Origin of the sequence: Micromonospora sp. B9E7, from assembly GCF_039871815.1 — a bacterium.
GTDB lineage: Bacteria > Actinomycetota > Actinomycetes > Mycobacteriales > Micromonosporaceae > Micromonospora.
The window spans coordinates 455,765-539,024 of record NZ_JBDPLX010000002.1; the positions used below are offsets into that span (position 1 = coordinate 455,765).

Below are 83,260 nucleotides of genomic sequence, written 5' to 3' on the forward strand. Positions count from 1 at the left end.
TGGCCACCCTGGACCCGGTGGCCCCGGCGATCGCCATCGCGCTCGAACTCGCCGTGCTGCCGCTGTTCGGCATCCGCTACCGGGTGCTGGCGCGACGGGCCTGGCCACTGCTCCTCAGCGCCGCCGGCATCCTGGTCACCCTGGTGCTCTTCGCCGCCGACCGGTCCGGCCGGGTCCTGCTGGACGCGGGACCGGTGTTCGTGAGTACCGGCGTGCTGCTCACCGCGCTCGGCCTGGTACTGCGGGTCTTCGCGGTGGCCCTGCCCGGAGTGATCGTCTTCGCGACCACCGACCCCACCGACCTGGCCGACGCGCTGATCCAGAACGCGAAGGCGCCGGCCCGGTTCGCCATCGGGGCGCTGGCCGCGTTCCGGCTGGTGCCACTGCTCGGTCAGGAGTGGCAGATGATCAGCATGGCGCGGCGGGCGCGGGGCGTCGACGCGGGACGCAACCCGTTGGCCAAGCTGCGACTGTTCGCCTCCACCGCGTTCGCGCTGCTGGTCGGGGCGATCCGCCGGGGCACCCGACTGGCCGTGGCGATGGACGCCCGGGGCTTCGACGCCGGCACACCTCGTACCGTCGCCCGCCGCCAGCGTTTCGGCCTTGCCGACACACTGCTCATCGTCGGGGCGGTCGCGCTGGCCGGCGCGGCCCTCACGACAAGTGTGCTGCTCGGCGCCTTCCGGCCCCTGATCGGCTGACTCGCACGGCACTGCCCAACGCCGTCTGGCCGAAGCATGGTCGGAGTCGCATGTTCGCATGTCGGTCGTACGCGGGACACACACCGTTCCCCCGACCGGACGAGATTGTTTCGCGGACAAAACTCCTGACCCGACTGGAGCAGCACATGGGCCACGGCCACGCGCATCACCACGATCACGATTTCGGCGGGGGCGGCGATCTGCCTCCGGCGCTCGACCAGTCCGTCCCGGACGTGGAACTGGCACCCGCGGACCTCAGCCGGCGCGGCTTCCTGCGCAATGCCGGTCTACTCGGAGCCGGCGCCGCCACCAGCGTGCTGGCCGCCGGTACGCCCGCGTTCGCCTCCGGCAAGGACCACGACCACGGCCCCGGCGGTGACCACGGCAGCACCGGCGAGTTCCAGTGGCTGGCCGGCGACCACCACATCCACACCCAGTACAGCTCCGACGCCATGTACCGGGTGGTCGACCAGGCCCAGCACGCCAAGGCGTACGGCCTGGACTGGATGGTCGTCACCGACCACGGCAGCGTCGCCCACGCCAAGATCGGCGTGGATAAGGTGAACCCGGACATCGTCGCGGCGCGTGCCCAGCTCAAGGACCTGCTGATCTACCAGGGCCTGGAGTGGAACATCCCGGCCGCCGAGCACGCCACCGTGTTCGTCCACCCGGGACGCAACGAGGTCGCCGTCCTCAAGGAGTTCGAAAACGCCTTCGACGGCACCGTCAAGAACGCTGGTGACAACACCCCTGCCAACGAGGCGCTCGCCATCGCCGGCATCAAGTTCCTCGGCGAGGCGGTTCGCAAGCGCCGCGTCGAGGGGGCGCTGTTCCTGGCGAACCACCCGGCCCGGCGGGGCATCGACTCTCCTCACGAGATCCGCGCCTGGCGGGACGCCGACCCGAGCGTGGCGATCGGCATGGAGGGCGCTCCCGGCCACCAGGCCGCCGGGCTGCCCGGTGGCGGCCGCGCCCGTGGCTACTACGACAACAACCCGTCCCCCGCGTCGTTCCCCGGCTACCCGCTGGAGAGCTACCGCACCTGGGGCGGGTTCGACTGGATGACCTCCACCGTCGGCGGGCTCTGGGACAGCCTGCTCGCCGAGGGCCGGGCCTGGTGGATCAGCGCGAACTCCGACTCGCACGTCAACTACCTGACCACCTCCCAGCGGGGGCCGGACGGCAACTTCGACCTCAACGGCAAGCACAACGACCCGGTGTACGGCCCGCTGAACACCACCGCCGGCGACTACTGGCCCGGCCAGTACAGCCGTACCCATGTCGGGGCCAGTTCGTTCAGCTACCGCGCCGTCATGGACGCCCTGCGGGCCGGCCGGGTCTGGGTGGACCACGCCGGCCTGATCAAGGCCCTCGACGTCCGGGCCCGGGTCGCCGGTGACCGACGCCGGGAGTCGGGTACGCCGCTCGGTGGTGTGCTGCGGGTCAAGCGCGGTACGCGCGTCGAGGTGACGATCGACATCGACCTGGCGGACACCCCGAACTGGTCGCAGTTCGTGCCGGTGCTCAGCCGGGTCGACGTGATCGCCGGCAAGGTGACCGGCGCGGTCGCCGACAAGGACGCGTTCACCGCCCCCAACACGAAGGTGGTGAAGTCCTTCGAGGTCGCCAAGGGCACCGGCAAGGTCTCCTTCACCTACTCCTTCGGCCGGGTGGACGAGCCGTTCTACCTGCGGGTCCGGGGCACCGACGGCAAGCGCAGCCAGCCGGGCCTGATGGGCGCGGGAGTCGACCCGTTCGGCCCGGCGCTGGACGTCACCGGCGCAGCGGACCCGTGGGAGGACCTGTGGTTCTACGCCAACCCGATCTGGGTGCTGCCGCTGTGATCCTGGGCCTCAGCCTGGGGCACCGGACGGTGCGGGAGGCCGAGCACTGGCTGACCGATCAGCTCGGGTCGCTCGACCTGCCGGACCTGGTGGCCTGCACGCACCTGGTTACCGCGCCGTATCCGCATGTGGCGCTCAGCGTCGCCGTGGCAGTGGCGCCGGACCGGTTGACCGGTTTGCCCGCCACCCCGCCGGAGCTGCGGGCAGCCGCTGACCAGGCGGCAGCCGAACACGCGGCCCGCCGGTCCGGTCGGGCGGTGCTCTATCCCGGCGTCGCTCGGATGGTCGGCACGCTGACCGTCGGGGAGGTGGTCGGCCTGAGTGCCATCGAGCGGGTCGCGCTGCTCGGCGGGACGACGGCGGGGTCCGAGGTGCCGCTGGACACCCGGGACTTCGTCCGACCGCAGTGGCGCGACGGTCAACTCGTGCTGGTGGCGATGCCGCACCACTCGGGGGGTGTCGCTCCGTTCGAGGTGCCCGACCCCACACCCTGCTGCGCCGATCACTGAGGACGGTGTGCGGTCCGTCGCTGTCGGCGACGGACCGCACACCGGGAGCGGCGGCCGGTCAGCCGGCCGCCGGCTTCACCGATCAGCTCCGCCGGAAGGCGTACCGGCGGGTCTGACCGGCCCGCTGGCTGCCGCGACCCGCCGCGGACCTGCCGTGGGCAACCGGTGGGCCGGCCTTGGGCGGAGCCGACCGGGCCGCCGGCTCGGCGCCCTCGATCGGCAGCGGTGGCACCGCGGGCAGGACCACCACCTGGTCCAGGTTGGCCGGCGTCAGGTCCTCGACGCTCGGCGCGGTTTCCGGGGTACGGGATTTCTTCGGTTGTCGCCTGGTGGGCACCCTGGCCTCCTTTTCGGGCGAGCCTGGCCGGCAGGCGCACAGCGACCGGGGACGGTCGCGACGCACGGTGGACCGGCGCGGTTCGCGGCTGAACGACGGCCGGGCTGGAGATAGCCCGGCTCTGGCGGACGGATCGGCCCCGGATCGACCACGACGGCCACCGGCATGGCGGCGGTGGCGGAAAATGCGGACGCCCGGGAGCGCACGGACCGCGGCGCGGGGCGGCGGGCCGGCTCGGAAGATGGGGCGTCAGTTACGCATGCCCGAACTCTAACCACCGCCCGGCCGGACGCGCACCCGAATTACTGGCACGATCGGCACATGCTGATCGCGTTCTCGATCACCCCGCTCGGCGGTGACGACTCCGTGGGTGACCTGGTCGCCGAGGCGGTGCGGGTGGTCCGTGCGTCCGGCCTGCCCAACCGGACCGATGCCATGTTCACCACCGTCGAGGGTGAGTGGGACGAGGTGATGGCGGTGGTGAAGCAGGCGGTCGACGTGGTCGCCGCGCGGGCGCCCCGGGTGAGCGTGGTGCTCAAGGCCGATGTGCGGCCCGGGGTCACCGACGCGCTCAGCGGGAAGGTCGCCCGGATCGAGGCCCGTCTCGCCGAGGGTTGACCGGTCGCGCCGGCCTCCACCACCGTCGGCAGCTCTGCCGCCACCCGGAGTATCAGAGGGTGGATCACTGGTCCCGGATCGGCCCACATCACGATAGGTTCGAAACGCCAATAGTGGTGACGAGAGGTGGCGGCACGGATGGCTGAGCAGGCGAGGGCACAGATCGGTGTGACCGGGTTGGCGGTGATGGGTCGCAACGTGGCCCGCAACCTGGCCCGCAACGGCTTCACGGTGGCGGTGCACAACCGCTCGCCGGAGCGCACCCGCAGCCTGGTCGCGGAGCACGGCGACGAGGGCACCTTCGTGCCGGGCGAGACGATGGCCGATTTCGTGGCGTCACTGGAACGACCGCGCGCGGTCATCGTCATGGTCAAGGCCGGTGCGCCCACCGACGCGGTGATCGACGAGTTGGTGCCGCTGCTGGAGGAGGGCGACATCGTCGTCGACTGCGGCAACGCCCACTTCGCCGACACCCGCCGCCGGGAGGAGGCGCTGCGCGCGCAGGGGCTGCACTTCAGCGGCACCGGCGTCTCCGGTGGTGAGGAGGGCGCGCTGCTCGGTCCGAGCATCATGCCGGGCGGCTCCGCCGAGTCGTACGCCAAGCTCGGGCCGATGTTCGAGAAGATCGCCGCGCAGGTGGACGGTGTGCCGTGCTGCATGCACGTCGGGCCGGACGGCGCCGGGCACTTCGTCAAGATGGTGCACAACGGCATCGAGTACGCCGACATGCAGCTCATCGCCGAGGCGTACGACCTGCTCCGCTCCGGTCTGGACGCCAAGCCGGCGGAGATCGCCGAGATCTTCCGCGACTGGAACAACGGCGAGCTGGAGTCGTTCCTCATCGAGATCACCGCCGATGTGCTCGCGCACACCGACGCGGAGACCGGCCGACCGTTCGTGGACGTCGTGCAGGACCGGGCCGAGCAGAAGGGCACCGGTCGGTGGACCGTGCAGAGTGCCCTTGACCTGGGCATCCCGATCACCGGGATCGCTGAGGCGACCTTCGCCCGTTCGCTCTCCGGCCACGTCGACCAGCGAGAGGCGGCCCGCCGGGCTTTCCCGGACGCGGGTGAGAAGTGGCAGGTCGCCGACCGGGACGCGTTCGTCGAGGACGTCCGCCGGGCGCTGCTCGCTTCCAAGATCGTCGCGTACGCGCAGGGCTTCGACCACATCCGGGCCGGCAGCCAGGAGTACGACTGGGACATCGACCTCGGCGGCACGGCGACGATCTGGCGGGGCGGCTGCATCATCCGGGCCCGCTTCCTCGACCGCATCCGCGAGGCGTACGACCAGCAGCCCGACCTGCCGACGCTGCTGGTGGCACCGTACTTCGCCGAGGCTGTCGCGGCCGGAGTGCCGAGCTGGCGACGGGTGGTGGGCGACGCGACCCGGGCCGGTGTGCCGACGCCCGCGTTCTCGTCGTCGCTGGCGTACTTCGACGCGCTACGCGCCGAGCGGTTGCCCGCCGCGCTGATCCAGGGCCTGCGGGACAACTTCGGCGCGCACACCTACCAGCGGGTGGACCGGGACGGCTCGTTCCACACCACCTGGGCCGCCGACCGCACCGAGTCCCCGGCGTAACAAGCCCACGGCCCACGGCCCACGGCCCACGGCCCACGGCCCACGGCCCACGGCCCACGGCCCACGGCCCACGGCCCACGGCCCACGGCCCACGGCCCACGGCAAGATCGTGCTCGATCCATGATGTAGTGGCCTCCCTCTTTCGCGGAGGCCACTACATCCATGTTCGAGCACGATCACCGAAGACGACGGGTGCGCGCCGGCACCCGTCAGTTGATCGTCGCGTGCATTTCCCAGACGAGGATCTCGGCCGGCTCGTCGGCGGTGACCCGTCGGCTGCCGGTCATGGTCAGCCGGGCCGCGTCGCCGGTGCCGAGTGGCCCGCTGCCCTCCAGGGTGACCGTGCCGTTGGGCACGTACAGGTGCACGAAGGGCGCGTCGGGGATGGTGACCTCGTCGCCGGGGGCGAGTCGGGCAGCGTGCAGCGTCGCGTACCGGTTGCGGATCCGGATCGCGGACGCTCCGTCGTAGCGGTCCATCCCGGAGGCGATCGGCACCAGGCCGCCGCGGAGCAGCTCGTCCTCGATCTCCAACTGCTCGTAGCCGGGGTCGACGCCCTGCTCGTCGGGGAGCACCCACATCTGCACGAAGTGGACCGGGTCGCTGTGCGGTTCCTGGTTGTGGAGCCGCCAGGCGTCGTTCTTCTCCGAGTGCAGGATGCCGGTGCCGGCGCTCATCCGCTGCGCCAGCCCCGGGTAGATCACCCCGGAGTGCCCGGTGGAGTCCTGGTGCACCAGGGAGCCACGGAGCACCCAGGTGACGATCTCCATGTCCTGGTGCGGGTGGGTCTCGAAGCCGGCACCCGGTCGAACCACGTCGTCGTTGTTGACCAGCAGCAGGCCGTGGTGGGTGTTGGCCGGGTCGTAGTGCCGGGAGAACGAGAACGAGTGGTTGGAGTCCAGCCAGGAGATCCGGGTGGCGAAGCGGTCCGCGCCACGACGGACGTCGACCGCTGGGGCCGGAGCGGTCACCAGGCACGCTGCCCGGCGTCGGGGGTCGACGGCGCCCAGGTCAGGGCCGGCTCTCCGCTGGCCAGCTCGGCGATCTCGCCGGAACGGAGCTGCGGTGTGTGGCCGAACTCGGCGCAGTGCTGCTCGGCGATCTCGGCACAGATGTCGGCCACCTGCTCGCAGATCGGGTCACCCAGATCGGCCGCGTTCAACGCCATGATCATCTTGTACCGGAGATCCCGCATGCGCACTCCAACCGCCGTCGGCCCGCCCTCTCCGGACCCTACCCGCCGCCAATCCCCAGCATCCGGCGAAACCCACGCACCCACCCACCGCACGACGACCCTCAACGCCTGGGCGTGCCGATCATGGAGTTGTGGTGGTGAATAAAAGTCGCGAAAGCACCTGAAAAGGCCACCACAACTCCATGATCGACTGGGTCATGGGCCGCACAGCACGGCGCCGCCCGCACGGGTGCGGGCGGCGCCTGTCGATCGGGGTCAGAAGAAGCGGCGGCGCTTGGCCTTCTGCGGGCGGATCAGGTCAGCGCCCCTGGTCAGCAGCCGAGTCGCTCCGGAGGGACCACGGCGGGCCTCCAGGGTGTGGCTGAGCCGGCGGGCACCGGCAGCCGCGAGTGGCACCGCGACCGCCATCACCGCCCACTGGGCAATGCGCTTCTGGATCATGTGGGTTCACCTCCGTCAGTGGCTTCTGACGTCACTGATACCCAGAGTGACGTGCGGGTAAGCGCGTCAGCTCAGAACCGGGGCGACCGGGTTGGGCAGCGCGCCGCCGAAGCGCCGGTCCCGCTGCGCGTACAGCTCGCACGCGTACCAGAGGTGGCGGCGGTCGAAGTCGGGCCAGAGCGTGTCCAGGAAGACCAACTCGGCGTACGCGGTCTGCCAGAGCAGGAAGTTGGAGATCCGCTCCTCCCCGGAAGGGCGCAGGAACAGGTCCACCTCCGGAATCTCCGGGTGGTAGAGGTACTTCGCGACGGTCTTCTCGGTGACCTTCGCCGGGTCCAGCCGGCCGGCCGCCACGTCCCGCGCGATCGCGGCGGCGGCGTCGCCGATCTCGGCCTGCCCGCCGTAGTTGACGCAGAACTGCAGGGTGAGCGTCGAATTGCCCTGGGACATCTCCTCGGCGGTCTGCAGCTCGGAGATGACACTCTTCCACAACCGCCCGGGTCGACCCGACCAGACCACCCGGACACCGAGGTCGACCAACTGGTCACGGCGGCGACGGATCACGTCCCGGTTGAACCCCATCAGGAACCGGACCTCGTCCGGCGAGCGCCGCCAGTTCTCGGTCGAGAACGCGTACGCCGACAGGTACGGGATGCCCATCTCGATGGCGCCCTCGATGGTGTCGAAGAGGCTGTGCTCCCCCGCCTCGTGCCCCTTGGTACGGGGCAGGCCGCGGTCCTTGGCCCACCGACCGTTGCCGTCCATCACCACCGCCACGTGCCTCGGTACCGCCTCGGTGGGCAGCGCTGGCGGCCGGGCGCCGGACGGGTGTGGTGTCGGCGGCGTCGGCTCGCGCCGGTTGGCCTTCTTCGATCGGATCACTCGGGTCACTCCCTGTTCGCGCCGTCCGCCCCGGCCTCGACGTCGCCACGTGGCCGGAGCACCACGGCTCCGGTGCCTTCCGGCGGCGAGGCCGCGCCGGCCGCCGAGGGACCCCGGTCGACCAGCGGCAGCGAGCGTAGCGCGCGTTCCAGATGCCACTGCAGGTGAGCCGCGACCAGCCCACTGCACTCCCGGCGTACCCCGGAGTCGGTGGCGTCGGCGAGCACCCAGTCGCCGGTGGTCAGCGCGGACATCAGATCGATGGTGGCCGGCGCGGGGTGGGCCGCGCCGGGTGGCCGACAGTCCGGACAGACCGCGCCGCCGGCCGGCACGGAGAACGCCCGGTGCCGACCCGGGGTGCCGCAGACCGCGCAGGCGATCAGCGCCGGTGCCCAACCCGCGAGAGCCATCCCCCGCAGCAGGTACGCGTCGAGCACCAGGGTGGTGGCGTGCTCGCCCCGGGACAGCGCCTTCAGCGCGCCCAGGGTGAGCTGGAACAGCCGCAGCGACGGCTCCCGCTCCACCGGGGTCAACCGCTCGGCGGTCTCGGCGATCGCACTGGCCGCCGTGTAGCGGGGGTAGTCCCCCAGGAACCGTTTGCCGTACAGGTCGATGCCCTCGACCTGGCTGACGGTGTGCAGAGAACTGCCGTGGTTGCCCTTCGGATCACCGGCGAGCTGAAGGTCGACGTGGCCGAACGGTTCCAGCCGTGCGCCGAACTTGCTGGTGGTGCGGCGGACCCCTCGGGCAACCGCGCGCAGCCGGCCGTGTCGACGGGTGAGCAGGGTGATGATCCGGTCGGACTCGCCGAGTTTCTGCACACGCAGCACCACCGCGTCGTCGCGGTAGAGCTGTCGGCGATACCCGGCCATCGGGCCATTCTCCCTCGGGGTGTGAAATCAGGGTTGGTTCGGGGTGGATGCGCGGTTGAACCCCGATGCGCGCGGCTCTTCACCGGCCGTAGCGTGCTGAGCATGGCAATGCAACCGACCACCGGCGGTCTCCGTCGTCGCGCCGCCGCCCCCGTCGCCCTGGGGCTGGCAACCACCCTCATCGTGCTTGCCGGGTGTGACAACCTGGCCATGCGCCGGCTCGACTACGACGACACCGAGCCGGTGAAGATCACCTCCATCCGGGTGCTGCCCGGGGCCGGCGACGTGGTCGTCCGAGGCACCGGCACGGCGGCGGAGGCGCGGATCAAGCGGGTGGTGCGCTACCAGGGCGGCGAGCCCCAGGCCCGGTACGAGATCAAGGGCAGCGAACTGGTGCTGGACACCGACTGTGGCGACCGGTGCAGCGTCTCCTACGAGGTGACCGTGCCGGAGGGCGTGACCCTCCAGGGCGAGTCCGGCTCCGGCGACGTCGAGCTGAGCCGGGTCGGCACGGTGGATCTGCGGCTGGGCTCCGGCGACGTACGGGTCGTCGGCGCGTCCGGCGCGGTCGGAGTCGAGACGGGCTCCGGCAACATCGACGTGAGCGAGGTGAGCGGGGCCGTCCGCCTGCGCGCCGGATCCGGCGACATCACCGCACGGCGGCTCGGTGGCACGACGGATGCCGAAGCCGGCTCCGGCAATGTCACCGTCGAGCTGGACAAACCGGCCGCGGCGCGGGCGCACGCGTCCAGCGGCGATGTGATGTTGCTGGTGCCGCCGGGCAGCTACCGGGTGCGCTCCGGCGCGGGCTCCGGTGACGCGCGGGTCACCGTCGCCGACGACCCGGCCGCGTCCCTGGTGCTCGACGGTTCAGCCGGCAGCGGCAACGTGACGATCAGCCAGCGTTGACGTCGACGGTGGCCGGCTTCCCGGCCGACCGCTGGGCCGGCACCACGGCCCGGTCGAGGACACGCCCGGCCGGCCGAGCACCGGGCCGGGCGCTCGGCTGCGCACCGTCGGGGGCAGCCACCTCGGCCGATCGCCTGGGGCCACCGGGGACCAACTCCGGGCGGCGGCGGGCGGCGACGTCCTCGACCCAGCCGACGGCGAGGGTGACCAACCCGACCAGCGCGAAGACCAGCAACACCCGGATGGCCAGCCCCACCGGATCCTGGTGGGACCAACCCACCACGTCGACCAGCGGGGTGAGCGCCACCACGAACGGCATGTGCCAGAGATAGATGGTGAGCGCCCGCCGGTTGACCACGGTCACCGCCCGGTCGGCCAGCCGGCTTCGACTCAGCCAGGCCACCCCGGAGGGAGCCCGACCCAGGACGACCAGGATGAACGCGGCCGACCAGAGGGCGTTGCCCAGGTGGTTGTCGTTCAGGTCGTACCCACGTGGCCCGGGATGCCCGACGATCCAGGCGCCGCCGCCCACCGCGAGGGCGAGCGCCAACGGGTACAGCACCCGGCCGGAGAGCCGACGCAGCATCCCGGCGTGATGGGCGAAGCCCAGCATCCACGCTCCGAAGTAGAGCCCGAACTCGCGCAGCACCGGTGGCGCGGGGTAGATCCCCGCCTCGATCGCCACCAGGATGAGGTACGGGGCGAGCAGGGTGGGCAGCGGGGCACGCCGGAACAGCCAGTACGCGACAGGTGAGGCGAGCACGAACCACAGGTAGTCGCGCAGGTACCAGATGACGCTCAGTGCCAGGGCGCCCCAGTTGTTGGCCGGCGGGTCGGCGATCGGGAACACCCACAGCAGCACCCGAGGGCTCACCGGCATCCCGGTGAGCAGCATGGCGGGCACGAAGACCGCCGCGAGCACCCACAACGACGGGAGCAGCCGGCGCAGTCGACGCCCGACCGCCGCCGGCCCGGAACGGGTCAGCGACGCGGCCATCAACGAACCGGCCAGCGCGAACATCACCGACATGGCAGGGAAGACGAGGGTGAGGGTCGCCCACCCCGTCACGTGGTAGACGACCACTCGGACGATGGCCAGGAAACGGAGCAGATCAAGGTACCTGTTGCGCATCAGCCTGCATCTCGGTCGGGGACGCGGGGCGTAATTCCCCTACCCTGCGCGGTGCCCGCGTGAAACGGCCAGCAACCCCGACCAAACGTGAATCTTTCCACCGGCATGACCGAAGACGACCATGAGGTACGGCGACAGCCGTGCCCGCGCCGGCCGGCCCGATCGGCCGGCCGGTCGGTGCGGTGGAATCAGAAGCCCAGCTTGCGCAGCTGCTTCGGGTCGCGCTGCCAGTCCTTCGCCACCCGCACGTGCAGGTCGAGATAGACCCGGCTGCCCAGCAACTCCTCGATCTGCCTGCGGGCGTTGGTGCCGACCTCCTTGAGCCGACTCGCCCGATGACCGATGACGATCGCCTTCTGGCTGGGTCGCTCGACGTACACGTCAGCGTAGATCTTCATCAGTTGACCTTCGGGGATCATCTCCTCCACCACCACGGCGATGGAGTGCGGCAGCTCGTCGCGGACCCCCTCCAGGGCGGCCTCCCGGATCAGCTCCGCGACCATCACCTGCTCGGGGTCGTCGGTCAGCATGTCGTCCGGGTAGAGCTGCGGCGACGGCGGCAGGTAGCCGGTCATCACATCGACCAGAGTGTCCACCTGGTGCCCGGAGACCGCGCTCACCGGCACCACCGCGGCGAACTCCCCCAACTCGCTCACCGCGAGCAACTGCTCCGCCAGGCGGCGCTTGTCCACCAGGTCGGTCTTGGTGACCACCGCCAGCACGGTCGCCTTCAACTCGGCCAACTCGCCGGTGATGAACCGGTCGCCGCGCCCGACCGGCTCGTCCGCCGGGATGCACAGGCCGATCACGTCGACCTCCGTCCAGGTGGACCGGACCAGGTCGTTGAGGCGCTCGCCGAGCAGCGTACGGGGGCGGTGCAGACCCGGGGTGTCCACGAGGACCAGCTGCGACTCCGGGCGGTGCAGCACGGCCCGGATGACGTGCCGGGTGGTCTGCGGCTTGTTCGAGGTGATCGCGATCTTGGTGCCGACGATGGCGTTGGTCAGCGTCGACTTGCCCGCGTTCGGCCGACCGACGAAGCAGCCGAAACCGGCCCGGTACGGCCGTGCCTCCGGGTCCTGCACGGGGCTCACTGGGTCACCGTGCCGAGAACCGTGCCGTCGGGAGCGGCCACGTGGATCGGGGCGTCCACCGCGAGGTCGCGCACCGCCGCGTGCCCGGCGCCGTCCAGCGTCGACGCCTCGGTCACCACCGCCGCGGCCTCCAGCCGGCTCGCCCCGGCCGCCACCGCCGACGCGACCGCCAACTGCAACGCGGTGAGGGTCAGCGAGGGCAGCGCGACGCTGGCCGCCGCGTACGTCCGGCCGTCCTGATCCCGCACCGCGGCGCCCTCCACGGCACCGACCCGTGCGCGGGCGCCCCGGGCCAGGACGACGAGCTTGCCGTCCTCGGCGCTCAGCGCGGCTGACGCGATGGGGGTGGGTTGGGCGGCAGGCGCGGCGGGTGTGTCAGGCATCGGCGGATTGCCTCTCGTCGTCTCGGTAGTTGTCCGTGTCGTCCCCGGGGTCGGCGTGCTCGCCACGCCCCGCGGTGTCCTGTTCGTGGCCCGGCTCAACCCGGCTGACCAGGACGGTGTCGATCCGGTTACGCCGGCCGGTGGTGCCCTCGGCGACCAACCGGAGGCCGGCGACCTCGGCCTCCGCGCCGGGGATCGGCACCCGCCCCAGCGACTGGGCAAGCAGGCCACCGACCGTCTCCACCTCGTCGGTGGGCAGGTCGGTCTCGAACATCTCGCCCAGGTTCTCCACCGGCAGGCGGGCGGTCACCCGCACCGAGGAGTCCGCCAGGCGTTCGACGGGCGGGCGTTCGACATCGTACTCGTCGGTGATCTCACCGACGATCTCCTCCAGGATGTCCTCGATGGTGACCAGACCGCCGGTGCCGCCGTACTCGTCGACGACGATGACCAGGTGGTTGCGGGCCGCCTGCATCTCCGACAGCAGGTCGTCGACCGGCTTGGACTCCGGCACGAAGGTCGCCGGGCGCATCAACTCGGCCACCGGCAACTGCTCGGCCTGCGGGTCGCCGCCCCGGGAGCGGCGGATCAGGTCCTTGAGGTAGAGCACACCCAGCACGTCGTCGACACTCTCGCCGATCACCGGAATGCGGGAGAAACCGGAGCGCAGGAAGAGCGCCAGCGCCTGCGCCAGCGTCTTGCCCTCCTCGATCCACACCATCTCGGTACGCGGCACCATCACCTCGCGGGCGATGGTGTCGCCGAGCGCGAAGACCGAATGGATCATCTGACGCTCGCCGTGCTCGACCACGCCGCGCTGCTCGGCCAGGTCGACCAGCTCCCGCAACTCCACCTGGGTGGCGAACGGCCCCTCCCGGAAGCCACGCCCCGGGGTGACCGCGTTGCCGATCAGGATCAGCAACGACGCGAGCGGGTTGAGCGCCCGGCCCAGCCAGCGGACCATCGGCGCGACCGCACGACCCACGGCGTACGCGTGCTGCCGGCCGATGGTGCGCGGCGCGACGCCGACCACCACGAAGCTGACCACTGTCATCGCGCCGGCGGTCACCAGCGCGGCCCGCCAGCCGGCACCGAAGCTGTCCACCGCGACCAACGCCACAAGCGTGGTGGCGGTCAGCTCGGCGAGCAGCCGCAACAGCAGGAGCAGGTTGAGGTGCCGGACGACGTCACCGGCAACGACCTGGAGGGTCCGGGCACCACGCACACCGTCGCGGGCCAACTCGGCGGCTCGGGCCGGCGAGACCGCGGCGAGGGCCGCCTCGGTCATCGCGATCAGACCCGCCAACACCACCAGGCCGGCCGCGAAGACGATCAGCTGCAGGTCAGGAAGGCCGGCGGTGGCACCGGCCGCGAGTAACGGAGGAGTGGACATCACTGGGTACGGGTCGACCGCCAGCTGGCCAGCAGTCGGGCCTGGAGCCCGAACATCTCCCGCTCCTCCTCCGGCTCGGCGTGGTCGTAGCCGAGCAGGTGCAGCACCCCGTGCACAGTGAGCAGGTGCAGCTCGTCGGCGGGCGCGTGCCCGGCGGTCGCCGCCTGCTTGGCCGCGACCTCGGGGCACAGCACGATGTCGCCGAGCAGGGCAGGCTCGCCGCCGGCCGGCGCGGACTCACCCGGGCCGTGGTCGACGCTGCCCTCGTCCATGGGGAAGGCGAGCACGTCGGTCGGGCCGTCGCCACCCATCCAGTGGTGGTTCAGCTCGGTCATGTATTCGACGTCGACCAACAGCACGGACAGCTCGGCGAGGGGGTTGACCCCCATCTCGTCGAGGGCGTGCCGGGCGACGGCGAGCACGGCGTCGGTGTCGACGTCGACACCGGACTCGTTGGCGATCTCGATGGACAACTGCTTTCCTCTGCTTTAGCGGCGGCGGGCGGCCCGGCCGCCCTGGGCGGGTCGCCCGGGCACGGCATGGACGCCCTGCGCCTGCTGGTTCTCCCGCTCGGCGTCCCAGCGGGCGTACGCGTCGACGATCTCCCCGACCAGCCGGTGGCGGACCACGTCGGAGCTGGACAACTGGGCGAAGTGCACATCCTCGACGTTCTCCAGGATCTCGCGGACCACCCGCAGACCGCTGGTCGTCCCGCCGGGAAGGTCCACCTGGGTGACGTCACCGGTGACGACGATCTTGGAGTTGAAACCGAGCCGGGTGAGGAACATCTTCATCTGCTCGGGCGTGGTGTTCTGCGCCTCGTCCAGGATGATGAACGCGTCGGAGAGCGTACGGCCCCGCATGTACGCCAGTGGCGCGACCTCGATCGTCCCCTGGGCCATCAGCTTCGGGATCGTCTCCGGGTCGAGCATCTCGTGCAACGCGTCGTAGAGCGGGCGCAGGTACGGGTCGATCTTCTCGTTGAGCGTGCCGGGCAGGAAGCCCAGCCGCTCGCCCGCCTCGACCGCCGGCCGGGTCAGGATGATCCGGTTGACCTGCTTGGCCTGCAACGCCTGGACGGCCTTCGCCATCGCCAGGTAGGTCTTGCCGGTGCCGGCCGGGCCGATGCCGAAGACGATGGTGTTCGAGTCGATCGCGTCGACGTAGCGCTTCTGACCGAGGGTCTTGGGTCGGATGGTGCGCCCGCGACGGGAGAGGATGTTGAGCGTCAGGACCTCGGCGGGCCGCTCGGCGCTGCCCTGCTCGAGCATGCCGACGGTACGCCGGACGGCGTCAGTGGTCAGGGTCTCGCCTTTCTCGATGAGTTCGAGCAGCTCGCTGAAGACCCGCTCGGCGAGGGCGTTGTCCGCAGGGTCACCGGTGATGGTGATCTCGTTGCCGCGGACGTGCACGTCACTGTTGACCGAGCGTTCGACGAGTCGGAGGATCTCGTCGCCTGCGCCGAGCAGATTGACCATGATCTTCGAGTCGGGCACGGTGATCCTGGTCTGCACCCGGGGCGGGCCGGGAGGTGGGGTGCCGGTCATAGGTCGGGCCGAAGGGCCCTGCGCCACCTGCTCTCGATCTCGGCGCCGGCCTGCTGGCTGGCGTGCGGACGTTACACCCATCGTATCCGTTCGACGCGGGCCGCATCGCGCCCATTTCCGCTGGCCGCGATCAACGACCGGCCCGGAAGTCGTACCGGTCGAAGGTCTCCTGGTGGCGGGTGAACCGGTACGTCGCCCAGTGCATCCGGACCACCGTGCCGGCCTCGTCCCGGGTCAGCCGCAGCAGCTCACCGGCCTCCCGACCGGATGCCGTGCGGAACACGTCCGGCTGGTCCGGTAGGGGCACGAAGATCGCTGGCGGGCGTCCGGCCGGGTCACCGGTCCCGCGCGCCCGCAGGGAGCCGTCATGCCAGGAGAAGACGTACTCGGAACCCTCGCCCCACCAGCGGCCGAGCACGCCCCGCAGGGCCGCTGGCGCGGGCGCCCCGGGCCGCCATGGCTCGATGTCGGCCGGGTCCTGCTCGACCGCTGCGGCGAGCAGCCGGTGCGTCAGGTCGAACAGCTCGGCCGCCGTACCGGACGAGCCGAGCACCGCGGCGCCCATCGCGCCGGCCGTGCCGTCGCCTCCCCGCCGGCCGTACACGCCGGCGAGGAAACCGGGCATCGCCCCGTCGTGTCCCACGTGCATCACCCGTTCCCCCTGCGGGATCAGGATCAGCCCGAGACCGAAGCCCGCGCCCCAGAGCGTCTCGTCGGTGGTGGTCAGCGGCCAGCGCATCTCGTCCAGCGTCGCGGGGGCGAGCACCGCGCCGGCCGGGTCCAGCGCCGCCGGGTCGGCCAGGAACGCCGCCCAGCGCGCCATGTCGGTCGCGGTGCTCCAGAGCTGCGCGGCCGGGCCGACCGCGCCGAAGTCGGTCGGCGGCTCGGGGTGCGCCTCGTCGGAGTACGCGTCGACCAGGAACCCGGTCGCTGCCGTCGGCCGGGGGGCCACGGTGGTGTCGGTCAGCCCGAGCGGCGTCAGGACCCGCTCGGTGAGCGCCTGCTCCCAGCTCTCGCCGCGCAGCCGGGCGACCAGTTGACCGAGCACGGCCATGCCCAGGTTGGAGTAGTGGAACCGGCGGGCCGCCGGCAGCACCCGCTCGGCCCGGTCCAGCTCGGCCACCAACTGGTCGGCGTCCGGGGCGCGCAGGCTGTCCCACACGTCGCCGAACGGCTCGCGTTGCAGGCCGGCGGTGTGCGACAGCAACCGGCGCACGGTCAGTTCGCCGTGTGCGGGCAGGTCCAGGTGCCGACCCACCGGGTCGTCCAGGTCCAGCAGCCCGTCGTCGCGGCACTGCAGGATGAGCGCCGCGGTGAAGGTCTTGGTGACCGAGCCGATCCGGAACTGGGTGTCCGGCGTCAACGGGCTGTCGGTCCCGGTCTCGCCGACGGTGCAGCTCCAGAGCGGTCGGTCGGCCCGGTGCAGCGCCACCGACACCGCCGGCACCCGGGCGTCGGCCTGCACCCGCCGGACGAGTCGGCCCAGGTGCTCGTGCACGCGGCTGTCCGCCTCGCTCACGCGAGGTCCCGGGCCAGCATCGGGCCGAGCGGCGCACCACCGAGCAGGTGCGCGTGCACGTGGAACACTTCCTGCCCCCCGTACGCGCCGGTGTTGAACATCAACCGGAAGCCGTCGCCGAGCAGGCCCTCGTCCTCGGCCACGGCGGCGGACGTCGCCAGCACGTCGGCGGCCAGAGCGGGGTCACCCTGGGCGAGCGTCGCGACGTCGGCGTAGTGCTCCTTCGGAATGACCAGGACGTGCACCGGCGCCTTCGGGTCGATGTCGCGGAAGGCGAGCGTGGTGTCGGTCTCCCGGACCACGGTGGCCGGGATCTCCCCGGCGACGATGCGGCAGAACAGGCAGTCGGATCCCATCGGGGCAGTGTAAGGAGGGGCCCCTTGTTAACGCCTGCGGTATAGGAAGGGGCCCTTCCTAACATCGGTTGTGACTGAGGCGGGCAGGATGGCCGGCATGACGGATCGGGCGGTACTGGTGACCGGAGCCTCGCGTGGGATCGGCGCTGCGGTGGCACAGGCGTTCGCGGAGAGCGGTGACCGGGTGGCGATCCACCACTGCGACTCCGCCGACGCGGCCGAGGAGGTGCGCGCGCACCTGCCCGGCGCCGGGCACGTGGTGGTTCGCGCGGACCTCACCGACCCGGACGCGGTCCGGGCCATGGTCGACCGGGCCGCCGAGCTGCTCGGCGGGTTGGACGTCCTGGTCAACAACGCCGGGACGTACGGCGACCGGGACGACCCGCACCCGATCTTCGGCGCCTCCTACGAGCACTGGCAGAAGCGCTGGCGGCAGGTGCTGGAGACCAACCTGACCGGTGCCGGCAACGTCACCTGGTGCGCTGCCCAGCACATGCGCGAGCGCGGCGGGCGGATCGTCAACGTCTCGTCCCGGGGCGCGTTCCGGGGCGAGCCGGACCAGCCGGCGTACGGCGCGAGCAAGGCGGGGCTGAACGCGTTGGGTCAGTCCCTGGCCGTGGCGCTGGCGCCGTACGGCATCACGGTCGCCACCGTCGCGCCGGGTTTCGTGGCGACCGACATGGTGACCGAGTACCTGGGCGGCGAGGAGGGCGCGGCGATCCGGGCGCAGAGCCCGTTCGACCGGGTGGCCCGGCCGGAGGAGATCGCCGCCGCGGTGCACTGGCTGGCCTCACCACTGGCCGAGTGGGCCTCCGGCACGATCGTCGACCTCAACGGCGCCTCCTACCTGCGCAGCTGACGTCGGCGCCGACAAGATCCTGGAAGGAAAGCGCCCCCGGAGGGGCCTTTCCTTCCAAGATTTCGCTGGGGGTCGCTAACCAGCGAGCGGTGGACGCGGGAGGGGGTCACCAGCGGTCGAGGCGGGTGGCGAGCACGCTGAGCGCCGCCACTCCGGCGGTCGAGGTACGCAGGACCGACGGCCCGAGCCGCACCGGCCGGCCGCCGGCCTCGCGGAACGCGGTCAACTCGGCGGGGGCGATGCCGCCCTCCGGGCCGACCACCAGGACGATCTCGCCGGTGGAGGGCAGTTCGGCTGTGGTGAGCCGATCCTCGGCCTCCTCGTGCAGCACGAACCCGGCGGCGGCGCCGGCGATCCGACGGGCCACCGTGGCGGTGGACTCGTCCGGCGCGCCGGCCACCACCGGCAGCCACGGCCGGCGGGCCTGCTTGGCCGCCTCCCGGGCGGTGGCCACCCACTTCTCCCGGGCCCGTACGCCCCGGTCGCCGCGCCACTGGGTCACCGAACGCGACGCCGCCCACGGCACGATCTCGTCGACGCCGACCTCGGTCATCGCCTGCACGGCCAACTCGCCCCGATCGCCCTTCGCGATGCCCTGCACGGTGACGATCCGGGGGACCGGCGCGTCCGCGTACCCCCGGGAGGTGACGGTGACCTCCAGGCTGCCCCGGCCGACGGCGGTGACCACTGCGGCGGCCGTGCCGCCCCGACCGTCGGCGAGCAGCAACTCCTCGCCGACGCGCAGCCGCTGCACGGTGGCCGCGTGGTGCCCCTCCGGGCCGTCCAGGGTCAGCGCGTCGCCGGTGGGCAGCGCCTCGACCAGGAACAGCGGTGCGGACACCTCAGGCGTGCCCGTTGAACGCGTCGCGCATCCGGGAGAAGAAGCCGCCCTGCTTGGACAACTCGGCGACCTCCTCACCACGGGTCTTGGCGAAGTCGCGCAGCATCTTCTCCTGGTCCGGGTCGAGCTTGGTCGGCGTCCGCACGTCCAGGTGCACGTAGAGGTCGCCTCGGCCGGTGCCGCGCAGGTGCGGCACGCCCCGGGCCCGCAGTCGCAGCGTGCTGGCCGGCTGGGTGCCGGCCTTGACGTCGACCGTCTCCTCGCTGTCCAGGGTCTTGATGGTCAGCCGGGTGCCCAGCGCCGCCGCGGTCATCGGCACGGTGACCCGGCAGTGCAGGTCGTCGCCCTTGCGGGAGTAGACGTCGTGCGGCCGCTCGTGGATCTCCACGTAGAGGTCACCGGCGGTGCCGCCACCCGGGCCGACCTCGCCCTGCTGGGCCAGCCGGATCCGCATGCCGTCCTCGACGCCGGCCGGGATCTTGACGGTCAGCGAGCGGCGGGTACGGACCCGGCCGTCGCCGGCGCAGGTGGGGCACGGGTGCGGGATGGTGGTGCCGTAGCCCTGGCACACGGTGCACGGCCGGGCGGAGACCACCTGGCCGAGGAAGGTGCGCTGCACCGACTGCACCTCGCCCCGACCGGCACACGCCTCGCAGGTCGCCAGGTGGGTGCCGGCGGCCGTGCCGGCGCCGGAGCAGGTGGTGCAGAGCACGGCGGTGTCGACCGTGATCGGCGCCTCGACGCCGAACGCCGTCTCGTGCAGGTCGAGTTCGAGCCGCAGGATCGCGTCGGCGCCCGGTCGGGTACGCGGACGCGGGCCACGGGCGTTGCCACCGGCACCGCCGAAGAAGGCGTCCATGATGTCCTGGAAACCGACGAACGGGCCGGCGCCGCCCGGGCCCCCGGGGCCTCCGGCACCGCCGCCGCCCGGGGCGAGCGGGTCGCCACCCAGGTCGACGATCTGCCGCTTCCGGTCGTCCGAGAGGACCTCGTACGCGGCGTTGATGTCCTTGAACTTCTCCTGAGCCTCCGGGTCCGGATTGACGTCCGGGTGGAACTGGCGCGCCAGCTTGCGGTAGGCGCGCTTGATCTCGTCATCGGAGGCTTCCCGGCTCACACCGAGAATGCCGTAGTAGTCCCTGGCCACTGCGTTCCGTGTCCTCATGTTCGTCTCGCGTTGCGCCGATCCGGCTGCCGCCGGCCGTCGGCCCTGACTGGTCAGTTCTGGGCCAGCAACTCGCCCACGTAGCGTGCCACGGCGCGCACCGTGGCGATGTTGCCGGGGTAGTCCATCCGGGTGGGCCCCAGCACCCCCAGACCACCGACGATCGTCGCGCCCGGACCGTAGCCGGTGCTGACCACCGAGGCGGCCCGCAGGTTGTCGAACTCGTTCTCGTCGCCGATCAGCACCCGGGTCGTGCTCGGCTCGGTCTCGCCGATGAGCTTGAGGAGCACGACCTCCTCCTCCAGTGCCTCGAGGATCGGCCGCAGGGAACCCTGGAAGTCGAGCAGGCCACCCCGGGTGAGGTTCGCGGTGCCGGCGAGCGCGATCCGCTCCTCGTGCCGCTCGACGAGCGTCTCCAGCAGGACGGTGGCGAGCGTGGTCATGGTCGGGCGCAGCAGGGTCGGCGCTTCCTCGACCAGCGCCTGCACCAGCGGCGGCGTCTCGGACAGCCGGGCGTTGGCGAGCTTCTCGTTGATCAGTCGGCGTAGGTCGGTGACGTCGTCGGCGGACACCGGCCCGGGCAACTCCACCAACCGCTGCTCCACCCGCCCGGTGTCGGCGATCATGACGAGCATCAGCCGGGTGGTGGAGATCGGCACCAGTTCCAGGTGCCGCACCGAGGAGCGGGCCAGGCTCGGGTACTGCACGACCGCCACCTGGCGGGTCAGCTGGGCGAGCAACCGCACTGTGCGGTGCACCACGTCGTCGAGGTCGACCGCGCCGACCAGGAAGCGCTCGATGGCCCGACGCTCGGCCGGGCTGAGCGGCTTGACCCGGGACAACCGGTCGACGAACAGTCGGTAGCCACGGTCGGTGGGCACCCGGCCGGCACTGGTGTGCGGCTGCCGGATGTAGCCCTCCTCCTCCAGCACGGCCATGTCGTTGCGGACGGTGGCCGGGGAGACCCCGAGCTGGTGCCGCTCGACCAGCGCCTTGCTGCCGACCGGCTCCTGGGTGGAGACGTAGTCCTCAACGATCGCGCGGAGCACGGCGAGTTTCCGGTCGTCGAGACCCATCCCCGCACCTCCTGATCGCTCGTCGGCCGCCGGCTCCCTGGGCCGGCCGGGCCGTCCTGGCACTCGACTGTAGCGAGTGCCAGTCTACGTCGGCGTGCCCGCCGGCGCGATGATCAACGACGGCCCGTCGGTGCGGCCCGCGCCACCCCGCCGGACCAATCGGCCCACATCGCCGGGCGGTGTTGCTCTGGTGCGGCGTTGCCAGGTGCCCCTACCGTGACATCCATGACTGAACCTCCTCGCCCTCCCGGCGCGGGTGACCCCGGCAACTACCCGCCGGAGCCGACCTCCCCGGGTTCGTACCCGTCGGCCGAGCCACCCACCGCACCACTGTCCGGGGCACCCGGCCCGGGCGGCTATCCCCCGGCCGGTGGCTATCCGCCGCCCACCGGTGACCAACCGCCGTCAGGCGGCTACCCTCCGGCGGGAGGCTACCCCCCGCCCGGGGGCTATCCCCCGCCCGGCGGCTACCCGACCGGTGGGGCCTACGGCGGCCCCGGCGGCGGCTACGCCAACAGCGAGGACAAGACCTGGGCGCTGGTCGCGCACTTCGGCGGTGCCGCCGGCATGATCATCAGCGGCGGTGTGCTCGGCTGGATCGCCCCGCTGGTGGCGATGCTGGTCCGCGGCAACCAGTCCCCGACCGTGCGGGCGCACGCCGTGGCGGCGCTCAACTTCCAGCTCATCTGGTCGATCGTCGGCCTGGTCGGCTGGGTGTTGTCCTGCATCCTGATCGGCTTCATCGGGGTCATCGCGGCCGTCGTCCTCGGCGCCGTGTTCGGCATCCTGGCCGGGATCAAGGCCAACGAGGGGCAGTTCTACCGCTACCCGCTCTCGGCGAGCTTCATCAAGTGACCTCGGGCCGGCCGCTCCCCCGGCCGGCCCGCCCGCTCAGGGCAGCAGGTCGCGCACGACCGCGTCGGCGAGCAGCCGCCCGCGCAGGGTGAGCACCGCTCGGCCGGCCGCGTACTCCTCGGCTGCCAGCAGGCCGTTGGCCAGCGCCCGCTCGGCGCCGGCCCGGCCGCTGGCGTCGAGCACCGCCAACGGGAGGCCGCTGGCGAGCCGCAGCCGGAGCATCACGTCCTCCATGTGCGCCTCGTCGGCGGTGAGCACCTCCCGGGCCAGGCCGGGGGACGCTCCGGCGGCCAACCGCTGGGCGTACGTCGAGGGGTGTTTGACGTTCCACCAGCGCACCCCACCGACGTGGCTGTGCGCCCCCGGCCCCAGCCCCCACCAGTCCGCGCCGGTCCAGTAGAGCAGGTTGTGCCGGCACCGGGCCTCGTCGGTGCTGGCCCAGTTGGAGACCTCGTACCAGGAGAGCCCGGCCGCGTCGAGGGCGGCCTCCGCGGCCAGGTAGCGGTCCGCGGCGACGTCGTCACTGGGGTACGCCAGTTCGCCGCGTCGCATCCGGGCGGCGAGCCGGGTGCCGTCCTCGACGATCAGGGCGTACGCGCTGACGTGGTCCACTCCGGCGGCGACCACCTGCTCCAACGAGGCGGCGAAGTCCTCGGCCCGCTCCCCCGGCGTCCCGTAGATCAGGTCCAGGTTGACGTGCTCGAACCCGGCGTCGCGGGCTTCCAGCGCGGCGGCGGTGGCCCGGCCGGCGCTGTGTTTGCGGTCCAGGATCGCCAGCACCCCCGGCGACGCGGACTGCATGCCCAGCGAGATCCGGGTGTAGCCGGCGGCCCGCAGCAGCTTCAACGATTCCGGGGTGACCGATTCCGGGTTGGCCTCGGTGGTCACCTCGGCGTCGGCGGCCAACCCCCAGGTGCGGTCGATGCCGTCGAGGATGCGGGCCAGGTCGTCGGCGGGGAGCAGGGTGGGCGTACCGCCGCCGACGAAGACGGTGTCGACCCGGGGCGGTGGGCTGTCGCCCAGCACCCGGGCGGCGAGCGCCAGCTCGGCCAGGACGGTGTCGGCGTACCCCTCACGGCTGGCGCCGCCGCCCAGCTCGGCCGCCGTGTAGGTGTTGAAGTCGCAGTAGCCGCAGCGACTGGCGCAGAACGGCACGTGGACGTACACGCCGAAGCCGCGCGCGCCGACCGCCGTGGTGGCGGTGGCGGGCAGCGATCCGTCGACAGGGACGGTCTCACCATCTGGAAGGACGCCGGGCATGGCCACTAGTGTGCCCGGCATGACCTCTCCCGACGTCCTCGTGCGGGTCGCCACGGCCCGTGGGGTGACCACCCTCACCCTGGACAGCCCGCACAACCGCAACGCGCTCTCCACGGGCCTGATGACCCAACTGCTGTCGGGGCTGGCCGGCGCGGTCGCCGACGAGTCGGTCCGGGCGATCGTGCTGGACCACACCGGCCCGGTCTTCTGCTCGGGTGCGGACCTGAAGGAGACGGCCGCCGCGTACGCGAGCGGGACGGTGCCCGCCGGGATGCTGGGTGACGTGCTCGCGGCGCTCTGGGAGTGCCCGAAGCCGGTGCTGGCCCGGGTGGGCGGGCCGGCGCGGGCGGGTGGGCTGGGCCTGATCGCCGCCGCCGATCTGGCGGTCTGCGCCGACGAGGCGACGTTCGCGTTCACCGAGGTGCGGATCGGGGTGATCCCGGCGGTGATCTCGGCGACCGTGCTGCCCCGGCTGCATCCGCGCGCCGCCGCCGAGCTCTACCTGACCGGGGACACCTTCGACGGGCGGCGAGCCGCCCAGATCGGCCTGGTCACGGCCTCCGTGCCCGCCGCCAAGCTGGACCCCGCGGTGCGGAGCTACTGCGACTCGCTGGTGCGGGGCGCTCCCGGCGCGTTGGCCGGTGCGAAGGAGCTGCTGCGCCGGCCGGGCACCGCCGAGCTGCGTGGTGACCTGGCGCGGCTGTCCGCCCTGTCGACCAGCTACTTCCTCTCCAACGAGGGGCGCGAGGGAGTCACCGCGTTCCGGGAGAAGCGATTGGCTCGATGGGTGGCCGCTCTGGACGGTGGTTCCGCGGAGCGCGCCGGGTAGGACCGGGAGCCCCGGCTCGTCGTTGGTGGCCGTCGGGGCGCCGCCTCCGTGCACGGCGGCGCCCCGGTGTCGGCCGGGTCACCACGCGGTAGCGCCGCCGTCGACCGGGTAGTTCGCCCCGGTGATGTACGACGCCCGGTCGGAGGCCAGGAACACCACCAGTTCGGCGACCTCCTCGGGTTGGGCGAACCGCTTGAGGAGCGTCTTGCCGGTGATGGCGTCCCGGGCCGCCTGGTTGTCGCCCAGGTCGCGCTCGCTGGCCGGGCTGACGATCGGGCCGGGGCTGACCGCTACCGCACGGATCCCGTGCGGCGCTCCTTCGAGCGCGAGCTGTCGGGTCAGGCCGATGACGCCGGCGTTGGCGGCGGTGTGGCCGACCATCGGGGGGACGTGACCGGCGATCATGCCGGCCATGGAGGCGGCGTTGATGATGACGCCGCCACCGCGCCGCACGAGGTGCGGCCAGGCGAACTTCGACACGAAGTACGGGATGTCGAGTTCGCCGGTGATGGTGTAGCGCCAGTCCTCGACCGAGAAGTCGGGCATCGGGCCGAAGCGGAGCGCCGCGGCGTTGTTGTAGACCACGTCGAGCCCACCGTAGGCCGCGGCGGCGTCCTCGACGAGGGTGCGCACCTGCTCCGGGTCGGTGAGGTCGACCGGGGCGATGCCGGTCATCTCACCGCCGGCGCTGCGAACGAGTTCGACCGTCTCGTTGTTGCCGTCGACCTGGATGTCGACCCCGACGACCTTCGCGCCCTCCCGCGCGAAGATCTGCGCGGCGACGCGTCCCAGACCGCCGCCGGTGCCGGTGACGAGTACGACCTTGCCGTCGAGCGTTCCCATGGAACTCCTCCTTGCTCCAGGACCGGTCCGACCGGGTTCCCCGATCGGGCGGGCCAGCAATTGACATGTCAACCCGTAGTAAGCCCTTGACCGGTCAACCACTTCCCGAGGAGACGGGCCCGTGACGCGCACGACAGGCCAGGCAGGCGCCACCCAAGGCGCGCGCGAGCGGCCAGCGAGACGGGCACCGGATGCCCCCCGATTGTCACCGGGCCGGACTGCGACAGAGAGCCACACCGGTAGGTGAGACCGGGCCCAAAGCGGGAATGTCCCGATCGGCACGCCTCGGCAGAGCCGGTCCCGAACCGCTCAGACGACCCGGAGAGGTCCGCGGGGGACGTACGCTTGGCGGACTGTCGATCTGGGGGTGTGGGTGCGAACTCGGGCAGCCGTGGCGGGTGGAGTGGTGCTCATCCTCGTCGCCGTGATCGCGATCTGGCTCGTCGTACGGCAGGTCGGTGACCGCCTCCAGTTGCCGCTGGCAGCCCGGAAGTGCACCGTGCAGGCCGACGGCCGGGTCGCGCTCGACGCCGACCAGATGGCCAACGCGGCGACCATCGCGGCGATCGGCGCCCAGCGCGGAATGCCCGAGCGGGCCGTGGTGGTCGCGCTGGCCACCGCCTACCAGGAGTCCGGGCTCCGCAACCTCGCCGACGGCGACCGGGACTCGGTCGGCCTGTTCCAGCAGCGGCCGAGCCAGGGCTGGGGCACCCCGGCACAGATCCGCGACCCGCGCTACGCGGCCAACCGGTTCTACGCGGCGCTCAAGAAGGTGCGCGGCTGGGAGAAGATGCGCGTCACCGACGCCGCCCAACGGGTGCAGCGCTCGGCGTTCCCGGAGGCCTACCAGAAGTGGGCCGACGACTCCGAGGTGCTCAGCCGAGCCCTGCTGGGAGACGCCACCGGAGCGGTCGCCTGCACGGTGGGGCGTACCCCGGTGATGCACGGTGCGGCGGCGGCCGCGCAACTGACCCGCAACCTGGTGCTGGACTGGGGGCTGAAGGGCACCGACCCGACCGACCCGACCGGGCTGGCGATCACGCCGGGCGACCAGCGCGACGGCTGGCGGTACGCGCACTGGCTGGTGTCCCACGCCCAGGACCACGGGGTGAAGCGCGTCCGCTTCGGCGACCTGGAGTGGACCGCCCGGGCCGGCACCTGGGACCGGGCGGACGGCGAGCAGAGCCCCGCCGGTCAGGTGGTGGCCGAGGTGTTCAACGAGGGTTGACCGACCCGGATCTCTTAACCGGCGGTCACCGCACAATCGGACAAATGCCTAGCAATACCCCGATTGATCACGGAGAACTCACTCTGCGCAGTTCCCCCGCTGCGGGGGGTCCCACTGCGGACCACGCATCGAAGACGCCCTCCCCGAGGCCATGGCCGTCGCGTTACGATCGGCGGCCTGTGCCAGAAAAGGATTCACCTCATGGGGAGGGGTACGACGCGGTGTTCGATTACGGCGACCGGACCGGTTACGAACCGATCAGCGACACTGACCGCAAGGAGTTTCACGAGCAGGGCTTCCTCCTGCTGCGCAACGTCCTGACGGAGGACCACCGGGCGGCGCTGGAGGCGGCGGTCGACCGCGTCTACGCGGAGGAGCAGGCCAAGGGCACCACCAAGAAGGACGGCACCCTGCACCTGCTGGGCTTCCTGGAGCGCGACGAGCTCTTCGGCGAGCTGCTCACCCACCCGATCGCCTTCCCGTACATGTGGGGGCTGGCGGGCTGGAACATCTACACCCACCACAACCACCTGGACGTCACCCCGCCGGCCGCCGAGCCGGAGAAGCCGTACTGGGGTTGGCACCAGGACGGGTACCGGCAGAACTCCGACCCGGAGACGATGGACCCGAACCTGCCCCGACCGATGTTCTCGCTGAAGGTCGCGTACGTGCTGTCGGACCTCTCCGAGACCGGCCGCGGCGCCACCAAGGTCATCCCGGGCAGCCACCTGTGGAACTCGCTGGACCGGCCCAAGGACCTCAGCGTGCACAACCCGGACCCGGAGGGCACGGTGGAGATCACCGCCAACCCGGGTGACGCGTTCATCTTCGACCGCCGGCAGTGGCACTCACGGTCGACGAACCTGTCGACCATCACCCGCAAGATGCTCTTCGTCGGTTACACCTACCGGTGGATCCGTCCGCTGGACGAGCTGCACCCCGACCTGAACGGCGAGTGGTACCGCAACCGCACCCCGGTTCAGCGCCAGCTGATCGGTGAGGGCACCCACACCGCCAACTACTGGGGCATCAACTGGGACGGGTACGTCGACGACGAGATCCCGCTGCGCAAGGAGCTCAAGGAGCGCGGTCTGCTCGACCGCAGCGTCCCCTGGCTCCGCTGATCTTCCGCTCCTGAGGACGGCCCCCGGTCATCGCCTTCTGGCATGGCCGGGGGCCGTTCCTGTCGGTCCCGGCCCCGGCTACCGTTTCTGTCGGTGGCCCCGGGTCAGCCCCGGGAGGCGAGACGGCGTCGGGCCTTCTCGCGGATCGCCTCCGGCAGGTCCTCCGCATCCAACAGCCGGGGCAGCAACTCCGGCTCCAGGCTGGTCGCCCGGAACACCTCGCCGATGGTCACCCCGTGCGCCGGGCGGTCCACCACCTCGACCGGGTCGCCCGCGCCGACCTCCCCCTCGCGCAGCACCCGCAGGTACGCCCCGGGCGATGCCCGGACGGTGAACCGCTTGATCAGATCCGGTACGCCCCAGAACCCGGCGAAGGTGGTGCAGGGGGTACGCGGCTTGGTGACCTGGAGCAGGGCGGAACCGACCTGCCACTGCTCGCCGATCACCGCACCCGTCACGTCGATCGCGTAGGTGGTCAGGTTCTCGCCGAAACCGCCCGAGCGGATGGTCCGGCCGATCTCGGCCGACCACCAGGCGGCGTCCTCCTCGGCGTACGCGTAGACGGCCTTGTCGGACCCGCCGTGCACGGCTCGCTCGCCGATGAAATCGCCGGCCACGCCACCGGTGAGCACCGCCACCGGCCCGTCGACCGGTCGCTTGTCGATGCCGCTGCGACCGCTCGCGTCGCCGGCCCACTCCGCCTCGGTCACCACGCCGAGGTTCACCGCCGCCACCCTGCCCGTCATGGCGGTCAGCCTAGTGGCGGCACGGTCAGCCCTTGACCGCGCCGGCCACCAGGCCGGAGACCATCCGGCGTTGCACCAGCAGGAAGAAGATGATCACCGGCAGCGTGAACAGGGTGGACGCGGCCATCACCGGCCCCCAGTTGGTGTCGTCGCGGCCGAAGAAGAAGGTCATCGCCACCGGCAGCGTGTAGCTCCCCTGGTCGTTGATGAACGTCAACGCGAAGATCAGCTCGTTCCAGGCCGTGATGAAGGAGAAGATGCTGGTGGCCACCAGGCCGGGCGCGACCAGCGGGAAGAGGACCCGCCGGAAGGTCTGGGCGCGGCTGGCCCCGTCGATGGCTGCCGCCTCCTCCAGCTCCTTCGGCACCGCGGCGACGAAGCCGCGCAGCATCCAGACCGCGAACGGCAGCGAGAAGCCAAGGTACGTGAGGATCAGGCTGGGCAGGGTGTTGTAGAGCCCGAGCCGCTGGATCATCAGGAACAGCGGGATGACCAGCGCCTCCAGCGGGATCATCTGCACCACCAGCAGCATGATCAGGAAGCTGGTCCGCAGCTTGAAGCGGAACCGGGCCACCGCGGTCGCGGCCAGCAGGGCAACCAGGCCGCTGAGCACCACAGTGGAGACGGCGACCAGCGCGCTGTTGAGGAAGAAGTCGAGGAAGCTCACGCCGGGGATCAGGTTGCCGGTCAGGATCTCCCGGTAGTGCGCCAGCGTCGGGTGGGCCGGCACCGGCTGCGGAGTGGCCGAGAAGATCTCGTTGCTGGGCTTCAGCGAGGTCGAGATCATCCAGTAGACCGGAAACGCCGCGAAGAGCGCGACCAGCAGACCGGCGGCGTTGAGGGCGACCTTCTTCACGACTCGTCCTCCTGCCTGAGCACCATCCGAACGTAGAAGCCGGTGACCACGAGCAGGATCAGCGTGAGGATCACCGCGATGGCCGCGCCGAGTCCGTACTTCGGCGGCGGCGAGAAGGCTTCGGCGTACGAATAGATGGCGAGCATGAACGTCGGCCGGTCCTGGGTGCCGCCGGCCAGCACGAACTGCTGGGTGAAGACCTTGAAGTCCCAGATGGTGGAGAGAATGATCAGGATCCCGAAGACCGGGCGCAGCAACGGGAAGGTGATCTTCCAGAAGACCCGCCACGGGCTGGCACCGTCCACCCGGGCCGCCTCGTGCAGTTCGCTCGGCACGCTCTTGAGACCAGCGAGCACGCTCACCGCGATGAACGGGAACGAGTGCCAGACCACCACCAGGGTGAGGATGGCGAAGAAGAGCAGCGGGGAGTTGAACCAGCCGTAGCCGGTCCAGTCGCTGCGGCCGAACAGAGCGTTCGAGAGCCCGTCCGGCAGGGCGTTGAACAGCCACGTGGCGAGGCCGCTCGTGTCGTCAAAGATCCACTTCCAGACGATGGTGCCGGTCAGCGCCGGGGTCGCCCAGGCGAGCATCACGCAACTGGCCACGAAGGTCGCCATCTTGCGGCCGAGCCGGTTGAGCAGGAGCCCGACCAGGGTGCCCAGGACCATGGTGAGCAGCACGTTGGCCGCGGCGAACAGGACCGTGTTGCGCAGTACGGTCAGGAAGAACGGGTCGGAGAGGATGTCGACGTAGTTGCCCAGCCCCACCCACGGCCACTCGCGGTCGCCGCGCAACTGCCGGACGTTGTTCAGGCGGTAGAAGGACATCACCACCACCTGGCCGAGCGGCCAGAGCAGCAGCACCCCGATGATCACCAGCGCGGGCAGGAGCAGCAGGTAGGGCAGGCGGTCAACCCGGCGACGCCGCCGCGCGGGGGTTTCCCGCGCGGCGGCCGTCTCCGGCACCTCGGTCAGCGTGGTCACTTGGCGTTGAGGATGCTTTCCATCTCGGCGGCCGCATCGGCGGTAGCCTTCTCGACCGTCTTCTGACCCTTCATGACCGAGCTGTTCATCGCCTGGGTCACCGTCTTGGTCCGGCTGACCTCCACCCACTTCGGGGTGAGCGGCGTGAGCTTGGTGTTCTGCATGGTGGTGGCGAACGCCGCCATCACCTTGTCGTTGGCGTAGGTGTCACCCGCGACCAGGTCCTGGTAGACCGGGAAGAAGCCGAGGCTGCTCGCGAAGCTCTGCGCGTTCTTCTTGTTCAGCAGCACGGTCAGGTAGTCCCAGGCCAGGTCCTGCCGCTCGCTGTCCTTCCAGATCGCCACGTCCGAGCCACCGGCGAAACCGGGTGCCGCCTTGCCGTCCGGGCCGGGGATCGGGAACGTACCCCAGACCTTCTCGATCTCGGGGTTGTCCTTCTTGATGGCGCCCTGCTGCCAGCTTCCGGCGAAGGCCATCGCCGCCTTGCCGGTGGCGAACTGGGTCCGCGCGTCGATCTCGTTCCAGCCGGCCGCCGCGGGCGGGGCCACCTTGTGCACGGTGACCAGGTCGGTCCAGAACTTGACCGCCCGCTGCGCCTCCGGCGTGGTGTAACCCGACTTCCAGGCGCCGCCCTGGTTGCCGGCGATCTCGCCGCCGGCACCCCAGAGGAAGGAGTAGAAGGGCAGCTCCGAATTGCCCGGCAGGGCGATGCCGTAGGTGCCCTTCTTCTTCGCCTGCACGGCCTTGGCCACGGTGACCAGGTCGTCCCAGGTCTTCGGGGGCTGCACGCCGGCCTCGGCGAACCAGTCGGTGCGGTAGTAGATCGCGCGCACCCCGGCGTACCAGGGCACGCCGTACTGCTTGCCGTCGAGCTGCGCGTTGCGGACCAGGTCGGGCAGCAGGTCCTTGCCGTCGGCCCAGCCGCCCATCCGACCGCTCACGTCGGCGAGCGCCTCCTGGGCCGCCCAGCCCTGGGTCTCGGTGTTGCCCAGCTCGGTGATGTCCGGTCCCTCACCGCCGGCGAGCGCCGCCTGGAACTTCTTGGGCGCCTCCAGCCAGGGGATGTACTGCACCACCACGTCGGTGTCGGGGTGCTTCTGGCGGAACTCCGTCTCGACGGAGTCGAGGAAGGTGTTCTGCGCCTCGCCGCCCTCGCCCATCATCCAGACCGTGAGCTTGCTGTCGTCAGCCGCATCCTCACCGGAGCCCCCGCAGCCGGTCAGCACCATCGCGGCCGAGGCCACCATGGCGGTGACCGGGGCCAGCCGCTTCCACCTGTTCACGCCACTTCTCCCCTCGCGCCGCCTGGAACTAACCTTCTCCGCCGCACCCTAGTACGGAGAATTCCTTTACGACAGTGGGCGGGACTGGCCGAAGCGTGGCGACCGTACCGCAGCGGTCCGACCAACGGCGCTGCGGCACCGGGTCGAAGTCGGGCACACCCGCACGAAAGAGCGCCCGGCCTCGGCCGGGCGCTCTTTCGATTGGTGCTGTCCTGTCAGTGCTGTCCTGCCAGGTGATGCAGGGTCGTTATCGGGTCACGTGATGCAGGGTCGTTATCGGGTCACGCGGCGGCGGCCACCGACACCAGCCACCAGAGCAACCGCGATCGCCGCCACGACAACCTGCACCAGCAGCTCGCCCCAGTCCACACCGCTCGTCTCCGTCGCGATCCCGATCGCCCGCGCCAACACCGTACCCAGCAGCGCCGCACCCACACCGATCAACAGGTGCAGCCAGATCGGCATGTTCTGCCGACCCGGAACCACCAGGCGGCCGAGCGCGCCGACAATGAGACCAACAACGATCGCAGTGATGATGCCCCACACGGTGAGCTCCACGGCCACCCTCCCTCAAAGAATGTCTGACACACGATGTGTGCGCTTCCTGTCGTGACCGTTAGATGCCCGAGCCACCGAAAATCCAAACCGACTCAGTCACAGACAAGTTGTCAGCCGTCGATGCCGGCAGGCTGCGTCGGTTGGATCAGGCTCGCGTCCACACAGGTCAGGCATCATGTTGCCCAGGGCGACGACTCCGACAGAGCTCAGAAAATCCTTCCACCGATCCTGCGGACAACCGCCAGACCGAGGAGGCGCGATGCGCACGCACGCCCCGCCCGCGCGCCCAAACCGGTGATCTCGCGCGCCCACGCCGGTGATCAAGAGGTTTGCGTCAGAATCCGGGGCTCCGATGACGCAAACCTCTTGATCACCGCAGGAAGCGGCAGGCAGCGGCGCAGGCGGCGACGGGGGGGTGGGTGTAGGGGTGGGGTTACTTCTTGGGGGCCTTGTTGTCGCCGGAGTCGGAGGAGAGGGCGGCGATGAAGGCCTCCTGCGGCACCTCGACCCGGCCGACCATCTTCATCCGCTTCTTGCCCTCCTTCTGCTTCTCCAGCAGCTTGCGCTTACGACTGATGTCACCGCCGTAGCACTTGGCGAGCACGTCCTTGCGGATGGCGCGGATGGTTTCCCGGGCGATGACCCGGCTGCCGATGGCCGCCTGGATCGGCACCTCGAACTGCTGGCGCGGGATCAGGGTACGCAGCTTGGCGGCGATGGTGACGCCGTAGTTGTACGCCTTGTCCTTGTGCACGATGGCGCTGAACGCGTCCACCGGCTCGCCGTGCAGCAGGATGTCCACCTTCACCAGGTCGGACGCCTGCTCGCCGGAGGGCTCGTAGTCGAGCGACGCGTAGCCCTTGGTGCGGCTCTTCAACTGGTCGAAGAAATCGTAGATGATCTCTGCGAGGGGCAGCGTGTAGCGCAGCTCCACCCGGTCGGCGGAGAGGTAGTCCATGCCCAGCAGGGTGCCGCGCCGGCCCTGGCAGAGCTCCATCACCGCGCCCACGTAGTCGTTCGGCGTCAGCACGGTGGCCCGGACGACGGGCTCGTACACCTCGGCGATCTTGCCGGTCGGGTACTCGCTCGGGTTGGTCACGACGATCTCCGCGCCGTCGTCCGTGATCGCCCGGTAGACGACGTTCGGGGCGGTGGAGATCAGGTCGAGGTTGTACTCACGCTCCAACCGCTCTCGGATGATCTCCAGGTGGAGCAGGCCGAGGAAGCCGCAACGGAAGCCGAAGCCGAGCGCGCCGGACGTCTCCGGCTCGTAGTCCAGGGCGGCGTCGTTGAGCTTGAGCTTGTCCAGAGCCTCACGCAGGTTCGGGTAGTCGGACCCGTCGATCGGGTAGAGGCCGGAGTAGACCATCGGCTTCGGGTCCTTGTAGCCACCGAGCGGCTCCGCCGCCGGCCGGCTGTTGATGGTGACGGTGTCACCGACCCGGGACTGCCGGACGTCCTTCACGCCGGTGATGAGGTAACCGACCTCGCCGACGCCGAGCGCCTCGGCCTTGACCATCTCGGGCGAGATGACGCCGATCTCCAGCAGCTCGTGCACGGCGCCGGTGGACATCATCTTGATCCGGTCGCGGGCGCTGATCCGGCCGTCGATGACCCGGACGTACGTGACGACGCCGCGGTACACGTCGTACACCGAATCGAAGATCATCGCCCGGGCGGGCGCCGCGGCGTCGCCGACCGGTGGGATGAACTGCCGGACGATCTCGTCGAGCAGGTGCGGGACGCCCTCGCCGGTCTTGCCGGAGACCCGGATGCAGTCGGCGGGGTCACCGCCGATCAGGTGGGCCAACTCCTCGGCGTACTTCTCCGGCTGGGCAGCCGGCAGGTCGATCTTGTTGAGCACCGGGATGATGCGCAGGTCGTTCTCAAGGGCCAGGTAGAGGTTGGCCAGGGTCTGCGCCTCGATGCCCTGCGCGGCGTCGACAAGCAGCACGGCGCCTTCGCAGGCGGCCAGCGACCGGGACACCTCGTAGGTGAAGTCGACGTGCCCAGGGGTGTCGATCATGTTGAGCACCGCGTGCTCACCGGCCCGCTCACCCTCGCGGATGGTCCACGGCATGCGGACGGCCTGGCTCTTGATGGTGATGCCGCGCTCGCGCTCGATGTCCATCCGGTCCAGGTACTGCGCGCGCATCTGCCGGGGGTCGACCACACCGGTGAGCTGCAGCATCCGGTCGGCCAGGGTCGACTTCCCGTGGTCGATGTGGGCGATGATGCCGAAGTTCCGGATGCGACCGGGGTCGGTGGAACCAGGGGCGTTCGCGCCGGGATCGAGCTTCGGTGGCACAGCGGTCCGTTCTGGTCGGCTGACGTGAACAGGCCGGCGCGCCGCCGACCCCCTCTATGTTCCCACGCCGCCGGGGTACGCCCACTGCGCGGGCGATGGATCGGCCCGAGGACCCTCACTCCAACGGCGGCTCGACGAAGAGCGCGGCCAACCGGGGTAGTCGTCGACGCGCCTCCTCCTCGTCGTCGAAGTCCCAGAAGTCGTTGAGGTCCGGTGTCCGCACCGGGTCGCGGTCCGCCGGCAGTTCGGTCGCGGTGGCCTTGCGGTACGCGTCCCAGGGCACCGACAGCATCCGCTCGGCGGAGAACTCCTCGCCGCTGAGCGAGGCCGCCCGCACCTGGGGCAGTTCGGCCAGCGAGTCCGGTTCGGCGACCGCGCGGGCGAAGACCGCCCGCCCCTGGGTCATCAACCAGCCCCGGAAGTGCTCGAAGCCGTCGGCCGAGGCACCGCCGTTGATCAGGTACGCCGCGCCCCACAGGTCCGCCTTGTGCGACGCGGCCAGCACCCGCGTCTGGTGTCGGGCGTACCCGACGATGTCCTCCGGATCGCGCTCGGCGAGCAGGGCGACGGCCCGCGCGGCGACCGGCCCGGGCTCTCCCCCGCCGCCGGCCCGAGCCTCGTCGATCAGCTGCCAGAAGTCCTCGGTCCTCATGGCTTGGCAGTCTGGCAGTGTCGCCGCGCGTCGCGCACGCACCCCGGGGCAGCATGGTGTGGTGTCCTCTCCCCCGTTGCCGCCGGTGCCCTACCACGCGAGTGCCAGGCGTCCGTCGTGGTCGGCGCTGCCGGCGACGCTGCGGGCCGCGGTCGCCGACCGGCTGGGCGCGCCCGTGGTCACCGCCCGGGTCGCGGGCGCGGGCTTCACCCGCGGCTTCGCCGCAGTGCTCCACACCGCCGACGGTCTCCGGGCCTTCGTGAAGGCGGCACCCGCCGCCGAGCAACCGCACCTGGTCGAGTGGTACGCCCGGGAAGCAGCGATCCTGGATCGGCTGCCGGCCGACCTGCCGGCACCCCGCCCCCGGTGGACCCTGTACGAGGCTGGCTGGTTCGTGCTCTGCACCGACGCCGTCGACGGCCACACCCCACGTCTGCCCTGGGCACCCGCCGAGTTGGACGCCACCCTCGCCGGGTACGCGGAGGTCGCCGCCGCCCTGGCCGAGCCGCCGGCCGAGCTGACCGCCCTCGGTCTGCCGCACCTGGCCGACCTGGCCCGCTCGGACATCCTCTGGTGGGAGGAGGTCGCCGCCGGCCGGGAGCCGACCCCACCACTGCCCGAGTCGGCACTGGGCCGGCTGCCCGAACTCGTCGCGCTGGAGTCCCGCCTCCCCCGGTACGCCGCCGAGGCGACCGGCCTGATCCACGGCGACCTGCGGGTCGACAACGTACTGATCGGCGCGGACGGCCGAGCCTGGTTCTGCGACTGGACCTGGGTGTGTGCCGGGCCGGCCTGGTTCGACCTGGCGGGCCTGCTCCTCACCGCGTACGCCAGCGGACTCGACGCGGACCGGCTCTTCGCCACCCACCCGGCGACCGCCGACGCACCCCCCGACGCGTTGGACGCGACCCTTGCCGCGTTGGCCGGCTACTACCTCACCGGCGCCGCGGCGGCACCGGCGACGGCTTCGCCACACCTGCCCGCTCACCAGCGGTGGAGCGGCGAACAGTCGCTCGACTGGCTGTCCCGACGCCAGGGCTGGCGGTGACAGCGCCCGGCGGCCCCACGCCCCGGCGCCCCGACGGCCCGGCGCCCCGACGGCCCGGCGCCCCGACGGCCCGGCGCCCCGACGGCCCGGCAGCCCGGCAGCCCGGCAGCCCGTGATCGACTCGGGTTCCTTGAAGTAGGGCTATCAGCCATGGTCGGATACCGCGGTTTCCACGAAGTCGAGTGGATCAAGCGTCGAGCGTCAGGTTGAGGCCGCGACCCGGGACCGACCCCGTTCGGGCCGAGCCGTTTTGGCTCGTCCCGGCCGACCTGGTAACCTGGCTCTTCGCGCAGCGGTGACGCATGTTCGTCATCACGCGCAATAAGCTGACCAACCCGAGCTATCAAGACGAGGCTGTCGCGTGGCGAACATCAAGTCCCAGATCAAGCGCAACCGGCAGAACGAAAAGGCCCGGCTGCGCAACAAGTCGGTCAAGTCGTCGCTGAAGACCGCCGTCCGGAAGTTCCACGAGGCTGCCGAGGCCGGTGACGTCGAGAAGGCGACCGCGCTCATGCTGGACGCCTCGCGCAAGCTGGACAAGGCCGTCAGCAAGGGCGTGATCCACTCCAACCAGGCCGCGAACCGCAAGTCCGCGATCGCGAAGCGCGTGGTGGCGCTCTCCGCCTGACGACTTCACCGTCAGACTGATTCGGAAAACCCCGGGCCCCAGGCCCGGGGTTTCCGTGTGTCCGCAGTCCGGCCGGCCAGGCTGCCCGGTTCAATGGGCCCGCCCCAGCCGGAGGGTCGCGCGCGGAGCCCGACGGATCAGGTGCCCGGACCCGACGGGTCGCGCGTGAACCCGATGGGCCGCGCGCTGGACCCCACGGGCGGCACGCTGGACCCCTGACAGGTCTCCACCAGGCCGGCGGGCTCAGTCTGGCGGGTGGGCGCGGCGAGCAGGTGGCACCGAGTCTGCGGTGATCACCACGCCGGTGACGCTGTGCGAGATCCACTCCACCTGGGCTCGCCCGACCGCCGGTTCCATCTGGCGGCGGAATCGGTCCCGCTCCTGCTCGGGCACGAGCGCTGCCGAACGGACCACGATCGCGGCCACCATGTCGTTGAGCTTGACCATCGCCGCCACCACGACGGGCAGCACCAACACCGCCCACCAGGTGACCAGTTCGGCGAGGGCGAGCAGCACCGCCAGTGCGATGGTGCCCTCGAAGAAGACGAAGCACAGCACGCCGCCGGGGTTGACGAACCGCAGGCCGAGGATTCGGGCGTAGAGCGGCCGGTACCGCTCCTCGTCCACGGGAATGGTGGCCCACGCCGGGCGGTTCGCCCCCGTCACCTGGCGCTGCCCTGCCGGGCCGCCGCGACGGAGAAGACCGCGCGTTCCAGGGCGTACGCCCGGTCGTCTGAGCCACCCTTGACGGCCGCGTTGCACTCGGCGGCGACCTGCATGGCCCGGACCAGGCCCTCCGGGGTCCAACCCCGCCCCTGCCGCTGCGCCCGCTCGATCTTCCACGCGGGCATGCCGAGGCTGCTGGCGAGCTGGTACGGGTTACCCCGCCCGGCCGACGCCACCCGGGCAACCGTGCGCACTCCGTCGGCCAGGGCGTCGGCGATGGGCACCGGGTCGACCCCGACGTGCAGGGCCCAGCGCAACGCCTCCAGCGCCGCCGGCACGTCACCGACCATGGTGGCGTCCGCCACCGTGAAGCCGGTCACCTCGACCCGGCCCCGGTAGTAACGGGCGACCGTTTCGGCGCTGATCCGCCCATCCGTGTCGGCGACCAGCTGGGAGCAGGCGGCGGCCAGCTCGCGGAGGTCGTTGCCGACCGCCGCGATGAGCGCCTCCGCGGCGTCGTCGGTGCACTTCGCGCCGGCTCGGCGAATCTCGTCCCGGACGAAGGCCACCCGGTCGCGGTGTCCCTTGAGCTTGGCCGCCGGTACGACAGTCGCGCCGGCCGCCCGCAGCCCGTCGGCGAACGCCTTGCCCTTGGCGGCACCCAGGTGCAGCACCAGCAGTTGGACGTCCGGGTCGGGATTTTTCGCGTACGCCAGCAGCGCGGCGACCAGGTCCTTGCGGGCGTCCTGACCGGAGCGCAGGATCAGCAGCCGCCGCCCGCCGAACAGCGATGGGCTGAGCATCTCGGCGATCTCGCCGACGGTGAGCGCAGCGGCCTGGTATTCGCGGACATCCACCTCGGGGTCGACGCTGCGGACCTTCGCGACAGCTTCGGTGACCGCGCGCGTGGCGAGCAGCTCCTCGTCACCGAGGACGAGCAGAATGGGGGCGAGGCTGGCGGGGGTCACGCCGCCCATATTCGCACGCCCCAGGGCGGGATCGTGCCTGCTCATTCGCTGCCTGGTCGGCGCAGCCTGCACACAACGCAAATCCCGACATCTATCTCAATTGCCGCTTAACTCGTAAGTCCGGTGGAGTTGGCCCGCCCCGAACCGGGCGTCTCAGGGCTGCCGGCCCGGTGGCACCCCTCGGTGGGCCACCGCCAGGCCGCTGCTCGTCCGAACCGCTGCCAGGTCGCCATCGGTGTCGGTACGCAACACCCGGGCACCGTCCCTGCTCAACCGACTGAGCAGCCCAGGGCTCGGGTGCCCGTAGGTGTTCCCCGTGCCGACCGGCACCATCGCGACGGCGGGCCGCACCGCGTCGAGGAACCCTGAATCTTGGTACGCCGAACCATGGTGGGCGACTTTCAACACGTCCGCCCGCAACTGGCCGGGGGCCGCCCGCGCCACCATCGCATGCTGCTCCTCGGCCTCCGCGTCTCCGGGGAGCAGGATCCGCACCCCGGCCACTGTGGCGAGCAGCACCAGCGAGTTGTTGTTCGGGTCGGACCTGGTGCCGGCCAGCGGGTACGGCGGGCCGAGCACCAGCAGGTCGACCCCGCCGACGGGATGTCGAGCGCCGGCCGCGGTGGTCAGCACCGCCGCCCGTCCACCGGTCGCCGCCGCCCGGACCAGCTGACGGCCTCCTTCCGGGTCCGTCGACGACGGCGTCAGCACGGCACCCACCCGCCGCCCCCGGAACACCCCGGCCACCCCTCCCACGTGGTCGGCGTGAAAGTGGCTGATCACCAGCAGTGGCACCTCCCGTACGCCGAGCCGTCGCAGGCAGCCGTCCACCGCACCCGGCTCGGGCCCGGCGTCCACCACCACGGCCCGGCCGGGGGCGACCGGCAGCACCACGGCGTCGCCCTGACCCACATCGCAGACCACCACCACCCAACCCGGCGGCGGCCATCCGGCGAGGAGTAACCGCACCGGAAGCGCACCGAACACCGCAGCGACGCCGACGACCGCCACCAGTCGTCGTACCAGTGGCCGACGCACCGCGACCAGCAGCGCGACGGTCAACGCGGTCAACAGCAGCGCGCCCGGCAGCCCGCCCAGCCACGGCAGGGTGCCGCCTGGCAGCCGAGCGCCCTGCCGGGCGATGACCACCAGCCACCAGGCCGGCCAGCTCGCCAGCCAGGCGAGGAACTCGGCACCGCCCGGCCAGATCGGCGACACCATGGCCGCCAGAACGCCCAGCACTGTCGCCGGCGCGATGGCCGGCACCGCCAGTAGGTTGGCCGGCACCGCCACCAGGCTGACCGTGCCGGAGATCCCGGCGACGACCGGGCCACACGCCAGTTGCGCCGCCGCCGGCACGGCCAACGCCTCCGCCAGCCCGGCCGGTACGCCCCGGCGACGCAACCCGTCCCGCCAGCGCGGCGCGAGCAGCAACAGGCCGCCGGTGGCCAGCACGGAGAGCGCGAACCCGGGATCACCGGCCAACTCCGGGTCGACCAGCACCAGCACGGTGACGGCAGCGGCGAGCGCGGGCAGCGCGGCTCGGGACCGACCGGCGGCCAGCGCCGCGAGGCCGATCGCTCCCATCGTCGCGGCCCTTACGACGCTCGGCGACGGGCGGACCAGGATGACGAAGCCCACCAGCGCGACCCCACACAACCCGACAGCGAGCCACGGGCCAGCGCGTGCCCAGCGGGCCAGCAACAACACCGCTCCTACGACAATCGCGACGTTGCTCCCCGAAACGGCATTGAGGTGGGTCATTCCGGTGGCTTGGAAATCCGCCTCGACGGCGGGCGGCAACCGGCTGGTGTCCCCCACCACCAGCCCGGGGAGCAGGCCACCCGGATCGTCGGGCAGCGGGGCGCAGGCTCGTTGCAGGCCGGACCGCAGCGACCCGGCGGCGCGCTGCGCCCAGGACGACACACCGTGCCGCTCCGGCGGACCGTTGGTGCTGAGCACGGCCGCGGTGAGGTCGCCACCGCGCGGAACGCCGAGCCGGCCGTCGGCACTGAGTCGCTGCCCGGGCAGCAGGCCCCGCCAGGCCGGGTCGGTCGTCAGGACGAGCAACCGCACCGACGCGTGGACACTCCGGCCGTCCGGCCCGGTGAGCCGAACCAACTCCGTCGACACCAGCAGCATGCCCGGCCGGCCGGCGCTCCGGATCGGACGCGGATCGTCGCGGACCACGAGGTCGGCGGTGACCGGAGCGCGCTGTTCGGCAAGGGCACGGATCGGTGCTGCGTCCCGAACGGCGACCCGGGCCGCGGTGGCCGCCGCGCCGCAGACCACACCCAGGCCGACCGCGACGACGATCCAGCCGAAACGGCGGAAGGCGGCCCGGGGTTGGCCGAGGCGGCCGAGCAGGTGCAGGGTGCTCACCGCCGTCGCGCCGGCTGCCGCCCCGGCGACCACCACGAGGGGGCGGGCGCCGAGGTGGAGACCGGCGAGCGCGGTGAGCCAGGTGGCCACCGCCAAGCCGGCCAGCCGCAGATCCGGCGGGGAGGTGGGGGCTTGCCCGACGCCCACGCCGCTCGACGCCCCCGGGCCGACGCCACTCACACCGTCACCAGATCCTTGAGCTGCTCGTACCGCGCGTCGCCGATCCCGTCGACCTGGCGCAGGTCGCCGACGGCCTTGAATCCGCCGTGCTGGTCCCGGTGGCTGAGGATCCGCTGGGCGAGCACCGGCCCGACCCCGGGCAGCGCGTCGAGCTGGGCCAACGTGGCGGTGTTGAGGTTCAGCGGACCCCCGGCCGTTGCCGCCCCGCCGGCCACCGGGCCGACCGGTGCCGGCGGAGGCGTCACCCCGATCACGATCAGCTCACCGTCGGTGACCTTGCGGGCGGGGTTGAGCAGCGCCACGTCGACGCCGGGCAGTGGACCGCCCGCCGCCTGCACCGCGTCGGCGAGCCGCGCCCCGGCCGGCAGCCGTACCAACCCGGGCTTGCGGACCTTGCCCGCGACCGCCACCACCAGCTCGCCGGAGCCGGACGCGCTGGGGTCACCCGCCGGGGCGGCCGACGCGGTCTCGCCGACCAGCGGTACGACCGGTTCGGACTGCGGCCGGGACCGCCAGGCCCAACCGGCCGCCCCCAACACCACCACCACGGCGACGACCGCCAACGCCCGCACCCCGCGCCGCCCGGGGTCGAACGCCCCCGGGCCGACCAGTCGCGACTCCGGCTCGACCGTGAGGCCGCCGGCGGCCGGCTCCGCGAGCGGCGACGCGGCCCGGGTTGGCAGCACGCCATCCGGGGGTACGAGGGCAAGCGGCGCGCCACCCACGAGTGCGCCAGCGAGCGGCGCTTCGGGCCGGGGCGGCGGTGCGACAACCGTCTCCGTCAGCCGGCGTAGACGCTGGCGTACCTCTGTCTCCTCGTCGTGCGACACAGCGCGACGCTATGGCGGCGGACGCCGCAGCGGGACGCGCCGCCATCGCCCTGTGGACAAGCAACGCCACTGTGGACAACGCCCTGATCATGCCCCGGTCTGCTATGGCTGCACGGGCCGGGCCGCCGTCGAATCGACCGCTACAGGTACGGCCGAGTGATGATCTCGATCGCGTGTCCCGCCGGGTCGAAGAAGTAGAAGCCCCGCCCACCGTGCTCGGTGTTGGTCTCCCCCTCCCGTTCCAGCTGCGGGTCGGCCCAGTACGTGATGCCACGCCCCTCGACAAACCTCAGGCACCGCGCGAACAACTCGTCGTCGACGAGGAACGCGTAGTGCTGCATCTGGATGTCCACGGGCGGCTCGGCGAACTGGAGCAGCACGCCCTCGTCCAGTTGGACGTTGACGAACGGCCCCCACGACGGTGCCTCCGGCAACTCGAACAGCTCCCGGTAGAAGGCGGCCGAGGCGTTCTTGTCCTTGCTGGCGACGATGGTGTGGTTGAACGTGACTGTCATACGTACCGTCTTCTTCCCGGTCGATCCGCAGACCCGACCGGAAGCTGACACCCCTCACCCAGCCACACCGATGACAAAACCCCGAGGGCACCGACGCCCCGGATCCTGCACGAGAGACGCGTGCATCGCGTCGATCTCGGCGTGGTGGCTGAAGAAGCCAGAACCTCCGGGGGGTAGGCCCATCTGGGGCGCGCACGGAGGCTAACACAGCGGGACGAGGTGGATCGTGCACAGCTTCTGCACCGCCACGGCCGCCACACCGGACCCCGCCGGGTCAGCCGGCCGGACGGCGGTGGACGACGACGCAGGCCAGACCCGGACCGGCGTGGGCGGCGACGACCGCGCCGGCCTCGGAGACGTACGTGTCGTGCAGCCGGTCACCGAACCGCCCGGTCAGCGCGACGAGCAACGCCTCGGCGCGCTGCGGCGCGGCCAGGTGATGCACCCCGAGATCGACGTCGTCGTCCCCGGCCGCCTCGACGGCCAGGTCCACGAGCCGGGCCACCCCCCGGCTGGCGGTGCGGACCTTCTCCCGCAGCACGATCGCCCCGTTTGGCATGTGCATGATCGGCTTGACGGAGAGGGCGGTCCCGAGCAGCGCCTCGGCGGCGTTGATCCGGCCGCCTCGGCGGAGGAACTCCAGCGTGTCGACGTAGAACCAGACGGTGGTGCGGGCGACGGCGGCGAGCGCCGCGTCGCGTACACCGGCGAGGTCGACGCCAGCCTCGGCGGCGGTGGCGGCCGCGATGGCCGGGAAGCCGAGACCCATCCCGGTCGAGCGACTGTCCACGACCTCGACGCGGCCGTCGAAGTCGGCGGCGGCCAGGCGGGCCGCCTCGACCGTGCCGGACAGGGCGGCGGAGATGTGCACCGAGACGATCCCGTCGGCGCCGTCGTCGAACAGTCGGCGGTAGGTGCGGGCGAACTGCTCGGGTGCCGGCCGGGAGGTGGTCGCGGTGACCCGGCGGGCGCTCAACGCCAGGGTGGCGTCGGCCGGCTGGGTCTCCACCCCCTCCAACCCCTCCGCACCGTTCAGGACGACTGTCAACGGCACGACGGTCAGCCGGCGCGCCTGCACCAGCTCGGGCGAGAGGTAGGCGGTGGAGTCGATGACAACCGCGACGGGCATGCCCGGCACGCTAGCCGATCGAGGCGTCGAACGACGAAGCGCGATGACGCTCAGCCGCGACTCAGACGGCGTCGACGGCGACCGGGGCGGTGATCAGGCCGACGTTGTGCGCCCGCAACTGCCAACCCCGGACGTCGTCGTGGCGCAGCTCGGTCCAGTGGCAGTTGGCCAGCGAACCGACGCCACGCAGCACGGCGGCATCCCAGCCGAGCAGGTGACCGACGCCCTGCCGGGAGGCGCCGCCGTGGGTGGCGACCACCACGGTGCCGCCCGGTGCCGCCTGGGCGGCCTCCAGCAGCGCGGCGGAAACCCGCTCACCGAGGTCGTGCAGCGGTTCCAGGTCGACGCCGGGAGCGGGGTCGCCGGCCCGCCAGCGGGCGTGCTCCTCGGGGAAGCGCTCGGCGACCTCGGTGAGGTGCAGGCCCTGCCACTGGCCGAAGTGCCGCTCGCGCAGCCGGGCGTCGGAGCGCACCGGAAGCCCGGTGAGCGCGGCGAGCGCGGCGGCGGTCTCCGCGGCGCGGCTCAGGTCGCTGGCCACGATGGCGTCGGGCCGCAGCGCCGCGAGCAGCGGCGCGGCGGCGCGGGCCTGGTCGCGGCCCAGCTCGTTGAGGGGTACGTCGGTCTGCCCCTGGACGCGGTTGGCGGCGTTCCAGTCGGTGTTGCCGTGCCGCCAGACGATCAGCTTGGTCATTCGGCGGCGGCGGACCCGCTGGCGTCAGCCTCGACCAGGTCGCGGTCGACGAACGGGATGGTGGGGCAGTCCTTCCAGAGCCGGTCGAGGGCGTAGAACTCGCGCTCCTCGGTGTGCTGGACGTGCACCACGATGTCGACGTAGTCGAGCAGCACCCAGCGGCCACCACGCTCGCCCTCGCGCCGCACCGGCTTCGCCTTCTCCGGCAGCTCCAGCAGGCTCTCCTCGATGGCGTCGACGATGGCCAGCACCTGACGCTCGTTGGGGGCGGCGGCGAGCACGAACGCGTCGGTGATGGCGAGCTGGTCGCCGACGTCGATGATCGTGATGTCCTGCGCCTTCTTGTCGGCTGCGGCCTGGGCGGCCGCGATAGCCAGCTCGTGAGCGCGTTCGGAAACTGTCACCGTTCTCCTTCGATCAAGCGTGCGATCCTCCAAGCGTCTCACACCCGGCGATGCCCCGACCGGGCAGTTCTGGTCGGTTTGACGCATAAACAGGGGCATACCGGGCGGGTTCAGCGCTGATAGAGGCTCCGCTTGGCGATGTACTGCACCACACCGTCGGGCACCAGGTACCAGACCGGTTCACCCCGGGCGACCCGGGCACGGCAGTCGGTCGACGAGATGGACATCGCCGGCACCTGGATCAGGCTGACGGTGTCCGCCGGGAGGTGCTTGTCGGTCAGCGGGAAACCGGGCCGGGTCACGCCCACGAAGTGGGCCAACTCGAAGATCTCGTCCAGGTCCTTCCAGGACAGGATGCGTTGCAGAGCGTCCGCTCCGGTGATGAAGAACAGCTGCACCTTGGGGCCGTACTCGGCCTGCAGGTCGCGCAGGGTGTCGACCGTGTAGGTCGGCCCACTGCGGTCGATGTCGACCCGGCTGACCTGGAAGCGGGGGTTGGAGGCGGTGGCGATGACAGTCATCAGGTACCGGTCCTCGGCGGGGCTGACCGGCTCGTCGGCCTTCTGCCACGGCTGCCCGGTGGGGACGAAGACCACCTCGTCCAGGCCGAAGCGGTCGGCCACCTCGCTGGCCGCGACGAGGTGCCCGTGGTGGATCGGGTCGAAGGTGCCACCCATGATCCCGATCCGCCGGATATCTTCCTCCACCCCGTGATCGTAGGCCGACCGGGTCGGCGGCCCATTCCGGCCCGTCGGGTCATGCCCGCGAGGGGCGGCGCCCCGGCGGTGATCGACTCGGTTTTCTGGAACTCGGGGCATCGAACCGGCCCGGACACCGCGTCTTCCTGAAGACCGAGTCGATCATGGGATGCCGAGTCGGTCACGGCGAGCAGACACCGGGTGGCGCCCCGGCCATCCCGCGCCCGACCAGCCTCACGCTGCCGACCTGCCTCACGCCGCCGCGGCGGCCACCGCCGTTCGCGCGACCAGCGCACGGCGCAGGTCGTCGTCGGCGTCGGTCACCACCCGGCGCAGCCCGGGAGCCAGGTCGTCGCGGGCCAGCAGCGCCGTGGCCGCCTCCCGGGTCGGCTGCGCCACCGCGTAGCGGGGGAACGCCAGGGCCGCCACCCGGTCGGCCGTCCAGGGGGTACGCCGACTCGCGGCGGCCGGCATCTCCGCGAAGTATCGATCGACGTACGCAGCGGTCAGCTCGGCCTGCTCGGGTTGCCAGAAGCCCTCGGCGGTCGCCTCCAACAGCCGACCGGACAGATCGGTGTCGCCCACGATGATCTCCCAAGCGGCCTGCTTCGCTGCCGGGTCGGGCAGGGCGGCCCGGCAACGGGCGGCCCGTTCCGCGCCCGTGGAGCTGACGTCGGCGGCTGCCTCGATGGCGATCTCCGCCTCGCCGGCGGCACCCAGCACCACCAGTCGGCGCAGCACCGCCCAGCGCAGCTCCGCGTCGACCTTGAGGCCGGCCGGCACGTCCCGGCCGGCGAGCCAGCCGACGAGCAGGTCGGCGTCGGTGGTCGCGGCGATCCAACCCCGTGCGGCGGCGAGTTGCAACGACTCTCCGGCCGGAGCGCCGTCGAGCAGGCGCTGACACGCCCCGGCGAGCCGGGCCAGCGCGGTCGACCGGGTCAACGGGTCGAGGTAGCGGTCGACGAGCGACCGGCTGAGCGTCAGCACGTCCTCCGCGATGATCACCTCGGTCTCGGTGGGCAGCGCGGCGACCATCAGGTCGACCAGGCCGGTCACCGGCCGCTCCCCGTCGGTCGCCGCGTCCAGCGCCTCGCCCCACAGCACCGCCCTGGCCAGCGGGTCGGTCAGACCGGGCAGCACCAGCGGGACGGCCTCGGCCGACGCCGGGTCGAGACGCACCTTGGCGAAGGTGAGGTCACCGTCGTTGAGGAGCAGCAGCCGGGCCGCCGGCAGGCCCCTCAGCTGACCCAGCACGGTCCGACCACCGTCGACGGCCGGGTCGATGTCCACCTCGTCGCGCTGGACGGTGCCGTCCGCCGCGTAGCGGCCCACGCCGATCCGGTGGGGGCGCAGCACCGGGTGCGACTCGGGTGCGGTCTGCACCACGGCCACCTCGGTGTAGCGGCCGTCGGCGTCGACGGCGACCTCGGCGCGCAACGTGTTGACCTGCGGCTGGCGCAACCACAGCTCGGCCCAACCGGAGAGATCCCGCCCACTGCTGGCGGAGAGGCTGGTGAGCAGGTCGTCGAGGGTGGCGTTGCCGAAGCGGTGCGCCGCGAAGTGGGCGTTCAGGCCGGCGAGGAACGCCTCGTCGCCGAGCCACGCGACCAGCTGCCGCAGCACGCTGGCCCCCTTGGCGTACGAGATGCCGTCGAAGTTGAGCAGGCCCTCGTCGGTGTCGGTGACCTCCTGCGGGGCGATCGGGTGGGTGGAGGGTCGCTGGTCGGCGGCGTAACCCCAGGCCTTGCGGCGCATGGCGAAGGTCGTCCACGACTGGTCGAAGCGCGTCGCCTCGGCGGTGACCCGGGTGCCCAGGTACTCGGCGAAGGACTCGTTCAGCCACAGGTCGTCCCACCAGCGCATGGTGACCAGGTCACCGAACCACATGTGGGCCATCTCGTGGGCGATGGTGCTGGCCCGCTGCTCGCGCTGCGTGTCGGTGACCGCCGAGCGGAAGATGTAGTCGTCGCGGAAGGTGACGATGCCCGGGTTCTCCATCGCGCCGGCGTTGAACTCGGGCACGAACGCCTGGTCGTACTTGCCGAACGGGTAGCGCTCGGTGAAGAGCTGGTGGAACCGGTCCAGGGACTGCCGGGTGACGGTGAAGATCTCCTCGGCGTCGGCGTCCAGGTGCTCGGCCAGCGACCGGCGGCAGTAGATGCCCAGCGGCACACCGTCGTGCTCGGCCCGCCGGACGTGGTACGGCCCGGCGATCAGCGAGAAGAAGTACGTCGCCAGCGGCGCACTCGGGGCGAACTCCCACCGACCGGGTGCCGGGTTGGCGGCCACCTCGGCGTTGCCGGCGACGACCCACTCCGGCGGAGCGGTCACCGAGAGGGTGAACGGGGCCTTGAGGTCGGGTTGGTCGAACGCGGCGAAGATGCGCTGCACGTTGTCGAGGAAGGACTCGGCGTAGAGGTAGGTCTCGCCGTCGGCCGGGTCGACGAAGCGGTGCATCCCCTCCCCCGTCTTGGAATACGCCATCTCCGCCTCGACGACAAGCGTGTTCTCCGCACCGAGGCCGTCGAGCGGCAGCCGGTTGTCGGTGAGCAGGCCGGGGTCGAGGTCACGGTCGTTGAGGCGTACACCCAGCAGTGTGGCGGGCTTGACCTCGGCGAAGGTCGCGGTGCCGGCGGTCGCCCGGAACCGGATCTCGACCCGGGAACGGAACAGCTCCGCGCCACCGGTCAGGTCGAGGTCCACCTGATAGGACTCGACAGTAATCGCCGCGCCACGCGCGGTCGCCTCTACACGGGTCAGGCTCGGCATCCGCTTATCCTGCCCGATGGGGATCGGCACCCGGTCACCACACGACCCTCGGCACTGGAGGAAAGAACCATGGCGCAGCACCCCAAGGGCGACTTCGACCTCTCTCGGGCGGTCTGGCAGCGGGCCGAGGGGGACACCTCCGACAGCGCCGTGGAGGTCGCCTTCGTCGACGATCTGATCGGGATGCGCAACTCGGCCGAGCCGGAAGGGCCGGTGCTGGTCTTCACCCAGGCCGAGTGGGACGCGTTCGTGGCCGGTGCGCAGGACGGCGAGTTCGACCTGGACTGATCGCGCCGGTCGGTGTGCGGCTGCCGTGCCGGTGCCCGCAGTCGGGGTGCCGGCACGAAGCCCTCCGCGGCCGGAGCGACCGCCCCGGGCTGGTGGTCAACCATCGGCCCGGCCTGGACCGTCGCCGTCGCCCCAGCCGAGGCCGCCCGGGCCCGCGGCGTGGTGGAAACCAGGGTGATCGGCGACGTCGACGCAACGCTCGCCGTCCGGGCCGACCGCACCGCAGAACAGCCGCTCGGCCCGCTGCCAGGCGTCCGCCGGCGACAGGGCCGCCGCACCGAGCGCCACCTCCGGGCGGAGCAGGCTCAGCGCCTCCGCGTACGCCACGGCCAGCTCACGGGCCTCGACCGCGTCGGGCGCGGTGAAACCCAGGTGCACGGTGAAGAACCGGCGCGGCCGGGTGGGCCGCCGGGGCGGCCCGATCAGTGACCGCCCGTCACGGCTCCCGCCCAGCGCCCCGAGCGCCCGTCGCTGCCGCCAGTGCGGTGATGTGTTGTCGCGCATCCGCCCCTCCCCCATGGTTGCCCCACCAGCAGCAAACCAGGTTCCGCTGCCCCTGGGAGGGGCCAGCCGGCATGCCGTCGGCGCGGGGATTCAGCGGCGGCGACCGGGGTACACGCAGCCGGCGGCGACCGGCCGCATCCGTGCGTGAGGAGACCCGATGGCGAGCATGCCGGCCGACCGGAGCCCGGACAGCACCCTCGCGCTGCTCCGCGCCGGCTACCGGTTCATCGGCGAACGCTGCGAGCGGTACGACAGCGACGTCTTCCGGACCCGGATCCTGCTCGCCCCGACCATCTGCCTCCGCGGCCGCCCGGCGACGGAGTTGTTCTACGACACCGAACGCTTCCAACGCGCCACCGCCATGCCGCTGCGGGTGCAGCGCACCCTCACCGGTCGGGGTGGTGTGCAGGGCCTCGACGGGCCGGAGCACACCGACCGCAAGGCCATGTTCATGTCGATCATGACGCCGGCCGCCATTCGGCAGCTCGGCCAGCTCTTCGACGACGAGTGGCGCGCTCGGATCCCGGCCTGGGAGGCCGCCGGGCCGGTGTCGCTCTACGACGAGCTGGGCCGGCTGCTGACCCGGGTGGTGCACGCCTGGGCCGGGGTGCCGCTGCCCGCGTCGCAGGTCGAGGACCGCGCCGTCGAGCTGCACGCCATGATCGAGGCTCCGGCGGTGGTCGGCCCCCGGCACTGGCGGGGACGCCTCGCCCGTCGTCGCGCCGAACGCCGGTTCGCCGACCTGGTCGAACGGACCCGGGTCGGTCTCGCGCCGGCGCCGGCCGGCAGCGCCCTGGCCGTGATCGCCGAACACCGGGACGGGCGGGGCAACCTGCTCCCCCGTCGGATCGCGGCGGTGGAACTGCTGAACGTGCTGCGCCCGGTCGTCGCCGTCGACCAGTACATCACCTTCGCCGCGCTCGCCCTGCACGACCACCCGGGCTGGCGGGACCGGGTCCGCGACAACGACGAGGCCACCGAGCACTTCGTCCAGGAGGTACGCCGCTACTACCCGTTCTTCCCGATCGCGGCGGCCCGGGTCCGGCGCTCCTTCGACTGGCAGGGCCACCACTTCCCCCGTGGCCGACGGGTGCTGCTCGACCTGTACGGCACGAACCACCACCCGACGCTCTGGCCGGAACCGGAGCTGTTCCGTCCGGAACGGTTCGCCGGTCGACGCGTGGACCCGTTCGAGCTGATCCCGCAGGGCGGCGGTGACCACTGGGCCGGGCACCGGTGCGCGGGTGAGTGGATCACCATCGACCTGATGAAACGGGCGGTCGCCAACCTGACCACCGCCATGCGCTACGACGTGCCGGTCCAGGACCTGACCCTGGACCTACATCGGATGCCGGCGCTGCCGCCCCTCGGCCTGACCCTCACCAACATCCGCCGCACCGACTGATCGGACGATGCTCGTGCGCGGTCGACCACGGCGTGCAGGGGTACGACGGGCACCGGATCGGCCGGTCCGCCTGCCGATGACGTACGTGCTGCCGCTGCGCTGGCACTCCGACAGCGGTCTGGTCGAGTTGACCGACTACCTGCGCTGGCTGGCCGACCGCGTCGACGTGCTCGTGGTCGACGGCTCGGCACCGGACCTCTTCGCTCGGCACGCCGGCGCCTGGGCGGGGCTGGTGCGGCACCTCCCACCCAACGCCATCGGTCCCGGCCTCAACGGGAAGGTGGTGGGCGTACGCACCGGCGTACGCGCGGCAGAGCACGAACACGTGGTGATCGCCGACGACGACGTCCGGTACGACCAGGCCGGGCTGACCGCCGTGCACCTACTGCTCGACCAGGTAGACCTGGTCCGCCCGCAGAACTACTTCGACCCACTGCCCTGGCACGCCTGGTGGGACACCGGCCGGACGCTGCTCAACCGGGCGCTCGGCGCGGACTACCCGGGGACCCTCGCCGTGCGTCGCAGCGCCTTCCTCGCCGTCGGCGGGTACGACCCGGACGTGCTCTTCGAGAACCTGGAACTGATCCGCACCATGCGCGCGTACGACCGCTCCGAGGCCGCGCCGGCCTGGCTGTACGTACGCCGGCTGCCTCCGGACGCCGCGCACTTCCGAAGCCAACGGGTCCGTCAGGCGTACGACGATCTGGCCCAGCCGGCGCGCCTGCTGACCGCGCTCGCGGTCCTGCCGGCACTGGCGGCGGCGGTCGCGGCCCGACGACCCACGCTGGTACTCGGCGCGGCCGCCGGCACCGTCGCCCTCGCCGAGGTGGGTCGCCGCCGAGCGGGCGGCGCCGTGGTCTTTCCTCCGACGACGGCGCTGGCGGCGCCGGTCTGGCTGCTGGAGCGCGGGGTGTGCGGTTGGCTCGCGGTCGCCCAGCGCTTCCTGCTCGGCGGCGTCCGGTACGGCGACAGCCGGATCCGCCGGGCCGCCCACCCGACCCGTGCCCTGCGACGCCGCCACCACTGACCGCACCCCACGACGCGACAGCTCGCGGTCACCGGGGTGGCCGCGAGCTGTCGGGATGGCGGTGGAATCAGGAGTTGACCTGGTGCCGGGACTGCTGAGCCTGGTCCCTGACGTCGTGTGCGGCGGACCTCGTGTCGTCCTTGACCGCGTGCACGGCGTCCTGAGCGGTGGACTTCACCGACTCGGCGGCCTGCTGGGCCGGCCCGCGCAGCTCCTCCTTGAGCTCGCTCGCCACCGCGCCCAGCTTCTCCGTCACCGCGCCGCCGTGCTCGCCGACCCGCTCCTTGAGCTGGGTCGCGGCCTGCTGCTCACGGCGGGAGGCCGGGATCAGCGACGAGGCCAGCCAGCCGACGCCGAACGCGATCAGACCGGCGGCGAGAGGGTTGCCCTGGGACTTCTGCCGGATCACCCGCGGAGCGCTGTGGGCGGCGTCGTTGACCGTGGCTGCGGCCGACTGCGCGGCGTCGCTGACGCCGGAGGCCGCCGACGAGGCGCGGTCGCCCACCGAGTGGGCGGCATGGCCGGTGCCGTGGCCGAGGTCAGACGCGGTTCCCATGACCTTGTCCCTCACATTCTGCAGAGCGGAACGGGCCCGCTGCTTACGGTCGTCGACGACGCGGCTGGGGCTGACCTTGTACGCCAACGCATCCACATCGGAGCTGAGGCTGTTGCGGGTGGCTTCGATCTCCCGGCGGATCTGATCGGGATCGGTGCTCATCGGGTGACTCCCTCCGGGTGCGGCTTGAGCGCGTCGGGGATCCGCTGCACGCTGTCGTTGGTCTGCTTGAGCCCGCGTACGTGCTGGGCGTTCTTCTTCGCCATGGAGTAGAGGGCGGCGGCGACCGCGGCCCAGATCACGGCCACGATCAGCGCGGCCAGGCCGGAGTCCATGACGTTGTCGAGAAACTGCCACACGGCGATGGACACGAAGAGCGCCACCATGTAGCCGCCGAAGCCGGCCCCGCCGAAGAGCCCGGCCGCCTTGCCGGCCTTCTTGCCCTCCTGGCGGATCTCGGCCTTGGCCAACTCGACCTCCTGACGCATCAGCGTCGACAGGTCGGTGGTCACCTGACGCATCAGGTCGCCCAAAGAACTGCTCTTCACCTCGTCGGCGGTGTGCGGGGCACCCGCGTCGGGGTGGTAGCCGGCGCCCGGTCCGGGCCCCTGCGTCGGCATGGTCATGCCGTCGCCTCCCTTCGGATGACTCGGCGGCTCACGGGCGGGGGCTGCCGCTGGACGGCACGCCCGGCAGCGGATCGGTCTGGGTCACCGGCGGTAGCGGCTGACCCGTGCCGGAGTGCTGCGGGTAGTCGCCCCGGGTGGGCTCGGCGTAGCTGCCCGGCGTCGGGTCGGCGTAGCCACCGGACGTCGGGGCCACGTAGCCGCTCGGCGTCGGGGCGGCGTAGCCGCTCGGCGGGACAGCGTCCGGCGTGCGGGGCGTCGGCGTCGGCGTCGGGATCACGGCGGTCTGCTCCGGGTCGTACGCCCCGGCACCCCGGTAGGTCGAGGATCCGTTACCGGAGTCGTCGCCAACGGCGGAGATGCTGCGGGTCAGCCGGCCGGCGAGCACGCCGAGAACCGCCGCGCCGACCAGGAAGGTGCCCGGGTTGCGCCGCGCGTAGTCGCGGACCTCGGTGATCAGGTCACCGGGCTCGCGCTCCTCCAGCCAGCCGGCCACACCGTGCACCCGGTCGGCGGCCTGGCGGGCCAGCTCGGTCACCGGGCCGGCCTGGCCACCCTGCTCGGCCATCGAGCGCATCTCGTCCGCCAGCGAACGCAGTCCACCGGCGGCCTTGCGCTGCTGCTCACCGGTCTGGCTGGCGAGCTGGGTGCGGGCCTCGCCGTACAGGTTGCGGGCCTGTCGGGCCGCCTCACGGCCGACCTCGGTGCCCTGCTCCCTGGCGGTCTGGGCGACCGCGCCGCCAGCGTGCGCGGCCTCCGAACCAACCTGGCGCGCCTGGTCGCGGACGCCACCGCCGTTGGCCGACTCCTGCCCGTACGTGGAAGACGTAGGTGAAAGATCGTAAGACATGATGTCCCTTCCGCTCGGAAAGTCGTCGCGGTTGTGCTGGGGGGATGCCGTCGCGTCGCCACGACCGCTGACCATTCACCTACCCTGCGTTCTGGCTTCCATACCTCTTCGTGCATTCCTCTGCGCGGCTGGTCGGATCGACTTCAAAATGGAGGATCGTCGGGCTGCGTCACCACGCCGCTGCGGACAGTGAGGTTCGCGAGGGCTGGCAGATCCACGGAGGGGGCAGCGATGGCACGAGGCGCGCGAGGTGGCCGACCGGCCGCTCCCCGACCCCGGGTCCAGTTGGCCGCGCTGGCCGTCGCCGGCGTCTTCCTGCTGATCGGCGTCCTCGGCTTCATCCCCGGCATCACCACCGACTACGGCGAGCTGAGATTCGGCGGACACCACTCGGACGCGCGGCTGCTCGGGCTGTTCCAGGTGTCGATCCTGCACAACGCGGTGCACCTGATCTTCGGGCTGGCAGGCCTGGCGATGGCCCGCAGCGTCGCCGGCGCCCGCGTGTTCCTGGCCGCCGGCGGTGCGATCTACCTGGCACTCTGGCTCTACGGGCTGGTGATCGAGGCGATCAACCCGGAGGGCGGGGCGAACATCCTGCCGGTCAACGACGCCGACAACTGGCTGCACCTCGCGCTCGGCTTCGGGATGCTCGCGCTCGGGCTGCTGCTGTCGAACCAGGCCGGCACCGGCGGACGCCTGGACAGTCCCGCCGACCGCCGCTGACCTGGCGCTACGGGTTTCGCGGTCGCGCTGGCGGGGGTAATGGACCAGCGAAGGAGGTGCGACATGCCTCGTTGGCTCCGCGACAACGCGCTGGCCGTCGCCATGCTGGGTGCGTTCCTGGTCTTCCTCGTGCTGCAGAGCGTCTTCGGCTGGCAGACCCACAACGAGGAGCTGACCGAGTTCGGAGCCGCACCGCTGACCTGGTCGGCGTACCTGACCAGCGGGCACTTCGTCGAAGCCGTCTTCGAGAACTGGGAGTCGGAGTTCCTCCAGATGGGCGGGTACGTGCTGCTCACCGCGTACCTGGTGCAGCGGGGTTCGGCCGAGTCGAAGCCGGTGGACCAGACCGACCGGCCGGAGGACGACGAGTGCCGAGCCACCCCGCAGTCACCGTGGCCGGTACGCGTCGGTGGCCTGCCGCTGGTGGTCTACCGCAACAGCCTCTCCCTCGCCCTGCTGCTGATCTTCGCCGGCTCGTTCGTCGGGCACCTGCTCGGCGGCACCGCCGCGTACAACCAGGAGCAGGCACTACAGAGCGGCGCGCCGCCGATCGGGGTGTGGGAGTTCCTGGGCACCAGCGACTTCTGGTTCCAGTCCATGCAGAACTGGCAGAGCGAGTTCCTCGCCGTCGGCGCGCTCATCCTGTTGAGCGTCGTACTGCGCCAGCACGGCTCACCGGAGTCGAAGCCGGTGACCGTGGCGCACGCCAGCACCGGCGCGTGAGCGGCGAAGGAGGCGCTCGTCAGGCCGCGACCGGCAGCCGCTTGGCGAAACAGACGCTGTACGGGTTGCCCACGTACTCTCCGTACACCGGGATCGGGTCGTAGCCACAGGAGGTGTACAACCCGATCGCGGCCGGCAGGTAGGTGCCGGTCTCCAGACAGACCAGTGAATGCCCCTGCCGGAACGCGCACTCCTCGAGCGCGGCCAGCAGTTGGCGGGCGATGCCCCGCCCCCGGTACGCGGGACGGACGTACATCCGCTTGACCTCGCCGGTCTCGGCGTCGAGCGCCTGGAGCCCTCCGCAGGCGACCGCCCGACCGTTGACCACCACCGCCAGGTAGCGGACGTCGTCGTGCGGTACGAAGACCTGCCCGTCCAACCCGCCGTCGGCCTCGCGCAGCTCACGCTGCTGCGCGACGACGAGGGCGGCGATCTCCGGATCGGTGGCAGGCCGGGACTCGATCAGCATCACCCCACGCTAGGACGGGTGGATTTCGCGGAGGTTGCCGGAAATCAACCCGATCACGGAGCGCAACGAACTACTCGGCGTCGTCCTCGTCGATGTCGTCGGACGCGTCCGCGCCCACCTCGTCCTCGGACCGCACCCGACGGGCCTTCCGAGCGGCGAGCCGGTCCGCCGCGGAGGCCCGGTTCGACGTCTCCTCCAGGCGGACGTCGGTGCCCCGGTTACCGGGTACGAACTCCACGCCGGCGAAGAGCGTCGGCTGCCAGTCGAACTCGCGCTCGCCGATCCGGACCAGGTCACCGGGCTGCGCGCCGGCCTTGGCCAGCTTGTCCTCCACCCCGAGCCGGGCCAGCCGGTCGGCGAGGTAGCCGACCGCCTCGTCGTTGTCGAAGTTGGTCTGCTTGACCCAGCGCTCGGGCCGGACACCGTGAACGGTGAACGAGCCGTCCGCCTCGGCGGTGATGGTGAACCCGGCGTCGTCCACGGCGATCGGGCGGATCACGATCCGCGTCGGCTCGGCGGGCGGCGCGGCCTTGCGCTCCGCCTCGACCAGCTCGGCCATCGCGTAGGTCAGCTCCTTGAGCCCTTCCCGGGTGGCGGCGGAGACCTCGAACACCCGGTAACCGCGCTCCTCCAGGTCCGGGCGCACGATCTCGGCGAGGTCCCGGCCGTCCGGCACGTCGACCTTGTTCACGGCCACCAGCCGCGGGCGCTCGGTCAGCCCGCCGTACTGGCTCAGCTCGGCCTCGATGGCGTCGATGTCGGCGACCGGGTCGCGTCCGGGCTCCAGGGTCGCCGAGTCGATGACGTGCACCAGCACCGCGCAACGCTCGATGTGCCGGAGGAACTCCAGACCCAGCCCCTTGCCGGTCGCCGCGCCGGGGATCAGACCCGGCACGTCGGCGACGGTGAAGGTGTGGTTGTCCAGCCGAACCACGCCGAGGTTGGGCACGAGGGTGGTGAACGGGTAGTCGGCGATCTTCGGCTTGGCCGCGGAGATCACCGAAATCAGCGACGACTTGCCGGCCGACGGGAAGCCCACCAGCCCGACGTCGGCGACGCTCTTGAGCTCCAGCACGATGTCCAACTGGTCGCCGGGCTCGCCGAGCTCGGCGAAGCCCGGAGCCTTGCGCTTGGCGTTGGCCAGCGAGGCGTTGCCCCGCCCGCCGCGCCCACCACGCGCCACCTCGAACGTGGTGCCGGCACCGACCATGTCGGCGAGCACGGTGCCGTCGGTGGTCTGCACGACGGTGCCGTTCGGCACCTTCAGCACCAGGTTCTGGCCGTTGCCGCCGTCCCGGTTCGAGCCGGCGCCACCCTTGCCGTTGTCGGCCTTGACGTGCGGGTGGAAGTGGAAGTCGAGCAGCGTGGTCACCTGCGGGTCGACCACCAGCGAGACGCTGCCGCCATGCCCGCCGTTGCCACCGTCCGGCCCACCGAAGGGCTTGAACTTCTCGCGGTGGATCGAGACACAACCGTGCCCACCATCGCCGGCCTGCAGATGCAGAACGACCCGGTCAACGAACGTTGCCACGGTGTCAATCCTTCCAGCGAGGTCCATCCCCGCACTTCGAAAAAAGCTAAGCGGGCCGGGACCCGTAGGTCCGCGGCCCGCTTAGCCCGAGAACTACTGCTGCGGAACGATGCTGACGGTCTTGCGACCGCGCTTGGTGCCGAACAGGACCGCACCGGCGGACAGCGCGAACAGCGTGTCGTCGCCGCCACGGCCGACCAGGTCACCGGGGTGGAACTTGGTGCCACGCTGCCGGATGATGATCTCACCGGCGCTGACGACCTGACCACCGAAGCGCTTCACGCCGAGTCGCTGGGCCGCGGAGTCACGACCGTTACGCGAGCTGGACGCACCCTTTTTGTGAGCCATTGGAGGACGACCTACTTCCCGCTGGAGATGCCGGTCACCTTGACCTGGGTCAACGGCTGACGGTGACCCTGGCGCTTGTGGTAGCCAGTCTTGTTCTTGAACTTGTGGATCCGGATCTTCGGGCCCTTGGTGTGCGCGGCGATTTCGCCGGACACCGCGACCTCGGCAAGCTTTGCCGCGTCGGTCACCAGGTCGTCACCGTCGACGAGGAGCACCGCGGTGAGCTTCACCGCGTCACCGGGAGCACCGGTGAGCTTCTCGACCTCGATCACGTCGCCCTCGGCGACCTTGTACTGCTTGCCGCCGGTCTTGACGATCGCGTACATCGGAGGCGGACTCCCTGTCGTTGAGGCTGCTGGCGGTCGTCCCCGCGGCGGCTCGCCGGGTAGCAGTGCACGGCGGCGCGGGCACACGGGAACTCGGCACACCAAAAGTGCGCCGCAGGCAAGAGTACGCCATTGCCGGCCCGGACCCCAAACCGGCCCGCCCTGGTCAGCGTGCGCAGAGCTGATCGAGGCGCTGCTGGAGCCGGTCCAGCTCGGTCTCGTCGATCGACTCGACGTCGGCACCGAGCGCGGCCACCTCGGTGCCGAGGTCAGTGAGCATCGTCTTGAGCTGCGGGTCGGTGGCCCGCTCCGACTGCTCCCGCAGCTCGGTCCGCCAGCCGTCCAGAGCCGCCTCGGCCCGCCCGCGGGCCACCTCGCCCGCGCTGCTGTCGCCAGCGCCCACCGCCGCGACCATCCGACCCAACTCCGCCACGTACGTCCGGACGGCGGTGGTGCTGGCCCGCTGGGCGGCGGCGCAGACCTGCGTGGCGTCGCCCGCCGCACCACCACCGGCCGGCCCGGAAGCCGGGCCCTCGGTAGCCACCCTGGTCACATCCGGCCCAACGGTGCCAGGCCGGTCGGCCGAGCACCCGAGCGCGCCGGAGAGCACGGTGACCAACGCGGTGACGGCGAACAGACGACGCATCTTCTTCTCCTGACCCGGGGGTGACCGGTCCTGGGCCGGGGCGGCCGGAACGGCGAGGTCCCTCCCCCGTCACTTTGCCGGGGAAGGGACCTCGTCAAACACTTGGCAGGTCAGGCGGTCACGGGCGCGTCCGGCGACGGGTGCCACCTCGGCGCGAACGACGCCGACCGCCACCGCCCTCGGTGGTGTCCTCGTCGCCGTCACCGTCAGCGAGCGCGTCCGGGTCGTCCGCCGCGGCCAACCGGGCCGACTCACCCTGCTGGGCGTCGGAGACCGCCGGAGCGGCGGCGGTGTCCGACTCGTACCGGGACAGGTCGTAGCCCATGGTGTCCTGGTAGTCGGCGTCCGCTTCGGCGCTGGTGTCGGTGTCGGTGTCGACGACCTCGACGACCGTCCGCTCGGTTGGGGCGTTCTTGCGCGCCCGGCGGCGGGACGAGGTCGCCCCCTGCTCGGCGGCCGGAGCGACGGGCGCCGACGAGGCGACCGCCTTGACCTTCTCCCCCGCACCGGCGGCGCGCGGCTTCTCCGGCACCGGCTCGGTGTGGATGATGACGCCTCGGCCCTTGCAGCACTCGCAGGTCTCGCTGAACGCCTCCAGCAGGCCCGCGCCGATCCGCTTACGGGTCATCTGCACCAGACCGAGCGAGGTGATCTCGGTGACCTGGTGCTTGGTGCGGTCCCGGCCGAGGCACTCGGTGAGTCGGCGCAGCACCAGCTCCCGGTTCGACTCCAACACCATGTCGATGAAGTCGATCACCACGATGCCGCCGATGTCGCGGAGCCGGAGCTGGCGGACGATCTCCTCCGCCGCCTCCAGGTTGTTACGGGTGACGGTCTCCTCCAGGTTGCCCCCGGAGCCGGTGTACTTACCGGTGTTGACGTCGACGACAGTCATCGCCTCGGTGCGGTCGATCACCAGCGAGCCACCGGAGGGCAGGAAGACCTTGCGGTCCAGGCCCTTGATGATCTGCTCGTCGATCCGGTACTCGGCGAAGACGTCGCTCGTGCCGACGTGCCGACGTACCCGGTCCACCAGGTCCGGGGAGACGTGCGACAGGTACGACTCGACCATCTCGTACGACTGCTCGCCCTCGATCACCAGCTCGCGGAAGTCCTCGTTGAACAGGTCGCGGACCACCCGGATGACCAGGTCGGGCTCCCCGTAGAGCAGCACCGGAGCGCCACCCTCGGCGGCCTTGGCCTGGATGTCCTCCCACTGCGACTGCAGACGCTTGACGTCACGGGCCAGCTCGTCCTCGGTGGCGCCCTCGGCGGCCGTACGGACGATCACGCCCGCGCCGTCCGGAACCAGCTTCTTGAGCACGTCCCGCAGCCGCTTGCGCTCGTTGTCCGGCAGCTTGCGGCTGATCCCCGACGCGTTGCCGTTAGGCACGTAGACCAGGTGCCGGCCGGAGAGCGCGATGTGGCTGGTCAACCGGGCACCCTTGTGCCCGATCGGGTCCTTGGTGACCTGGACCAGCACCGAGTCGCCGGAGCGCAGCGCCTGCTCGATCGAGCGGGCCCGTCCTTCCAGACCGGACGTGTCCCAGTTGACCTCGCCGGCGTACAGCACCGCGTTGCGGCCCCGGCCGACGTCGACGAACGCCGCCTCCATGCTCGGCAGCACGTTCTGCACCTTGCCCAGGTACACGTTGCCGGCCATCGTGCCGGAGGAGTTGCGGGTGACGTAGTGCTCGACCAGGACGCCGTCCTCCAGGACCGCGATCTGGGTGCGGTCACCACGCTGACGGACCGCCATCACCCGGTCGACAGCCTCCCGGCGTGCCAGGAACTCCGACTCGCTCAGGATCGGCGGCCGGGTACGCCGCTGCTCCCGGCCGTCCCGGCGGCGCTGACGCTTGGCCTCCAGGCGGGTCGAGCCGGAGACCCCCTGCACCTCGTCGACCGTTCGGCGCGGCTCGCGGATCTTCACCACGGTCGGGACACCGTCGTCCGCGGCACCCTCCGTGTCGCCCGCACCCCGACGACGACGACGACGGCGACGACGGGTCAGACCATCCCCACCCTCGGCCTCCTCGTCCTCGTCCCCCTCGGCCTCGGCCTCGGCGGTCTCTTCCTCGTCGGCCTGCGCCGCCTCCTCGGACTCCTCGTCCTCGGCGTCGTCGGCCCCGCCCTTGCCCCGGCCACGCCCGCGGCGACCACGCCGGCGGCGTCGGCGCGCGGCGGCGCTGTCCTCGTCGTCCTCGTCCGCCTCGGTGGCCTCCTCGGCCTCCTCGACGGGCTCCTCCTCGGCCTCGACGGCCTCGACCGGCTCAACCGGCTCGACGTCGCGGCGGCCACGCCGGCGGCGGCGGGACGGCTCGGCGGCCTCCTCGACGGCCGGCTCCTCGGCAACCGGGGCGGACTCCACCGGCCGGGTCACCGGCACGGCGTCCGGCTGGGGCGCCATGAACAGCACGGTGGGCGCGGAGAGAGCGGCCCTCCGACGACGCGTACGCGGCTGCTCCGGCTCGACCTCGGCTGACTCGTTCGGCTCGTCGGTCACACCGGGAACCGCCACACCTGGCGGCACCTCGCCCGAGCGGTCCTGCGCGCCGCTGGTCCAGGCCAGCTCGGCGGCGGTCGCACTCGGAAGGGTCTCCGTGTCGTCCAGCTCGGCCTCGGCCTCGCGCAGGTCGGACTCGGCCGGCTCCTCGATCGCGGGCGGCTCCTCGATCGCGGGCGGCTCCTCGACGGCAGCCGGGGTGGCCTTCTTGCGTCGGGTCCGGGTCACCTTGACCGGCGGAACCACCTCGGCCGACGCGGTCTCCGCCGAGGCGGCGACGAGCGGCTCCTCGGCGGTGGTCTCGACGGGAGTGGCCTTGCGGCGACGCCGGGGGGTCTTCGGGGCGACGTCCAGGTCGCCGGAGACCGGGGCGAAGACCTCCGCCTGCGGGGACTCCACGCTGCCGGTCCCGCCGGTGGTCGCCTCGATCGGCGCGTCGGTCTGCTCCGGCTGGTTGAGCGGGGCGGCCCGGCGGCGGGTCGCCCGGGTACGCCGCACGGGCGCGGCGGGCTCGGCGATCTCCGCGCCGCCCGCGTCCTCCGGTCCGACCGGAGCCGAACCAACGGCCGTGGTGCTGTCATCAGCGGTCTCGCCGGCCGGCTGTGAACCGGTCCGTTCGCCGCCCTCGGGCTCGTTCTCGAGCATGGACGTTCTCCAGTTCTGGCTACCCCGGGCGCGGGTGAGCGCTGCCACGCAGGGTCGCCGCAAAAGTGTTTCCGCCGGGCGCGCGTGGTGCGCGACCGCCGAAGTCTGCCTGCCAGAGCACGGACCGTCGGTCAGTGCCCAACGATGGCTGCCCCGTCGCGGTCCGCATCCAACGGATCCACGATCGCACCCTGCGCGGTCAACGTGCCCTGAGCCAGCCGGGTCACCCTCGGCGAAACCGGCGGCTCCAGGTCGGCCACCACGCGGAGGCCGGAAAGGACGTCATCGGGCCGTACGGACGGGGTGACCTGCCGCACGACCAGTTCGAGTATCGCACACGGGACGGCCGGCGCCCCGGAAGGCGTCGGCGTCGCTGCTGAGGCATCGATGGACATCACCGCGGCGCGGGAGTCGAACGTCCGTCGCCCCTGCTTGGTCATCCGCTCCACCAGCACCTCGTCGGCGGCGACGAAGGCATCCACCGCCGCGCGCAGCACCGCCGGGTCCACCTCGGGCATCTCGATGTGCCACAGCGACGCCTCGATCCGGTCCGGAAGATTGCCGCCCTCGGCGATCACGGCGTCCAGGACGTCCAGCCCTGGCGAGAGCGCGGCGTCCAGCGCGGCCCGCAGCGCCTCCGGGTCGACCGCCGCCTGGAGGCCGATCTCCAGGTACTCCGCCTCGCTCGCCACCCCGGTGGGCGCGGCGCTGGCGTAGGAGATCTTCGGGTGCGGGTGGAAACCCTGGGAGAAGGCGACCGGCACGGCGGCCCGGCGCAGCGCGCGCTCGAACGCCCGGGCGAAGTCCCGGTGCGAGGTGAATCGCAGCGGTCCGCGCTTGGCGTACCGGATGCGGACGCGCTGGACGACCGGTGCCTGGCCGCCCTCGGGTTGAGGCTTTCTGGCGATCGTGGGCTCCTCGGGTGTACCTGCGTGTCCACCCATCCTGGCGCAGGGCTCGTGCCGGTGGGCAGCCGGGGCGGTCGATTCGCCTCGGCAGACGGGGCAAACCGGTCGGCAGGGTCGTGACCACCCCCGCGAAGGCCGACGGCCGGCCAGCGACCCGAAGGTCACCAGCCGGCCACCATGATCGGGGACCGGTTATCGCTCCCCCGGCGGCGGGCCGTCACCGGACGGAGGGGCGTAACCGGGTGGGGGCGGGTAGCCGGGCGGCGGGGCGTAATCCGCGCCCGGCGACGGGTACGCGGTGGGGACCGCCCGGTCGAGCAGTTCATCCGGAACGTCGGCAGCCCGGGCCGCTTCCCGGCGGTACCGACGGCGGTTCCAGATCAGGAAGACCGCCAGCCCCAGCAGCAGCACCAGCACCACGGCGACACCGATGACCACGACCATGACCTGCTGGTCGGTGGGACCACCGCGATCGCCGTGCTCGGTGACGTCGAACTCCTCGTCCGCACCCTCGGCGCGGGCCGGGCCCGGGTCGGTCACCGCGGCCGGGTCGAGCAACGGGTTGGCGGTGACCGGTGGCACGTTCGCGGTCAGCGCCTTCATCGGGTCGATCACCCCGAAGCCGTACTGCGGGTCCCGTCCGGACGGCCCGGCGTCCCGCGCGGTCCGGATGATCCGGTTGATCACGCTCGGAGCCTTGAGGTCCGGATACTTCGCCCGGATCAGCGCGGCGAGACCGGAGACGATCGCGCCGGAGTCGGAGGTCCCGTCGCCCCAGCCGTAACCCCCCTCGTTGGCGACGTTGTAGATGCCATCGCCGGGAGCGGCGACCACCGCCTCCGGCCCCTTGACGGAGCCGGACCAGAACGAGCCACCCCGGGTCGTACCGGTCACCGCGATCACACCGGGGGTGTTGGCCGGGTTTCCCACGGCGACGTGGCCCCTCGCGGTGTTGCCGGCGGAGGAGACCACGACGACGTCGTGGTCCAGCGCGTACTTGATCGCGCTCACCTCGTCGGGGCTGGCGAAGCCCGGGGCACCGAAGGACATGTTGATCACCTTGGCACCGCCGTCGACGGCCATCCGGATGCCGAGGGCCACCGCCGTGTCACTGTTGGTCCCGGTGCCCTTGCGCAGCTTGATGGGCAGGATCTTCGCGCCGGGGGCGATGCCGTCCACTCCGTCTCGGCCACCGCTCTTCGCCGCGATGATGCCGGCCATGTGCGTGCCGTGCCCGTCCTCGTCGGCGCGGCCGTCACCGGAGGCGCCATAGCTACGACCACCGGCGAGCACCTGACCGCGCAGGTCCGGATGGGTGGCCTCGACACCGCTGTCGAGCACGGCCACGACCACGCCCTGCCCGGTCGAGATCTTGTGCACCTGGTCGATCCGGAGCTCATCCAGATACCACTGCTCGGCCCGCCGGGGCGCGGCAGCCGCCGGCTGGGCGGCTCCGACGACCAGGAACCCCGCCAGCAGGCAGGCGACCACCGGCCGGAGGCCCGCGACGTTCACCCTCATCCGTCCGTCCTCATCGAAGGATGCCCGGGGACGCCCCGTCACCGGGGCCCCACGGATCGTCGTCCTCAGTCAACCACGACGAGTGCTCGGAGCCACTGCCGCCGCCGTGCCCGGCGCCCCCCGCGCCGCCCATCATGCCGCCGCCCATCATCCCGGCGCCGCCGACTCCGGCACCGCCACGCGCGCCGCCCGCCATCCCGGCGCCACCCGCGCCAGCGGCGGTACGCAGCGCGTTCGCGGCGCTGGTCATCGGTGGCACCTTTCCGTTGCCGCCGCCCACCATGCCGGGAATGCCGCCGACGCCGATCCCGCCGCCCAGGCCACCGCCGGCACCGATCCCGCCGGCCGAGCCCACGCCGGGCCCGCCCCCGAAACCACCGCCGGCGCCCCCGAGACCGGCGCTGCCGACCCCGGTGCCACCGAGGCCGCCACCCAGGCCGCCGACGCCGCTCGGGCTGGCACCGGCCAGACCGCTGCTGTAGCCGTCGTCGCCGTCCGGGTAGCCGGAGCCGGTCGACGGAGGCGTGAGCTGACCGGCGGCGGAGGGCGAGCCGCCGCCGATCGCGCCAGAGGTGGTCGGGGAGAACGGGTCGACGGTGGACGTCGGACCGCCCCCGTCGCCGAGGCTCGGTGGTCTGCTGCCGATCGCGGGGCCGCCACCACCGATGTCGGGCTTCCCGCCGAACTCGCCACCACCGATGTCGGGTCGGCCCGTCGGTGGAACCCGGGTGTCGCGACGAATGTCGTCGATATCGGCCCCATCCGGACCGATCACGGTGAGCTTGGGACGCTCGGTGTAGACCGCCTGGGGCAGCGGCGACATCGCCGCGTTCGCCGCCTGCTGATTGTCCCGGTACCAGTTGTCCAGGTGGGACTTGGTGTCCCACCAGCCGCCCCGCTTCTGGTCGCCGGCCTGGCCATCGACCTTCATGGTCGCTTCCAGGTCGTCGGCCTTGTCGCGGAACGCGCCGTCCGCGTACGACGCCGGGTTGTTCTGGTAGTCCTGGCGCAGCGCGGCGAGGAACCCTGACGAGCTCTCGCCGTCGCGGGCGTCGTCGAGCTCGGTGCCGTTGGGCAGGCTCCACTCGTTGAAGCCGAAGTCGTCCATCAACGGGATCGGGATCGTGGAGACAGACTTGCGGATGTCACCCTCGATCCGGATCAACGCGCCACTGACGTTCGTCGCGTCGGTGATCAGATCCTCGATCTGCTTGCCGATCTTGCCCAGGTGCTCGCGGTACGCGTCACCACCGCTGCCCTTCCAACCGGCGAGCATCCCGGGCAGACCGCCGACGTGCGGGCGTTCCTGGCCCGTCGCGATCGGACCGACGAACGATCGACCGACGAGCGCGTCCCGTAGGTGTTGCAGGCCACTGGAGAGATTGCTCCACCCCGCTCCGACCGAACCGACGGTTTCCGGGTCCGCGGAGAGCGTCACCTCGCGGACGCACCGCTCCCAGGTTCCTCCAGCCATGACCGTCCCCCTCAGGCCGTGTACGGGTAGGTGGGCGTGCCGCCGGCAGCGGGCGGCGGAGCGGCGGACTCCAGCAGTCGCTCGATGTCCTTGCCGTTGGCGGCGTTACGCGCCTCGGCGTCGCGGAACGCCTTGGCGATCTCCTCGGTGCCCTGCTTCAGGGCGGCGAGCTTCTGGGCGAGCGTCGTGAGGTGCGCCTCCATGTTGCCCGTGGACGTGGTCAGGGCCGCCCACTGCATGCGGGCGTCCTCGTACGCGCCGAACGGGGTGCCGTTCGGAACGGTCTGGGCGTTGTTGCTGTCGCCCTTCATCCGTTCCTTGATGCGCTCCATCTCGTAGCTGAGGGTGTCCTCGACGTACTGCTTCAGGCGCTCGACGTACGCCGCCGCGGCGTCCAGGTCCTCGACGCTGACGTGCAGATCGCCGGTGCTCGGCGGCGGGATGCTCCCCATGCGATTCCTCCCCCGTTCCCGACCCCGCCGGGTCGGTCCATGTCAGACGCAGCGTATCGAAGTCCGACCAAGTCGGGGCAGCCCCCGTTCGCCGCCGAGGCCCACCGGAACATGTCGATGCGGCACGACGGCGACGCGGCGCGGAGCCCGACCAACGCCAACGGGCCCGCGAGACGCGGACCCGTTGGATGACATCGGAAGTGGAGAGTAGTGGTCACCGCCACCCGGCGCTGCCCCGAAGGCGAGGTCAGGCGGAGTGGTCGCCGGCCGGCACCTTCATGCCGTTGCCGCCCAGCGGGGTGAGCGGCAGCAACTTCTTGCCGGTGGGGCCGATCTGGATCTCGGTGTCCATCGACGGGCAGACGCCGCAGTCGAAGCAGGGCGTCCACCGGCAGTCGTCCTGCTCGAACTCGCTGAACGAGTCCTGCCAGTCCTGCCAGAGCCAGTCCTTGTCGAGGCCCGAGTCGAGGTGGTCCCAGGGCAGGACCTCCAACTCCTCGCGCTGCCGGGTGGTGTACCAGTCGAGGTCCACCCCGAACGCCGGCAGCGTCTCGGCCGCCGCGTCCACCCAGCGCTGGTAGGAGAAGTGCTCGCTCCACCCGTCGAACCGGCCGCCGTTCTCCCACACCTTGCGGATCACCGAACCGACCCGCCGGTCACCGCGGGAGAGCAGCCCTTCGATCAGCGACGGCTCGCCGTCGTGGTAGCGGTAGCCGATGGCCCGACCCAACGAGCGGTCCGAGTTGATGGCCTGCTTGAGGATCTTGAGCCGGTGGTCGATGACCTCCGGACGGTCCATCGCGGCCCACTGGAACGGGGTGTGCGGCTTCGGCACGAACCCGCCGATGGAGACCGTGCAGCGGATGTCCTTGGAGCCGGTGGCCGCCCGACCGGCCCTGATCACCTCGTGCGCCATCTCCGCGATCTCGAGGACGTCCTCGTCGGTCTCGGTGGGCAGGCCGCACATGAAGTAGAGCTTCACCTGCCGCCAGCCGTTGGTGTACGCGGTGACGACCGTACGGATCAGGTCTTCCTTCGACACCATCTTGTTGATGACCTTGCGGATCCGCTCGGACCCGCCCTCCGGGGCGAAGGTCAGGCCGGTACGCCGCCCGTTGCGGGACAGCTCCTGCGCGAGGTCGATGTTGAAGGCGTCCACCCGGGTCGACGGCAGCGACAGCGAGACGTTCGTGCCCTCGTACTGCTGGGCGAGGCCCGAGCACATGTCGCCGATCTCGGAGTGGTCCGCCGAGGAGAGCGACAGCAGGCCCACCTCGTTGAAGCCGGAGAACTCCAGGCCCTCGCGGACCATCTGCGCGACCGTGGTGATCGACCGCTCCCGGACCGGACGGGTGATCATGCCGGCCTGGCAGAACCGGCAGCCCCGGGTGCAGCCCCGGAAGATCTCCACCGCGTACCGCTCGTGCACCGTCTCGGCCAGCGGGACCAGGGGCTTCTTCGGGTACGGCCAGGCGTCCAGGTCCATCGTCGTGCGCTTGTGCACCCGGAACGGCACGTCCGGCCGGTTCGGCACGACCCGCTGGATCCGCCCGTCCGGGAGGTAGTCGACGTCGTAGAAGCGCGGCACGTAGACGCTCTCGGTGCGGGCCAGCCGCAGCAGCAGCTCGTCGCGGCCACCCGGGGAGCCCTCGGCCTTCCACTCCCGGACGATCGCGGTGATCTCCAGGACCGCCTCCTCGCCGTCGCCGAGCACGGCGGCGTCGATGAAGTCGGCGATCGGCTCCGGGTTGAACGCGGCGTGCCCACCGGCCACGATCACCGGGTCGGCGTCGGTGCGGTCGGCGGCCAGCAGCGGAATGCCGGCCAGGTCGATCGCGGTGAGCATGTTGGTGTAGCCCAGCTCGGTGGAGAAGGAGAGGCCGAACACGTCGAAGTTGCGTACCGACCGGTGCGCGTCGACGGTGAACTGCGGCACGCCGTGCGTGCGCATCAGGGTCTCCAGGTCCGGCCAGACCGCGTACGTGCGCTCGGCGAGGGTGTCCGGCAGCTCGTTGAGCACCTCGTAGAGGATCTGCACGCCCTGGTTGGGCAGGCCCACCTCGTAGGCGTCGGGATACATCAACGCCCAGCGCACGGCTGCCGCATCCCAGTCCTTGGTGACCGCACCCAGCTCGCCACCGACGTACTGGATGGGCTTGGAGACCTGGGGCAGCAGCGGCTCGAGCTGGGGCCAGACCGAGTTGGTCGTGGTCGCGCGCGGCGTCGTGGACGGGGCACTCATGATGCCCAAGGGTACGCGCCCGCCCGGCGGTGGCGACGCGGTACTAACCTCGGACCGGCGCGAGAGGAGATTGCCGCGATGCCCGAGCCCCAGCCGGGAGCACGGCCGGCCGACGGGAGCACCCCGGGCACAGAGCCGGACCGCGATCCGGCGGCCGCCGAGAAGCCGACCTCCCCACCCGTACCGTCGGACCAGCCTGAGCCCTCGACGCGGCCGACGGCTGCCGACCAGCCGAAGCCGTCGGACCAGCCCGAGGCCGCCGCCACCGAGGACGTCCCCGCGCCCCGATGGAGCGGCTCGGCCTCGGTGCCGCCCCCGTTGCCGCGCCGACCCGCCTGGGGTGAGTCGGCCGAGCCGACCCCGCCGCAACCCGTGCCCGTCGGGCTGCCGGAGCACCAGACCCCGGTCGACCCGTGGGCCGGGGTGGACACCGGCGGCTGGGACCTGCCCTCCGCCGAGCTGCCCCCGCTGCCTCCGACGACGCCCTACCCGGTGCCGCCGACGACTCGGCAGTGGTCCGGTCCGCCCGCTCCCCCGGTCGGGTCGCACCCGGTGCCGCCGCCGGTCGCCCCGGCGCCGCCGGTTGCGCCGGTGTCGCCCGTCGCCCCGGTGTCGCCGCCGGCTGCCCGGCCCACGATGCCGAGTCGGCAGATGTCGCCGCCCGCACCGGCGCCCGCACCGGCCAGACCGCCGAAGCAGCGCCGGGGCGGGCGACCCAGCACGCCTCCGGCCGCGCCACCGCCGGGTTGGCAGGCCCCCAAGGGGTACGTGCCGGTCCGCCGACGCCGCCGCTGGCCGTGGCTGCTGCTGCTCACCCTGGCCTGCTGCTGTGGTTGCCCCGCCTACTACGGGTTCCCGATCTCGGCCCAGTACCCGGCCCGCGCGGCACTGCCCGAGCAGGTCGAGGACCTCACCCTTCGCCAGGACAACCGCAGCGCGGAGACCGCGAAGCAACTGGAGAACGAGGTACGCCAGGAGCACCTGCTGGCCGAGGACACGTTCGCCGGCGTCTACTCCACTACGAGCGGCAAGCGGGTGACCGTCTTCGGCGGCACCGGGTTCCGGCTGACCCCGGAGGCGGACGCGGAGGCCGAGATCAGCCGGCTCGCCGACCGGTACGCGCTGAACGCCCCGGAGACCGTGGACACCGGCGTGCGTGGCCGGCACGAGCGCTGCGCCGTCGGCCGGGCCGATGGCAGCGACGTGGTGGTCTGCACCTCGGTCGACCACGGCAGCATCGCCACCGGGGTGTTCACCCGGCTCTCCGTCACCGACAGCGCCACGCTGCTGAACACCCTGCGCGCCCAGATCGTCCAACCCGAGGGCTGAGGAACGCCCCGCCGGTCAGGCGTCGCGGGTCGGGTCCGGGTGGGCGCGGGGCGGGGCGTAGCGGGGGACGTACTCCTGGCCGGTGAGCTTCTGGATCTCGCTCATCATCTCGTCGGTCATCTGCCGCAGCGAGGTGCGGTCGTCCGGCCGGCCGCTGAAGTCCAGCGGCTTGCCGAACCGGACGGTGATCTTGGCGGTGCCGGGCCGGGGCACCCGGGCGCCGATCGGCTGCGCCTTGTCCGTGCCGATCATGCCGACCGGGATGATCGGCACCCCGGCGGCGATCGCCAGCCGGGCCGCGCCGGTGCGCCCTCGGTAGAGCCTGCCGTCCGGCGATCGGGTGCCCTCCGGGTAGACCACCACCAGGTCACCGCCCCTGAGCGCCGGGATCGCCGCGTCGAACGCGGACAGCGCCGCCCGACCGCCGGCCCGCTCGACGGGAATGGCACCCAGGCCGGTGAGGACGAACTTGGAGATCGCGCCCTTCACCCCGGTGCCCTTGAAATACTCCGACTTTGCCCAGAATGCCAGGTGTCGGGGCACGACCGTGCCGAGGAACAGCTCGTCGGCCACCGAGAGGTGGTTGCCGGCGAAGATCGCGCCGCCGGTCTCCGGCACGTGTTCCAGACCCTCCACGGTCGGGCGGAACGCCACCCGCAGCGTGGGCGCCACGGTCAGCTTGCCGATGGTGTAGAGCAGGGGCACTGGTCCTCCGGCAGATGAGGTGCGAGCGGGCGGTGTCACGGTAGCGGACGCCTCCACACCCCGCAGACGGAGGTGTGGAGGCGTCCGCGCCCGCGCGCTACGAGCGGCGAACGATGACCGTGACCTGCTCGCCCTCGCCCACCTCACCGGCGAAGCCGTCGAGGCCCTCGGCGAAGTCCACCGCATCGGCCAGCACCTCGCCGGAGACGAAGTCGAGGTACGCCGACACAGCCGCGCGCACCTCGTCGGAGGCCGACACCGACACCACGATCCGGTCCGACACGTCCAGGTCGGCGTCCCGTCGGGCCTGCTGCACCACCCGCACCACGTCGCGGGCCAACCCCTCGGCGGCCAACTCCGGGGTCACCTCGGTGTCCAGCACCACCACACCCTCACCGCCGGGCAGCGGCGCCGAGTGCTCGGCGTCGGCGGCGACCAGCCGCAGCTCGTACTCGCCCTCGGCGAGGGTGACGCCGGCGGCCACCGGGGCGCCGTCGACCAACTCCCACTCGCCCGCCTTGACCGCCTTGATCACCTGCTGCACCTGCTTGCCGACCCGCGGACCGAGCGCCCGGGGCACCACCGTCAACACCTGCTCGCAGTACGCGGACAGCTCAGCGCTGAACTCCACGGACTTCACGTTGACCTCGTCGGCGACCAGGTCGGCGAACGGACGCAGCTGCTCCGCGACCGGCGAGGCCACGGTCAGCCTGGCCAGCGGCAGCCGCACCCGCAGACCCTTGGCCTTGCGCAGCGACAGCGCCGCCGAGGCGACCGCCCGCACGTTGTCCATCGCGGCGACCAGGTCGTGGTCGGCCGGGAACTCGGTCGCCTCCGGCCAGTCGGTCAGGTGCACCGACCGCTCTCCGGTCAGGCCGCGCCAGATCTCCTCCGCGGTCAACGGCGCGAGCGGCGCCACCACCCGGCAGAGCGTCTCCAACACGGTCCAGAGCGTGTCGAACGCGTTGACGTCACCGGACCAGAATCGGTCCCGGGAGCGGCGCACGTACCAGTTGGTCAGCGCGTCCAGGTAGGACCGGACGGTCGCGCAGGCACCGGAGATGTCGTACGCGTCCATCTGCGCGCCGACCGTGGCCACCAGCTCGTTCGTCTTCGCCAGCACGTACCGGTCGAGCAGGTGCGTCGAGTCGGTACGACGGCGCGCCTGGTGCCCGTCGGCGTTGGCGTAGAGCGTGAAGAAGTACCAGACGTTCCACAGCGGCAGCAGCACCTGCCGGACCGCGTCGCGGATGAGCGTCTCGGTCACCGCCATGTCACCGCCGCGCAGCACCGGCGAGGACATCAGCATCCACCGCATCGCGTCCGAGCCGTACGAGTCGAAGACGTGGTACACGTCCGGGTAGTTGCGCAGGCTCTTGGACATCTTGCGCCCGTCGGAGCCGAGCAGGATGCCGTGGCTCAGGCAGTTGCGGAACGCCGGCCGGTCGAACAGCGCGGTGGCCAGCACGTGCATCGTGTAGAACCAGCCGCGGGTCTGCCCGATGTACTCGACGATGAAGTCACCCGGGTAGTGGTGCTCGAACCAGTCCGCGTTCTCGAAGGGGTAGTGCACCTGGGCGAACGGCATCGACCCGGACTCGAACCAGCAGTCCAGCACCTCCGGCACCCGACGCATCATCGACCTACCGGTCGGGTCGTCCGGGTTGGGGCGGACCAGGTCGTCCACCGCGGGCCGGTGCAGGTCGGTCAGGCGTACGCCGAAGTCCCGCTCGATGTCGGCCAGCGAGCCGTAGACGTCCAACCGTGGGTAGTTCGGGTCGTCCGACTTCCAGGCCGGGATCGGTGAGCCCCAGAACCGGTTGCGGCTGATCGACCAGTCCCGCGCGTTGGCGAGCCACTTGCCGAACGAGCCGTCCTTGATGTGCCCGGGCGTCCAGTTGATCTCCTGGTTCAGCTCGACCATCCGGTCCCGGAACTGGGTCACCGCGACGAACCACGACGACACCGCCTTGTAGACCAGCGGGGTGTCGCAACGCCAGCAGTGCGGGTACGAGTGGGTGTAGGTGTCCTGCTTGAGCACCACCCCCCGGTCCTTCAGCTCCCGGATCACCGGCTTGTTGACGTCGAAGACCTGCTCACCCTGGTACGGCGGCACCAGCGCGGTGAACCGGGTGTGGTCGTCGACCGTGACGATGGTGGGGATGCCAGCGGCGTTGCAGACGTTCTGGTCGTCCTCGCCGAACGCCGGTGCCAGGTGCACGATCCCGGTGCCGTCCTCGGTGGTGACGAACTCCGCGCCCAGCACCTGGTAGGCGTTCTCGCCGGCCTGCTCGACGAGGAAGTCGAACAGTGGCGTGTAGCGGCGGCCGACCAGGTCCCGGCCGTACACCGTGCCGACCTGCTCGTAGCCCTCCAGCTCCTTGGCGTACGCGGCCAGCCGCGCCGCGCCGACCACGTAGCGGTCCCCGTCGCGTTCCAGCACGGCGTACTCGATGTCGGGGCCGACGGCGAGCGCCAGGTTCGACGGCAGGGTCCACGGCGTGGTGGTCCAGACGCCCAGCTTGACCGGCCCGCGCACCAGCTCCGGGGCGGACTCGTCGGCGGTCAGCCCGAACCAGACCGACAGCGTCGGGTCGTGTCGGTCCCGGTACACGTCGTCCATCCGGGTCTCGGTGTTCGACAGCGGCGTCTCACACCGCCAGCAGTACGCCAGCACCCGGAAGCCCTCGTAGATCAGACCCTTGTCGTGCAGGGTCTTGAAGGCCCACATGACGCTTTCCATGTAGTCCAGGTCGAGGGTCTTGTAGTCGTTGGCGAAGTCGACCCAGCGGGCCTGCCGGTTGATGTACCGCTCCCAGTCCTGGGTGAACTCCAGCACCGAGGTGCGGCAGGCCTCGTTGAACCGGGCCACGCCCAGGTCGATGATCTCCGCCTTGCTGGTGATGCCGAGCTGCTTCTCGGCCACCACCTCGGCGGGCAGGCCGTGGCAGTCCCAGCCGAAGCGCCGCTCGACGTGCCGCCCACGCATGGTCTGGTAGCGCGGCACCACGTCCTTGACGTAACCGGTGAAGAGGTGACCGTAGTGCGGCAGGCCGTTGGCGAACGGCGGGCCGTCGTAGAAGACGTACTCGTTCTTGCCGTCGTCGCCGGCCGGGCGGGCCTCGACCGACGCCTCGAAGGTCTTGTCGGCCGTCCAGTGCTCCAGCACCCGGCGCTCGACCGCGGGCAGGTCCGGGCTCGCCGGGACACCGGCGGCGGTCGGGTCGTGCAACGGATAGGCCATCGGGGGTTGCTCTCCTCGCAGCTCACTCATCGGTGGGTCTGCGAGGACGAGCTTCTCCGGGTGCGCCTCGACGACGCTCCCGGGTGGCCCGCGGTACCACCCCGCTTGACGGTCAGGATCGACCGCCCGCTCGTTGACCGGCTGTGACGGGCCGCACCCGTCCGGTTCTACTGAGCCGGTTGCCCGGCCGTTCTTCCGGAGGCTCGCCGGTGATGGCCGGGTCATCGCCTTTCGGTGCTCAACGATACAAGACTGACCTGCCACCCCGCCGCCGAGTGATCCCGCACGTGAACGCGCCTTGACCGCAATGCTGCTGCGCGAGGAGCACCGGTACGGCAAGGTCTCGCTGCGGGCGTTCTACCTGCGGCGGTTCTTCCGGATCATGCCGGTCTACCTGCTGGTGCTCTTCCTGACCTGGGCGCTGGCCCGGCTCAACGGCACCGGCGAAGCGGTCGAGCGCCTGATGGCGTACTACCTGCTCCTGCTCAACGACTTCATGCCCTCGAACGCCCCCTACCTGCACTCCTGGACGATCGGGATCGAACAGAAGTTCTACCTGTTCTGGCCGGCCATCGCGTTCGTGCTGGTGACCGCCGTCTTCCGCCGCCGGCTGGCGGTCACCGCCGGTCTGATCGTGCTCCTGATCGCGATGATCCCGCCGGACATCGCCTGGCTGAGCTGGCCGATCCACTACGTGGCCATCCTGTTCGGCTGCCTGGTCGCGGTGGTCATGCACCACCCCCGGGGCTTCGCCGTGTTCCAGCCGCTGACCCACCCGGTGACGGCTACCGCGGTGATCGTGCTCTTCGGCGCGTTCCACTGGACCGTGCAGTACTGGCCGGTCCGGTTCGGGCCGGAGGCGCTGATCGGCACCTACGCCGCCGGTGCCGCCGTGCTGCTGCCGGCTCTGCTCTCGCGCAGCGTGCTCGCCCGTGGGCTGGGGCTGCGTCCGCTGGTCTTCGTCGGCGAGCGGTCGTACTCGATGTACCTGATCCAGTCCATCGCGGCACGGGCCGCGATCGGGCTCCTGCCGGCGCTGGGGCGACGCAGCACCGGCGTCTTCCTCGGCGCCGTGGTGGTGGCGCTGATCGCCGCGGACGTGCTCTACCGCTGGGTCGAACTGCCCATGATCGAGATCGGCCGTCGGTTGGCCGCCCGGGTGACCCGGCGCGGGCCGAGCGGCGGTGACGGCACGACGTCGACCGCGCCCGCCACCGAGGACGTCCAGATCCCCCGCCCGCGTGCGGTGCTGGCCGACACCGCCCCTGCGGCGCGCGGCTGACCCCTCCCGGTCGCCCCGGCGGGCATGAGCGGGGTCACACCGCCGGATTGTCACGACCAGCCCCGGTCGGTCCGTCGTCTCGGTGTCGGAACCGATCGGGGAGGTAGAGCCATGGAGCGGATGAACGCGGCCGAGGTCGCGCCGCAGGGATACAAGGCCGTCCTGGGCCTGGAGAAGTACGTCCAGACGAACGTCGACCACACCGTGCTGGAGCTGGTCAAGCTCCGCGCTTCGATGATCAACGGGTGCGCGTTCTGCGTGGACATGCACAGCCGGGACGCGCTCGCTGCCGGCGAGTCGAGCCGGCGACTCTTCGCGGTGGCGGCCTGGCGCGAGGCACCCTTCTTCGACGAGCGGGAACGGGCCGCGCTGGCACTCACCGACGCGGTGACCCGGCTCGGCGACCACGGCGTGCCGGACGACGTCTGGGACGCCGCCGCGAAGGTGTGGTCGGAGAAGGAGCTGGCAGACCTGGTCCTCGCGATTGCCACAATCAACGTGTGGAACCGACTGGCGGTCACCATGCACGCGGAGCCTCCGGCTCAGGTGTGACGACCGAGGCGGCGCAGGCGGCCGGTGCGCTCCAGGCGCACCGGCCGATGCTGCTCGGGCTGGCGTACCGCCTGCTCGGCAGCCGCCACGACGCCGAGGATGTGCTCCAGGAGGCGTACCTGCGCTGGTTGGGCGTGGACCGCTCGACGGTGGCCGAGCCGCGCCGCTACCTGTCCCGGATCGTCACCCGGCTGTCCCTGGACCGGTTGCGGGCGCGGCAGGCGGCCCGCGAGACGTACGTCGGGCCGTGGCTGCCCGAGCCGGTGCCGACCGAGCCCTCACCGTTCGGGCCGTTGGACCGCGCCGAGTTGCGCGACTCGCTCTCCACCGCCCTGCTCCACGTGCTGGAGCGGCTCAGCCCGCCGGAGCGTGCCGTGTACGTCCTGCACACCGCCTTCGACCTGCCCTACGCCGAGATCGCGGAGATCCTGGACCGGACCACCGAGGATTGTCGGCAGCTGCACCACCGGGCGGTCGCCCGGGTACGCCAGGAGCAGCGTCGGTTCACCGCCAGCCGCTCCGAGCGGGAACGCCTGCTGGACGCCTTCCTCGCCGCCGCCCGCGACGGTGACCTGGCGACGTTGACGAACCTGGTCGCCGCGGACGCCACCGCGTGGAACGACGGCGGTGGCCGGGCACGGGCCGCCCGCAACCCGGTCAACGGGGCGGACCGGGTCGCCCGCTTCTTCGCCGGGATCTACGGGCCCGCCCGGGAATGGTCGTTTCGCCGGCTGGAGCTGAACGGCGAACCCGCCGCCCTGCTCACCCGCGCCGACGGCAGCCGTTACGCGCTGACCGTCGCGGCAGCTGACGGCCGGATCACCGAGATCTACGTGGTGGGCAACCCGGCGAAGCTGCCGCCGGTCGACTGAAACCCGCCGTCAACCCCGCGTCGACGGCCCTGGTCAGCCCAGCTCGGGGAACCAGAGCGCGATCTCGCGCTTGGCGCTGTCCGGAGAGTCGGAGGCGTGCACCAGGTTCTCCCGGTTGGACAGCGACAGGTCGCCCCGGATGGTGCCGGCGGCGGCCTTCCGGCCGTCGGTCGCACCGACCAGCCCGCGGACCACGTCGATGACCTGGTCGCCGGAGAGCACCAGGGCGACCAGCGGGCCGCCGGTCATGAAGTCCTTCAACGGCGGGTAGAACGCCTTGTCGACGTGCTCGGCGTAGTGCTCGTCGGCGAGCGCCGCGTCCATCGTCCGGTGCGCCATCGCGTCGATCCGCAGCCCCTTGCGCTCGAAGCGGGAGAGGACCTCGCCGACCAGGCCGCGGCGGACCGCGTCGGGCTTGATCAGAACGAGGCTGCGCTCATCCGGGCTGTTGCTGGACACGCTGGGTTCCTCCTGTACGCGTTGAACGCTCGAGATCGGTACGGTCAGCCTAGCGACCCGGTCCCGGCGCCGGCGCGGCGGCCGGTCTTTCCCCCGGTGGCCGATCCGGCCTAGCCTGGCCCTGACCCCCGGGAGGTCCACTGTGGCGAATGGCGGGAACCGGCCCATCGCGCCGGTACGCAAACTGATCGGCACGGTGCTGGGCACCGTGGCCACCTTCGTCGTCCTCTTCGGGCTGGGCATGACCAGTTGGGCCATCGTGGCTCTCGGGGTCGCCCTGCTGGTGCTGGCCATCGCACTGGCGACCGTACGCGGCGGCGGACGCACGTGGGTGGTCGGCGTGGGGCACGTGCACAGCGCCTCCGAACCACCCACCCAGTACGCGTTCGGCCGCTGTGAGCTCCAGCTGGTCATCGACGCGCCCGGCCTGCCGCCGCGGTCCAAGAAGATCATCGAACCTCGGGTGCCGGTGTCCAAGTGGCCGTCGCTGGGCCAGACCCTGCCGATCCGGGTCGCGTTGGACGACCAGCGGCACGTCAAGGTCCTCTGGGACGAGGTGCCGACCCACGCCGAGACCGCCGCCGCCGTCGCCGACCTCCCGCCGGAGTTCGCCGACGCCGACGCCATGGACGAGGTGCTGATCCAGCAGGATGCCCCGCCGTGGGCCGACCGCGCCCCGGACGACGACTTCCGGGACGACTTCCGCGACCCACACGGCGATCCCTTCCGCGACCCGCACGGCGACCCTTTCCGCGACCCGCACGGCCCCGATCCGGTACGCACCGATCCCCTGCGCTCGGATCCCCTGCGCGACGACCCGGGCGTCGCGTCCGAGGAGCGCGAGCCCGTGGTGGTGCACCAGACGCCGGGCGGCCCGGTGTTGGAGGGCGTCGTCGTCGGACAGCAGGCCGGCGGGCTACCCCGGCGGGCCACCCCGGCGCCGCGCACGGCCCCCGAGGAGCGCTTCGACGAGCCCGACCCCGGCCGGTACGACCTCCCGCAGGACGACCGGTCGACCCCACCCCCCGGGGTCCCGGTGGAGCCGCAGCCCGCCCAGCGCTCCGACCCGGCCAGCGCCCAGCGCTCCGACCCGCCACCCGCGCAGCGGTCCGGACCGGGCACGACCGACCCGCTGGATCCACTCGACCTCCCGCTGGACGACCCCTCCCCGACCCGTGCGGGCCGGGAGAGCGTGACCGACGAGGAACTGGACCAGGCGATCTTCGGGTTCGACGCGGCGTCGGCCGCGGATCCGACCGGGCCGATCAGCGGAGTCGGGCTCACCCTGCTGGTGACCGACCTGTCCCGGTCGCTCGGCTTCTATCGCGACGTGCTCGGCTTCAGCGAGGTCGACCAGGGCGCCCACAACGCCGTACTCGCCTCCGGCACGACCCGGCTCGTCCTACGGGAGGTGACCGGGGCGGCGCCGATCAGCCGCAGGTTGGTGCACGTCAACCTTGAGGTGAACGACATCGAAGCGGCGTACGAGCGGCTCCGCGGATCAGGCGTCCGCTTCACGTACGCGCCCCGGGTGGTCAACCGGGGCACCAAGCTGGAGGTGTGGGCGGCGGCGTTCCGTGACCCCGACGGCCACGGCATCGCGCTCACCCAGTGGCGCGAACGCGCCGACGCCTGACCCGACCGCGCTCGCCTCGGGTGACGCCGACCGCGTCAGCCGAGGATGACCCGGCGCACGTGCAACGCGTACGCCCAGACCAGGGCGAAGATGACGCCCAGCCCGAACAGCGACCAGTGCAGCAGGCCGCCCAGGATCAGCAGGCCCTGGAGCACGGTGCCGGCGTTCCAGGCCCACGGGCGGCGCATCATGCCGGCCAGCACGACGGCGGCCACCGCCAGTGCCACCACCGCGCCGATCGCGGCGCCGCCGAGGTCACCGCCGACCACCCGGATCGGCTGGATCGCCAGCAGGAGCACCAGTGCCTCCAGGCTGAGGGTGCCAGCACCGAGACCGCGTACCGCCCGCTCCGGGTTGCGCAACCCAGAGCGTCGCGGCTGCCCGGCCGTGGGCTCCTCCCCCACCGGCTGCTCGACCGGCAGGCCGGTCGGGTCCTCGGTGGGGTGCGGGTCCCGCTCCGGGCTGGTCATCGCTTCAACAACCGGCGCGCGTCGGCGACCGTCACCACGGAACCCGTGACCAGCACCCCGACCCCGCTCAACTCACCGGGGACGTCCTCCTCGGCCAGGGCCACCGCCAGCTCGATCGCGTCCGGCATCTCCTCGGCCGAATCCACCCGCTCCTCGCCGAAGATCTCGGCCGCCAGCGCGGCCAGTTCCTCCGTCGGCATCGCCCGTGGTGAGCTGTTGCGGGTGACCACCACGTGATCGACCACCGGTTCCAGCAGCTCCAGCAGCGCTTCCGCGTCCTTGTCGGCCAGTACGCCGATCACGGCCACCAGCTTGCTGAACGCGAACTCCTCCTGGAGCGCGGTCACGGTGGCCTTCATGCCGTGCGGGTTGTGCGCACCGTCCAGCAGGACGGTCGGGGCGTTACGGACCCGCTCCAACCGCCCCGGGGAGCTGGTCGAGGCGAAGCCCTCCCGGACCGCCTCGATGTCGAGCTGACGTCGCGCCCCCGCACCCAGGAACGCCTCCACGGCGGCGAGCGCCACCGCCGCGTTCTGTGCCTGGTGGGCACCGTGCAGCGGGATGAAGACGTCGTCGTACACGCCACCCAGCCCTTGGAGGGTGAGCACCTGACCGCCGACCGCGACCGCCCGACCGAGCACGCCGAACTCACCGCCCTCCCGGGCGATGGTGGCCCCGACCTCGGCGCAGCGTTCGAGGAGGGGACCAGCCGCCTCCTCCTCCTGGGCCGCCGAGATCACGGTGGCCCCCGGGTGGATGATGCCGGCCTTGGCCAGCGCGATGTCCTGAAGGGTGTCGCCGAGCCACTCGGTGTGGTCCAGCCCGATCGGGGTGATCACGCAGACACCGGCCTGGATCACGTTGGTGGCGTCCTCGGCGCCGCCGAGGCCCACCTCGACGACCGCGATGTCGACCGGCGCGTCGGCGAACGTGGCGAACGCCAGCGCGGTGGTCATGTCGAAGTACGTCAGCGGCTCGTCCGACCGCGCGTCGACCAACTCGGCCAGCGGCTTGATCTCCCGGTACACCGAAGCGAACCGCTCCTCGCTGACCGGCTCCCCGTCCAGGCTGATCCGTTCCCGCACGGTCTCCAGGTGCGGGCTGGTGTAGCGGCCGGTGTGCAGCCCGAACGCCCGCAGCAGCGAGTCGATCATCCGCGCGGTGGAGGTCTTGCCGTTGGTGCCGGTCAGGTGGATCGCCGGGTACGCCCGCTGTGGGCTGCCGAGCAGGTCGAGCAGCGACTCGATCCGGTCCAGCTCGAAGACCATGCGGGTGAAACCACGGGCGTTCAGCTCCGCCTCGACGGCGGCGAAATCGGTGCGGTCGGTCACGAGGAAAGTGTCTCCAGAGCAGCGTTGATCCGGACCAGGTCGGCCTCGGCGGTGGCGAGCCGGTCGCGGATCTTCGCGACCACCGGCTCGGGGGCCTTGCCGATGAAGGCGGGGTTGTCGAGCTTCGCCCGGGCCTGCGTGACCTCCTTCTCGGCGGCCGCACGGTCCTTGGTGAGCCGGGCCCGCTCGGCGGCCAGGTCGATCGACCCCCGGGTGTCCAACGCGACACCGACCGCGCCGGGCATGGCCAGCGTGGCGCTGGCCTGGAAGTCGTCCCCGGCCGGGTCCAGCCGGACCAGCGAACGGATCAGTGGCTCGTGGGCGGCGATGCCCGCCCCGGTCAACCCGTCGAGGCGGGCGGCCACCCGCTGCGTCGGGCGCAGCCCCTGGTCCGAGCGGAACCGACGGATCTCGGTGACCACCCGCTGCACACTCGCCAACTCGGCCTCGGCGGCGTCGTCGACCAACGCACGGTCGGCCACCGGCCAGGCGACGGTCTGCACCGTCTCGCCGCCGGTCAACGCGAGCCACAGCTCCTCGGTGACGAACGGGATGACCGGGTGCAGCAGCCGCAGCAGCTGGTCGAGCACGTGCCCGAGCACCCGGCGGCTGACCTCCGCCCGCTCACCACCCTCGGCGAGCACCGGCTTGCTCAGCTCCACGTACCAGTCGCAGACGTCGTCCCAGGCGAAGTGGTAGAGCAGGTCACACACCTTGGCGAACTCGTACGCCTCGAACTGCTCGTCGACCTCGGCGGTGACGTGCGCCAGCCGGGACAGGATCCAGCGGTCGACGGTGGAGAGCTGCTCGACGGGCGGCAGGTCCCCGGTGGTGTGCGCACCGTTCATCAGCGCGAACCGGGTGGCGTTCCAGAGCTTGTTGCAGAAGTTGCGCGAGCCCTGGCACCACTCCTCGCTGACCGGGACGTCCTGACCGGGGTTCGCACCCCGTGCCAGGGTGAACCGGGTGGCGTCGGCACCGTACCTGTCGATCCAGTCCAGCGGGTCGACCACGTTGCCGAACGACTTCGACATCTTCTTGCCGAACTGGTCACGCACCATGCCGTGCAACGCGACCACGTCGAAGGGCGGCCGGCCGTCCATCGCGTAGAGGCCGAACATCATCATCCGGGCGACCCAGAAGAACAGGATGTCGTACCCGGTGACCAGCACGCTGGTCGGGTAGAACTTCGCCAGGTCCGGGGTCTGCTCGGGCCAGCCGAGGGTGGAGAACGGCCACAGGCCGCTGGAGAACCAGGTGTCCAGGACGTCCTCGTCCTGGTGCCAGCCCTCGCCGGTCGGAGGCTCCTCGTCGGGGCCGACGCAGACGATCTCGCCGGCCGGGCCGTACCACACCGGGATGCGGTGCCCCCACCAGAGCTGACGGGAGATGCACCAGTCGTGCATGTTGTCGACCCAGGCGAAGTACCGCTTGGCCAGCTCGGCCGGCTCGATACGGACCCGACCGTCGCGCACCGCGTCACCGGCCGCCTGGGCCAGGGGCGCGGTGTTGACGAACCACTGCAGCGACAGCCGCGGCTCGACTGTCGTCTTGCAGCGCGAGCAGTGCCCGACCGCGTGCACGTACGGGCGCTTCTCGGCGACGATCCGACCCTGCTCGCGCAACGCCGCCACGATCGCGGGCCGCGCCTCGAACCGGTCCAGCCCTTCGAACGGCCCGGGCACGGTGATCACACCGCGCTCGTCCATCACGGTCAGCGCGGGCAGGTCGTGGCGCTGGCCGATCTCGAAGTCGTTCGGGTCGTGAGCGGGCGTCACCTTGACCATGCCGGTGCCGAAGGACGGGTCGACGTGCGCGTCGGCCACGATCGGGATCCGCCGGCCGGTCAGCGGCAGCTCGACCTCGGTGCCGATCAGGTGCTGGTAACGCTCGTCGTCCGGGTGCACCGCCACCGCGGTGTCGCCCAGCATCGTCTCGGCCCGGGTGGTGGCCACCACGACCTCGTCGCTGTACCGGATCGAGATCAGCTCACCGTCGTCGTCGGTGTGCTCGACCTCGATGTCGGAGAGCGCGGTCAGGCAGCGCGGACACCAGTTGATGATCCGGTTGGCCCGGTAGATGAGACCGTCGTCGAAGAGCTTCTTGAAGATCGTCTGAACGGCGCGGGTCAGCCCCTCGTCCATGGTGAAGCGCTCGCGGTCCCAGTCGACGGAGTCGCCGAGACGACGCATCTGGCCCAGGATGGCGCCGCCGGACTCGGCCTTCCACTGCCAGACCCGCTCGACGAACTTCTCCCGGCCCAGGTCGTGCCGAGACAGGCCCTCGCCGGCGAGCTGACGCTCGACCAGGTTCTGGGTGGCGATGCCGGCGTGGTCCATACCGGGCAGCCACAGCGCCTCGAAGCCCTGCATCCGCTTACGCCGGGTCAACGCGTCCATCAGCGTGTGCTCGAACGCGTGGCCCATGTGCAGTGAGCCGGTGACGTTCGGCGGCGGGATGACGATGGTGAAGGGGGGCTTCTCGCTGTCGGCGGAGGCCCGGAAGTGCCCGGCGGCTACCCACTGCTCGTACCGTCGCTGCTCTACCTCGCCCGGCTGGTACTGGCCGGCAAGGGTCGGGGCGTCGGGGCGGTGGGCATCCAGTCTCTCGGTCACCTGACAAGTCTACGGAGGGCTTCTCCGGACCTGACGTGCGCCACCTCTCGTTCGCGTACGGTGTCGGCTATGTCCGACGCACATCTCACCGAGCGTTCGCTCGACGGCGGCCAGGAGCCGGTCGAGCTGAGCGAGGAGCCGATCCAGCTCAGCACCCGAGACTCCGGGGGCGACCCCGCCGAACGGTCCGGCGGTTGGTCCCGGCGACGCAAGATCGGTTGGGCGGTCGCGTTGGTGGTCGGCCTCGCGGGCGCAGGCGTGCTGGGCGTCGGCGGATGGCGGGTGGCGCAGCAGAAGGACACCCAGCTGACCTCACCCGATCGGGTGGCGGGCCTGACCCGCGACGACAGCGAACGGGCGAAGAGCACCGCCGACTACCTGCGCAGCGGCCTGGCGGCGAATATCGAGCTGGACCGCAGTTTCGGCACCGTCTACCGCGACCCTGCCGACGACAAGCGCTCGGTGCTCATCTTCGGGGGCACCACCCTGCTGTGGCAGCCGGAGCGCGACCTGGACAGCCTCTTCCGGCTGATGTCGGACGAGACCGGCTCGGTCAGCGGACTGCGCGAGTCCCCCGCCGGTGACCTGGGCGGCGTGATGAAGTGCGGCAGCACCAGTGGCGAGGGCGGCGACTTCGCGGTGTGCGGCTGGGCCGATCACGGCAGCGTCGTGATGGCGATGTTCCCGGGCCGGTCGGTCACCGACGCCGGCGGCCTGATGCGCAACCTCCGCCAGGAGATGCAGACCCGGGGCTGATCGAGCCCAGTGCCAGTCAGTGTCACCGCCCTGACCCGGGGCGCTTCCTGGCACCCTGCGGCGGCATCGGCACCGTGCGCGCCTCCTGCACACGGATTTCGGCCCGGAACCGGTGCGCGGCGGGATGCCACATCTCCTCGAACGGACCCATGACCTCACCACCGATGCCACGACGACGTACCCGCGCTCCGAGCCACGTGAGGATCCCCAGGATCGCCGCCACGCAGGCTGCGACCACCAGGAAGATCAGGACCTCATCCACGCGTCCAGCCTAGCGGCGCCAACGCCTCGCACGCATTGATCGACGTCGTTTCGCCGATGTGGCGGCATCTCCTGCGGTGAATACCGCCACATCGGCGATCTGGAGTGGATCAACCAGTTGCGCGGGATACGCAGATAAGGCCACCCCGCTAGGGGTGGCCTTATCTGGAAAGATTGTCCGGCGGCGTCCTACTCTCCCACACCCTCACGAGTGCAGTACCATCGGCGCTGGAGGGCTTAGCTTCCGGGTTCGGAATGTAACCGGGCGTTTCCCCTCCGCCATGACCGCCG

The 83,260-nt window shown here is 71.6% G+C and carries 82 protein-coding genes and 1 rRNA gene (1 of these 83 only partly in view); 24 read left to right on the plus strand and 59 right to left on the minus strand.

Annotated features, from left to right (window positions below; translation table 11 throughout):
- The 3 genes from ABGB10_RS04790 to ABGB10_RS04800 all read left to right on the plus strand — a co-directional run.
- A protein-coding gene (locus tag ABGB10_RS04790) for an energy-coupling factor transporter transmembrane component T (protein WP_347659614.1) crosses the window boundary here: on the plus strand, positions 1–701 show its 3' portion. The gene continues 100 nt to the left of window position 1, outside the view; 701 of the gene's 801 nt are visible here — the last part of the coding sequence; its start codon lies off the left edge, out of view; it ends in the stop codon at positions 699–701.
- Positions 702–847: 146 nt separating this feature from the next.
- Entirely contained in the window at positions 848–2,545 is a 1,698-nt protein-coding gene (locus ABGB10_RS04795; RefSeq protein ID WP_347659615.1) for a PHP domain-containing protein, read from the plus strand.
- Complete coding sequence (locus ABGB10_RS04800; RefSeq protein WP_347659616.1) at positions 2,542–3,054, plus strand: hypothetical protein; 513 nt, start codon at positions 2,542–2,544, stop codon at positions 3,052–3,054. Before ABGB10_RS04795 ends, ABGB10_RS04800 begins: the two co-directional genes overlap by 4 nt.
- 82 nt (positions 3,055–3,136) lie before the next feature.
- Here ABGB10_RS04800 and ABGB10_RS04805 read toward each other — a convergent pair whose 3' ends face one another.
- A complete protein-coding gene (locus ABGB10_RS04805) occupies positions 3,137–3,391 on the minus strand; it encodes a hypothetical protein (RefSeq protein ID WP_347659617.1) in 255 nt (84 codons plus the stop codon).
- A 321-nt stretch (positions 3,392–3,712) separates the two neighbouring features.
- On the opposite strand from ABGB10_RS04805, the gene ABGB10_RS04810 reads away from it, so the two are divergent.
- A complete protein-coding gene (locus ABGB10_RS04810) occupies positions 3,713–4,009 on the plus strand; it encodes a thiamine-binding protein (protein ID WP_347659618.1) in 297 nt (98 codons plus the stop codon).
- A 138-nt stretch (positions 4,010–4,147) separates the two neighbouring features.
- A complete protein-coding gene (gndA, locus tag ABGB10_RS04815) occupies positions 4,148–5,590 on the plus strand; it encodes an NADP-dependent phosphogluconate dehydrogenase (protein WP_347659619.1) in 1,443 nt (480 codons plus the stop codon).
- Positions 5,591–5,799: 209 nt separating this feature from the next.
- On the opposite strand, the gene ABGB10_RS04820 is transcribed toward gndA, so the two are convergent.
- The 5 genes from ABGB10_RS04820 to recO form a co-directional block, all read right to left on the minus strand.
- A complete protein-coding gene (locus ABGB10_RS04820; protein WP_347659620.1) occupies positions 5,800–6,561 on the minus strand; it encodes a pirin family protein in 762 nt (253 codons plus the stop codon).
- Entirely contained in the window at positions 6,558–6,785 is a 228-nt protein-coding gene (locus ABGB10_RS04825) for a thioredoxin reductase (RefSeq protein WP_347659621.1), read from the minus strand. Before ABGB10_RS04825 ends, ABGB10_RS04820 begins: the two co-directional genes overlap by 4 nt.
- Before the next feature lie 255 nt (positions 6,786–7,040).
- On the minus strand, positions 7,041–7,226 hold the full coding sequence (locus tag ABGB10_RS04830; RefSeq protein WP_088988090.1) for a hypothetical protein: 186 nt from the start codon (positions 7,224–7,226) through the stop codon (positions 7,041–7,043).
- Between the two features lie 66 nt (positions 7,227–7,292).
- A complete protein-coding gene (locus ABGB10_RS04835; protein WP_347659622.1) occupies positions 7,293–8,108 on the minus strand; it encodes an isoprenyl transferase in 816 nt (271 codons plus the stop codon).
- Positions 8,109–8,113: 5 nt separating this feature from the next.
- Positions 8,114–8,980: a DNA repair protein RecO gene (gene recO, locus ABGB10_RS04840; RefSeq protein WP_347659623.1), complete on the minus strand. Its 867-nt coding sequence runs from the start codon at positions 8,978–8,980 to the stop codon at positions 8,114–8,116.
- Between the two features lie 102 nt (positions 8,981–9,082).
- On the opposite strand from recO, the gene ABGB10_RS04845 reads away from it, so the two are divergent.
- Positions 9,083–9,889, plus strand: a complete 807-nt coding sequence (locus ABGB10_RS04845; protein ID WP_347659624.1) for a DUF4097 family beta strand repeat-containing protein — start codon at positions 9,083–9,085, stop codon at positions 9,887–9,889.
- Here ABGB10_RS04845 and ABGB10_RS04850 read toward each other — a convergent pair.
- The 8 genes from ABGB10_RS04850 to ABGB10_RS04885 form a co-directional block, all read right to left on the minus strand.
- Complete coding sequence (locus ABGB10_RS04850; protein WP_347659625.1) at positions 9,876–11,021, minus strand: acyltransferase; 1,146 nt, start codon at positions 11,019–11,021, stop codon at positions 9,876–9,878. The genes ABGB10_RS04845 and ABGB10_RS04850 overlap by 14 nt on opposite strands.
- A gap of 188 nt (positions 11,022–11,209) precedes the next feature.
- Positions 11,210–12,115 (minus strand): GTPase Era, encoded by a 906-nt coding sequence (era, locus tag ABGB10_RS04855; protein WP_278141111.1) that lies wholly within the window; start codon positions 12,113–12,115, stop codon positions 11,210–11,212.
- Positions 12,112–12,498, minus strand: coding sequence for a cytidine deaminase (locus ABGB10_RS04860; RefSeq protein ID WP_347659626.1), 387 nt, complete (start codon positions 12,496–12,498; stop codon positions 12,112–12,114). The genes era and ABGB10_RS04860 overlap by 4 nt, the downstream gene beginning before the upstream one ends.
- Complete coding sequence (locus ABGB10_RS04865; RefSeq protein ID WP_347659707.1) at positions 12,491–13,915, minus strand: hemolysin family protein; 1,425 nt, start codon at positions 13,913–13,915, stop codon at positions 12,491–12,493. Before ABGB10_RS04865 ends, ABGB10_RS04860 begins: the two co-directional genes overlap by 8 nt.
- The gene (gene ybeY / locus ABGB10_RS04870) at positions 13,891–14,364 is read right to left on the minus strand and encodes an rRNA maturation RNase YbeY (protein WP_347659627.1); all 474 of its coding nucleotides are present in this window, start codon (positions 14,362–14,364) and stop codon (positions 13,891–13,893) included. Before ybeY ends, ABGB10_RS04865 begins: the two co-directional genes overlap by 25 nt.
- 15 nt (positions 14,365–14,379) lie before the next feature.
- Complete coding sequence (locus tag ABGB10_RS04875) at positions 14,380–15,438, minus strand: PhoH family protein (RefSeq protein ID WP_278141114.1); 1,059 nt, start codon at positions 15,436–15,438, stop codon at positions 14,380–14,382.
- A 130-nt stretch (positions 15,439–15,568) separates the two neighbouring features.
- On the minus strand, positions 15,569–16,957 hold the full coding sequence (locus ABGB10_RS04880) for a serine hydrolase domain-containing protein (RefSeq protein ID WP_347659628.1): 1,389 nt from the start codon (positions 16,955–16,957) through the stop codon (positions 15,569–15,571).
- Positions 16,954–17,313 carry a histidine triad nucleotide-binding protein gene (locus tag ABGB10_RS04885; protein WP_088988083.1) on the minus strand — a complete coding sequence of 120 codons (360 nt, stop codon included), beginning with the start codon at positions 17,311–17,313 and terminating at the stop codon, positions 16,954–16,956. The genes ABGB10_RS04880 and ABGB10_RS04885 overlap by 4 nt, the downstream gene beginning before the upstream one ends.
- A 97-nt stretch (positions 17,314–17,410) precedes the next feature.
- On the opposite strand from ABGB10_RS04885, the gene ABGB10_RS04890 reads away from it, so the two are divergent.
- Positions 17,411–18,172, plus strand: coding sequence for an SDR family oxidoreductase (locus ABGB10_RS04890; protein WP_347659629.1), 762 nt, complete (start codon positions 17,411–17,413; stop codon positions 18,170–18,172).
- 106 nt (positions 18,173–18,278) lie between these two features.
- On the opposite strand, the gene ABGB10_RS04895 is transcribed toward ABGB10_RS04890, so the two are convergent.
- The 3 genes from ABGB10_RS04895 to hrcA form a co-directional block, all read right to left on the minus strand.
- A complete protein-coding gene (locus tag ABGB10_RS04895) occupies positions 18,279–19,013 on the minus strand; it encodes a 16S rRNA (uracil(1498)-N(3))-methyltransferase (RefSeq protein WP_347659630.1) in 735 nt (244 codons plus the stop codon).
- 1 nt (position 19,014) lies between these two features.
- Positions 19,015–20,160, minus strand: a complete 1,146-nt coding sequence (gene dnaJ, locus ABGB10_RS04900; protein WP_030491782.1) for a molecular chaperone DnaJ — start codon at positions 20,158–20,160, stop codon at positions 19,015–19,017.
- Positions 20,161–20,231: 71 nt separating this feature from the next.
- Positions 20,232–21,254, minus strand: coding sequence for a heat-inducible transcriptional repressor HrcA (gene hrcA / locus ABGB10_RS04905; RefSeq protein ID WP_347659631.1), 1,023 nt, complete (start codon positions 21,252–21,254; stop codon positions 20,232–20,234).
- 225 nt (positions 21,255–21,479) lie between these two features.
- Between hrcA and ABGB10_RS04910 the strand changes: the two genes are divergently transcribed.
- Complete coding sequence (locus ABGB10_RS04910) at positions 21,480–22,109, plus strand: DUF4870 domain-containing protein (RefSeq protein WP_347659632.1); 630 nt, start codon at positions 21,480–21,482, stop codon at positions 22,107–22,109.
- Positions 22,110–22,145: 36 nt separating this feature from the next.
- On the opposite strand, the gene hemW is transcribed toward ABGB10_RS04910, so the two are convergent.
- Positions 22,146–23,369 carry a radical SAM family heme chaperone HemW gene (gene hemW, locus ABGB10_RS04915; RefSeq protein WP_347659708.1) on the minus strand — a complete coding sequence of 408 codons (1,224 nt, stop codon included), beginning with the start codon at positions 23,367–23,369 and terminating at the stop codon, positions 22,146–22,148.
- A 19-nt stretch (positions 23,370–23,388) separates the two neighbouring features.
- Here hemW and ABGB10_RS04920 point away from each other — a divergent pair, with 19 nt between their 5' ends.
- Positions 23,389–24,198: an enoyl-CoA hydratase-related protein gene (locus ABGB10_RS04920; RefSeq protein ID WP_347659633.1), complete on the plus strand. Its 810-nt coding sequence runs from the start codon at positions 23,389–23,391 to the stop codon at positions 24,196–24,198.
- Between the two features lie 78 nt (positions 24,199–24,276).
- Here the strand turns inward: ABGB10_RS04920 and ABGB10_RS04925 are convergent, their stop codons facing one another.
- Positions 24,277–25,041, minus strand: a complete 765-nt coding sequence (locus tag ABGB10_RS04925; RefSeq protein ID WP_347659634.1) for an SDR family NAD(P)-dependent oxidoreductase — start codon at positions 25,039–25,041, stop codon at positions 24,277–24,279.
- A 367-nt stretch (positions 25,042–25,408) separates the two neighbouring features.
- Between ABGB10_RS04925 and ABGB10_RS04930 the strand changes: the two genes are divergently transcribed.
- Together ABGB10_RS04930 and ABGB10_RS04935 are read left to right on the plus strand one after the other, a co-directional pair.
- On the plus strand, positions 25,409–26,269 hold the full coding sequence (locus tag ABGB10_RS04930; protein WP_347659635.1) for a hypothetical protein: 861 nt from the start codon (positions 25,409–25,411) through the stop codon (positions 26,267–26,269).
- A gap of 221 nt (positions 26,270–26,490) precedes the next feature.
- Complete coding sequence (locus ABGB10_RS04935) at positions 26,491–27,393, plus strand: phytanoyl-CoA dioxygenase family protein (RefSeq protein ID WP_347659636.1); 903 nt, start codon at positions 26,491–26,493, stop codon at positions 27,391–27,393.
- 104 nt (positions 27,394–27,497) lie between these two features.
- Here ABGB10_RS04935 and ABGB10_RS04940 read toward each other — a convergent pair whose 3' ends face one another.
- The 7 genes from ABGB10_RS04940 to ABGB10_RS04970 all read right to left on the minus strand — a co-directional run bounded on the left by ABGB10_RS04940 (position 27,498) and on the right by ABGB10_RS04970 (position 34,779).
- Positions 27,498–28,139: an MOSC domain-containing protein gene (locus ABGB10_RS04940; protein WP_347659637.1), complete on the minus strand. Its 642-nt coding sequence runs from the start codon at positions 28,137–28,139 to the stop codon at positions 27,498–27,500.
- 25 nt (positions 28,140–28,164) lie between these two features.
- Positions 28,165–28,995: a carbohydrate ABC transporter permease gene (locus ABGB10_RS04945; protein ID WP_278141126.1), complete on the minus strand. Its 831-nt coding sequence runs from the start codon at positions 28,993–28,995 to the stop codon at positions 28,165–28,167.
- Positions 28,992–29,978 (minus strand): sugar ABC transporter permease, encoded by a 987-nt coding sequence (locus ABGB10_RS04950; protein ID WP_347659638.1) that lies wholly within the window; start codon positions 29,976–29,978, stop codon positions 28,992–28,994. The genes ABGB10_RS04945 and ABGB10_RS04950 overlap by 4 nt, the downstream gene beginning before the upstream one ends.
- Positions 29,975–31,261, minus strand: coding sequence for a sugar ABC transporter substrate-binding protein (locus ABGB10_RS04955; RefSeq protein ID WP_347659639.1), 1,287 nt, complete (start codon positions 31,259–31,261; stop codon positions 29,975–29,977). The genes ABGB10_RS04950 and ABGB10_RS04955 overlap by 4 nt, the downstream gene beginning before the upstream one ends.
- A 273-nt stretch (positions 31,262–31,534) precedes the next feature.
- A complete protein-coding gene (locus ABGB10_RS04960; RefSeq protein ID WP_347659709.1) occupies positions 31,535–31,819 on the minus strand; it encodes a GlsB/YeaQ/YmgE family stress response membrane protein in 285 nt (94 codons plus the stop codon).
- Between the two features lie 433 nt (positions 31,820–32,252).
- Positions 32,253–34,127 (minus strand): translation elongation factor 4, encoded by a 1,875-nt coding sequence (gene lepA / locus ABGB10_RS04965; RefSeq protein WP_347659640.1) that lies wholly within the window; start codon positions 34,125–34,127, stop codon positions 32,253–32,255.
- Between the two features lie 115 nt (positions 34,128–34,242).
- Entirely contained in the window at positions 34,243–34,779 is a 537-nt protein-coding gene (locus ABGB10_RS04970; RefSeq protein WP_278141130.1) for a DUF4240 domain-containing protein, read from the minus strand.
- A 61-nt stretch (positions 34,780–34,840) separates the two neighbouring features.
- Between ABGB10_RS04970 and ABGB10_RS04975 the strand changes: the two genes are divergently transcribed.
- Both ABGB10_RS04975 and rpsT read left to right on the plus strand, forming a co-directional pair.
- Positions 34,841–35,827, plus strand: coding sequence for an aminoglycoside phosphotransferase family protein (locus ABGB10_RS04975; RefSeq protein ID WP_347659641.1), 987 nt, complete (start codon positions 34,841–34,843; stop codon positions 35,825–35,827).
- Between the two features lie 361 nt (positions 35,828–36,188).
- Positions 36,189–36,455 carry a 30S ribosomal protein S20 gene (gene rpsT / locus ABGB10_RS04980; RefSeq protein ID WP_030336508.1) on the plus strand — a complete coding sequence of 89 codons (267 nt, stop codon included), beginning with the start codon at positions 36,189–36,191 and terminating at the stop codon, positions 36,453–36,455.
- Positions 36,456–36,698: 243 nt separating this feature from the next.
- On the opposite strand, the gene ABGB10_RS04985 is transcribed toward rpsT, so the two are convergent.
- The 10 genes from ABGB10_RS04985 to pepN all read right to left on the minus strand — a co-directional run bounded on the left by ABGB10_RS04985 (position 36,699) and on the right by pepN (position 47,687).
- A complete protein-coding gene (locus ABGB10_RS04985) occupies positions 36,699–37,121 on the minus strand; it encodes a hypothetical protein (protein WP_347659642.1) in 423 nt (140 codons plus the stop codon).
- Positions 37,118–38,098 (minus strand): DNA polymerase III subunit delta, encoded by a 981-nt coding sequence (gene holA, locus ABGB10_RS04990; protein WP_347659643.1) that lies wholly within the window; start codon positions 38,096–38,098, stop codon positions 37,118–37,120. The genes ABGB10_RS04985 and holA overlap by 4 nt, the downstream gene beginning before the upstream one ends.
- 144 nt (positions 38,099–38,242) lie before the next feature.
- A complete protein-coding gene (locus ABGB10_RS04995; RefSeq protein WP_347659644.1) occupies positions 38,243–40,651 on the minus strand; it encodes a ComEC/Rec2 family competence protein in 2,409 nt (802 codons plus the stop codon).
- Complete coding sequence (locus ABGB10_RS05000) at positions 40,648–41,481, minus strand: ComEA family DNA-binding protein (protein ID WP_347659645.1); 834 nt, start codon at positions 41,479–41,481, stop codon at positions 40,648–40,650. Before ABGB10_RS05000 ends, ABGB10_RS04995 begins: the two co-directional genes overlap by 4 nt.
- Positions 41,482–41,621: 140 nt before the next feature.
- Positions 41,622–41,996 carry a VOC family protein gene (locus ABGB10_RS05005; protein WP_347659646.1) on the minus strand — a complete coding sequence of 125 codons (375 nt, stop codon included), beginning with the start codon at positions 41,994–41,996 and terminating at the stop codon, positions 41,622–41,624.
- Between the two features lie 274 nt (positions 41,997–42,270).
- On the minus strand, positions 42,271–43,125 hold the full coding sequence (locus tag ABGB10_RS05010; RefSeq protein ID WP_347659647.1) for a DegV family protein: 855 nt from the start codon (positions 43,123–43,125) through the stop codon (positions 42,271–42,273).
- A gap of 61 nt (positions 43,126–43,186) precedes the next feature.
- Positions 43,187–43,816 carry a histidine phosphatase family protein gene (locus ABGB10_RS05015; protein WP_347659648.1) on the minus strand — a complete coding sequence of 210 codons (630 nt, stop codon included), beginning with the start codon at positions 43,814–43,816 and terminating at the stop codon, positions 43,187–43,189.
- Positions 43,813–44,220 (minus strand): ribosome silencing factor, encoded by a 408-nt coding sequence (rsfS, locus tag ABGB10_RS05020; RefSeq protein ID WP_282257105.1) that lies wholly within the window; start codon positions 44,218–44,220, stop codon positions 43,813–43,815. Before rsfS ends, ABGB10_RS05015 begins: the two co-directional genes overlap by 4 nt.
- Before the next feature lie 110 nt (positions 44,221–44,330).
- Positions 44,331–44,927 carry a nicotinate-nucleotide adenylyltransferase gene (gene nadD, locus ABGB10_RS05025; RefSeq protein WP_124817466.1) on the minus strand — a complete coding sequence of 199 codons (597 nt, stop codon included), beginning with the start codon at positions 44,925–44,927 and terminating at the stop codon, positions 44,331–44,333.
- Between the two features lie 243 nt (positions 44,928–45,170).
- Positions 45,171–47,687, minus strand: coding sequence for an aminopeptidase N (pepN, locus tag ABGB10_RS05030; protein WP_347659649.1), 2,517 nt, complete (start codon positions 47,685–47,687; stop codon positions 45,171–45,173).
- A 69-nt stretch (positions 47,688–47,756) separates the two neighbouring features.
- Between pepN and ABGB10_RS05035 the strand changes: the two genes are divergently transcribed.
- On the plus strand, positions 47,757–47,975 hold the full coding sequence (locus ABGB10_RS05035; RefSeq protein WP_030491749.1) for a DUF397 domain-containing protein: 219 nt from the start codon (positions 47,757–47,759) through the stop codon (positions 47,973–47,975).
- A 96-nt stretch (positions 47,976–48,071) separates the two neighbouring features.
- Here the strand turns inward: ABGB10_RS05035 and ABGB10_RS05040 are convergent, their stop codons facing one another.
- The gene (locus ABGB10_RS05040; RefSeq protein ID WP_347659650.1) at positions 48,072–48,479 is read right to left on the minus strand and encodes a hypothetical protein; all 408 of its coding nucleotides are present in this window, start codon (positions 48,477–48,479) and stop codon (positions 48,072–48,074) included.
- 157 nt (positions 48,480–48,636) lie between these two features.
- Here ABGB10_RS05040 and ABGB10_RS05045 point away from each other — a divergent pair, with 157 nt between their 5' ends.
- A complete protein-coding gene (locus ABGB10_RS05045) occupies positions 48,637–49,884 on the plus strand; it encodes a cytochrome P450 (protein ID WP_347659651.1) in 1,248 nt (415 codons plus the stop codon).
- 76 nt (positions 49,885–49,960) lie between these two features.
- Positions 49,961–50,911 (plus strand): glycosyltransferase family 2 protein, encoded by a 951-nt coding sequence (locus ABGB10_RS05050; RefSeq protein WP_347659652.1) that lies wholly within the window; start codon positions 49,961–49,963, stop codon positions 50,909–50,911.
- Positions 50,912–50,978: 67 nt separating this feature from the next.
- Here ABGB10_RS05050 and ABGB10_RS05055 read toward each other — a convergent pair whose 3' ends face one another.
- The 3 genes from ABGB10_RS05055 to ABGB10_RS05065 are packed head-to-tail and all read right to left on the minus strand — an operon-like array spanning position 50,979 to position 52,943.
- Complete coding sequence (locus ABGB10_RS05055; RefSeq protein WP_347659653.1) at positions 50,979–51,629, minus strand: DUF3618 domain-containing protein; 651 nt, start codon at positions 51,627–51,629, stop codon at positions 50,979–50,981.
- Positions 51,626–52,093 carry a phage holin family protein gene (locus ABGB10_RS05060; RefSeq protein ID WP_347659654.1) on the minus strand — a complete coding sequence of 156 codons (468 nt, stop codon included), beginning with the start codon at positions 52,091–52,093 and terminating at the stop codon, positions 51,626–51,628. The genes ABGB10_RS05055 and ABGB10_RS05060 overlap by 4 nt, the downstream gene beginning before the upstream one ends.
- A 31-nt stretch (positions 52,094–52,124) precedes the next feature.
- Positions 52,125–52,943, minus strand: coding sequence for a hypothetical protein (locus ABGB10_RS05065; protein WP_347659655.1), 819 nt, complete (start codon positions 52,941–52,943; stop codon positions 52,125–52,127).
- A 231-nt stretch (positions 52,944–53,174) separates the two neighbouring features.
- Between ABGB10_RS05065 and ABGB10_RS05070 the strand changes: the two genes are divergently transcribed.
- Positions 53,175–53,666, plus strand: coding sequence for a DUF4383 domain-containing protein (locus ABGB10_RS05070; RefSeq protein ID WP_347659656.1), 492 nt, complete (start codon positions 53,175–53,177; stop codon positions 53,664–53,666).
- Between the two features lie 63 nt (positions 53,667–53,729).
- Complete coding sequence (locus ABGB10_RS05075) at positions 53,730–54,389, plus strand: DUF6766 family protein (protein ID WP_347659657.1); 660 nt, start codon at positions 53,730–53,732, stop codon at positions 54,387–54,389.
- 19 nt (positions 54,390–54,408) lie between these two features.
- On the opposite strand, the gene ABGB10_RS05080 is transcribed toward ABGB10_RS05075, so the two are convergent.
- From ABGB10_RS05080 to ABGB10_RS05130, 11 genes are all read right to left on the minus strand, one after another.
- On the minus strand, positions 54,409–54,858 hold the full coding sequence (locus ABGB10_RS05080; protein WP_347659658.1) for a GNAT family N-acetyltransferase: 450 nt from the start codon (positions 54,856–54,858) through the stop codon (positions 54,409–54,411).
- A 70-nt stretch (positions 54,859–54,928) separates the two neighbouring features.
- The gene (obgE, locus tag ABGB10_RS05085) at positions 54,929–56,389 is read right to left on the minus strand and encodes a GTPase ObgE (protein WP_347659659.1); all 1,461 of its coding nucleotides are present in this window, start codon (positions 56,387–56,389) and stop codon (positions 54,929–54,931) included.
- Positions 56,390–56,482: 93 nt separating this feature from the next.
- Positions 56,483–56,737 (minus strand): 50S ribosomal protein L27, encoded by a 255-nt coding sequence (rpmA, locus tag ABGB10_RS05090; protein ID WP_007464062.1) that lies wholly within the window; start codon positions 56,735–56,737, stop codon positions 56,483–56,485.
- A gap of 11 nt (positions 56,738–56,748) precedes the next feature.
- Positions 56,749–57,063, minus strand: coding sequence for a 50S ribosomal protein L21 (gene rplU, locus ABGB10_RS05095; RefSeq protein WP_007464063.1), 315 nt, complete (start codon positions 57,061–57,063; stop codon positions 56,749–56,751).
- Between the two features lie 166 nt (positions 57,064–57,229).
- A complete protein-coding gene (locus ABGB10_RS05100) occupies positions 57,230–57,709 on the minus strand; it encodes a hypothetical protein (protein WP_347659660.1) in 480 nt (159 codons plus the stop codon).
- Between the two features lie 118 nt (positions 57,710–57,827).
- Positions 57,828–60,860, minus strand: coding sequence for an Rne/Rng family ribonuclease (locus tag ABGB10_RS05105; protein WP_347659661.1), 3,033 nt, complete (start codon positions 60,858–60,860; stop codon positions 57,828–57,830).
- A gap of 131 nt (positions 60,861–60,991) precedes the next feature.
- Positions 60,992–61,804, minus strand: coding sequence for a TIGR03936 family radical SAM-associated protein (locus ABGB10_RS05110; protein ID WP_347659662.1), 813 nt, complete (start codon positions 61,802–61,804; stop codon positions 60,992–60,994).
- Between the two features lie 156 nt (positions 61,805–61,960).
- Positions 61,961–63,289: a type VII secretion-associated serine protease mycosin gene (mycP, locus tag ABGB10_RS05115; protein ID WP_347659663.1), complete on the minus strand. Its 1,329-nt coding sequence runs from the start codon at positions 63,287–63,289 to the stop codon at positions 61,961–61,963.
- A 10-nt stretch (positions 63,290–63,299) separates the two neighbouring features.
- Entirely contained in the window at positions 63,300–64,763 is a 1,464-nt protein-coding gene (locus ABGB10_RS05120) for a hypothetical protein (protein ID WP_347659664.1), read from the minus strand.
- Positions 64,764–64,774: 11 nt separating this feature from the next.
- Positions 64,775–65,215, minus strand: a complete 441-nt coding sequence (locus ABGB10_RS05125) for a hypothetical protein (protein WP_347659665.1) — start codon at positions 65,213–65,215, stop codon at positions 64,775–64,777.
- Positions 65,216–65,462: 247 nt separating this feature from the next.
- The gene (locus ABGB10_RS05130) at positions 65,463–67,457 is read right to left on the minus strand and encodes a TIGR03960 family B12-binding radical SAM protein (protein ID WP_347659666.1); all 1,995 of its coding nucleotides are present in this window, start codon (positions 67,455–67,457) and stop codon (positions 65,463–65,465) included.
- A gap of 78 nt (positions 67,458–67,535) precedes the next feature.
- On the opposite strand from ABGB10_RS05130, the gene ABGB10_RS05135 reads away from it, so the two are divergent.
- Positions 67,536–68,786, plus strand: coding sequence for a hypothetical protein (locus ABGB10_RS05135; protein WP_347659667.1), 1,251 nt, complete (start codon positions 67,536–67,538; stop codon positions 68,784–68,786).
- Positions 68,787–68,801: 15 nt separating this feature from the next.
- On the opposite strand, the gene ABGB10_RS05140 is transcribed toward ABGB10_RS05135, so the two are convergent.
- Positions 68,802–69,491, minus strand: coding sequence for a lysophospholipid acyltransferase family protein (locus ABGB10_RS05140; protein ID WP_347659668.1), 690 nt, complete (start codon positions 69,489–69,491; stop codon positions 68,802–68,804).
- A gap of 97 nt (positions 69,492–69,588) precedes the next feature.
- Positions 69,589–72,735, minus strand: a complete 3,147-nt coding sequence (ileS, locus tag ABGB10_RS05145) for an isoleucine--tRNA ligase (RefSeq protein WP_347659669.1) — start codon at positions 72,733–72,735, stop codon at positions 69,589–69,591.
- A 307-nt stretch (positions 72,736–73,042) separates the two neighbouring features.
- On the opposite strand from ileS, the gene ABGB10_RS05150 reads away from it, so the two are divergent.
- The 3 genes from ABGB10_RS05150 (at position 73,043) to sigJ (ending at position 75,441) form a co-directional block, all read left to right on the plus strand.
- Positions 73,043–74,017: an acyltransferase gene (locus ABGB10_RS05150; RefSeq protein WP_347659710.1), complete on the plus strand. Its 975-nt coding sequence runs from the start codon at positions 73,043–73,045 to the stop codon at positions 74,015–74,017.
- A gap of 111 nt (positions 74,018–74,128) precedes the next feature.
- On the plus strand, positions 74,129–74,569 hold the full coding sequence (locus ABGB10_RS05155; protein WP_347659670.1) for a carboxymuconolactone decarboxylase family protein: 441 nt from the start codon (positions 74,129–74,131) through the stop codon (positions 74,567–74,569).
- Positions 74,566–75,441 (plus strand): RNA polymerase sigma factor SigJ, encoded by an 876-nt coding sequence (gene sigJ / locus ABGB10_RS05160; protein ID WP_347659671.1) that lies wholly within the window; start codon positions 74,566–74,568, stop codon positions 75,439–75,441. The genes ABGB10_RS05155 and sigJ overlap by 4 nt, the downstream gene beginning before the upstream one ends.
- Positions 75,442–75,474: 33 nt before the next feature.
- On the opposite strand, the gene ndk is transcribed toward sigJ, so the two are convergent.
- Positions 75,475–75,900, minus strand: a complete 426-nt coding sequence (ndk, locus tag ABGB10_RS05165; RefSeq protein ID WP_347659672.1) for a nucleoside-diphosphate kinase — start codon at positions 75,898–75,900, stop codon at positions 75,475–75,477.
- Between the two features lie 142 nt (positions 75,901–76,042).
- Here ndk and ABGB10_RS05170 point away from each other — a divergent pair, with 142 nt between their 5' ends.
- Entirely contained in the window at positions 76,043–77,536 is a 1,494-nt protein-coding gene (locus ABGB10_RS05170; protein ID WP_347659673.1) for a VOC family protein, read from the plus strand.
- A 35-nt stretch (positions 77,537–77,571) separates the two neighbouring features.
- Here ABGB10_RS05170 and ABGB10_RS05175 read toward each other — a convergent pair whose 3' ends face one another.
- From ABGB10_RS05175 to ABGB10_RS05185, 3 genes are read right to left on the minus strand one after another with little or no spacing between them, the layout of a single operon-like run.
- Positions 77,572–78,006, minus strand: coding sequence for a DUF4233 domain-containing protein (locus tag ABGB10_RS05175; RefSeq protein ID WP_347659674.1), 435 nt, complete (start codon positions 78,004–78,006; stop codon positions 77,572–77,574).
- Complete coding sequence (locus ABGB10_RS05180) at positions 78,003–79,337, minus strand: folylpolyglutamate synthase/dihydrofolate synthase family protein (RefSeq protein ID WP_347659675.1); 1,335 nt, start codon at positions 79,335–79,337, stop codon at positions 78,003–78,005. The genes ABGB10_RS05175 and ABGB10_RS05180 overlap by 4 nt, the downstream gene beginning before the upstream one ends.
- On the minus strand, positions 79,334–81,952 hold the full coding sequence (locus ABGB10_RS05185) for a valine--tRNA ligase (protein WP_347659676.1): 2,619 nt from the start codon (positions 81,950–81,952) through the stop codon (positions 79,334–79,336). Before ABGB10_RS05185 ends, ABGB10_RS05180 begins: the two co-directional genes overlap by 4 nt.
- 69 nt (positions 81,953–82,021) lie before the next feature.
- Here ABGB10_RS05185 and ABGB10_RS05190 point away from each other — a divergent pair, with 69 nt between their 5' ends.
- On the plus strand, positions 82,022–82,708 hold the full coding sequence (locus tag ABGB10_RS05190) for a hypothetical protein (protein ID WP_347659677.1): 687 nt from the start codon (positions 82,022–82,024) through the stop codon (positions 82,706–82,708).
- 22 nt (positions 82,709–82,730) lie between these two features.
- Here ABGB10_RS05190 and ABGB10_RS05195 read toward each other — a convergent pair whose 3' ends face one another.
- Both ABGB10_RS05195 and rrf read right to left on the minus strand, forming a co-directional pair.
- Positions 82,731–82,970: a hypothetical protein gene (locus ABGB10_RS05195; RefSeq protein WP_347659678.1), complete on the minus strand. Its 240-nt coding sequence runs from the start codon at positions 82,968–82,970 to the stop codon at positions 82,731–82,733.
- A gap of 175 nt (positions 82,971–83,145) precedes the next feature.
- A 5S ribosomal RNA gene (rrf, locus tag ABGB10_RS05200) occupies positions 83,146–83,260 on the minus strand; the annotation flags it as partial.

Excerpts from the sequence above, each read along its gene's own strand:
- ABGB10_RS04795 (WP_347659615.1), top strand. The coding sequence starts at position 848 with ATGGGCCACGGCCACGCGCATCACCACGATCACGATTTCGGCGGGGGC.
- ABGB10_RS04810 (WP_347659618.1), top strand. The coding sequence starts at position 3,713 with ATGCTGATCGCGTTCTCGATCACCCCGCTCGGCGGTGACGACTCCGTG.
- gndA (WP_347659619.1), top strand. The coding sequence starts at position 4,148 with ATGGCTGAGCAGGCGAGGGCACAGATCGGTGTGACCGGGTTGGCGGTG.
- ABGB10_RS04825 (WP_347659621.1), bottom strand. The coding sequence starts at position 6,785 with ATGCGGGATCTCCGGTACAAGATGATCATGGCGTTGAACGCGGCCGAT.
- ABGB10_RS04830 (WP_088988090.1), bottom strand. The coding sequence starts at position 7,226 with ATGATCCAGAAGCGCATTGCCCAGTGGGCGGTGATGGCGGTCGCGGTG.
- recO (WP_347659623.1), bottom strand. The coding sequence starts at position 8,980 with ATGGCCGGGTATCGCCGACAGCTCTACCGCGACGACGCGGTGGTGCTG.
- ABGB10_RS04845 (WP_347659624.1), top strand. The coding sequence starts at position 9,083 with ATGGCAATGCAACCGACCACCGGCGGTCTCCGTCGTCGCGCCGCCGCC.
- ABGB10_RS04850 (WP_347659625.1), bottom strand. The coding sequence starts at position 11,021 with ATGCGCAACAGGTACCTTGATCTGCTCCGTTTCCTGGCCATCGTCCGA.
- ABGB10_RS04860 (WP_347659626.1), bottom strand. The coding sequence starts at position 12,498 with ATGCCTGACACACCCGCCGCGCCTGCCGCCCAACCCACCCCCATCGCG.
- ABGB10_RS04875 (WP_278141114.1), bottom strand. The coding sequence starts at position 15,438 with ATGACCGGCACCCCACCTCCCGGCCCGCCCCGGGTGCAGACCAGGATC.
- ABGB10_RS04885 (WP_088988083.1), bottom strand. The coding sequence starts at position 17,313 with ATGGGATCCGACTGCCTGTTCTGCCGCATCGTCGCCGGGGAGATCCCG.
- ABGB10_RS04890 (WP_347659629.1), top strand. The coding sequence starts at position 17,411 with ATGACGGATCGGGCGGTACTGGTGACCGGAGCCTCGCGTGGGATCGGC.
- hrcA (WP_347659631.1), bottom strand. The coding sequence starts at position 21,254 with ATGGGTCTCGACGACCGGAAACTCGCCGTGCTCCGCGCGATCGTTGAG.
- ABGB10_RS04910 (WP_347659632.1), top strand. The coding sequence starts at position 21,480 with ATGACTGAACCTCCTCGCCCTCCCGGCGCGGGTGACCCCGGCAACTAC.
- hemW (WP_347659708.1), bottom strand. The coding sequence starts at position 23,369 with ATGCCCGGCGTCCTTCCAGATGGTGAGACCGTCCCTGTCGACGGATCG.
- ABGB10_RS04920 (WP_347659633.1), top strand. The coding sequence starts at position 23,389 with ATGACCTCTCCCGACGTCCTCGTGCGGGTCGCCACGGCCCGTGGGGTG.
- ABGB10_RS04925 (WP_347659634.1), bottom strand. The coding sequence starts at position 25,041 with ATGGGAACGCTCGACGGCAAGGTCGTACTCGTCACCGGCACCGGCGGC.
- ABGB10_RS04940 (WP_347659637.1), bottom strand. The coding sequence starts at position 28,139 with ATGACGGGCAGGGTGGCGGCGGTGAACCTCGGCGTGGTGACCGAGGCG.
- ABGB10_RS04970 (WP_278141130.1), bottom strand. The coding sequence starts at position 34,779 with ATGAGGACCGAGGACTTCTGGCAGCTGATCGACGAGGCTCGGGCCGGC.
- holA (WP_347659643.1), bottom strand. The coding sequence starts at position 38,098 with ATGGGCGGCGTGACCCCCGCCAGCCTCGCCCCCATTCTGCTCGTCCTC.
- ABGB10_RS05005 (WP_347659646.1), bottom strand. The coding sequence starts at position 41,996 with ATGACAGTCACGTTCAACCACACCATCGTCGCCAGCAAGGACAAGAAC.
- ABGB10_RS05010 (WP_347659647.1), bottom strand. The coding sequence starts at position 43,125 with ATGCCCGTCGCGGTTGTCATCGACTCCACCGCCTACCTCTCGCCCGAG.
- ABGB10_RS05015 (WP_347659648.1), bottom strand. The coding sequence starts at position 43,816 with ATGACCAAGCTGATCGTCTGGCGGCACGGCAACACCGACTGGAACGCC.
- pepN (WP_347659649.1), bottom strand. The coding sequence starts at position 47,687 with ATGCCGAGCCTGACCCGTGTAGAGGCGACCGCGCGTGGCGCGGCGATT.
- ABGB10_RS05035 (WP_030491749.1), top strand. The coding sequence starts at position 47,757 with ATGGCGCAGCACCCCAAGGGCGACTTCGACCTCTCTCGGGCGGTCTGG.
- ABGB10_RS05040 (WP_347659650.1), bottom strand. The coding sequence starts at position 48,479 with ATGCGCGACAACACATCACCGCACTGGCGGCAGCGACGGGCGCTCGGG.
- ABGB10_RS05045 (WP_347659651.1), top strand. The coding sequence starts at position 48,637 with ATGGCGAGCATGCCGGCCGACCGGAGCCCGGACAGCACCCTCGCGCTG.
- ABGB10_RS05050 (WP_347659652.1), top strand. The coding sequence starts at position 49,961 with ATGACGTACGTGCTGCCGCTGCGCTGGCACTCCGACAGCGGTCTGGTC.
- ABGB10_RS05055 (WP_347659653.1), bottom strand. The coding sequence starts at position 51,629 with ATGAGCACCGATCCCGATCAGATCCGCCGGGAGATCGAAGCCACCCGC.
- ABGB10_RS05060 (WP_347659654.1), bottom strand. The coding sequence starts at position 52,093 with ATGACCATGCCGACGCAGGGGCCCGGACCGGGCGCCGGCTACCACCCC.
- ABGB10_RS05065 (WP_347659655.1), bottom strand. The coding sequence starts at position 52,943 with ATGTCTTACGATCTTTCACCTACGTCTTCCACGTACGGGCAGGAGTCG.
- ABGB10_RS05070 (WP_347659656.1), top strand. The coding sequence starts at position 53,175 with ATGGCACGAGGCGCGCGAGGTGGCCGACCGGCCGCTCCCCGACCCCGG.
- ABGB10_RS05075 (WP_347659657.1), top strand. The coding sequence starts at position 53,730 with ATGCCTCGTTGGCTCCGCGACAACGCGCTGGCCGTCGCCATGCTGGGT.
- ABGB10_RS05080 (WP_347659658.1), bottom strand. The coding sequence starts at position 54,858 with ATGCTGATCGAGTCCCGGCCTGCCACCGATCCGGAGATCGCCGCCCTC.
- rpmA (WP_007464062.1), bottom strand. The coding sequence starts at position 56,737 with ATGGCTCACAAAAAGGGTGCGTCCAGCTCGCGTAACGGTCGTGACTCC.
- rplU (WP_007464063.1), bottom strand. The coding sequence starts at position 57,063 with ATGTACGCGATCGTCAAGACCGGCGGCAAGCAGTACAAGGTCGCCGAG.
- ABGB10_RS05100 (WP_347659660.1), bottom strand. The coding sequence starts at position 57,709 with ATGCGTCGTCTGTTCGCCGTCACCGCGTTGGTCACCGTGCTCTCCGGC.
- ABGB10_RS05105 (WP_347659661.1), bottom strand. The coding sequence starts at position 60,860 with ATGCTCGAGAACGAGCCCGAGGGCGGCGAACGGACCGGTTCACAGCCG.
- ABGB10_RS05110 (WP_347659662.1), bottom strand. The coding sequence starts at position 61,804 with ATGGGTGGACACGCAGGTACACCCGAGGAGCCCACGATCGCCAGAAAG.
- mycP (WP_347659663.1), bottom strand. The coding sequence starts at position 63,289 with ATGAGGGTGAACGTCGCGGGCCTCCGGCCGGTGGTCGCCTGCCTGCTG.
- ABGB10_RS05120 (WP_347659664.1), bottom strand. The coding sequence starts at position 64,763 with ATGGCTGGAGGAACCTGGGAGCGGTGCGTCCGCGAGGTGACGCTCTCC.
- ABGB10_RS05125 (WP_347659665.1), bottom strand. The coding sequence starts at position 65,215 with ATGGGGAGCATCCCGCCGCCGAGCACCGGCGATCTGCACGTCAGCGTC.
- ABGB10_RS05130 (WP_347659666.1), bottom strand. The coding sequence starts at position 67,457 with ATGAGTGCCCCGTCCACGACGCCGCGCGCGACCACGACCAACTCGGTC.
- ABGB10_RS05135 (WP_347659667.1), top strand. The coding sequence starts at position 67,536 with ATGCCCGAGCCCCAGCCGGGAGCACGGCCGGCCGACGGGAGCACCCCG.
- ileS (WP_347659669.1), bottom strand. The coding sequence starts at position 72,735 with ATGGCCTATCCGTTGCACGACCCGACCGCCGCCGGTGTCCCGGCGAGC.
- ABGB10_RS05150 (WP_347659710.1), top strand. The coding sequence starts at position 73,043 with ATGCTGCTGCGCGAGGAGCACCGGTACGGCAAGGTCTCGCTGCGGGCG.
- ABGB10_RS05155 (WP_347659670.1), top strand. The coding sequence starts at position 74,129 with ATGGAGCGGATGAACGCGGCCGAGGTCGCGCCGCAGGGATACAAGGCC.
- ABGB10_RS05175 (WP_347659674.1), bottom strand. The coding sequence starts at position 78,006 with ATGACCAGCCCGGAGCGGGACCCGCACCCCACCGAGGACCCGACCGGC.
- ABGB10_RS05190 (WP_347659677.1), top strand. The coding sequence starts at position 82,022 with ATGTCCGACGCACATCTCACCGAGCGTTCGCTCGACGGCGGCCAGGAG.